General features: G+C 32.7%; 100 protein-coding genes, 1 tRNA gene, 1 other RNA gene and 1 pseudogene (1 of these 103 running past the window's edge). 53 read left to right on the top strand and 50 right to left on the bottom strand.

The features are described 5' to 3' along the window. Positions 1-5,587 (bottom strand): annotated as a pseudogene (locus C4S35_RS06420) (hypothetical protein); the annotation flags it as partial. 1,462 nt (positions 5,588-7,049) lie between these two features. On the opposite strand from C4S35_RS06420, the gene C4S35_RS06425 reads away from it, so the two are divergent. The 3 genes from C4S35_RS06425 to C4S35_RS06435 are packed head-to-tail and all read left to right on the top strand — an operon-like array spanning position 7,050 to position 10,557. Beyond that, on the top strand, positions 7,050-7,535 hold the full coding sequence (locus C4S35_RS06425; protein WP_103999397.1) for a SixA phosphatase family protein: 486 nt from the start codon (positions 7,050-7,052) through the stop codon (positions 7,533-7,535). A gap of 4 nt (positions 7,536-7,539) precedes the next feature. Further along, positions 7,540-9,612 carry a polyphosphate kinase 1 gene (gene ppk1 / locus C4S35_RS06430; protein WP_103999398.1) on the top strand — a complete coding sequence of 691 codons (2,073 nt, stop codon included), beginning with the start codon at positions 7,540-7,542 and terminating at the stop codon, positions 9,610-9,612. A gap of 54 nt (positions 9,613-9,666) precedes the next feature. Next, on the top strand, positions 9,667-10,557 hold the full coding sequence (locus C4S35_RS06435) for a Ppx/GppA phosphatase family protein (RefSeq protein ID WP_103999399.1): 891 nt from the start codon (positions 9,667-9,669) through the stop codon (positions 10,555-10,557). A gap of 768 nt (positions 10,558-11,325) precedes the next feature. Here C4S35_RS06435 and C4S35_RS06445 read toward each other — a convergent pair. The 4 genes from C4S35_RS06445 to C4S35_RS06460 form a co-directional block, all read right to left on the bottom strand. Continuing rightward, the gene (locus tag C4S35_RS06445; protein ID WP_244175205.1) at positions 11,326-11,742 is read right to left on the bottom strand and encodes a DNA polymerase III subunit gamma/tau; all 417 of its coding nucleotides are present in this window, start codon (positions 11,740-11,742) and stop codon (positions 11,326-11,328) included. Between the two features lie 233 nt (positions 11,743-11,975). Continuing rightward, positions 11,976-13,061 carry a DNA polymerase III subunit gamma/tau gene (gene dnaX, locus C4S35_RS06450; RefSeq protein ID WP_103999400.1) on the bottom strand — a complete coding sequence of 362 codons (1,086 nt, stop codon included), beginning with the start codon at positions 13,059-13,061 and terminating at the stop codon, positions 11,976-11,978. Between the two features lie 236 nt (positions 13,062-13,297). Beyond that, on the bottom strand, positions 13,298-14,410 hold the full coding sequence (locus C4S35_RS06455; protein WP_103999401.1) for a class I SAM-dependent methyltransferase: 1,113 nt from the start codon (positions 14,408-14,410) through the stop codon (positions 13,298-13,300). A 91-nt stretch (positions 14,411-14,501) separates the two neighbouring features. After that, positions 14,502-14,801, bottom strand: coding sequence for a hypothetical protein (locus C4S35_RS06460; RefSeq protein WP_103999402.1), 300 nt, complete (start codon positions 14,799-14,801; stop codon positions 14,502-14,504). Positions 14,802-14,919: 118 nt separating this feature from the next. Between C4S35_RS06460 and rnpB the strand changes: the two genes are divergently transcribed. Both rnpB and C4S35_RS06470 read left to right on the top strand, forming a co-directional pair. Beyond that, an RNA gene (rnpB, locus tag C4S35_RS06465) (RNase P RNA component class A) lies at positions 14,920-15,237 on the top strand. Between the two features lie 132 nt (positions 15,238-15,369). After that, a complete protein-coding gene (locus C4S35_RS06470; RefSeq protein WP_103999403.1) occupies positions 15,370-16,332 on the top strand; it encodes a ketopantoate reductase family protein in 963 nt (320 codons plus the stop codon). Between the two features lie 13 nt (positions 16,333-16,345). On the opposite strand, the gene C4S35_RS06475 is transcribed toward C4S35_RS06470, so the two are convergent. Further along, positions 16,346-16,933, bottom strand: a complete 588-nt coding sequence (locus C4S35_RS06475) for an RsmD family RNA methyltransferase (protein WP_103999404.1) — start codon at positions 16,931-16,933, stop codon at positions 16,346-16,348. Further along, a complete protein-coding gene (locus C4S35_RS06480; RefSeq protein ID WP_103999405.1) occupies positions 16,930-17,751 on the bottom strand; it encodes a DUF3822 family protein in 822 nt (273 codons plus the stop codon). Before C4S35_RS06480 ends, C4S35_RS06475 begins: the two co-directional genes overlap by 4 nt. A gap of 152 nt (positions 17,752-17,903) precedes the next feature. Here C4S35_RS06480 and C4S35_RS06485 point away from each other — a divergent pair, with 152 nt between their 5' ends. From C4S35_RS06485 to kdsB, 4 genes are all read left to right on the top strand, one after another. Then, on the top strand, positions 17,904-19,325 hold the full coding sequence (locus C4S35_RS06485) for an ATP-dependent DNA helicase (RefSeq protein ID WP_103999568.1): 1,422 nt from the start codon (positions 17,904-17,906) through the stop codon (positions 19,323-19,325). Positions 19,326-19,419: 94 nt separating this feature from the next. Continuing rightward, the gene (ygiD, locus tag C4S35_RS06490) at positions 19,420-20,250 is read left to right on the top strand and encodes a 4,5-DOPA-extradiol-dioxygenase (protein WP_103999406.1); all 831 of its coding nucleotides are present in this window, start codon (positions 19,420-19,422) and stop codon (positions 20,248-20,250) included. A gap of 112 nt (positions 20,251-20,362) precedes the next feature. Further along, on the top strand, positions 20,363-21,589 hold the full coding sequence (locus tag C4S35_RS06495) for a HEPN domain-containing protein (RefSeq protein ID WP_103999407.1): 1,227 nt from the start codon (positions 20,363-20,365) through the stop codon (positions 21,587-21,589). Positions 21,590-21,620: 31 nt separating this feature from the next. Continuing rightward, complete coding sequence (gene kdsB, locus C4S35_RS06500; protein ID WP_103999408.1) at positions 21,621-22,346, top strand: 3-deoxy-manno-octulosonate cytidylyltransferase; 726 nt, start codon at positions 21,621-21,623, stop codon at positions 22,344-22,346. Here kdsB and C4S35_RS06505 read toward each other — a convergent pair whose 3' ends face one another. Both C4S35_RS06505 and C4S35_RS06510 read right to left on the bottom strand, forming a co-directional pair. Next, positions 22,347-23,057, bottom strand: a complete 711-nt coding sequence (locus C4S35_RS06505; protein WP_103999409.1) for a potassium channel family protein — start codon at positions 23,055-23,057, stop codon at positions 22,347-22,349. A 102-nt stretch (positions 23,058-23,159) separates the two neighbouring features. Beyond that, the gene (locus C4S35_RS06510; protein WP_103999410.1) at positions 23,160-23,825 is read right to left on the bottom strand and encodes a spermidine synthase; all 666 of its coding nucleotides are present in this window, start codon (positions 23,823-23,825) and stop codon (positions 23,160-23,162) included. Between the two features lie 226 nt (positions 23,826-24,051). On the opposite strand from C4S35_RS06510, the gene C4S35_RS16260 reads away from it, so the two are divergent. Both C4S35_RS16260 and C4S35_RS16265 read left to right on the top strand, forming a co-directional pair. Then, a complete protein-coding gene (locus C4S35_RS16260; RefSeq protein WP_341865122.1) occupies positions 24,052-24,228 on the top strand; it encodes a lysophospholipid acyltransferase family protein in 177 nt (58 codons plus the stop codon). Positions 24,229-24,262: 34 nt separating this feature from the next. Further along, positions 24,263-24,436: a lysophospholipid acyltransferase family protein gene (locus tag C4S35_RS16265; protein WP_341865123.1), complete on the top strand. Its 174-nt coding sequence runs from the start codon at positions 24,263-24,265 to the stop codon at positions 24,434-24,436. Between the two features lie 33 nt (positions 24,437-24,469). Here the strand turns inward: C4S35_RS16265 and C4S35_RS06520 are convergent, their stop codons facing one another. Beyond that, the gene (locus tag C4S35_RS06520) at positions 24,470-24,946 is read right to left on the bottom strand and encodes a helix-turn-helix domain-containing protein (protein ID WP_103999411.1); all 477 of its coding nucleotides are present in this window, start codon (positions 24,944-24,946) and stop codon (positions 24,470-24,472) included. A 311-nt stretch (positions 24,947-25,257) separates the two neighbouring features. Here C4S35_RS06520 and C4S35_RS06525 point away from each other — a divergent pair, with 311 nt between their 5' ends. From C4S35_RS06525 to C4S35_RS06540, 4 genes are all read left to right on the top strand, one after another. Further along, entirely contained in the window at positions 25,258-26,412 is a 1,155-nt protein-coding gene (locus C4S35_RS06525; RefSeq protein ID WP_103999412.1) for a M14 family metallopeptidase, read from the top strand. Between the two features lie 77 nt (positions 26,413-26,489). Further along, the gene (locus C4S35_RS06530; RefSeq protein WP_066082003.1) at positions 26,490-26,969 is read left to right on the top strand and encodes an Lrp/AsnC family transcriptional regulator; all 480 of its coding nucleotides are present in this window, start codon (positions 26,490-26,492) and stop codon (positions 26,967-26,969) included. A 97-nt stretch (positions 26,970-27,066) separates the two neighbouring features. Then, positions 27,067-29,652: a phosphoenolpyruvate carboxylase gene (locus C4S35_RS06535; protein WP_103999413.1), complete on the top strand. Its 2,586-nt coding sequence runs from the start codon at positions 27,067-27,069 to the stop codon at positions 29,650-29,652. Between the two features lie 9 nt (positions 29,653-29,661). Continuing rightward, positions 29,662-30,177 carry a DinB family protein gene (locus C4S35_RS06540; protein WP_103999414.1) on the top strand — a complete coding sequence of 172 codons (516 nt, stop codon included), beginning with the start codon at positions 29,662-29,664 and terminating at the stop codon, positions 30,175-30,177. A gap of 1 nt (position 30,178) precedes the next feature. Here C4S35_RS06540 and C4S35_RS06545 read toward each other — a convergent pair whose 3' ends face one another. The 7 genes from C4S35_RS06545 to aroB form a co-directional block, all read right to left on the bottom strand. Continuing rightward, entirely contained in the window at positions 30,179-30,655 is a 477-nt protein-coding gene (locus tag C4S35_RS06545; protein ID WP_103999415.1) for a DNA-deoxyinosine glycosylase, read from the bottom strand. 1 nt (position 30,656) lies between these two features. Next, the gene (gene recQ, locus C4S35_RS06550; protein ID WP_103999416.1) at positions 30,657-32,771 is read right to left on the bottom strand and encodes a DNA helicase RecQ; all 2,115 of its coding nucleotides are present in this window, start codon (positions 32,769-32,771) and stop codon (positions 30,657-30,659) included. A gap of 81 nt (positions 32,772-32,852) precedes the next feature. Next, the gene (locus C4S35_RS15840) at positions 32,853-33,263 is read right to left on the bottom strand and encodes a DNA primase (RefSeq protein WP_159916671.1); all 411 of its coding nucleotides are present in this window, start codon (positions 33,261-33,263) and stop codon (positions 32,853-32,855) included. 9 nt (positions 33,264-33,272) lie between these two features. Further along, positions 33,273-34,244, bottom strand: a complete 972-nt coding sequence (locus C4S35_RS06560) for a deoxyhypusine synthase family protein (protein WP_073208830.1) — start codon at positions 34,242-34,244, stop codon at positions 33,273-33,275. Positions 34,245-34,339: 95 nt separating this feature from the next. Beyond that, positions 34,340-35,743, bottom strand: coding sequence for a type III PLP-dependent enzyme domain-containing protein (locus C4S35_RS06565; RefSeq protein ID WP_103999417.1), 1,404 nt, complete (start codon positions 35,741-35,743; stop codon positions 34,340-34,342). 54 nt (positions 35,744-35,797) lie between these two features. After that, the gene (locus C4S35_RS06570; RefSeq protein ID WP_103999418.1) at positions 35,798-35,977 is read right to left on the bottom strand and encodes a hypothetical protein; all 180 of its coding nucleotides are present in this window, start codon (positions 35,975-35,977) and stop codon (positions 35,798-35,800) included. A gap of 58 nt (positions 35,978-36,035) precedes the next feature. Beyond that, positions 36,036-37,103 carry a 3-dehydroquinate synthase gene (gene aroB / locus C4S35_RS06575; protein WP_103999419.1) on the bottom strand — a complete coding sequence of 356 codons (1,068 nt, stop codon included), beginning with the start codon at positions 37,101-37,103 and terminating at the stop codon, positions 36,036-36,038. Between the two features lie 92 nt (positions 37,104-37,195). On the opposite strand from aroB, the gene C4S35_RS06580 reads away from it, so the two are divergent. Further along, the gene (locus C4S35_RS06580; RefSeq protein WP_103999420.1) at positions 37,196-38,365 is read left to right on the top strand and encodes a proline dehydrogenase family protein; all 1,170 of its coding nucleotides are present in this window, start codon (positions 37,196-37,198) and stop codon (positions 38,363-38,365) included. Between the two features lie 107 nt (positions 38,366-38,472). Here C4S35_RS06580 and C4S35_RS06585 read toward each other — a convergent pair whose 3' ends face one another. Further along, complete coding sequence (locus tag C4S35_RS06585; RefSeq protein WP_103999421.1) at positions 38,473-40,260, bottom strand: ABC transporter ATP-binding protein; 1,788 nt, start codon at positions 40,258-40,260, stop codon at positions 38,473-38,475. Between the two features lie 212 nt (positions 40,261-40,472). On the opposite strand from C4S35_RS06585, the gene C4S35_RS06590 reads away from it, so the two are divergent. Then, positions 40,473-40,547 (top strand) — tRNA-Val (locus tag C4S35_RS06590). Between the two features lie 192 nt (positions 40,548-40,739). After that, positions 40,740-41,744 carry an LLM class flavin-dependent oxidoreductase gene (locus tag C4S35_RS06595; RefSeq protein ID WP_103999422.1) on the top strand — a complete coding sequence of 335 codons (1,005 nt, stop codon included), beginning with the start codon at positions 40,740-40,742 and terminating at the stop codon, positions 41,742-41,744. On the opposite strand, the gene C4S35_RS06600 is transcribed toward C4S35_RS06595, so the two are convergent. The 6 genes from C4S35_RS06600 to C4S35_RS06625 form a co-directional block, all read right to left on the bottom strand. Next, positions 41,741-42,673, bottom strand: a complete 933-nt coding sequence (locus tag C4S35_RS06600) for a transglutaminase (protein ID WP_103999423.1) — start codon at positions 42,671-42,673, stop codon at positions 41,741-41,743. The two genes, C4S35_RS06595 and C4S35_RS06600, sit on opposite strands and share 4 nt — an antisense overlap. Positions 42,674-42,694: 21 nt before the next feature. Beyond that, positions 42,695-43,546 (bottom strand): substrate-binding domain-containing protein, encoded by an 852-nt coding sequence (locus tag C4S35_RS06605; RefSeq protein ID WP_103999424.1) that lies wholly within the window; start codon positions 43,544-43,546, stop codon positions 42,695-42,697. Continuing rightward, complete coding sequence (locus C4S35_RS06610; RefSeq protein ID WP_341865124.1) at positions 43,546-44,142, bottom strand: GNAT family N-acetyltransferase; 597 nt, start codon at positions 44,140-44,142, stop codon at positions 43,546-43,548. The genes C4S35_RS06605 and C4S35_RS06610 overlap by 1 nt, the downstream gene beginning before the upstream one ends. 84 nt (positions 44,143-44,226) lie before the next feature. After that, positions 44,227-45,096, bottom strand: coding sequence for a nucleoside phosphorylase (locus tag C4S35_RS06615; protein ID WP_103999425.1), 870 nt, complete (start codon positions 45,094-45,096; stop codon positions 44,227-44,229). A 73-nt stretch (positions 45,097-45,169) separates the two neighbouring features. Beyond that, positions 45,170-45,499, bottom strand: a complete 330-nt coding sequence (locus C4S35_RS06620) for a translation initiation factor (RefSeq protein WP_103999426.1) — start codon at positions 45,497-45,499, stop codon at positions 45,170-45,172. A gap of 147 nt (positions 45,500-45,646) precedes the next feature. Beyond that, positions 45,647-46,597: an isopenicillin N synthase family dioxygenase gene (locus C4S35_RS06625; RefSeq protein WP_103999427.1), complete on the bottom strand. Its 951-nt coding sequence runs from the start codon at positions 46,595-46,597 to the stop codon at positions 45,647-45,649. Between the two features lie 167 nt (positions 46,598-46,764). Here C4S35_RS06625 and C4S35_RS06630 point away from each other — a divergent pair, with 167 nt between their 5' ends. Beyond that, on the top strand, positions 46,765-48,741 hold the full coding sequence (locus tag C4S35_RS06630; protein WP_103999428.1) for an alpha-ketoacid dehydrogenase subunit alpha/beta: 1,977 nt from the start codon (positions 46,765-46,767) through the stop codon (positions 48,739-48,741). A 339-nt stretch (positions 48,742-49,080) separates the two neighbouring features. Here C4S35_RS06630 and C4S35_RS06635 read toward each other — a convergent pair whose 3' ends face one another. Then, positions 49,081-50,625 carry a hypothetical protein gene (locus C4S35_RS06635; RefSeq protein WP_103999429.1) on the bottom strand — a complete coding sequence of 515 codons (1,545 nt, stop codon included), beginning with the start codon at positions 50,623-50,625 and terminating at the stop codon, positions 49,081-49,083. A gap of 155 nt (positions 50,626-50,780) precedes the next feature. Between C4S35_RS06635 and C4S35_RS06640 the strand changes: the two genes are divergently transcribed. From C4S35_RS06640 to C4S35_RS06705, 14 genes are all read left to right on the top strand, one after another. Beyond that, on the top strand, positions 50,781-51,956 hold the full coding sequence (locus C4S35_RS06640) for a 2-isopropylmalate synthase (RefSeq protein WP_103999570.1): 1,176 nt from the start codon (positions 50,781-50,783) through the stop codon (positions 51,954-51,956). Positions 51,957-52,006: 50 nt separating this feature from the next. Then, positions 52,007-53,122: a 3-isopropylmalate dehydrogenase gene (leuB, locus tag C4S35_RS06645; protein WP_103999430.1), complete on the top strand. Its 1,116-nt coding sequence runs from the start codon at positions 52,007-52,009 to the stop codon at positions 53,120-53,122. 56 nt (positions 53,123-53,178) lie between these two features. Then, a complete protein-coding gene (gene ilvD / locus C4S35_RS06650) occupies positions 53,179-54,852 on the top strand; it encodes a dihydroxy-acid dehydratase (protein WP_103999431.1) in 1,674 nt (557 codons plus the stop codon). A 92-nt stretch (positions 54,853-54,944) separates the two neighbouring features. Beyond that, positions 54,945-56,639: a biosynthetic-type acetolactate synthase large subunit gene (gene ilvB, locus C4S35_RS06655; RefSeq protein WP_103999432.1), complete on the top strand. Its 1,695-nt coding sequence runs from the start codon at positions 54,945-54,947 to the stop codon at positions 56,637-56,639. Positions 56,640-56,700: 61 nt separating this feature from the next. Then, on the top strand, positions 56,701-57,234 hold the full coding sequence (gene ilvN, locus C4S35_RS06660; protein WP_103999433.1) for an acetolactate synthase small subunit: 534 nt from the start codon (positions 56,701-56,703) through the stop codon (positions 57,232-57,234). Positions 57,235-57,290: 56 nt separating this feature from the next. After that, positions 57,291-58,760: a ketol-acid reductoisomerase gene (gene ilvC / locus C4S35_RS06665; protein WP_103999434.1), complete on the top strand. Its 1,470-nt coding sequence runs from the start codon at positions 57,291-57,293 to the stop codon at positions 58,758-58,760. Between the two features lie 530 nt (positions 58,761-59,290). Next, on the top strand, positions 59,291-61,198 hold the full coding sequence (acs, locus tag C4S35_RS06670) for an acetate--CoA ligase (protein ID WP_103999435.1): 1,908 nt from the start codon (positions 59,291-59,293) through the stop codon (positions 61,196-61,198). A gap of 146 nt (positions 61,199-61,344) precedes the next feature. Continuing rightward, entirely contained in the window at positions 61,345-62,475 is a 1,131-nt protein-coding gene (locus C4S35_RS06675) for an NAD(P)/FAD-dependent oxidoreductase (protein WP_103999436.1), read from the top strand. Continuing rightward, positions 62,476-63,189, top strand: coding sequence for a methyltransferase domain-containing protein (locus C4S35_RS06680; RefSeq protein WP_103999437.1), 714 nt, complete (start codon positions 62,476-62,478; stop codon positions 63,187-63,189). Continuing rightward, positions 63,186-64,238, top strand: coding sequence for a type III polyketide synthase (locus C4S35_RS06685; RefSeq protein ID WP_103999571.1), 1,053 nt, complete (start codon positions 63,186-63,188; stop codon positions 64,236-64,238). The genes C4S35_RS06680 and C4S35_RS06685 overlap by 4 nt, the downstream gene beginning before the upstream one ends. Before the next feature lie 33 nt (positions 64,239-64,271). Further along, on the top strand, positions 64,272-64,745 hold the full coding sequence (locus tag C4S35_RS06690) for a 3-hydroxyacyl-ACP dehydratase FabZ family protein (RefSeq protein ID WP_103999438.1): 474 nt from the start codon (positions 64,272-64,274) through the stop codon (positions 64,743-64,745). Between the two features lie 38 nt (positions 64,746-64,783). Continuing rightward, a complete protein-coding gene (locus tag C4S35_RS06695; RefSeq protein ID WP_103999439.1) occupies positions 64,784-66,106 on the top strand; it encodes a beta-ketoacyl-[acyl-carrier-protein] synthase family protein in 1,323 nt (440 codons plus the stop codon). A gap of 76 nt (positions 66,107-66,182) precedes the next feature. After that, positions 66,183-66,440, top strand: a complete 258-nt coding sequence (locus C4S35_RS06700) for an acyl carrier protein (RefSeq protein ID WP_103999440.1) — start codon at positions 66,183-66,185, stop codon at positions 66,438-66,440. Positions 66,441-66,471: 31 nt separating this feature from the next. After that, positions 66,472-66,993 (top strand): 4'-phosphopantetheinyl transferase family protein, encoded by a 522-nt coding sequence (locus tag C4S35_RS06705; RefSeq protein ID WP_103999441.1) that lies wholly within the window; start codon positions 66,472-66,474, stop codon positions 66,991-66,993. On the opposite strand, the gene C4S35_RS06710 is transcribed toward C4S35_RS06705, so the two are convergent. Next, positions 66,974-67,570, bottom strand: a complete 597-nt coding sequence (locus tag C4S35_RS06710; RefSeq protein ID WP_103999442.1) for a 3'-5' exonuclease — start codon at positions 67,568-67,570, stop codon at positions 66,974-66,976. The two genes, C4S35_RS06705 and C4S35_RS06710, sit on opposite strands and share 20 nt — an antisense overlap. Positions 67,571-67,573: 3 nt before the next feature. Then, positions 67,574-69,490 (bottom strand): DUF294 nucleotidyltransferase-like domain-containing protein, encoded by a 1,917-nt coding sequence (locus C4S35_RS06715; RefSeq protein ID WP_103999443.1) that lies wholly within the window; start codon positions 69,488-69,490, stop codon positions 67,574-67,576. Positions 69,491-69,674: 184 nt separating this feature from the next. Here C4S35_RS06715 and C4S35_RS06720 point away from each other — a divergent pair, with 184 nt between their 5' ends. Next, a complete protein-coding gene (locus C4S35_RS06720) occupies positions 69,675-70,178 on the top strand; it encodes a DUF2911 domain-containing protein (RefSeq protein ID WP_103999444.1) in 504 nt (167 codons plus the stop codon). Between the two features lie 515 nt (positions 70,179-70,693). Here C4S35_RS06720 and C4S35_RS06725 read toward each other — a convergent pair. Both C4S35_RS06725 and C4S35_RS06730 read right to left on the bottom strand, forming a co-directional pair. Next, the gene (locus C4S35_RS06725) at positions 70,694-72,196 is read right to left on the bottom strand and encodes an aldehyde dehydrogenase family protein (RefSeq protein WP_103999445.1); all 1,503 of its coding nucleotides are present in this window, start codon (positions 72,194-72,196) and stop codon (positions 70,694-70,696) included. 212 nt (positions 72,197-72,408) lie between these two features. Then, complete coding sequence (locus C4S35_RS06730) at positions 72,409-73,245, bottom strand: helix-turn-helix domain-containing protein (protein WP_103999446.1); 837 nt, start codon at positions 73,243-73,245, stop codon at positions 72,409-72,411. 119 nt (positions 73,246-73,364) lie between these two features. Between C4S35_RS06730 and C4S35_RS06735 the strand changes: the two genes are divergently transcribed. Then, on the top strand, positions 73,365-73,619 hold the full coding sequence (locus C4S35_RS06735) for a hypothetical protein (RefSeq protein WP_244175206.1): 255 nt from the start codon (positions 73,365-73,367) through the stop codon (positions 73,617-73,619). Positions 73,620-73,756: 137 nt separating this feature from the next. Here C4S35_RS06735 and C4S35_RS06740 read toward each other — a convergent pair whose 3' ends face one another. From C4S35_RS06740 to C4S35_RS06755, 4 genes are all read right to left on the bottom strand, one after another. Further along, positions 73,757-75,031 carry an NAD(P)/FAD-dependent oxidoreductase gene (locus C4S35_RS06740; RefSeq protein WP_103999447.1) on the bottom strand — a complete coding sequence of 425 codons (1,275 nt, stop codon included), beginning with the start codon at positions 75,029-75,031 and terminating at the stop codon, positions 73,757-73,759. A 92-nt stretch (positions 75,032-75,123) separates the two neighbouring features. After that, a complete protein-coding gene (locus tag C4S35_RS06745; protein ID WP_103999448.1) occupies positions 75,124-76,461 on the bottom strand; it encodes a DEAD/DEAH box helicase in 1,338 nt (445 codons plus the stop codon). Between the two features lie 141 nt (positions 76,462-76,602). Continuing rightward, complete coding sequence (locus C4S35_RS06750) at positions 76,603-78,147, bottom strand: DEAD/DEAH box helicase (protein WP_103999449.1); 1,545 nt, start codon at positions 78,145-78,147, stop codon at positions 76,603-76,605. A 107-nt stretch (positions 78,148-78,254) separates the two neighbouring features. After that, positions 78,255-78,782, bottom strand: a complete 528-nt coding sequence (locus C4S35_RS06755) for a DUF6155 family protein (RefSeq protein WP_103999450.1) — start codon at positions 78,780-78,782, stop codon at positions 78,255-78,257. Between the two features lie 103 nt (positions 78,783-78,885). On the opposite strand from C4S35_RS06755, the gene C4S35_RS06760 reads away from it, so the two are divergent. The 18 genes from C4S35_RS06760 to C4S35_RS06845 all read left to right on the top strand — a co-directional run bounded on the left by C4S35_RS06760 (position 78,886) and on the right by C4S35_RS06845 (position 97,558). Continuing rightward, positions 78,886-79,170, top strand: a complete 285-nt coding sequence (locus C4S35_RS06760) for a DUF3817 domain-containing protein (RefSeq protein WP_103999451.1) — start codon at positions 78,886-78,888, stop codon at positions 79,168-79,170. Beyond that, positions 79,163-80,422 carry a mechanosensitive ion channel family protein gene (locus tag C4S35_RS06765; protein WP_103999452.1) on the top strand — a complete coding sequence of 420 codons (1,260 nt, stop codon included), beginning with the start codon at positions 79,163-79,165 and terminating at the stop codon, positions 80,420-80,422. The genes C4S35_RS06760 and C4S35_RS06765 overlap by 8 nt, the downstream gene beginning before the upstream one ends. Before the next feature lie 356 nt (positions 80,423-80,778). Then, on the top strand, positions 80,779-81,183 hold the full coding sequence (locus C4S35_RS06770) for a glyoxalase (protein ID WP_103999453.1): 405 nt from the start codon (positions 80,779-80,781) through the stop codon (positions 81,181-81,183). Between the two features lie 296 nt (positions 81,184-81,479). Next, positions 81,480-82,193 (top strand): esterase family protein, encoded by a 714-nt coding sequence (locus C4S35_RS06775; protein ID WP_103999454.1) that lies wholly within the window; start codon positions 81,480-81,482, stop codon positions 82,191-82,193. Positions 82,194-82,242: 49 nt separating this feature from the next. After that, on the top strand, positions 82,243-83,190 hold the full coding sequence (locus C4S35_RS06780; protein WP_103999455.1) for an ATP-grasp domain-containing protein: 948 nt from the start codon (positions 82,243-82,245) through the stop codon (positions 83,188-83,190). Positions 83,191-83,338: 148 nt separating this feature from the next. Further along, the gene (locus tag C4S35_RS06785; protein WP_103999456.1) at positions 83,339-84,445 is read left to right on the top strand and encodes a carboxylate-amine ligase; all 1,107 of its coding nucleotides are present in this window, start codon (positions 83,339-83,341) and stop codon (positions 84,443-84,445) included. A gap of 42 nt (positions 84,446-84,487) precedes the next feature. Continuing rightward, positions 84,488-85,318 carry a type 1 glutamine amidotransferase gene (locus C4S35_RS06790; protein WP_103999457.1) on the top strand — a complete coding sequence of 277 codons (831 nt, stop codon included), beginning with the start codon at positions 84,488-84,490 and terminating at the stop codon, positions 85,316-85,318. A gap of 15 nt (positions 85,319-85,333) precedes the next feature. Continuing rightward, positions 85,334-86,524, top strand: coding sequence for an ATP-grasp domain-containing protein (locus C4S35_RS06795; protein WP_103999458.1), 1,191 nt, complete (start codon positions 85,334-85,336; stop codon positions 86,522-86,524). A gap of 686 nt (positions 86,525-87,210) precedes the next feature. Then, positions 87,211-87,774: a gluconate 2-dehydrogenase subunit 3 family protein gene (locus C4S35_RS06800; protein ID WP_103999459.1), complete on the top strand. Its 564-nt coding sequence runs from the start codon at positions 87,211-87,213 to the stop codon at positions 87,772-87,774. A 57-nt stretch (positions 87,775-87,831) separates the two neighbouring features. Then, positions 87,832-89,535: a GMC oxidoreductase gene (locus C4S35_RS06805; RefSeq protein WP_103999460.1), complete on the top strand. Its 1,704-nt coding sequence runs from the start codon at positions 87,832-87,834 to the stop codon at positions 89,533-89,535. Between the two features lie 10 nt (positions 89,536-89,545). After that, the gene (locus C4S35_RS06810) at positions 89,546-90,700 is read left to right on the top strand and encodes a Gfo/Idh/MocA family protein (protein WP_244175207.1); all 1,155 of its coding nucleotides are present in this window, start codon (positions 89,546-89,548) and stop codon (positions 90,698-90,700) included. A 10-nt stretch (positions 90,701-90,710) separates the two neighbouring features. Further along, positions 90,711-91,763, top strand: coding sequence for a sugar phosphate isomerase/epimerase family protein (locus tag C4S35_RS06815; protein WP_103999462.1), 1,053 nt, complete (start codon positions 90,711-90,713; stop codon positions 91,761-91,763). 18 nt (positions 91,764-91,781) lie between these two features. Then, positions 91,782-92,162: a c-type cytochrome gene (locus tag C4S35_RS06820; RefSeq protein WP_103999463.1), complete on the top strand. Its 381-nt coding sequence runs from the start codon at positions 91,782-91,784 to the stop codon at positions 92,160-92,162. Between the two features lie 83 nt (positions 92,163-92,245). Next, positions 92,246-93,703 carry a Gfo/Idh/MocA family protein gene (locus C4S35_RS06825; protein ID WP_103999464.1) on the top strand — a complete coding sequence of 486 codons (1,458 nt, stop codon included), beginning with the start codon at positions 92,246-92,248 and terminating at the stop codon, positions 93,701-93,703. Between the two features lie 23 nt (positions 93,704-93,726). After that, positions 93,727-94,458 carry a 3-keto-disaccharide hydrolase gene (locus C4S35_RS06830; RefSeq protein WP_103999465.1) on the top strand — a complete coding sequence of 244 codons (732 nt, stop codon included), beginning with the start codon at positions 93,727-93,729 and terminating at the stop codon, positions 94,456-94,458. Positions 94,459-94,519: 61 nt separating this feature from the next. After that, complete coding sequence (locus tag C4S35_RS06835) at positions 94,520-95,758, top strand: nucleoside permease (RefSeq protein WP_103999466.1); 1,239 nt, start codon at positions 94,520-94,522, stop codon at positions 95,756-95,758. A gap of 9 nt (positions 95,759-95,767) precedes the next feature. Beyond that, positions 95,768-96,661 carry a hydroxypyruvate isomerase family protein gene (locus C4S35_RS06840; RefSeq protein WP_103999467.1) on the top strand — a complete coding sequence of 298 codons (894 nt, stop codon included), beginning with the start codon at positions 95,768-95,770 and terminating at the stop codon, positions 96,659-96,661. A 21-nt stretch (positions 96,662-96,682) separates the two neighbouring features. Continuing rightward, positions 96,683-97,558 (top strand): sugar phosphate isomerase/epimerase family protein, encoded by an 876-nt coding sequence (locus C4S35_RS06845; RefSeq protein ID WP_103999468.1) that lies wholly within the window; start codon positions 96,683-96,685, stop codon positions 97,556-97,558. Between the two features lie 227 nt (positions 97,559-97,785). On the opposite strand, the gene C4S35_RS06850 is transcribed toward C4S35_RS06845, so the two are convergent. The 17 genes from C4S35_RS06850 to C4S35_RS06930 form a co-directional block, all read right to left on the bottom strand. Then, entirely contained in the window at positions 97,786-99,441 is a 1,656-nt protein-coding gene (locus tag C4S35_RS06850) for a M1 family metallopeptidase (RefSeq protein WP_103999469.1), read from the bottom strand. Positions 99,442-99,493: 52 nt separating this feature from the next. Beyond that, entirely contained in the window at positions 99,494-100,708 is a 1,215-nt protein-coding gene (locus C4S35_RS06855) for an ATP-grasp domain-containing protein (protein WP_103999470.1), read from the bottom strand. A gap of 3 nt (positions 100,709-100,711) precedes the next feature. After that, the gene (locus C4S35_RS06860) at positions 100,712-102,145 is read right to left on the bottom strand and encodes a leucyl aminopeptidase family protein (RefSeq protein ID WP_103999471.1); all 1,434 of its coding nucleotides are present in this window, start codon (positions 102,143-102,145) and stop codon (positions 100,712-100,714) included. 94 nt (positions 102,146-102,239) lie between these two features. Further along, positions 102,240-103,379, bottom strand: a complete 1,140-nt coding sequence (locus C4S35_RS06865) for an alpha/beta hydrolase-fold protein (RefSeq protein WP_103999472.1) — start codon at positions 103,377-103,379, stop codon at positions 102,240-102,242. 130 nt (positions 103,380-103,509) lie between these two features. Further along, positions 103,510-104,109: a bifunctional phosphoribosyl-AMP cyclohydrolase/phosphoribosyl-ATP diphosphatase HisIE gene (hisIE, locus tag C4S35_RS06870; protein ID WP_103999473.1), complete on the bottom strand. Its 600-nt coding sequence runs from the start codon at positions 104,107-104,109 to the stop codon at positions 103,510-103,512. An 82-nt stretch (positions 104,110-104,191) separates the two neighbouring features. Continuing rightward, a complete protein-coding gene (gene hisF / locus C4S35_RS06875) occupies positions 104,192-104,947 on the bottom strand; it encodes an imidazole glycerol phosphate synthase subunit HisF (protein ID WP_103999474.1) in 756 nt (251 codons plus the stop codon). Between the two features lie 24 nt (positions 104,948-104,971). After that, positions 104,972-105,277 carry an NIPSNAP family protein gene (locus C4S35_RS06880; RefSeq protein ID WP_103999475.1) on the bottom strand — a complete coding sequence of 102 codons (306 nt, stop codon included), beginning with the start codon at positions 105,275-105,277 and terminating at the stop codon, positions 104,972-104,974. Positions 105,278-105,297: 20 nt separating this feature from the next. Further along, positions 105,298-106,023, bottom strand: coding sequence for a 1-(5-phosphoribosyl)-5-[(5-phosphoribosylamino)methylideneamino]imidazole-4-carboxamide isomerase (hisA, locus tag C4S35_RS06885; RefSeq protein ID WP_103999476.1), 726 nt, complete (start codon positions 106,021-106,023; stop codon positions 105,298-105,300). Positions 106,024-106,123: 100 nt separating this feature from the next. Next, positions 106,124-106,711 (bottom strand): imidazole glycerol phosphate synthase subunit HisH, encoded by a 588-nt coding sequence (hisH, locus tag C4S35_RS06890; protein ID WP_103999477.1) that lies wholly within the window; start codon positions 106,709-106,711, stop codon positions 106,124-106,126. A 77-nt stretch (positions 106,712-106,788) separates the two neighbouring features. Continuing rightward, complete coding sequence (gene hisB, locus C4S35_RS06895) at positions 106,789-107,925, bottom strand: bifunctional histidinol-phosphatase/imidazoleglycerol-phosphate dehydratase HisB (protein WP_103999478.1); 1,137 nt, start codon at positions 107,923-107,925, stop codon at positions 106,789-106,791. Positions 107,926-107,949: 24 nt separating this feature from the next. Next, on the bottom strand, positions 107,950-108,999 hold the full coding sequence (gene hisC / locus C4S35_RS06900) for a histidinol-phosphate transaminase (RefSeq protein WP_103999479.1): 1,050 nt from the start codon (positions 108,997-108,999) through the stop codon (positions 107,950-107,952). Beyond that, a complete protein-coding gene (gene hisD / locus C4S35_RS06905) occupies positions 108,989-110,281 on the bottom strand; it encodes a histidinol dehydrogenase (protein ID WP_103999480.1) in 1,293 nt (430 codons plus the stop codon). The genes hisC and hisD overlap by 11 nt, the downstream gene beginning before the upstream one ends. Positions 110,282-110,355: 74 nt before the next feature. Further along, positions 110,356-111,213 carry an ATP phosphoribosyltransferase gene (hisG, locus tag C4S35_RS06910; protein ID WP_103999481.1) on the bottom strand — a complete coding sequence of 286 codons (858 nt, stop codon included), beginning with the start codon at positions 111,211-111,213 and terminating at the stop codon, positions 110,356-110,358. A gap of 277 nt (positions 111,214-111,490) precedes the next feature. Next, the gene (locus C4S35_RS06915) at positions 111,491-112,000 is read right to left on the bottom strand and encodes a DUF2231 domain-containing protein (RefSeq protein WP_103999482.1); all 510 of its coding nucleotides are present in this window, start codon (positions 111,998-112,000) and stop codon (positions 111,491-111,493) included. Positions 112,001-112,069: 69 nt separating this feature from the next. Continuing rightward, positions 112,070-113,188: a VIT1/CCC1 transporter family protein gene (locus C4S35_RS06920; RefSeq protein ID WP_103999483.1), complete on the bottom strand. Its 1,119-nt coding sequence runs from the start codon at positions 113,186-113,188 to the stop codon at positions 112,070-112,072. An 11-nt stretch (positions 113,189-113,199) separates the two neighbouring features. After that, on the bottom strand, positions 113,200-114,318 hold the full coding sequence (locus C4S35_RS06925) for an efflux RND transporter periplasmic adaptor subunit (protein WP_103999484.1): 1,119 nt from the start codon (positions 114,316-114,318) through the stop codon (positions 113,200-113,202). 9 nt (positions 114,319-114,327) lie between these two features. Further along, positions 114,328-115,343 carry the 3' portion of a CusA/CzcA family heavy metal efflux RND transporter gene (locus tag C4S35_RS06930; protein ID WP_103999485.1) on the bottom strand. 3,328 nt of this gene lie beyond the right edge of the window, so 1,016 of the gene's 4,344 nt are visible here — the last part of the coding sequence; the start codon falls outside the window, past its right edge — the gene reads right to left on this strand; it ends in the stop codon at positions 114,328-114,330.

The raw sequence follows: 115,343 nt of genomic DNA on the forward strand, positions 1-115,343 counted from the left end.
CTCCTAAGCAATTATCTGCTTCGTCGGTTACATCCAGAATGTTGGCAGTTGGAATTTCAGCTTTACATTGTAAACCCGTTAGGTTTGCAGGAGCAATTCCAGTCGGTGCAGTTTTATCTCCACCCGAATTAGAATACTTTTGATCTGTTAGAATATTACCACAACCGTCGCTCACATCGAAAGTATAAGTCACAATCCATGCGCAAACTGTACTAGTTACCTCTGTATTAGTTAAAGTTGCTGTAACTTGGCCACTGCAATTATCGGAATAACCCAATATTGCATTCGTTGCACTAAATGGGGATGAAGTTACCGCATCGACTTTGCATGAATTGGAATCTTTAGTTCCAGCATAAGGTGCACCAGTTAAGGTTGGTGCAGTTTTATCTCCCCCAGAATTAGAATATTTTTGACCTGACAGCGTATTATTACATCCATCTTTCACATCGAAAGTATAGGTCACAGTCCAAGCACAATCAGTGCCAGTTATTTCGGTATTCGTTACGGTTGCTGTAACAGCACCACCACAATTATCGGTATAACCAAGTATTGCATTAGTTTCATTAAATGGTACAGTAATTAACGCATTGACTTTACACGAATTGGAATTAATAGTTCCCGCATAGGGAGTTCCTGTTAAAGTTGGTGCTGTTTTATCTTTACCCGTATTAGAGTATTTTTGACCTGTGAGAGTATTATTACAACCATCTTTCACATCGAAAGTATAAGTAATAGTCCAAGCACAATCACTACCGGCTACTTCGGTATTAGTTAAAGTTGCTGTAACTGCTCCACCGCAATTATCAGTATAACCCAATATTGCATTAGTTGCACTAAATGGCGCAGTTGTTACTGCATCGACTTTGCATGAATTGGAATCGGAAGTTCCCTTATAAGGAGTACCCGTTAAAGTAGGCACCATTTTATCTATTATTCGAATAACCTGATCAAATTTAACAGTATTGCTGCAAGCATCACTTACAGTCCAATGTCTAACAATGACTTTATTGTTTGTACATGATCCCTCATCAGGAGTCAAACAAACCTTCTTGAATTTAATCTCTCCATTTGAACTTTGTTGTTTGCGTGAAAATATTTTCCATTCCCCATTCATCGGGCCAGTCAATTGATCAAAACAAGAAGCATAAATTCCACCGAGTTGCCCTATTGTGGCTCCCCACGGGATGAAGTTACCAGGTCCCGGAGCGAAATTAGTATTGTTATCGTATTTTTGATATGGAGAACTGCAAGGATAGAATGTAGGTTCATATACTTCCTTAGTCGCTGGAGAATTATCATTGCAATTACCTTCTACGCAATAAGGACCTACAAGTATAATTTTGTCGCCATTTGGGGCAATAAGTGTAAACTCAGCTCTTCCTTTACCTTGGTTTGTTTCGAAAGTTAAAGATATTTTTCTAATATCTTTGGCAGTTAGGTTATCAAATCCAGCAACTGTAAAAGAGAAATAATCACCGCGAGCATTTACATTCTGTTCTGGTTCAGTACCAAAACAAGAATCATCTTCAGGAGTAGCAGTCGGGTGGGGATCACATTTGTCTTTTAAGTCAGTTATAGTACCAGCAGGTCCTGTAATGCTATAATCTGCTTCACAATTTTTATCACTTTCAAGTATTATTAAAGTTTTTGGAGGCGTAAATGTAGGAACTGTTGTGTCCTGTACTTCTATTGTTTGTGATTTTGTTGTAAAATTACCACATGTGTCTTCCGCTTTCCAGGTTCTAGTTAAAGTATAGTTATTTGGGCAACCTCCATTTGTTTTTACTTCTCCAAGATAAGTTACCAAAGGTGTTAAATCACAGTTGTCACTTGCGGTAGCAGTTGCAGCAGTTGCATCAGAAGGTAATAAACTACATTCAACAGTTATCTCTGAAGGTACATTTAAAATTGGTTTAGTATCATCAATTCGTGTGTTGTACGTTACTTCATCATAATTGCCACAACCATCCGTTACTTTTACCGTAATTATCGCGGCACAATCTCCAGCGGTATTAGCAACAGTTGTCAAAGTGCCAATACAGTTATCAGAAGAAGTGGTTGCTGATTTAGCCGCTGCTTCCGCTAAAGCTACCGATGCATAACAAGTACCGATAGAACCTTTTGTAACGCTTGGTTTAGTATTATCAATTCGCGTGTTATACGTTATTTCATCATAATTGCCACAACTATCAGTTACTTTTACCGTAATTATCGCGGCACAATCGCCAGCAGTACTGGCAGCAGTTGTCAAAGTGCCAATACAATTATCAGAAGAAGTGGTTGCTGCTTTAGCCGCTGCTTCCGCTAAAGCTACCGATGCATAACAAGTACCGATTGAACCTTTTGTAACCGTTGGTTTGGTATTATCAATTCGCGTGTTATACATTACTTCATCATAATTGCCACAACCATCCGTTACTTTTATAGTAATGACAGCGGCACAATCGCCAACGGTATTAGCAACAGTTGTCAAAGTGCCAATACAGTTATCAGAAGAAGTGGTTGCTGCTTTAGCCGCTTCTTCCGCTAAAGCTACCGATGCATAACAAGTACCTATAGAACCTTTTGTAACCGTTGGTTTGGTATTATCAATTCTCGTGTTATATGTTACTTCATCAGAATTACCACAACCATCCGTTACTTTTACCTTAATGACAGCGGAACAATCGCCAGCTGTAATAACAGCAGTTGTCAAAGTGCCAATACAATTATCAGAAAAAGTGGTTGCTGCTTTAGCCGCTGCTTCCGCTAAAGCTACCGATGCATAACAAGTACCTATAGAACCTTTTGTAACCGTTGGTTTGGTATTATCAATTCGAGTGTTATACGTTACTTCATCATAATTGCCACAACCATCCGTTACTTTTACCGTAATGACAGCGGCATAATCGCCAGCGGTACTGGCAACAGTTGTCAAAGCGCCAACACAATTATCAGAAGAAGTAGTTGCTGCTTTAGCCGCTGCTTCCGCTAAAGCCACCGACGCATAACATGTATTTATAGAACCTTTTGTGACCGTTGGTTTGGTATTATCAATTCGAGTGTTATACGTTACTTCATCATAATTGCCACAACCATCCGTTACTTTTATAGTAATGACAGCGGCACAATCGCCAGCGGTACTGGCAGCAGTTGTCAAAGTGCCAATACAATTATCAGAAGAAGTGGTTGCTGCTTTAGCCGCTGCCTCCGCTAAAGCTACCGATGCATAACAAGTATTTATAGAACCTTTTGTAACCGTTGGTTTGGTATTATCAATTCGCGTGTTATACGTTACTTCATCAAAATTGCCACAATCATCCGTTACTTTTATAGTAATGACAGCGGCACAATCGCCGGCAGTACTAGCAGAACTTGTCAAAGTGCCAATACAATTATCAGAAGAAATAGTTGCTGCTTTAGCCGCTGCTTCCGCTAAAGCTACCGATGCATAACATGCACCGATAGAACCTTTTGTGACCGTTGGTTTGGTATTATCAATTCGCGTGTTATATGTTATTTCATCATAATTGCCACAACCATCAATTACTTTTACCGTAATTATCGCGGCACAATCTCCAACAGTACTGACAGCAGTTGTCAAAGTGCCAATACAATTATCAGAAGAAGTGGTTGCTGCTGTAGCCGCTACTTCCGCTAAAGCTACCGATGCATAACATGTACCGATAGAACCTTTTATTATCGTTGGTTTGGTGTTATCAATTCGCGTGTTATACGTTACTTCATCAGAATTGCCACAACCATCCGTTACTTTTACCGTGATGACAGCGGCATAATCGCCAGCGGTACTGGCAACAGTTGTCAAAGCGCCAACACAATTATCAGAAGAAGTAGTTGCTGCTGTAGCCGCTGCTTCCGCTAAAGCTATCGATGCATAACAAGTATTTATTAAACCTTTTGAAACCGTTGGTTTGGTATTATCAATTCGCGTGTTATACGTTACTTCATCGAAATTGCCACAGCCATCCGTTACTTTTACCGTAATGACAGCGGCACAATCGCCAGCGGTACTGGCAGCAGTTGTCAAAGTGCCAATACAATTATTAGAAGAAGTGGTCGCTGCTTTGGCCGCTGCCTCCGCTAAAGCTACCGATGCATAACAAGTACCGATAGAACCTTTTGTAACCGTTGGTTTAATGTCATCTACAACATTTACTGTTTTTGTACAAGTTGAAATACATCCGTTTGCAGCTGTAATTGTTAATGATAAAGTAAATGTTTCGCTACAACTTGAACCTGCAGTTACAGAAACGGTTGAAGAATTGGAGTTTCCAACTATTGTTCCGTTTCCTGCTATACTCCATGCATATGTAGCACATACAGGTGCTGAATAAATAGTTGAAGATGATGGACATAATGGTCCATTTGGACCCGTAATCAAACATGTTGTTGGCTGTTTAACAGTAATAACTACATCGTCTGATACTGAACATTGTGATCCTATACCTGCTATTGGTCCCGTCACTACGGTTAATCGAAGTGTAGCAGAACTTCCATTTATACTCACATTTGAATTTAGATCTGTTGGGTCTGTAATAGTACCTGATCCAGCTACAAATGACCAATTTTTAGATATAATTTGATAACCAGGACTTGCTATAGCTATTCCATGAAGCATATAAGGAGATCCATAACAGACATTATCATCATGTCCTGCATCAGCACTTCCAAGTGTGAGATTGTCAATAGCAAGTGGATCAAAAAAATCCGTAATTGCCGCAGATGGAGAATTAGAAGTTTTAGATTTAACAAAAACAGTTTTTATTTTAAGGCTCGCACAGGGATCGATTGATCCTAATACCGCTGTTAAATTAACAGCTGATTCAATAAAAGTATTTTGAGGATAATTATTTGCACCAAATGCCTGAAAGGGAACAGGAACATTAGTTGTATTCCCTGCGGCATATGCTGAGTTGAGTGGAAGAGATGTAAAATACGTTTTATATTCCCAAATACTTCCATTGAGTTCCCATTTTTGAATATCAAATTTTGCAACGCCGTTTTGAAAGTATACAGTCAACAAAAAATCATTTGCTGTACGTCCACCAGTTGATGCGAGAGCGGAAGTAGAAAATCCACTGCCAGTTTTAGTGATAGCAGTTTGTAGAAATTCAAAATCGACATAGGAATTACCACTATTACTTAAACGGTCGGCGGCAAAAACAACCCATACGTTACCATTAGCATCAGTTGTAAAATGAATTAATGCATTGTTCATGTCGGTTTTATTGTTGGCGGTGCCAGACACCCAAGACCAACTGTTTGGATTATCATCTACTTTATTACCTCCACCAAATATATTATCGGTAGAATTGCCATAAGGATCATATAAATGATAAGTTGTTGCTAAATTTAAAGGTATTCCTGAGTTTGCAAGGATATAACCGCCAGTCCCAGTTCCGTCAACCCAATCGCCAGTATTTGAGTTGGCTAAAAGCGAACCGTCGATATTAATTCCCCCAGTTGGTGAATTTACTGGTGCAATACCCGGACCAATTGTTTGGGCAAGAATAATGGAAGGGAAACTGAATATACTTAATAGAAAAAGCGTAAATAGTTTTGTCGAATTAGTAAAAGTTGATTTCATATTGATTTTTTTTAAATCGTTAGAAAGTGAAGTAAAATTTAATAGTAAAAATTACTTCTTGGGTTTTTTGTATATTGAAGATTGCATAAGATTGTTCAAGTCATGAATCTTCATAGTTATCAAATCTATTTTTATAGAAATAAATGAATGATTAAAAAACGGACAAATTGAGACCATTTTTTAATAAAGAATATCATATTTTGAACTAAATCATTCCAATATTTAGGAGTCTTAATTTCAAAATTTTCAGTACAAGTTAATAGGATAAAAATTGGGGTATGTAAAGTAATTTTTGTTGTCATAATATTCTTTTTTAAATAATAAACTATTGTTTGTATGCAATAAACTTGTATTTTAATTATTTAGATTTTTAATAAAACGTTGTTTTGTTTCTTAATTAAATTATTATTTTATTAAAAAAATAATTCAATTTTACCATAATTGATATGGCCTTAGAATTATATCAGTATAATTATTATAAAAAAATCAAGGCTGCTAAAAATATATTTGCTTGAGCGATATCGTATTAACTAAAAATGCTGATAAATATGATCTGTATTTTTTTAAAGATTATTTTTTGCGGTTAAAGAATATTTTACTCGCAGGTGAAGACCCTTTTTTCAATACAATTCAATAAATAGAACTTTTAAATCTTTGTTTCAAAAAATGATTCTAGCTTTTTTTAAATGATGAAAATTTTCTTTTTTTGGGGTATAAGAATATTTTCAGTCTCAGGTGTCTTGCCTTTATTTAATACAATTTAATAAATAGATTTTTTAAATCTTTGTTTCAAGAATTATTCTAGATTCTTTAAGGATGAAAATTTTCTTTTTTGGGGTTAAAGAACATTTTCAGTTGCAGGTGACTTTCCTTTTTTCTAAACTTTAAACAATTTAAAAATGTAAATTTTTAATCTAAAACCAATTTTGGTTTAGATTTATAAAGAAGAAAATTTTCCTTTTTTGGGGCTGAAAGAATTTCTTTTTCTTTAGGTTCAATATTATTTTAAATTTTCAAACTACTAATAAAAGTTTGTTAATTCGCATATTCAAATTTAAGAATAATAATTGTTATTGATTTTTTTTTCCTACGAATTACTTAAATAATCGTTAAAATGTATTTTTTTGAATAAAAAAATTCACTTTTCTTTGATACAAAAAAAATTACAAAGACAACTATGTAATTTAGGTCTATAGTTAAAATAAAAAATGGAATAAGTAAAAAACTATTGAATGATATTTTTTACTATTGGCAGACATCGAAGAATTTGGAAATACTAATTTAGTACTATTTGAACTAAGCTTTGGGTAGTAAATATTTAAATAATTTTTTATGACTGTTTTATTAGTACTAAAAAACATTTAAAAAAAATAAAAAATCATCTTTTCTTTTGTAAATTGTAGTAGAATATTTCACTGATTGAAATTTGTTACTTCCTCAATTTCTAAATGATTATTTTCTTATGAAAAATTTAATTTTAATTAGACATGCAAAATCAAGTTGGGATGCTCCTTTGCATGATAAGGACCGACCTTTGACACATCATGGAATCAAAGATGCCCATCTTGTTTCTTCAAAAGTCAAAAATGTTCTTCCTAAAACATACGTGGTGTGGAGCAGTTCAGCTAAAAGAGCTTCGGATACGGCAATTATTTTTGCACAAAACATTTCCTATCCCATAGAATGTATCATTTATAAAGACGACCTTTATACCTTTGATGAAAAAAAATTAGAGAAAGTTATAAAATCGTGCAATAATCTTTTCGATAATATCATTCTTTTTGGACATAATGGTGCTGTTACAAATTTTGTTAATAGATTTGGTGATGTCAGTATTGAAAATGTTCCCACAACTGGGTTTGTATCCTTACAATTTGAAACGGACGATTGGACAAAAATTGATACAGGCAAAATAAAAAAAATAATATTTCCAAAAGATTTAAAATAAGTAGATGTTAGAACACAAGTATATTGATAGAGAAAAAAGTTGGTTAGCATTTAATGCAAGAGTTCTTCAAGAGGCGGCAGATGATTCAGTTCCTTTATTAGATAGGCTCAGATTTTTAGGGATATTTTCTAATAATCTTGATGAGTTTTTTAGAGTTCGTTTTGCAGCTATCAGACGATTAAGTCTTTCGGGAATATCAGGCGAAAAGTATTTGGGTGGTATTTCGGCTCAAGAATTAGTGAAAGATATAACAGAAATTGTAATACAGCAGCAATCTGAAAGTTTAAGGATTTTAAGCACTATTGAGACTAAATTAGAATCCAAAAATATATTTATTATTAATGAGAATCAAATTTCTATTGATCAGGAAATTTTTTTAAAAGATTTTTTTATTCAAAAATTAAGTCCAGAATTAGTCACTATCATATTAAATGATTTAGCTGAATTTCCATTATTGAAAGATACTTCGGGATATTTGGCGATAAAACTTATTATGAAACTAAATGATGAGATACGGTATGCAATTATTGAAATTCCAAAAACATTAAATCGTTTTGTTGTTCTCCCTTCAGATAATGAAAAACAATATGTCATATTAATTGATGATGTGATAAGGCATAATTTGAGTAGTATTTTTAATATTTTCGATTACGAAAGTATTTCAGCGCATATGATAAAAATTACTAGAGATGCACAGTTAGATATTGATAGTGATTTGAGTAAAAGTATGATTGAAAAAATTACCACAAGTGTAAAAGATAGACGTATAGGGGAACCCGTTCGATTTATTTATGATCAATTAATTGAGAAAGATACACTTCAGTTTTTTCTTGATAAAATGAATATTGTTTCTACAGATAGTATTATACCTGGAGGTAGATATCATAACAGACGCGATTACATGAATTTTCCAAATCTTGGCAGATTTGATTTATTATATAAAACAAATGATCCGCTACCGATTCCCGGTTTAAGCTTGGAAGGGAGTATGTTGGGAAAAATAAGCAAAAAAGATTATTTATTAAATGCACCTTATCAGTCTTTTTCTTATTTGACCAAATTTTTGCGTGAAGCAGCTCTTGATCCAAAGGTAACTTCTATAAAAATTACTCTATACCGATTGGCTAAAAATTCTCAAATCATTAGTTCTCTTATAAATGCTGCCAAAAACGGAAAGAAAGTAACTGTTCAAATAGAATTACAAGCAAGTTTTGATGAAGCTTCAAATATTTCTTATGCGGAGCAAATGCAAATGGAAGGCATCGAACTCATTTTTGGAATAAAAGGCTTAAAAGTCCATAGTAAAATATGTGTTATTGAAAGAATTGAAAAAGATAAAATAAAACGATACGGTTTCATTTCCACCGGAAATTTTAATGAATCTACGGCAAAAGTATATACGGATGTCACCCTTTTTACAAGTCATCAACAAATTTTAAAAGACATCACAAAAATATTTGATTTTTTCGACATCAATTACAGAGTTCATCGATACAAACATCTTATCGTTTCCCCTCATTATACCAGATCTCGATTTTATAAATTAATAGACAGGGAGATTTTACATGCATTAGCAGGTAGAAAAACATTCATAAAATTAAAAATGAATAGTTTGTCTGATTTTAAAATGATTGATAAATTATATGAAGCAAGCACAGCTGGTGTGAAAATACAACTTGAAGTGAGAGGAATTTGCTCATTGATACCTGGAATTCCTGGAATGAGTGAAAACATTGAAGCGATAAGTATAGTAGATAATTATCTCGAACATTCCAGAATTTATATATTTGGTAATGCCGGGCAAACGGAAGTCTTCATTTCATCTGCTGATTTTATGACCAGAAATCTTGATGGGCGAGTTGAAGTTACTTGCCCAATTTATGATCAAGAAATTAAAAATGAACTCATTGACAATTTCAATTTGGGATGGAAAGGAAATGTAAAAGCCCGTTACCATTCTTATATATTGGATAATAAATATAAATTAAGAAATCATGATCCTATTTTTAGGGCCCAATGGGAAACTTATAAATATTATCAAAATAAAGTTGAAGTCCTGGCAGAAAAAGCTATTTAGTGGTATTTTATCATTAATAAAAATTAAAAATAAATTTCATATCGTAATATAATAATGATTAAAATTAAAAAATATGCAGCGATTGATATTGGTTCAAATGCAATGCGTTTGTTAATTACTAATATTGTTGAGCAGGACGGAAAGGAAACTCAATTTAATAAAAGCTCATTAGTTCGTGTTCCAATTCGTTTAGGGCAAGATGCCTTTACTGTAGGTGAAATTTCTGAAGAGAATATGGAGCGAATGTGTGATGCGATGAGAGCGTTCTACCTGTTAATGAAAGTGCATAAAGTGGAGCGCTATATGGCCTTTGCTACCTCGGCAATGAGAGAAGCATATAACGGTAAAGAAGTTGTTGCCTTTATCAAGAAAAAAGCAGATATTAAAATAGAAATAATCGACGGAAAAAAAGAAGCGGCAATAATAGCTTCAACTGATTTGCATCATTTATTAAAATCGGATCAAACGTATCTTTTTGTTGATGTAGGTGGTGGAAGCACTGAATTTACCTTATTTTCGAATGGTAAAATGATAAATTCCAGATCTTTCAAAGCTGGGACAGTAAGGCTGTTAAATGGTATGGTTTGCGATGTTGTTTGGGATGAAATTGAAAAATGGATTAAGATAAATACCCAAGATTATGATGAAGTTACACTAATAGGTTCTGGTGGGAATATTAATAAATTATTCAAAATGTCAGGAAAAATAGAAGAAAAGCCTTTGTCTTATATTTATATGAATTCACAATATGCTTTTTTAAATACGCTTACCTACGAACAAAGAATATCAGAATTAGGTTTGAATCCTGATCGTGCCGATGTAATTATTCCAGCAACAAGAATTTATCTTAACGCCATGAAATGGAGTGGAGCAAGAAATATTTATGTACCTAAAATTGGTCTTTCAGATGGTATTGTAAAGGCCATGTATTACGGTAAAATATAGGTTAAATAGCTAATTTCAATTAATTAATTAATTAAATATTGGAGCGGCTTTATGTAAAAATATCCAAATAGACAAGCGTAGATTAAAGCTGTTCAGTGATGATGTTTTGGCAATAGTATCACCATCATGATATTGGAAATTAAAGTTCCGATAGGGAACAATTTCAGTGATTTGATACCATTTGATTACCTCGTTCATTAGTTATGTACTAAGTTTTGTATTTGTAGGAATTTAATGAAAAAATAATTAATCATTTAATAAAAAGTATTTCTAAAATAAAAGGCACAATAGTATGCGCTAATTTACATTTTTGATTCGGATTATCATTGAATCCTATTTTTATTAAATGGACGGGAACACATCTTTTTGCCAAAGCCGCAATAATTTTATATGGTATATTTTTCTTTTTATGCTTCATTCATTATTGGATTCTCCAATGTGTAATTATTATAAGCGAAGGAAAAGATTCATTGCGGGCAAAAGCTGTAGGGAAAGATACGAAAGGAAAAATCATTCTTTATTTATATTTTTTAGCGACAGTATTTTCGTTTTTAAATGAATGGATTGCTGGTTTCATTTATATACTGGTTGCCATAGTATGGTTTAAGCGAGAGAAAAAGATTGAAAGAAAAAAAATTCACATGAAACAGATCCACCTGAAAAATAAATAAATCCAGTTCAAAAAACAATAAATCTACATGAAGAATAGCTATTTTAAATTGTAAACATAACTATTGCAGTGTTTCAATTCAAATCTATTTCTTCAATTTAAACATTCAAATCAAGTCCAAAAGTAGTTCGCAATAAATCAATATTTGGATTTATTTCAAGAAGCCTGTTGTATCGGTCTTGGTCGTTAAAGTTTCTCTTGCTTTCAATACTTTCATTTACAATAACTTCTATCGTAATATCATGATTGTGTAAATGACCTTTCAAATGTCCTAGAAGACCGTTTTTCTCATTTTCAAAATCTAATTTAGATCCTTCATTTGGCAATTCTAGTGTGATGGCAGTTCCATTGAGTTTTGGATCGTTTATCAATAGCAGCGATTCCATTATTCTATAGCCTTTATCCCCTAAACGTTGGGCATATTTATTCCAAAATAGTAACATTTCTGTTTCCGTGAAAGCTTCTGTAGGCAAATGAAGCACTTCTTTTACAATTCCTTTATTGCTTTCTTCCAATGCTTTTTTGGCGCGAATGCTTGATAATGAAAAAGCAGAAACTTTTGTTTCACTTGAATTTGGAATACCAATTTTTACTATAGAAGCAGGAACTGGAATTGTTGTCGCAATAACTATAGCCTCAGGCTCATTCTCTTGAACTGATTCTATAACTTGAGCAATCGGTTTCGATTCTTCAGTTTTAGTTTGAACTGTTATTGAATAATCGTTCTTTCTAAAATAAGTTGGTGGGATTATAAATTTGTCAACTTTTTTTTTTCTCCATCAAAAGTGATAGAGGCAAGTTGCATCAGACAAAGCTCAACAAGTAATCGCTGATTTTGACTTACTTTGTATTTTAAATCACAATCATTTGCAATTTCGATTCCTTTCAAAAGAAAGTCTTGACTACATTTTTGTGCTTGCAAACCATACATTTGTTGCGCTTGTTCACCAACTTCCAATAATGATAAAGTGGAAGGAGTTTTAGAAACCAATAAATCTCTAAAATGCGATGCTAATCCTGATACAAAATGATGCGAATCAAATCCTTTAGAAAGAATATCATTAAAAGCCAATAGTAATTCTGGAATTTTATTTTCCAAAATTAAATCGGTAACGGAAATGTATGTTTCATAATCTAAAACATTCAGGTTTTCAGTAACGGCCTGACGTGTTAAATCTTTTCCGCAAAAAGAAACTACTCTATCAAAAATAGACAAGGCATCACGCATGGCACCATCCGCTTTTTGAGCAATTATATGCAAAGCATCATCTTCATAATTTACACCTTGATTGGTCGCAACTTCGGCTAGATGTTCTTTGGCATCTTTTACAGTAATTCTTTTGAAATCAAATATCTGACAACGAGAAAGTATCGTTGGAATAATTTTATGTTTTTCGGTCGTAGCCAATATAAAAATGGCGTGCTTTGGCGGTTCCTCTAGTGTTTTCAAGAATGCATTGAAAGCTGCTGAAGACAACATGTGAACCTCGTCAATAATATACACTTTATATTGTCCCGTTTGTGGCGGGATTCGGACTTGGTCAATCAGATTGCGGATATCATCAACGGAATTATTGGAAGCAGCATCTAACTCGAAAACATTAAAAGCAAAATCTTCGTTTGGATCATCATAACCTGGCTGATTTATTTTTCGAGCCAAAATACGAGCGCAAGTCGTTTTTCCAACACCACGAGGTCCTGTGAATAGTAGGGCAGAAGCAAGGTGATTGCTTTCTATGGCATTCAATAAAGTATTGGTAATGGCTTTTTGCCCTACAACATCTTTAAATGTTTGAGGACGGTATTTACGCGCCGATACTACAAATTGTTCCATAAAATTTTAATTCGAAAGCAAATATAGGTTTTAATTTAAAGATGTAAAAATTTAAGGATTGAAAGATTTTATAATTTTTCAAATGGTTTTTAATTCCCAAATTCCTTAGCCCGGATAGCAGTGTAAATCCTTATGAGCCGGGTTTCGGCGATTAAGATTGCAACGGATAGCTGGAATTAGCTACTACTAAATTGTAATTTCAAAAATATTAAATATTTCGAAATCTGATCGAATTGTTAGCCAAAAACGGCTTTTGAAGAATTTATAAATTTCAATCCTGATAGCGGATATTCGGGGACACCTTTTTGTTGTATTAATACTTTGAATTTCATTCCCATATCGATCAATAATCTGTAATTAATAAGTGATTCCTGCATTGCCTGCGCCAGATTATTCGGGTTATTATTTAAAGCTGAATTTTGATATTCTTTGATGCCCAATGCCAATAAAAATTGAGCTTGATCCACACTTCCGCAACAATCCATTCCGTATTGGGAACCCCAATGTGATATCGCAGAAAAGTTGGTGTGGGTTGTAATATCTTGTTGACCGATAAATTGATAAGGATTGTCGTTTTTTTGATGTTTGTAATAACATAAGAGTGTACCACAACTCCTGCGGTTGCTGTATAATTCAGCGGATAATGATCCATAATCTATGGTTATCACGTAACCTTTCTTCAAGGATTTAGAAATGTCTTTTATCCAAGATACAGCTTCCAAATTAATTTCGGTTCGAAATCCTTCAGGCAATTGTACATTTAATGTAGCCAAATAATCGGCGAGTTCTTGTTTTGCAGGTTTCAAAATTTCAATAAAACCATCTTTATAATCTACAAATACTTCCTTAAGTTGATCTTCCATAATTACTTGATGAACGGAAAAATTATCAATCAATTCATTAGATAAAATGCAGCCGTTAATTTCAGTAATTTCTTGAATGGAGTTATACCAACTTACTTTTTCATGTAAATGTTTCTTTTGAATTTCTCGCATGCTAGAACTTTTTTCTATAATAGAATAAGTTAAGCTGTTATATAAAGAGATATTATTTTTGAGATAATCTAAAATATCATGACATAATAAACCAGTTCCGGCACCATATTCCACAATTTTAAAAGGCTTTTTTTCTAAATTTCGCCACATTTCTTCAATTTGACGGCCAATCATAGCCCCAAATGCAGCAGTAAGATTGGCACTGGTGTAAAAATCACCATCTGTCCCAATCTTGTTTTGTGAAGAATTATAATAGCCAAGTTCTGGATAATATAATGCCATTTCCATGAAATCCCTAAAAGACAATGGACCTTCTTTTTTGATTCGTTCTATTATGATTCCAGAAAGCAACATAGAATTTAGGAATTAAATCTTGATTTTTTCTCTCAAAAAATAGGATAAAAATAGTTTTCCGATAACTCAGAAAGTACAACTCAAACAACTATTATTTTTTTCTTCCTTTAATGCTGATTTCGTTCAAAACTGTAGCAGCATCATTTTCGGAATTTGCAGAAAATCCAGCTACAAAAACGCCTTTTTTACCAGAATTGGATTTTATGCCATAAACAGTTGCTTCGTCATCAGGATTACTGTCGCCTTCGTATCGATATATGTGCTCGATTTCGTAGCGATGCGGATTTTTTATAATATCATCTGTATGGAGATTAAAATCAAATGTATATCCTTTTTCATTTAAATCATCTAAGGCTTTAGAAACTGTGGCATAATGATACATATTTGACATAATAGAAGATTTATGGTTAATTATTAAAGGTAACTATTTTATTATGAATTTGTTGTCAAAGACTTGTTAAAGTAACTAATCTAAAATCTGAAAACAGGAATAAATATCGTAAATTCGCATCGCAGACCGCCTTATCGTCGTCTCGATTTATCGGGAGGGAGGAAAGTCCGGACACCATAGGGAAGCATAGCGGGTAACACCCGTCGGTTCGAGAAATCGAATTAGGACAAGTGCAACAGAAAGTATGTACAGGTAATGCTGTAGTGAAACCAGGTAAACTCTATGCGGTGAAATATCAAGTATATCAGCATTTAAGGACTTCTCGTCCGTTGTTGAAGGGTAGATAGTTTGAGTCCCGCAGTAATGCGGGATCTAGATAAATGATAAGGCTCCGATTTTTCGGAGACAGAATCCGGCTTATAGGTCTGCATTTTTTTATTAAAAGATTAATAAAATTAGGATTGTAAAATCTAAAAGAGAACCATTAAGAAATTAAGTTTCATTAAGTCATAAGGCTTAATTTTCTAAATTTCTTAATGGTTTAATTTTTATTTTTAAATAAGTATTTATGAAAACAAGAATTGGAATTTTAGGGATGGGTGGAGTAGGCGGCTATTTTGGTGGATTATTAGCCAAAGAATATACCGAATCTGATTCTGTTGAAATCGTATTTATTGCTCGTGGCGAAACCCAAAAGGCAATAGCACAAAACGGGTTGAAAATTATTTTCTCCGCAAGTTCGCTATCGCTCGGGTTATACGAAAGCGAAATAACTGTTTTTCCTAGTATCGTTTCAGACAATTCCAAGGTAATTGGAAAACTCGACTACCTTATTTGTGCAACAAAAACCTATGATATAGAAGAGAGTCTTCTTTCGATTAAAAAGAACATAACCAAGAATACGATTATTCTTCCTTTATATAATGGTGTCGATGCGCCAGAACGAATTAGTGATTTATTTCCCGACAACGAAGTTTTACAAGGTTGTGTTTATATTGTTTCGATGATTGTATCTTCCGGTGTTATTAAAAAGATTGGGACTTATGAAAAACTCTTTTTTGGATCAAGAACAGCTTCAATTACTGCATTAAATAAATTGCAATCCATTTTTGAGAAAGCTTCAATCGAAAGTTATTTGGTGGACACTATTGAAGAGACCGTTTGGGAAAAATTCATCTTTATTTCGGCATTGGCTTCCGCCACATCCTATTTGAATCAAAATATCGGGGAGATTTTAAACAGCCAATCGAGTAGAGCAGTATATGTTTCCTTATTAAACGAAATTACCATGATTGCGGCCGTAAAAGGACACAATTTACCTGCAGACATTATCCTACAAACAATTCTTAAATTAGAGAAAACTCCTCATGATGCCACTTCATCAATGCATCGGGATTTGATAGCTGGACGAAAAATAGAACTTTTTTCTTTGACTGAGTTTGTTGTAAATGAAGGTGTTAAATATGAAATTGAAACACCAACTTACCAAATGGTATTAGATAAATTATCAAGTGTTTTAATTCCTAATTAAATAATTGTAAGGATTATTCCTCTTCACCATCATTTTCCGACGATTCATCTTCATCCGAATCCGATTCAATTTCGAAAAAACTAAAAATAGAACCACCATAACTTTTCTTAAAAGAGAAATTAATCATGTGATCCAGTTTGGTGTATTTAGAATGTTCAATTACCATCATTCCGTCTTGATTAAGTAATTCTTTTTCGAAAATTAATGATACAATTTTCTCAAAAGTGGCTTGATCTAAAGCGTAAGGCGGATCAGCAAATATAATGTCGTAAGATGTTTTACATCTTTCTAAATAAGTAAAAACATCACTTTTTGTGGCGGCAATATTAAAATCGAATTCAGTTGCCACTTGCTTAATGAATTTTACACACCCAAAATCACCATCGACAGATGTGATAGGCGTACTCCCTCTGGAGGCAAATTCATAACTGATATTTCCTGTTCCAGCGAATAAATCTAATATTTTAAGTCCTTCAAAACTGAAATGGTTATTTAAAACATTGAATAATGCTTCTTTAGACATATCTGTGGTTGGACGAACGGGCAGGCCTTTTGGAGGAGAAATGCGTCTTCCTTTGTATTTTCCTGAAATGATTCTCATGAGTTGAAAAGTATAAAATGATTTCTGTTTTCGGTCTCAGAAAAATAATTGTTCCATCGCAAATCGTTTACGTCAATAAGGGAAACGTTGCGAATGTATTTATAAGCTATTTTGAAATAATCACTTTCAGTATCAATATTTCCGATTAGTTTCAATGGAAAATTCTCGGGATTTAGATTCAATTGCTCTGCAGTGAATAATATGTAATACAAGAAATCTTCCGGTGTGTTGTAATCGAAAGAATTGAAAAGAAGTAATTTTTGGTTTTGAACCACGATTATTTCAAAATGTTCTGAATTTATATGAATGAACATTTTCTTTTCATCTTTATTTTTGGATGCGATCAATAGTTTGGAAACCAGAATACTGTTGGCGTGTTTGTAATCAAAAGCTCCAAATTGATCTATAAAAAAGTTATTGATATTCACGTACGGAATGTAAACTGCATTCATTTCATAATTTGCTATTTCGTCAAAGGCAAAAAAATCAGTTTTAAAAACCTTAGTGTTGTATTGCAAATAACTTCCTAGAAAGCTCTCGTCAAAAAGAGGCGCAGGAACAAACGTAGAAAGATTGTTGTTGTGAATCACCAGAATTTCATCATACGAATCCTTTAATACGGGATAATCGCGAAAAGCATCGGCAAATAAATCCTCAATTTTTGTGGCTTTATGAAAGGTGTCAAAATGCACTTCATTAAAGGAAATAACCGTATCATTCAGCGTATCAAAGCAGCAAAACGAAAGCCCAGTCAGGGAAACCTGAATGGAAAGTTTTTTATATACCTTCTCGGTTATGTTTGTATTTTGTGTTGACATATCTGGATTTATATTCCATTTCTTCCTTAAAAACTTGAAAGGATTAAAAGCGTTGACAAACTTACAATTTTTTTTTATTCTAATGTCAATTTATGCGATTCCCTCGATTTTCATACTTATATTTGATGTTCATTTATAGCAATCCACTTCACATGAATTCCTCCTTGTTTTACAGTCTTTTACAGAAAAAATTTCCTTTTCAACCCACCTATAAACAAGATATTTTTTTTCAGAAAATTGCTATTTTTTTAACAGAGCCCGATAATAGAACCATTTTTGTGCTAAAAGGATATGCAGGAACCGGCAAAACGACTGTGATTTCGACGATTGTAAATAATCTGGCAGACATTAATAAGAAATATGTTTTGCTTGCCCCAACAGGCCGTGCGGCCAAAGTAATTGCCAATTATTCGAATAAACCGGCTTTTACGATTCATAAAAAAATATATTTTCCCAAGAAATCTTCCGGTGGCGGTGTTTCGTTTACGTTGCAACAAAACAAACACAAGAACACGATTTTTATCGTCGATGAAGCTTCGATGATTTCAGATACCAATTCAGATTCTAAGTTATACGAAAACGGTTCTTTATTAGACGATTTGATTTCGTATGTGTATTCAGGAACTAATTGTAAGATGATTTTATTGGGAGATACCGCTCAGTTGCCTCCGGTGAATTTAGATATTAGTCCTGCATTAGATATTCAAACTTTAGGCATGAACTACGATAAAGAAGTAGAACATATCGAACTAGACGAAGTAATGCGTCAGGAAGAAAATTCGGGAATCTTGCATAATGCAACAGAACTTCGGGAATTATTGAAAGATTCATTTATCACGGAATTCAAATTTAATGTTCGAAAATATAAAGATATCGTTCGACTTACTGATGGATATGATATTCAGGATGCGATTAATTCGGCGTACAGTAATTATAGTATCGAAGACACCGCATTTATTGTTCGTTCCAATAAAAGAGCAAATCAATACAATGAGCAAATCCGAACCAAAATCCTTGATAAAGAAAGTGAATTGTCTACCGGCGATTTTTTGATGGTGGTAAAAAATAATTATTTTTGGTTGAAAGATTCTGATGAAGCTGGTTTTATTGCCAATGGCGATATTATTGAAGTGTTGGAAATTTTTAATATGAAAGAGTTGTATGGTTTTAAGTTTGCCAAAGTAAAAATACGAATGGTCGATTACCCAAGCCAGATTCCGTTTGAAACCGTTTTATTATTGGATACCATAAAAAGCGAATCGCCTTCTTTAACCTATGAAGAATCCAACCGACTGTATCAGGAAGTATTGAAAGATTATGAAGGAGAAACTAAATTCAACCAATTCCAAAAAATAAAAGCCAACGAATATTTCAATGGTCTACAAGTTAAATTCTCGTATGCTATAACCTGTCATAAGTCACAAGGTGGTCAGTGGAATACCGTTTTTATAGAACAGCCGTATTTGCCTGACGGAATCAATAGAGATTACATCCGCTGGTTGTATACTGCGATGACCAGAGCAAAAAATAAATTATATTTAATAGGTTTTAAGGATGAAAGTTTTGAAGAGTAAATTTCATAAACATATAAGTCATATAAGTTTTAAATTTATTGCCTTGCTTACTTATATGACTTAAATGTTTCAATTTTTTTTGAACTAATAAATTATGAAAACATTAAACGACTTACATAAAATTTCAGATTCTTTTTCGAATACTGAAAAAATGCCTGCACTTTTTTTGGGACATGGCAGTCCGATGAACGCGATTGAGGAAAATCAGTTTGTAGCAGGTTTTCGGAACTTGGCCAAAACGTTACCGCAGCCAAATGCCATTTTGTGTATATCGGCGCATTGGTTTACTAAAGGAACCAAAGTTACAGCAATGGAAATGCCACGAACGATTCATGATTTTGGAGGTTTTCCACAAGCGTTGTTTGAAGTGGAATATCCTGCAAAAGGAAGCCCAGAATTAGCATTAGAAACCAAAGAATTATTGCTGCCCACAGAAGTCGAACTAGACGAACATTGGGGCTTAGATCATGGTGCTTGGAGTGTAATCAAGCATTTATATCCCGATGCCAATGTTCCTGTAATTCAGTTGAGTATTGATTATACTAAATCTGGGCAATACCATTTTGATTTGGCTCAGAAATTAAGTGCGTTGCGTAACAAAGGAATCCTGATTATTGGCAGTGGGAATATCGTACATAATTTGGGATTAGTAGATTTTCATAATTTTGACAAAGACAATTACGGTTACGATTGGGCGATAGAAGTAAAGGAAAACGTAAACAACTATTTACTGCATGGAAATTTCCAACCGCTGATTGATTTTGAAAAACAAAACAAAGCATTTCAATTAGCGATTCCTACGCCAGAACATTATTTACCTTTGATTTATACTTTGGGATTAAAAGGAAAATCCGAAGAACTGAGTTTATTTAATGATAAGTTATTGGCAGGTTCTTTGAGCATGACTTCGGTGAAGATTATGTAGGATGGTTTTGTGAGAATAAAGCTTATATTTGGTTAATGCTATTGATAATAAATTTTATAATAGGGATTGTGTTTTAATTCAGCGGCAATAATTTAAAAGAGTAAAATATTATATGAAATACACAAATGAAGCCAAACTAATAAATGAATTAATTACAATTTCTCAAGTTGTTTATCAGAATCAACAAAATGATAAATTTTCAGAGTCTTTTGGATTTGATGAAGAAAATATTTCATTTTTAGGTTTAATAAATATTAGTAAATATAAACTATCTATAGAAAAACTATACACCTCAAATAAATCAATTTGTGAAACATTTAGCTTTTTTAAATTTCAAGATAGAATAATAGAATTAATTAGAACTTTAAAAGTTGAAAAAACACAATGTAAAGCTGAAAATTTAAATGAAATTATTGATGACATAATAAGAATTGAAATAATTGAACATGAAATTTTTTATCCTTTTTATGGAGCGCAAATGAATTCAGATTTGCTAAAATTTGGAGATTTTACTATCTATGATAAACAAAAATGTAAAGAACTTTTGAATGAAAAATCTTTTACAACTAATGACAAAGATTTATATTTTGAACTTATAAAATCTGACCTATTAATTAGTATAAAAATTAAAGCTAGAGAGAGTGATAAAGCATTTGAAATTGCGGATAAATACTGCATGTCATTTGAAAATGTTTTTAGTTATGTACTAGGAGATTTATCAAATGATAAAAGAATAGGGATATTTAACTTTAGAGGTTTTTCAACTATGGGAAAAATAATTTCAAGTAATTCAGGAATAGGTTTTAATGGAAAAAGTGATGTAATATTAGGTTTGAACCTCGATCATAATTATTTAAGTTATTTTAATAATAAGGAATTGGGTAATGATGAAGTTTGGTTTCTAATAACAAAAAAAGATAAATCAGAAATTGAAAAAAGATTATTGAATGCTATTGAATGGGTAGGAAAAGCAATAAATGATAGAGACAATTCAAAATCTTTAATCCAATTTGTATTTGCAATTGAAGGAATGCTCCAATATGATGAAAAAATATTTATAAATCAATCTATTGTAAGTCAATTAGCAGATTCATTAGCCTTTATAATAACTGATGAAAAAGAAGAAAGAAAAAAAATGTCAAGAAAGTTTAAAGATATTTATAAAAAAAGATCTAGCATAGCTCATGGTTCAAATGCAAAAATTGATTTTGAAGACTTAGAGGAAGTATTCGAAATTACCAAAAATATGATAATTTCGTTTTTAATTAAAAGTCCTTTCAAAGAAATGAAGACAATGGAAAGTTTAAATACCCATATAATAAATTTAAAATTTAATTAATACTAATTTTTTCCCTTAGCAATTTAATACAATGAAAATAATAGCTGTTATTCCCGCACGTTACGCTTCCACACGATTTCCCGCTAAACTGATGCAGGATTTAGGAGGTAAAACCGTCATTGTAAGAACCTATGAAGCAGCAGTAAATACCCAATTGTTTGATGATGTTTTTGTGGTTACAGATTCGGATATCATTTATGATGAAATTATTTTTAATGGAGGAAAAGCCATCAAGAGCATCAAGGAACACGAATCAGGAAGTGATCGAATTGCGGAAGCAATTGAACATCTTAATGTGTCTGTTGTAGTTAATGTGCAGGGAGACGAACCTTTTATTGATGCGGAACCTTTAGCAAAACTGATTGAAATTTTCAGACATGATGCTACTCAACAAGTCGATTTGGCTTCTTTGATGCGTGAAATAAAAAATGAGGACGAAATCCATAATCCCAATAATGTAAAAGTGGTCGTGGATCAAAACAAATTCGCGTTGTATTTTTCGCGTTCAGTAATTCCATATGCAAGAGAGAAAAATGTAGGTGTTCGCTATTTTCAACACATCGGGATTTACGCATTTAGAAAACAGGCATTATTAGATTTTTACAATTTACCGATGCAATCTTTGGAAGCATCCGAAAAACTCGAGCAATTGCGTTATTTAGAATTTGGAAAAAGAATCAAAATGGTGGAAACTACTCACGTCGGAATCGGGATTGATACTCCGGAAGATTTAGAAAAAGCCAGAAAGATGTTGTAATTATTCCAGATTTTCATGATCAAAGTAGCCTTTCGTTTTTACTTTGGTGGAGAAGAAATTCAAGAAAAGCACAATGAAAAACAGAAACAATAACGCTTGCGTAGTTACTAGAAATTTCCCGATAGTAGTTATTGGATAATAATCGCCATAACCGATGGAAGAGGAAGTTACGATACTAAAATAAATTGCATCAAACCAGTGAAAGAAAGGTTTGTTCAAGTAATTATCACAAGAATAAAACACGGCATAAACAAATGCAATCTCTAAATAATTAAAAAAAAGTAATAGCATCGACCTTTTATAAGAACGGGGTTTTGAAAACAAATCGGAAGCAAAGATCAAAGTCGGGATATACAAAACGGTTTCTAAAAAAACATAAACGAGAATCCAAATTATCCATACGTGGCTTTGCCAATGGTTTATTAGTATCAATATTGGAAAAACCACTTTTAGCAAAACATAAAAATCCAAAGCTAAATCCTGATATTCGATTCCCTTTTTGCTTGCCCAATATTTAATGTAAATTCCAGGGAAAAGTAATTGAGAGGAAGCTAGAAATAACCGCACTATTTTTTCAATCCCATTGTCTTCCTGATGGTCGTTATTCCAAATAGATTGAATATTTTGAATCCTTTTTTGAATGGGATTAAACTTTGGTTGAAAACCTTTTGACGTTTTTCCTAACAATAATTTTTTTATAATTTTTTTCATTACAGCAGAGTATTAAATAACCTTAATATGAATACAAAATAATTGTGTTTCTTTAAGACTATTGGATTGCAAATTTTAGAAAGAACATTTAAGATTTATTAATTAATTCAATTTTTCGATTACGATCAACTCATTATGAAATTCAATTCTTGGAATAGTTCTGATTTTGAATTGATGCTCATAAAAATCAGATACATATTTTTTATTTCTTAAATTTTGACTTTCATTTAAAATCATAGTATTAAAAAGTACAAAACCTTTATTTTTTAAATGATAACAAATACGATTGATAAAAAAGGTTTCAAATAAAAAGTTCGGCATAGTAGTATCCTGAAAAATATCAATTATTATCAGATCGTATTTGTTTTTGTTTTTTAAAACAAATTCAAATGCATCTCCAATAATAATTTCGAAGTTTTTAATTTCATCAAGCTTGAAATATTTATTAGCTACTTTAATTATTTCAGAATCTAGTTCTACACCCGTTATTTTTCCTTCAAATTTAATTTCATCTACCAATGTTTTTATAACACTACCTCCAGCTACACCCAGAACTAAAATTGAATCCATGGCCTTTATTTTACTATAACCAATATTTTTCAAACCAACTTTTAAAATACGTTGCAAACTGCCGTACGAATAATTAGTATTTTCCGAATCTAAAACCAACTCACCATTTGCCCAAGTCACTTCTATAGATTTACTTATAGTTGATTTTGCCTCATAAATTTTTATAGGAATAAGATAACTGAAAATTTTTTTAATCATAAGTAACGGTTTTTCTCAAAAATAGCATTTAAATTATTCATTTTGTATTAAAATAAATATAAGAATGAAGAATCAATTGGACGAATTGATATTTTTCAGGTTTATGGGTTGAAAAATTGAAGGCTCAATAAATCCATCTATAATAAAGGGTCATGATGGTCTGCCTCACTCGAGTGCACATAATTTTTATTTGGGTATTTTTACCACGGGAATAACAGGTCTAAAAATGAATTTGGTAGGCAAAAAAGAATTATTGCGCTTTCCATTAGGTTTTTATTATAGGTACATGGTAGGAGATCCATTTGATAGAGCAGGAGGATTGAATAAAGTAGATTCGATTGCCGCTATTTTTCAAAGAAAAATAAACTTTTCATCTTGCCGTTGCTCCAGAGGGAAATCGTAAAAAAGTAAAGGAATTAAAAACAGGTTTTTACTAATTGTCTCTGAAAGCAAATGTTCTTATAATTCAACTAGCTTTTGATTTTGAAAAACAAGTAGTCAATTTAGGGAAAACTTTAATGGCAACTGGTAATTTAGATGAGGACCTAATTATTTTGAACAAACATTTTCTTGGTGTGATTGAAAAAATTCCTGAAAAAGGATTTAAATAATAAATTTCAGATTTGAAAAAAAAGTTAAATTCTTTAATTTGGGTTAAATACTTTAAAAGTTCCATTTTTATAAAAGAATACAATTTTTTCCACTTCACCCGAAAATGCTTCTTTAGGTATATTTTTATTTTCCATTTTTTCTGTTTCCAATGCATTTGTCTTTAATGGATTTTGTATTTCCGAAAATAAGTTTTCGGAAATTTTTTCTTCTGTAAAAGGAGTAGGAGTATTTTGTTTAAAAACTTTCTCCACTTGATTTTCTCTTTTTTCAATAGAAATGGCGTTTTTTGGAAATGTTCCTTTGCCATTTAAAATCCAATACAAATCTACTTCTGGAAAAACTTCTAAAATTTTTAGGATAAAATCCAGACTTGGTTTGTTTCTTCCAGAAAGCAGGTGAGACAAACTAGAACGTTGTACCCCAATTTTATCCGCAAATGAAGAAGCATTTAGACTATAATAGTCCAAGATGATCTCTAATCTTTTTATAAAATCCTCTATGTTTACCATTGTAAATTGTAATTAAAAATAAGCTATTTACAAATGTAATCAAAATAAATGAAATCCCCAAAATTACAAGTGTAAAGAAGTTTTTCTAGCATAATCATAATAAAGTATATATTTAACGATAATAGCATAAATAACTGATAATGTGATTCTTGTTGTGTCTAAATTAAATAGATAACAATTGTTAATAGTTACAAGTTTAATGAAGCTTGGCGAGTCAGTAAAACTGTTTACATATCTAAAATAAATCAAAATAATATTGTTTACAAATGTAAATATAAAGATGTTTACTTTTGTAAATCAAATAATGTGGTATGAATTTAGAAGAGTTATTTAAAGAATTTAAAGAAGAATCTGTACAAGGTCGCTATATTACTTTAGATTCAATTGAGCCTTTATTGCAGAAATTAAACACAGATAATCAACTTAAAATTATTGGAAAATCAGTACTTGAAAAACCAATTTATTCGTATCAAATTGGGGGTGGAAAAACTAGAATTTTTCTTTGGTCACAAATGCATGGAAATGAAGGCACGACAACTAAAGCGCTTTTTGATTTTTTAAACGTGTTAAAAGGTGATTCAGAATTGGCAAAACAATTGCTGAAAGCATTCACTTTTTGCTGTATTCCAATGTTAAATCCTGATGGGGCATCTTTATATACGCGTGAAAATTCGAATAAAGTTGATTTGAATAGGGATTCTCAAAATCTATCTCAGCCGGAAAGTAAGGTTTTAAGAGCTATTTTTGAGGATTTTGCCCCTAATTATTGTTTTAACCTTCATGATCAGCGTACGATCTTTGGAGTAAGTGATACTAGTAAGCCGGCTACATTGTCCTTTTTAGCGCCTTCTTACAATGAAGAACGTGAAATAAATGAATCCAGATTGAAAGCAATTAACTTGATTGCAGGAATAAACGATGTTTTGCAGGAGTATTTACCAAATCAGATTGGGCGTTTTGATGATTCTTTTAATATTAATTGTATTGGAGATACTTTTCAATATTTAGGTGTGCCTACTTTATTGTTTGAAGCAGGGCATTTTCAGGGTGATTATCAAAGAGAAGAGACGAGAAAATATGTTTTCATGGCGTTAGTTTCTAGTTTTACGATACTTAGCGAAAACGATATAGTTAGCAATGGAATTGACAAATATTTGAATATTCCTCAAAATAAAGTCGTTTTTTATGATTTTATGTATAAAAATATCAAGATAAATTATGATGGTATTGAAATAATCACCAATTTTGCATCACAATACAAAGAAGAATTAATTGAAAATCAGATTTGCTTTAATGCTTACATAGTGCAAGTAGGTGAATTAGAAAATCATTTCGGTCATTTTGAGTATGATGCTAAAGGAGCAGAATATAAAGATGAATATAATAACTTTCCGAAATTAAATCAAAAAGCTGATTTTTATTTAGATAATGACATAAAATTTGTTAACGGAATGATAAAAATATAATATTTAAGTCTTTTTGTTGTTTTTTATGTATATTTTTATACTTTGTAAAAGTGATTAGTAATAAAAATTAAAGAATTATGAGTAAGTTTCGTTTAGATGAAGTAGATCACCAGATATTAGATATGTTAATCGATAATACAAGAGTTCCATTTACAGATATAGCAAAAAAATTGCTAATTTCTGCAGGGACGGTTCATGTCAGAGTTAAAAAAATGGAAGATGCAGGAATTATAATGGGATCTTCTTTAGTTCTTGATTATGACAAACTTGGGTATTCTTTTATTGCTTATGTTGGTGTTTTTCTAAATAATACATCTCAAACGAAGTTTGTTTTGGAAAGAATTAATGAAATTCCTTACGTGACAGTTGCTTCTGTAACAACAGGTAAATTTAATATTTTTTGTAAAATTAGAGCTAAAGATACTAAACATGCTAAAGATGTAATCTTTATGATTGATGATATCGATGGTGTTTACAGAACTGAAACTATGATTTCTCTGGAAGAAAGTATAAATGATAAGAAGCGGTTAATGCATACTATTTTTAAAAATATGTAAATAATCTTGAATGCTATATTTTAAAATATAACCTCAAGTTAATTCTTGGGGTTTTTTTTAAAACAAATTTTTCTATTAAACCAACCACAACTGAATTATGTATACACTACCAAAAATTGAACGTTTCAATCAAGACGTTCTTTCAAAATACCACATTTATAATAGTGTTTTTATAACATTGCCTTTCGATTCTATAGATAATACAGGGGTTTTACTTCCTTTATTTACAGATGTTTGTGATACGGGTTTTAAAAAACAGGAGACTCCGAAAGAAATTTTAGATTTTTTTGCTAAAAAATATTTACACAGCGCTTCAGAATCGGACAAAATTGATCTCATGTTTCGTTTTATTCAATATATTGAACGTCAAATTGTTTTATTCGATGCTATTGAAGATGCTGCTTTTCCAGTAGTTAACAATATGGAAGGAAGAGGTTCTTTAAGAGATATAAAAGAGAAAGCTGACGCTAAAGATAAGGAAGAGGAGTTGATTGATTTTTTAGAGAACTTTAATGTAAGAACGGTTTTGACTGCTCATCCGACACAGTTTTATCCCGGAGCTGTATTGGGTATAATTAATGATTTAACAGATGCAATACGTAAAAATAATTTACTTGATATCAAGCAATTGTTGGCTCAATTAGGAAAAACTCCTTTTATTCAAAATGAAAAACCCAATCCTTTTGATGAAGCCGTAAGCTTAATTTGGTATCTTGAGAATGTATTTTATAAAACTTCTGGAGAAATAGTACAATACCTTCAAAAGAATATTTTTCATGGCAATTCGATTAATAATCCATTAATTAATCTTGGATTTTGGCCAGGTGGTGATCGTGATGGTAATCCATTTGTAACTACAGAAATCACATTGAAAGTTGCGGAGCGTCTGAGAACTTCAATATTGAAATGCTATTATATTGAAATTAGAAATTTAAAAAGAAAGTTAACTTTTTCAGGTGTAGATATTTTGGTATCTGAACTTGAATATAAACTTTATAGGTCCGTGTTTTATTCTCGAGGTGAAATTTTCATCACTTTGAATGAGTTTAAAGCTCAATTAAATAAAATAAAGCAAATTATTATAGATCAACATCAATCATTATATCTAGATGAAGTTGATGCACTTCTTATTAAGGTGAACTTATTTGGTTTCCATTTTGCTTCTTTAGATATTCGTCAAAACAGTAAAATACATGACGCGGTCTTTAATGATGTCGTGAAATATTATTTGAATTCAAATCCCTCTGTTTTTCCTGAGAATTATTTTCAATTAACAGAAGAAGAAAAGTTTGCAGTGGTTTCTACTGTTAGCGGTGCTCTTGATTCGAATGTATTCGAAAATGAAATGACACGTTCTACTATTGAATCTATTCAAGCCATAAAAACCATACAGGAGAAGAACGGTGAATTTGGTGCAAACCGTTATATCATTAGTAATAATGAAAGTGCGCTTAATGTAATGGAAACTTTCGCCCTTTTCAAATTGAGCAATTGGGAAAAACCATCAGTTGATATTATTCCTCTTTTTGAATCAGTTGATGATTTACAAAATGCTCATGCCATAATGGAAAAGTTATATACCAATACTGCTTACGCTGAACATCTTAAAAATAGAAATAACAAGCAAACAATAATGCTTGGTTTTTCTGATGGTACGAAAGACGGAGGTTATTTGATGGCAAATTGGAGTATTTATAAAGCTAAAGAAGAGCTTACCGAAATCTCTAGAAAATATGGAATAAAAGCCATCTTTTTTGATGGTCGTGGTGGTCCGCCTGCCCGCGGTGGTGGAAAAACACATAAATTTTATGCTTCATTGGGTCCAAACATCGAAAATAATGAAATTCAGGTTACGGTTCAAGGACAGACGATAAGTTCTAATTTTGGAACTTTAGATTCATGTCGTTATAATTTGGAGAATTTATTAAGTGCAGGTGTTACGAATCAGGTTTTTAATAAAGGTCAAAATGAACTGACAATCAATGAAAAAGAAATTTTAGATCAATTGGCAGAATTGGGTTATGAGAAGTATTTAAGTTTCAAGAATCATCCTAAGTTCATTCCTTATTTGGAACAAATGAGTACTTTGAAATATTATGCCAAAACAAATATTGGTAGTCGACCTTCAAAGAGAAGTAAATCTGAAAGTTTAGACTTTGCTGATTTGAGAGCAATTCCGTTTGTAGGTTCTTGGAGTCAATTAAAGCAAAATGTACCTGGTTTTTTTGGTGTAGGTTCTGCCTTAAAACATTTTGAAGATACCAATCAATGGGATAAAGTGCAAAGTGTTTATGATAATTCCTTATTCTTCAAAACGCTTCTCGAAAACAGTATGATGTCTTTGGCTAAATCATTTTTTCCGCTAACGGCTTACATGAAAAAAGATCCTGAATTTGGAGAGTTTTGGCAAATTATTTATGATGAATTTTTAGAAACAAAAAGATTGTTGCTAAAAATTGCGGGTCATAAAACACTTATGGAAAATTATCCTGATGGTAAAGCTTCAATTGATATTAGAGAACGTATAGTACTGCCATTGTTGACAATACAACAATATGCTTTATTAAGAATCAATGAAATAAATAAAGAAGAAAACCCGAATATAGACTTAATTAAAGTGTACGAAAAAATTGTAACTCGTTCTCTTTTTGGAAATACAAACGCAAGTAGAAATTCAGCTTAAGATAAAAATATGGAATCAAATCAATTACCGGTAAACGAATATGCCGCATTTTACTCACCTTATATTAATGCTATAGGTAACGTAGTTTTAATTGAAGAATTAGAAATTTGTTTACACGATTTTATCAAATTTGTGCAAAACATTCCTATGGATAAATTTGATTTTCGTTATGCTGAAGGCAAATGGACAATCAAAGATATTATTCAGCATCTTATTGATGCCGAACGTATTTTTAGTTATCGCGCCCTTCGAATTTCAAGAAATGATAAAACCCCTTTGCCAGGTTTTGAGGAGAATGATTATGTAGATAACACAAGTGCAAACGCTAGAAGTATTCAGGATTTGTTGACTGAATTTTCTGCCGTACGACAATCTACTTTGTTGCTTTTTAAAAGTTTCTCAGAGGAACAATTAAAAAGAATGGGAGTTGCTTCTAATGTAGATGTTTCTGTTCGAGCCATTGGTTTCATAATCATTGGACATCAAAAACACCATCAAAAAGTTTTTCAAGAAAGGTATTTGTAATTTAATCTAAAAATGATGACCAAATTTTTAATTTATTTTCAAAAGTCATAGTATTAGCAGGACTTGTTGAAGGCATTACATAATAAGTAATGTCTTCTATTTGTCCGAATTTTTTCAAAAAGTATTTGTGACTTTCTTTTCCGTTAAAAACTATTTTATTTATTGATGGAAAATTCTTGAATAAAGTTTCGAAATCATTTTCTTTATGATTTTTGATATGGATGTCTAAACTCCCTTTTCTTTCACAATTTTCTAACACATCCCATAATCCGATTTTATTGGTTTGGAGTAATTTTATTTTTTCTTCAAAAATTTCTGAAATTGGTAATTTTTCCAATAAAGTGTGCATTATTTTCCAGAAATGGTTTCTCTGATGGGCATAGTATTCCTGTTTTTCTAGAGAAGCTGTGCCAGGCATAGTTCCCAAAATCAAAATTTCAGTTGAAGAATTTACAAAGGGAGGGAATGAATTTATCATGTTAAATTAAAATATTTTTTTCTTTTTCGATTATGGCTAAACCTATTCTAATTTTATCATAGGAAATTTGTTCTTCAAAAAAATCGAAATAAGGTTTTAATGTAGCAGGGAATTCAAGTTTAATTTGTGCTTTCTTAATTTTAGAGACTTCATCCTGCGATGCAAATTTGCTTAAATCGATTTCATGTCCGTCCACATATAATTTGGCTAAGTGCGAAATTATTGTGGTAAGACCTAATTTTCTTTTGGTCGCAATTTCCTCTGCAGAAAGACCATCTTGGAACAAAATTAGAGTTTCTTTATAAGTTGTAGCTTCTTTCTTTTTTTTACTGCTTTTAGATTTCTGAAAATCAATAATAGCTTTTATAAATATATCACCATATTTTTCGAGTTTTGCTTTCCCAACTCCGTCAATAGCTATTAATTCCTCGTCACTCATTGGTCTTTCAGTTTCCATTTGGCGCAAAGCCACATCGCTAAAGATGACATAAGCGGGAACATTTTCTTCTTTAGAAATTTCGTAACGTAATTTTCTAAGAGTTTCAAAAAGAGAATTAGCAACAGCTTTGCTTTTCACTTCTTTGATTTCAGATTTATCAATATTGATTTTCTGCACAGTTGTCAATTGTACTTTTTCACCTTCAAACAAAACTTTTTTTGCAAATGGGGTTAGCCTAATTTTATTTTGCTGATGAAAAGCAATTTCGCAATAGCCTAAATTAATTAATTGAATTAAATATTGATTCCAGTCAAACCAAGAAAGGTCTATACCAATTCCATAGGTTTTTAGATTTTGGTATTCTTTCTCAAAAATATAAGCATTTTTTGACCCACGCAAAAAGTCAATAATAACAGGCAACGGTTCGGTTTCTTGCAAACGAAAAATCGCGGACAATGCTTTTTGAGCAATTATAGTTCCATTGAAAAAAGCGGGCGGATTTTTGCAAATATCACAATTTCCACAATTTTCTATAACTAATTCCCCGAAATAGGATAGTAAAATTTTTCTTCGGCAACTCAACGCATCGGCATATTGCTTCATTCTTTCTAACTTTGCCAGTTGCACCTCGGAATTTAGACCTTGAGATGCAAATTTTTGCAATTGAATTACATCACCGTAACTTTCGAACAGTACCGTTTCAGATGGTAATCCATCCCGACCTGCACGACCAATTTCCTGGTAATATCCTTCTATGTTTTTGGGCAAATTATAATGAATAACCCAGCGCACATTCGATTTATCAATTCCCATTCCAAAAGCTATTGTAGCACAAACTACCTGACAATCATCATTAATAAACTCATCCTGAGTTTTGGAACGAATTTTATTATCTAAACCGGCATGATATGCTTTTGCATTGATGCCAATTTTCTGTAGTTTCTCAGCAAGTTCTTCGGTAGTTTTGCGGCTTAAGCAATAAACAATACCCGACTCATTTGGTTTCTCTTTAATAAAATCTATAATTTGTTTTACTCTGTCTAAAGCGGGACGCACTTCTAAACTTAAATTTTTTCTGTCAAATGAAGCTACAAAAGTTTTAGGATTTATTAAATTTAATTGTTCGCTAATATCCTTGCGTGTAGCTTTATCCGCTGTGGCAGTTAAAGCTAAGATTGGAGTAGAAGGGAAGCGTTTTTTCAGATAACCCAAATTAGTATAAGCAGGTCGAAAATCATGTCCCCACGCTGAAATACAGTGCGCTTCGTCAATAGCGATGAGGCTTATAGTTAAACTATTGAAAATATTATCCAGATATGATAAACTTTCAGGAGCAATGTAAACTAATTTAATTAGGTTCGATTTTAAGCTTTCAATGTAAAATTGGCGTTCCTCTTCCGTTTGGCTGCTGTTGATAAAACAGGCGGGAATACCATTTGCTTTCAAACTGTCGACTTGGTCTTTCATCAAAGCAATTAAGGGAGAGATTACGATTGTAATTCCGGGCAAAATCAATGCGGGTAATTGAAAACAGATTGATTTCCCCCCACCAGTTGGCATAATTGCCAATGTATCATGACCATTGAGAATACAATTTATGATGTCTTCCTGATTGGGTCTGAACTTTTCAAAACCAAAGTTTTCTTTAAGCGTGGCATGTAAAATAGACGTTGTCATTTTGGCTTTGTATTTTGAATTCTAAATTAAAAAAAAAGGAACTCATTGAGAGTTCCTTTTATGTTTTTTACATCTAATGTTTTAATCCTCGTCTTCGTCTTCGTCGTCAAATTCATCTGATAATACTTTTTTATTATCATCATCATCGTCCCCGTCTTCTGAATCCGTATCTGGCTTATCTAGGTTTTCATCGTCATCATCATCTTCTTCAATTGCATCATCGTCATCAAGTTCAATTCCGCTAATTGGTTCTAAAACGTTGTCAATTTCATCATCTTCATCATAATTTTCAATTCTGTCAGCGAGTTTTGTACTGACTTTTACTAAATAAATAGTATCTTCAGTTCGTACTTCTACAGCTTCAATTAATTCGTTTTTAGCATTTCTAAAACGTACAATGTTCGAATCATCATAACCATCAGGAAATTTTTCAACCAAAAGGTTCAAAATTTCATTGGTAAGTTTTGCGTAATCAACAATTACTCTTTTCATAAAGTTATTCTATAAATCTAATAAATAAGCAAAAATTAAAGGTGCTACAATTGTAGCATCGGACTCAATAATAAACTTTGGAGTTTTTATATCTAATTTACCCCAAGTAATTTTTTCATTCGGTACCGCTCCAGAATATGAACCGTAACTGGTTGTTGAGTCTGAAATCTGACAAAAATAACTCCAAAAAGGAATGTCATGCATTTCCATATCTTGGTATAACATTGGAACAACACATATCGGAAAATCACCAGCAATTCCTCCTCCAATTTGGAAGAAACCTACACCATTGGTACTATTTTTCGGGTACCAGTCTGATAAGAAAACCATATATTCAATACCTGATTTCATTGTAGAAGCTTTCAGATCTCCTTTGATAACATACGATGCAAAAATATTTCCCATTGTACTATCTTCCCATCCTGGTACAATAATAGGTAAGTTTTTTTCAGCAGCTGCGTACATCCAACTGTCTTTTAAGTCAATTTCGTAATATTCTTCAAGAACTCCTGAAAGTAACATTTTGTACATAAATTCATGTGGAAAATATCTTTCTCCTTTGTCATCGGCATCTTTCCATATTTTGTAAATATGTTTTTGCAAACGACGGAAAGCCTCATGCTCTGGAATACAAGTATCGGTCACTCGGTTTAGTCCTCTTTCCAATAAATCCCATTCATCTTGTGGAGTCAAATCTCTATAATTCGGTACTCTTTCGTAATGTGAATGAGCTACTAAATTCATAATATCTTCTTCAAGATTCGCACCTGTACAAGAAATAATATGAACTTTATCCTGACGAATTATTTCAGAAAATATCTTTCCAATTTCGGCTGTACTCATTGCACCAGCCATGCTCACCATCATTTTGGCACCATTTGCTAATTGTTGTTCGTATGCTTTTGCAGCATCAACTAAAGATGCAGAATTGAAATGCAAATAATGCTTTTCAATAAACTGACTGATAGGTCCTTTACTCATTTTATTGGATTTAAATATTTAAAAGTTCACTATATTTGAATCAATGCGTATATTCAAATATAATGAATTTTTAAATTGACTAATTGTGTATTTAATTATTTATTTTTATCGTAACCTAAAATTTTTAACACATCGTCGGATGTTTGCTGTTCTGAAAATACTTCGGTTGCCAGAATCCCATTTTCATCACGATCAATTAGAATATGTTTGGGCTCAGGAATCAGGCAGTGATGTAAACCTCCGTACCCGCCTATAGTTTCCTGATAGGCTCCGGTGTTAAAAAACCCAATATATAATGGTTTTTCTTTATTGTATTTTGGTAAATAAATGGCATTCATATTTTGTTCTGAATTGTAATAATCATCGCTATCACAGGTCATTCCGCCCAATAATACTCTTTCGTATGTTTCATTCCAACGGTTGACAGCCAGCATAATAAAACGCTTGTTAATTGCCCATGTATCAGGTAAAGTTGTAATAAAAGAGGAATCAATCATGTTCCATTTCTCCCTGTCATTTTGTTGTTTTTGATACAATATCTGATAAATTGCACCGCCACTTTCTCCTACTGTAAAAGAACCAAATTCCGTAAAAATGTTTGGAACATCTACTTCCGCTTCGTCACAAGCAATTTTTATCTGATTGATAATTTCATCAATCATGTACTGATAATCATACTCAAATGCCAATGAATTTTTGATAGGAAAACCACCTCCGATATTTAATCCATCAAGCGTAGGACATTCTTTTTTTAACGCAATATAAACTTTGATACATTTTATTAATTCGTTCCAATAATAAGCATTGTCATTTATGCCTGTGTTGATAAAAAAGTGTAACATTTTAAGTTCCAATTTTTTATTTTCCTGAATTTGTTTTTTGTAAAAATTTACAATGTTTTTGTATCCAATTCCCAACCGAGAAGTGTAAAATTCAAATTTAGGTTCTTCCTCGGCAGCAATACGAATTCCGATTTTGAATTTCCCCTTTATTTGTTCTTGTAAGAGATCTAGTTCTTCATAATTGTCAATAATTGGAATTGCATTTTTATGTCCATTATTGATTATTCGGGCAATATTTTCAATGTACTGGTCTCTTTTGAAACCATTACAAATTACATAGGTACTTTTGTTTATTTTGCCATTTGCCAATAAATTTTCGACAATGTTAATATCAAAAGCAGAGGAAGTTTCAATGTGAATGTTATTTTTGAAAGCTTCATTCATTACGAATTCAAAATGAGAGCTTTTTGTACAATAGCAGTAATAGTATTTTGCCTCATACTTATTTTTTTCCATTGACTTACGAAACCAGCTTTTGGCTTTGTTAATGTTATTGGAAATTTGAGGCAGATAGGTAAATTTTAATGGGGTACCATATTTTTCAACAAGTTTCATCAAATCGATATTGTGAAACTGAAGATTATCTTTGTTTAATGTAAATTCTTCTTGAGGGAAATAATAGTTTTGATTTATTAAATCAGAATATTTTGTATTCATTTGATATTTAATATTTTAGATTGAATTTAATGTAAAAATAAACTAATCTAAAATTCAAACCCGAATATTTGCATAAATAATTTGAAGCTTTTCATGATCTGCTTTCAAATATTGGAAAATATCAAAACTAAAGTTTCCTTTGATGGAATAAAAACGTTTCAGCATTCTTAGAAAAGACATGTTGTTTTTGTTTTTATTGGAACTATAATTTATTTTGTTTTGACTTTTTTTCATCGTGGCAAATGTAAAAAATATTATATACGTAATGCAATCCTTTTTATTAAAAATGTAATTATGATTTATAATCTTGGAAGGCTTCAAGAATTAATTCATTTTCAACAGATTGATTAATTTTTATTTTTCCTATTCCTTCAATTAATGCAAACTGAATGTTACCATATTCATTTTTTTTGTCATGAATTAGTAGTTCCAGAATAGGTTCTATGTCATTTTCTTCGAATAGGATGTCTTCATAAATACTCTTTATGGCAGATTTTATTTGAATATATTCCTCTTGATTAATTAGTTTTTTATTCAATGAGATAGCGCTTTCCAGTATCATTCCAACCGCTATCGCTTCTCCATGTAATAACGTAGTTTTGTTTTCATTCGCTAGAAAATAACTTTCTATGGCATGACCAAGTGTATGACCAAAATTTAACGATTTGCGAATATTTTTTTCCGTTGGATCTTGCGATACAATTTCATTTTTTATTTCGACTGATCGGTATATTAATTCGTCAAAATCAGCAAAATCTATAGCTTTCAAGTCCAAAAATTTCTCCCAATAACTTTTATCATAAATTAATCCGTGTTTTAACATTTCGGCAAGTCCGGAGCGCATTTCATTTTGTGGCAAAGTATCAAGATATTGTGTGTCAATAAGAACCATTTTTGGTACATTAATGACCCCAATTTGATTTTTTAAATTTCCTAAATCAACGCCATTTTTTCCGCCCACTGAAGCATCAACCATGGATAATAGGGTAGTTGGAATATGAATAAAATCAACTCCTCTCTTAAAAGTTGAAGCGACAAAACCACCTAAATCAGTCACGACACCACCACCTAAATTAAGCACAAGGCTTTTTCTGTCGGCGCCAAGTTCAGTGAGTACATTCCATATTTGCACACAAGTTTCAATATTTTTATTTTGTTCACCTGCTTCAAATTCGATGATTTCAATAGTAAGTTCTGTTTCTAAAAAAGGTAAAAATTTTGGCAAACAAAATTCATTTGTATTACTATCTACAATAATAAATAGATTTGAATATTTGTTTTCTTTTAAATGAAGGTTTAATGCTTCATATCCTTTTTCATTGAAATAGATTGGGTAATTATTGGCTTGAATCGTTTGCATCTTTCTTGATTAATTGGAATCGCAAAATAAGGCATTTTTTACTAAATAATATTCAAAACTCTCTCTATATTTGTACAAAAATTCAACAAATAATGGAAAAAATATTTGATAATACACAAGTTGCCTTTGCATTAAAAAGTGATACCGAACTGGATCGAGCTTATTTTCTTTTTAAAATGATTGACAATCAGCCTTTAGTTCGAATAGGAACTGCTGTTACTAATTTTGCTTTGAAAGCAAATCTTCCTGTTGAAGGTTTGATTCGAGCTACAGTTTTTGATCATTTTTGCGGAGGAGTAAATGAAGTTGACTGTCTTTCTGTTGTGGATAATATGTATACTAAAGGTGTTTCTTCTGTATTAGATTATTCTGTAGAAGGAAAAGAAGAAGAAGAACAGTTTGATGCTGCCCTTGAAATGACTTTGAAAACGATAGAATTTGCCAAAGAACGTCTAGCAATTCCTTTTGCGGTTTTTAAACCAACTGGTTTTGGACGTTTTGAGTTGTATGAGAAATTGGGAGAAAAACAAACCTTAACAACTGAAGAACAAGCGGAATGGAATAGAGTAGTGGCACGTTTTGATTTGGTTTGCAAAGATGCCCATTCTAAAAATGTAGCACTTCTTATCGATGGTGAAGAAAGTTGGATGCAAGATGCAGCTGATGATTTAGTTACTGATATGATGCGCAAATACAATAAAGAAAAAGCTATTGTTTTCAATACGCTGCAAATGTATCGTTGGGATCGTTTAGATTATTTGAAAAAATTACATGAGCAAGCCAAAAAAGAAGGATTTTTTATAGGAATGAAATTGGTTCGTGGAGCTTATATGGAAAAAGAAATTGTAAGAGCTAACGAGAAGGGATACACATCTCCAATTTGTTCTTCAAAAGAAGATACAGATGAAAACTATAATGCTGCCGTTCGATATATGGTTGAACATTTAGATTCAATGTCTGTTTTTGCAGGAACTCATAATGAGTCAAGCACTTATAATCTCATGGAATTAATGCAAGATAACGGCATCAAAACAAACGATGACAGAATTTGGTTTGGTCAATTATATGGTATGAGTGACAATATCAGTTATAATTTAGCTGCTCACGGTTATAATGTAGCTAAGTATTTGCCTTTTGGTCCTGTAAAAGATGTGATGCCCTACTTGATTCGTCGTGCCGAAGAAAACACATCAGTTGCCGGACAAACCAGTCGTGAATTATCAATGATAAAAGCGGAACGCAACAGAAGAAAAGGGAAATAAAATAATCTTATATCCGTTTTTAATATTGCATCATTTTAAAAAGTTAATGACATAAAAAAATCCATTTGCGTAAAACAAATGGATTTTTTTATGTCATTAAATTAGAATTAAGAATTGCTAAACTGCAAATTGCTTAAGTTTTTATACACTCCATTTTCTAGAGCAATAAGTTCCTGGTGTGTTCCTTGCTCTGTGATTTTTCCGTTATCAAGAACTAAAATTTGATCTGCGCTGCGAATAGTCGAAAGACGGTGCGCAATAATGATACTTGTTCTTCCTTCCATTAAAATTTCTAGCGCTTCCTGAACTAGTTTTTCACTTTCGCTGTCTAATGATGATGTGGCTTCATCTAGAATCAAAATACTTGGGTTTTTTAGCAATGCTCTTGCAATCGCAATACGCTGTCTTTGTCCGCCCGAAAGTTTAATTCCTCTTTCCCCTACAATAGTCTCAAATTTTTCAGGAAAACTTTCGATGAAATTATAAGCATTAGCCTGTTTTGAAGCAGTAAGAATTTCTGCTTCGGTTGCATTTGGTTTTCCGTAAGCAATATTTTCTCGGATTGTACCACCAAATAAAATCACATCTTGAGGCACAATACTCATATTTCCTCGAAGATTTTCCAAATCATAATCATAAATATTTTTCCCGTCCACAATTATTTCCCCTTCGTCTATATTATAAAAACGCAATAATAGAGAAGCAATGGTCGATTTTCCTGTTCCACTTGGTCCTACAATGGCAATTTTTTGACCATAATTAGCGGTGAAACTGACATCTTTCAATACTTTTATTTCTTTTCTTGAATGATAACTAAAAGCAACATTTTTGAAAGTGACATTGCCTTTTATTTTCGGGGTTTCAGCTGCATCTTGAACTGAATTAATTTTTTCGGGAGTTTCATCCAATAATTCAAAAACACGTTCGGTTGCACCAATTGCCTTTTGAATTTGTGCATACAGTTCAGCGATTCCTCCAAAAGAAGCACCTACAAATGTGGAGTATAATACAAATGAAATTAATTGTCCAACGCTCATCTCTCCACTAATGCTCAAACGAACGCCAAACCAAACTACGGCAACAATGGCTCCAAAAAGACAAAAAATAATGAATGAAGCAAAGTATCCTCTGTATTTTCCTCCTTTGATGGCTATTTTAACGACTTCTTTTATTTTTCCATTGTAACGAGCGATTTCGTACCATTCATTGGCGAAAGCCTTAACAATAGTGATCCCTTGCATGGTTTCTTCAACAATAACCTGACTTTCTGCAACTTTATCTTGAACATTTTTCGAATATTTTCTAATAAATCGTCCAAAAATAACAGCAGCAACAGCTACCAGCGGAACAACAGATAACATCAATAAGGTTAATTTGACACTCTCGTTTGCCAACAAAAGAACACCACCAATAATTAAAATGAATTGTCTTAGAAATTCAGCTATTGTAGAGGTTAAAGTATCTTGTATTTGTGTTATATCAGAACTGATTCTACTGTTTAATTCGCCAACACGCTTTTGCGAAAAGAACGACATAGGCAACTTTACCAAATTGCTATACAATGCTAATCTAAGATTTGCTAACGTATGTTCCGTAAAATTTACAAATAAAGACAATCTAAAAAAGGAAAAAATAGATTGGAAAAATAAAATAACAACTAATCCCAACGCAATATAATTAGCCTGTTCATTATCTTTATTTTTCACACAATCGATAAGCATTCCCATTAATTTAGGAAAAGCTAACGCCGTCGCACCTGTTAGCAGTAAAAAAAACAAACCAACATAAAATTTCCAACGATGATTTCCTGCATATTGGAATATTAGAGTAGCTTTAGTAAGTGAACTTGCGGTAATTTTTGATTTTGGTAAATCGTTTTCTTTGAACCTGGCCATTATTTATAATTTATGTCACAAATGTAAGACTATAACAACTTAATACAAAAAAATAGTACGGTTTCATCTTGTATTTAAAGCGCTATTAGAGAGCACGAAAGAGAATTATTGTTATTTTTTATTTTATTTTTTTAATATTTCACTTGCAAATACGATTTCTAGGTGTATATTTGCAGACGCAATAAGGAAATGAAAATTACTAAATTGTACTAGGGCGATTAGCTCAGCCGGTTCAGAGCACCTCGTTTACACCGAGGGGGTCGGGGGTTCGAACCCCTCATCGCCCACAAAAACTCCATTAGAAATAATGGAGTTTTTTTATGTCTTATATTTTTTAATTAAATTATGTCTTGTTATTTTTTAGCTTAACTAATTAAATATCAATTTGGATTGCTATTTTAACTTCTTATTAATAGTTGGTTGTACCAAAACCAAAATTACTATCCTTATTTTTGCCATTAAATCACAACTGATTCGTAATGAATAAAAATAGTCTTTCACAAACAAAAATATCCGTTCTTGATCTTGCAATAGTTAGGGAAGGAGGTACAACATCAGATACTTTTAAAAACAGTTTGGATCTCGCTCAACACATAGAAAAATGGGGTTTTAATAGATTTTGGCTGGCTGAGCATCATAATATGGAAGGGATAGCGAGCAGCGCAACTTCTATTTTGATTGGGCATATAGCTGAAGGAACTACCACTTTAAGAGTCGGGTCGGGTGGTATTATGCTTCCCAATCATGCACCACTAATAGTTGCCGAACAATTTGGCACATTGGCTACGCTTTTTCCGAACCGAATCGATTTAGGTTTGGGTCGCGCCCCAGGAACAGATCAATTTACTGCTGCAGCCTTGCGCCGTGATGAACACGCTGCAATGGAATTTCCCCAAAATATACAGGAATTACAAATGTATTTGTCTGCATCCAATAAAAATGGTCGTGTTCGCTCTATTCCTGGTGAAGGATTAGATATTCCGATATGGATTTTGGGTTCCAGTACTGACAGTGCTTATTTAGCTGCTGCCTTAGGATTGCCTTATGCTTTTGCAAGTCATTTTGCACCAGCACAACTAAATACTGCTATAGCTATTTACCGTAACAATTTTAAAGCTTCAGAGCATCTCAAAGAGCCTTATGTGATGGCTTGTGTCAACGTGATTGCTGCTGATTCTGATGAAGAAGCTTCACGATTAGCAACTTCTTTCAAAAAATTATTCCTTGGCATTATCACAGGAAATCGACAACAATTAAAACCTCCCGTTATCCCTGATAAAAATTTTATGGATCCTATGGAGGAAGCTGCATTGCAACAAATGATTGCTTATACCTTTATTGGCGGACCAGAAAAAGTAAAAAGAGAGCTACAACAATTCCTTGATAAAACTAAAGTAGATGAACTAATGATTGCAACTGCTGTTTTTGAACATAAAGCTAGACTACGTTCTTACGAAATCGTTGGAAATTTAAAAAATAATTAATCTAAAGTCAAAGCACCCAAGATTTCTTCAGATAAGAAAGGACCTCCGGGATAAGTAGCGGTGTAATCTAGATTTAGCCATATTTGACCGCGTTCGTCCACATGATAATGAAGTTGTTTTTGATCGCTTTCATTCACAAACAGAACATTTTTTATGAGATAATTTACCTTTTCTAAATCAATATGGGAACCAATTAATATTTCGGGGTAAATATGCCCTTTTGTATGAATTAACCGAGGAGTTCCGCCTATAGCCTTTACGCTTGCTGCCATTAATATTGAATGATCGTCACAATCACCGGAAAAATAAAGTAAGGATTCTGTTGCCGTTGCAATATAATCTCCTTCTTTTGGGTCACTTACATAGTTCCATCTGTGGTTTATTTCTTTAAATACAGCAAAGCATTGAATAATGGTTCTGTAATCAGAATAACCCTTAATATCTTTGAAATATTTTGAAGTAGCCATAACCGCAAAATTTCTAATTTTTGGATTCTGATATTCAATCGCATTTATGATTTTTGATTTGTTTGGAAATGGTAGTAATTTCGCTATGATTATATCCTGAGGAAACGGATTGTCAGACATGGTGTACATCATCGAATTGTAATCTTCATAAACACTGTTAAAACCATAATCACCAATAACGGAGCCGTAAAATAGGACCAATAAATATAAGGCAATACAAATTAGTATAATAGTCCTCAAAAACCTTAGAATTAGTTGAATGATCACTACGATTAGTATAAACAAAACAACTCTGTCAAGATTAAAAAACCAATTAGGATTATATAAATTTTGATGTACAATTATAAATACCGGTACAGCAATTAATATATTTAAAATAAAAATAATAACGTCGTCCCATGGTTTTTTGACCTGAAATTTTTGTTTAATACCTTGAAAAGTAATATTTTTTATTTTTATCATAGTAACAATAAAAGCTGAAATCTAGACTGCTTTTACAATTTTATCAAAAGTAACTTTTTTATCTATAATTTTTAACTGAAATAGTTGATTTTGAACATTGTTTAACATTTTTTCAGTTAATGATTTTTTTGACCATTCTGTTAAAGACAGCCATTCTTGAATATCTTCAATTTTTTGATTGTAATTTGAAGCTAAAATTTCATCAATATTTAGAATCCCTTTAAATTCCGATGTTTTTTTATTGATGATTTTGAGAATTTTCGCAATTATTTCCGGTTCATTCTCCAGAATTTCATCACGGACTGCAATTACAAAACAAGGCCAAGGAGTAGGGCAAACAGCAATTCTGCGAAAAATTCCTTTGTCGACTAATGGCTTAGTCATAAAGCGTTCCCACATAAAATAATCGGCAGTTCCATTAGTGAATGCTTCGACTGCTCCATCAATGGTATTTATGATTTCGAACTGAAGATTATCAGTTGTCCAACCTTGACTATCTGCATTGACATAGGCCATTAACTGTGAACCAGAACCTAATCTGGAGATAGCGACTTTCTTATTTTCTAAATCAGATACTGTTTTATAATTGGAATTTGCTGCGACATGAATCCCCCAAATCAAAGGACTTTCGACATAAATTTGAACAATTTTACTTGGATTTCCACCAATAATATCTTTCACAATTCCTTCGGTTAAGATTACGGCAATATCAGTTTCTACATCTCGAAGCATTTGACACATTTTTCCCGTTCCTTCGGGAACATCAGTCCATTGTAAATCGATATTTTCCTTTTCAAAATCTCCATTTTCTATTGACAAGTGCCAAGGTAAGTTGAAATGTTCCGGAACGCCAGCTATTTTTATTGTTTTCATTACAGGTTAGGATTTTTTAATTCGTACCAATTCCAAGAAACGCCGTCCTCCATATATTGTTCGGTCATTTTCAGTCCAATTTTTTGTAATATTCTGTTTGAGGCGATATTATCCGCATGCGCTGCAGCTTCAAGAAGTTTTATTTTCATTACATTAAAACCATAATCCAACCAAGCAAAACTGGCCTCACTGGCATATCCTTTGCCCCAGAATTTTTCACTTAACCGGTAGCCAATATCGTAGAAATCAACTTTATTATTTATCATTTCGGTGTTGTATTTTAATCCAGCCCAACCAATTAATTCATTGGTTTCTTTCAAAATAACAACAAATCGTCCAATGTTATTTTGGATGTATTGTGCTCTAACAAATTCTATATAGGAATGTACTTCACTAGTATTTCGCAATGGTTTGTTCCAAAGATAGTGATGAACTTTAGGATTGCTTTCCATTTCAAATAAAGCTTCGGCATCAGAAAGTTTCATTTCTCTTAAAATCAATCTGTTGGTTACTAAAATAAGATTCATGTTTTTTACTGAAAATTTGATGGTGAACGATTTAGCCCTGATCGAAACGGCATCCTTTTGTTCTGTCATTGCGAGGAACGAAGCAATTTTTTAGACAGTACAAAAGATACAGTGCAGAGCAGGAATTAGCTCCAAAATAAAATTAGTGTTCAATTATTGGTCAGCTAATTTCTTCAACGTATACGCAATCAATTCATCAACGGCTTTGTACGGATCTTCGCTAAAAGTCCCCGAAGCACGATTGGCAATTATGGCGTTTAAAGACAAGGCATTGTGTCCTAAAAGTGATGAAAGACCATATATAGCAGCGGTTTCCATTTCGAGATTAGTGATGCGATTCTCTTCAAATTTGAAGTTGTCCATTTTAGAATTTAAATTTTCATCTTGAATATTCAAACGCAAAACACGTCCTTGTGGACCATAAAAACCTCCGGCGGTTGCCGTAATTCCTTTGTGCATCTTATCGCTTTCTATCATTTTTTCAAGTTTTTCGGAACAAGCAATCACGTATGGTTTCCCTTTTAGCAAATCCCAACTGGTGTGTTTTACAAAAGCATCTTCCATTTCGATATTCGAAACTTCATTAATTAAATAGGAGCGAAGCATGTTATCTAACCCCAAACCAAATTTTGACATCACGAAACTATCAACCGGTATATCCTCTTGCAAAGAACCCGAAGTTCCAATTCGAATGATATTTAATGAAGTTAATATTTCTTTTGGCTTACGTGTTTTTAAATCGATATTTACCAAAGCATCCAGTTCGTTGATAACAATATCAATATTATCAGGACCAATTCCTGTGGACATCACCGTTATTCTTTTGCCTTTGTAAATCCCCGTTTGGGTTTTGAATTCTCGTTTTTGTGTTGAAAATTCAATAGTGTCAAAAAATTGAGTTATTTTTTCTACCCGATTTTGATCCCCAACAAAGATGATGTCATGGGCAATCTGTTCTGGTTTTAAATTTAAATGATAGACGCTTCCGTCCGGATTGAGTATTAATTCTGATGATTGTATCATTGTTTTTTTGTTTAAAGTTTAAGGTTTAAAGTTGCTCAACTGAGCACTAATTACTGAACACTGACTACTTTTTCTAGCCTCCAACACGTTTTACTTTAAAACCTTTAGCTTTTAGAATGGTCATTATTTTGTCACGATAATCGCCCTGAATAATAATGGAATCGTCTTTAAAAGTTCCACCAACACTCAATTTTGTTTTTATTTCTTTAGCCAAAATTTTAAAATCTTCGTCCGTACCTTCGTAACCTTCAATTATAGTTGTAGCTTTTCCTTTTCGTTTTTCAAATTTACAAATCATTGGCTCTTTTTGAACGTATAATTCATGTGCCACTTCTTCAATAGATTCTTCAGGCGATGGTTCGTGATCCGGGAAAAGGTTTTTCAGTTGGTCTTGTAAGTCCATTTTTTAAAAATTAATTGATTATTAAACCATTAAGAAGTTAAGAAAATTAAGTATTTAATGCTCTTAATGGACCTTAATTTCTTAATGGTAAAAAAACAAAAAGACATCAAGCGAACTCGATGTCTTCCTTGAACTATAAATTAAGAATTATTTTTTAATAAGACCTAAATCTACTAATCGTTCGTATAAATAGGCTCCAGCGGTAATGTCCTCGAATTTTTTGGGATGTTCTGCATCAATGCAATTTTCCAAACAATCCAATTTCATATCACTCACAGGATGCATAAAAAACGGAATAGAATAACGTGAAGTTCCCCATAATTCCCTTGGTGGATTTACCACTTGATGAATGGTAGATTTCAATTTGTTGTTAGTGTGGCGCGATAACATATCACCAACATTAATAACTAATTCATCAGGCTCAGCGATTGCATCAATCCATTCTCCATCGTGGTTTTGCACTTGTAACCCTTTTCCTTGAGCACCCATCAATAAGGTAATCAAATTAATATCTCCATGCGCTGCGGCACGAATTGCATTTGCAGGTTCTGAGGTAATAGGTGGATAATGAATAGGTCGTAAGATAGAGTTTCCATCTTTTGCATAATTATCAAAATAAAATTCACTTAAACCAAGGTGAATCGCTAAAGCTCTCAGAACGTAAACGCCTGTTTTTTCCAGCATTTGATACGCCTCTTTACCTACAACATTGAAACGAGGTAATTCTTTTACTTCAACATTTTCAGGATATTCTGAAGCGTATTTCGAATCTTTGGATACATATTGTCCAAAATGCCAAAATTCTTTTAAATCTCCTTCTTTTCTGCCTTTGGCATGTTCAGTTCCAAAAGAAACATAACCTCTTTGTCCTCCAATTCCAGGAATTTCATAATTGTGTTTTATCTCTAATGGTAAAGCGAAAAATTTTCTAATTTCACCGTACAATTCATCAACCAGTTGGTCGTCTAAAAAATGCCCTTTGAGTGCTACGAAGCCAATATCTTCAAATGCACTTCCGATTTCATTTACAAATTTTTGTTTACGTTTCGGGTCATCCGAAAGGAAATCACGCAAGTCAACACTAGGAATGTTTTGCATACTTAAATATTTTTATAAAATTACAAGGTTTAAATCTTGCAGAGACAAAGATAAAGAATAATTTTAATCGAAAAATTTTAAAAGTTAGCATTAAAATAAAAAATATAACAAATTATATCAAAACTGTTATATTTTTTTATCTTTGAACCACATTAAAAACAGAGAAAATGACCTTTGACAGAAAAAATCTTACTAACAATCAACTATTAGATTTGTATAAAAGAATACTGAAACCAAGACTGATAGAAGAAAAAATGTTGATACTTATTCGTCAGGGAAAAGTATCAAAATGGTTTTCTGGCATTGGCCAGGAGGCTATTTCTGTTGGAGTTACGGCAGTTTTAGATAGTGATGAATACATACTGCCAATGCACAGAAATCTAGGTGTTTTTACAGGGAGAAATATTCCTTTGTATCGTCTTTTTTCGCAATGGCAAGGTAAAGCCAATGGTTTTACAAAGGGACGTGACCGAAGTTTTCACTTTGGAACCCAACAATACAAGATTATTGGAATGATTTCTCATCTTGGTCCGCAGTTAGGTGTGGCTGACGGAATTGCTCTAGCCAATAAACTTAAAAAAAACGGTAAAATTACAGCAGTATTTACTGGAGAAGGCGCTACAAGTGAAGGTGATTTTCATGAAGCATTGAATATTGCTTCGGTTTGGGAATTGCCTGTGATGTTTATTATAGAAAATAACGGTTATGGATTATCAACTCCTACAAATGAGCAATATCGTTGTGAAAACCTTGCTGATAAAGGAATAGGGTACGGAATAGAAAGTCATATTATAGACGGGAATAACATTCTTGAAGTCTTTAATTTGTTATCCGAATTGAAAGCCTCTATGATCGAAAAACCACGTCCTGTTTTATTAGAATTTAAAACTTTTAGAATGCGTGGACATGAAGAGGCGAGTGGCACCAAATATGTTCCTCAAGAATTAATGGATATGTGGGCGATTAAAGATCCTGTTGATAATTACAGAAAATTTTTGTCTGAAAACGGAATCCTTTCCGAAGAATTTAATGCGGCTTTAAGAAGTGAAATCAAGATGGAAATTGATGAGAGCTTGGCTCTTGCAAATGCAGAACCTGAAATTGAAGCTTCTTACAGTGAAGAATTAAATGATGTTTATAAACCCTTTCAATTTGAGTTAGTTAATCCATCTGAAGAAAAAGAAAATATTCGTTTTATAGATGCCATTTCAAACAGTTTGCGTGAATCGATGGAACGACATCCAAACTCTGTAATAATGGGTCAGGATATTGCTGAATATGGTGGTGCTTTCAAAATTACTGATGGTTTTGTAGCTCAATTTGGTAAAGAACGAGTTATCAATACTCCTATTTGCGAGAGTGCAGTAGTTTCTGCAGGAATGGGTTTGTCTATAAATGGATACAAAGCCATTGTAGAAATGCAGTTTGCCGATTTCGTTTCCACCGGATTCAATCCTATTGTTAATTTATTAGCAAAATCACATTATCGTTGGCTTGAAAATGCCGATGTTGTGGTTCGTATGCCTTGCGGCGGAGGAACGCAAGCAGGACCTTTTCACTCCCAAACTAATGAAGCTTGGTTTACTAAAACACCAGGTTTAAAAGTAGTGTATCCAGCATTTCCGTTCGATGCCAAAGGTTTATTAAATGCATCAATTAACGATCCAAATCCAGTGATGTTCTTTGAACACAAACAATTGTATAGAAGTATATATCAAGATGTACCCAAAGATTATTATACTATTCCATTAGGAAAAGCCGCTTTGTTGAAAGAAGGAACTGATATTACTATTATTTCGTTTGGAGCAGCGGTGCATTGGGCTTTGGATACTTTAGCAAAAAATCCTGAAATTTCAGCTGATTTGTTGGATTTAAGAACCTTGCAACCTTTGGATACCGAAGCTATTTTTGCATCGGTAAAGAAAACAGGAAGAGTGATTATTTATCAGGAAGACAGTATGTTTGGTGGTATTGCCAGTGATATTTCGGCGATGATTATGGAAAACTGCTTTAAATATCTTGATGCGCCGGTTAAACGTGTGGCAAGTTTAGACAGTCCAATTCCGTTTACAAAAGCATTAGAAGATCAATATTTGCCGAAAGGGAGATTTGAAATCGCTTTGCAAGAATTGTTAGAATACTAATCCCAAGATTAAATACAATTAGGTTATTTTTAAAGTTTTAATTTTAAAAATAACCTAATATCCAATAGATAATTATAAATAGTATAATTGTACCAAAGCAACCGCCGCCTAGTTTTTTGGCGCCGTAACCTGCGAGTATTGTTTTAAAGAAACCATTCATAAGTTTAAATTTTTAAGCATTCATTAAAAGTAATAAATATTTTTTGAATGCCGCACTTTAATTTAATTCCAGAAAGATTATCTTAATCAAAGCGATTTCTTCCTCATACATTCTTTTCTTTCTGATTACGTAACAAAATGCATTTTATCTATTTTAATACAACGGAGTTAGTATTAGTATTACCGATTACTCAATTTTGCTTTTTCTTTAATGATATCACTGATTTTTCTGTTTTCGATTTTGCTTTCCAGCCAAGAGATGATATCAAGATATAAAAATGCTCTTTTTTCATAGGTATTCTTTTCTAATTCGATAAATCGTTCTCTCATTTTTACAAACTCCTTTTTGATATCACCAGGATATATAGAATTTAAGTTTTTCAAAAACTTAATGATTTCTTTTTGCACTTCATGCAAATCATTCATTTTCAATAAAAATTTATAGGTGTTTTTTAACTGATTTTCTAAATAATAATCATTACCTAATTCATTATGAGCAATTAAACTCAGTAATCGGGCAAAACACATCAAATCTTGTCGCATGGAAAGATTTTTGTTGTTTATAATTTTCTCTAAGTAAAAGATGCATTCATTATATTTTTCGTTACCAAAATAGATAGAAGCTATTTTATAGTAAAACAACATTTCGTGATGTTCATCAAGATGCTCGCTATGTAACTTTAATTTATTTAAAATTTCTGGAATTAGATATTCACTTTCAGCAAAAGTGCCTTCCAGAATATGATAATTTAATTTGTTGTTATATAAATACAAGAACGATAAGGAAGCAATATTATCATTTACGGGAAAACGAGGATCATTAATAGTTTCTTCCAGTTGAAACAAATATTTTTTAAATTTTGATTTGTATTTTAACATGAATAAAGATTCAAGTAAATAATGATTTCCTTTTAAAAAAAAGACAGGATTCAAATAAATCATATTTGGATTATCATAAAAAAGAGTGACCCATTTATAAGCATATTTATAACTGGCTAAAAAATCCTGTACTAAAAAACTACGCCAAAGATTAGCATTGTAAAACCAATATTTCTCCCGAAATCCAAATTTTTTCTCATCTAATTTGGCAATATGTTTTTTGAAATAATCGTCAATGTATTTATATTCTTCATCACTTTTTACATAACCAGTTTTAAGCATTATTCCGTACAATTGCAGGGATAAATTGGATAATTTACTGGAAATAGTATTGCGATAATTTAATTCTTTAGCCTGCACAACTAATTCATTGGCTCGTCCTTGAATACTTCGTGTGATATATTGTGATTCTATAAGCTTTTCAAATTCAACAATTTCATAGGCCATGAGTTTTTCGTCATTTTCTAAAGCTGAAATTTTTGTTTTATCCAAGATTTTTAAACTCTGCTTGTATAAACCTTTATTGTATAGTATGGCTGCAAAATCAATTTGTTCCCGCAATTGGTACCGAATGTTTTGACTAGGAATATTCAACCGAATACTGACTAATATTTGTTTGTATAAATATGACTTTAAATTTGATAATTGCACTTTTTTTATAATACCACTTTTCAAAATGAGTTTCTCATCATACATTTCCGACTTGTCTAAAATGTTGAACAATTCGATGAATTTTGTATTTGAACTTGTTTCCAATCTACTTGCAAAAATCTTAAATTGTCTCTTTTCAGACTTGGAAAGGGATTTTATTAATACAAATAAAAAATCTTTTTGATGGTTAGCCATTGTAAAATATAGAAGTGTAAAACACTGTCAATAAGCAACTTAAGTCTTTATTAGTTGTTTTATAAGCAGTATAATTGGTTAAAATGAATTTTATATTTAAAGTGTTGGAATCTATTTTTGTTATTAGGATGTGAAATTACATTAAATAAATGAAAATGAATAGAGAGAAAGTCCAAATTTTTGATACCACGTTAAGAGATGGAGAACAGGTCCCTGGATGTAAACTAGATACCAAACAAAAACTTGTTATAGCAAATCGACTGGACGAAATGGGTGTAGACATTATTGAAGCTGGTTTTCCGGTTTCTAGCCCTGGTGATTTTTTATCTGTTACAGAAATAAGCAAAATTGTAAAAAATGCTACGGTTTGTGGTTTGACCAGAGCGGTAAAAAATGATATAGATGTTGCCGCTGCTGCTTTAAAATATGCAAAAAAACCTCGTATTCACACCGGTATTGGAACTTCAAATTCTCATATAATACACAAATTAAACACAACGAGAGAAGATGTTATTGCCAGAGCAAAATTTGCTGTTCTACATGCTAAATCTTATGTAGAAGATGTAGAGTTTTATGCAGAAGATGCCGGTAGAACCGATAATGATTTCTTGGCAAAAGTATGTGAAGAGGCAATAAAAGCAGGTGCTACTGTACTTAATATACCAGATACAACAGGATATTGTCTGCCTGATGAATATGGCGCGAAAATTAAATACCTTAGAGAAAACGTAAAAGGAATCGAAAATGTAATTCTTTCTTGCCATTGTCATAATGATTTAGGTATGGCTACTGCCAATTCAATCGCTGGTGCGGTGAATGGAGCTCGACAAATAGAGTGTACCATTAATGGAATAGGAGAAAGAGCAGGAAATACAGCACTTGAAGAAGTAGTGATGATTTTCAAACAACATCCATATTTGAATCTGTATACCGATATCGATTCAAAACAATTGAATGAAATGAGTCGTTTAGTCTCAGAAAGTATGGGAATGATTGTGCAGCCTAATAAAGCTATTGTAGGCGCTAATGCCTTTGCACACAGTTCCGGAATTCATCAAGATGGAGTTATAAAAAACAGAGCAACTTATGAAATTATGGATCCATTAGATGTCGGTGTCAATGAATCTTCAATAGTTCTTACAGCCAGAAGCGGTAGAGCGGCATTGGCTTACAGAGCCAAAAAGGTAGGTTATGAACTTACCAAAGTACAATTGGATATTGTATATGTAGAGTTTTTGAGATTTGCAGATATCAAAAAAGAAGTTTTAGATGACGATATTCATCAAATTATTGAAGTTTGCAAAATACAAAGTGAATTAATTAGAAGTTAATACAAATCTTAGATAAAAAGTTTTAGCACACAATTTTAAAAAACAATCTCATGAACTTAAAAATAGCAGCATTAGCAGGAGACGGAATAGGACCAGAGGTAATCTTACAAGCGAAGAAAGCGTTACATGCTATTGGATTGGTTTTTGACCATGAGTTTGTTTTTGAAGATGCCTTTGTTGGAGCAATTGCCATTGAAAAAACTGGAAATCCACTTCCAGAACAAACATTGAATCTTTGTCTTAATACCGATGCCGTTTTATTTGGAGCTATCGGTGATCCAAAATACGATAATAACCCGGATGCTAAAGTGCGTCCAGAACAAGGTTTATTAAAATTAAGAAAATCATTGGGATTATTTGCTAATATCAGGCCGATAAAACCTTATGCTTCTCTATTGAATTCCTCTCCTTTAAAAAAAGAAATAATACAAGGCGCTGATTTTATAATTTTCAGAGAACTAACTGGAGGTGTTTATTTTGGTGAAAAAAAATTAAACGAAGCTGGAACAATCGCTTCAGATTTATGCGAATACTCAGAAGAAGAAATTACCAGAGTTTCCCATTTAGCATTTAAAAGTGCTCAAAATAGACGAAAAAAATTGACTATGGTTGATAAAGCCAATGTTCTTGAAACATCCAGATTATGGAGAAGAGTAGTGAAAAAAGTAAGTGAAAATTACTCTGATGTAGCTTTAGATTTTCTTTTTGTTGACAATGCAGCGATGCAAATTATTCTTAATCCAAGACAATTTGATGTGCTATTAACTGAAAATTTATTTGGGGATATATTATCTGATGAAGCTAGTGTTATTACTGGATCTATTGGATTATTAGCATCGGCATCATTAGGAAAAACAAATGCACTTTTTGAACCTATTCATGGTTCCTACCCACAAGCTACTGGAAAAAATATTGCAAATCCTATTGCTTCAATTTTATCTGCTGCAATGTTATTAGAATATTTTGGACTAAATAAAGAAGCTAAAAAAGTATATGAAGCGGTAGAAAAAGCCATCGAGTATAATGTTGTTACAGAAGATTTAAATACGGACTCAAAATTTGGAACCAATGAAGTGGGTGATTTTGTTGCAAACTTCATTTTAAGTAAAGATGATTTATATTTTAAAATTGATAACATCAAAATAGGACAATCAACAATCGTTTAATAGAAGCGTAATTTCAAAGTTCCAAAACAAAAAATACGTAAACAAATTAAAATATAATGGAATTAAATAAATATAGCAAGACCATCACTCAAGACGAAACACAACCTGCGGCTCAAGCGATGCTATACGGAATTGGTTTAACGGAAGAAGATTTGAAGAAAGCACAAGTAGGAATTGTAAGTATGGGTTACGATGGAAATCCTTGTAATATGCATCTAAATGATTTGGCTAAAGGGGTCAAAAAAGGAGTTTGGGATGCTGATTTAGTCGGGTTAATTTTTAATACAATAGGTGTAAGTGACGGTATTTCAAATGGTACAGACGGAATGCGTTATTCTTTGGTTTCGCGTGACGTAATTGCCGATTCTATCGAAACGGTAATGGGTGCTCAATGGTACGATGGATTAATTGCAATTCCAGGATGTGATAAAAATATGCCAGGATCTGTAATTGCAATGGGCAGATTAAATCGCCCTTCTCTAATGGTTTATGGAGGTTCAATTCATTCAGGACGTTGGAAAAATGAAAAATTAAATATTGTTTCGGCTTTTGAAGCTTTAGGAAAAAAATTCAGTAATACCATTACTCCTGAAGATTTTAAAGGTGTTATAAAAAATGCTTGTCCAGGTGCCGGTGCTTGTGGCGGAATGTACACGGCAAATACAATGTCATCTGCTATTGAGGCATTAGGAATGAGCCTGCCCTATAGTTCTTCTAATCCTGCTTTGAGCGATGAGAAAAAACAAGAATGTATTGATGCCGGAAAGGCAATCAGAATATTATTGGAAAAAGATATTAAACCAAGAGACATCATGACTCGTAAAGCATTTGAAAATGCCATTACTATAGTTGCTGTGCTTGGAGGTTCGACAAATGCAGTAATGCATTTAATTGCGATGGCCCATTCCGTAGATATCGAAATTACGTTAGATGATTTTCAAGCTATTAGTGATAAAACACCGCTGCTTGCCGATTTAAAACCAAGTGGTAAATATTTAATGGAAGACTTACATGAAGTAGGTGGTGTTCCAGCAGTAATGAAATATTTATTAAAAGTTGGATTACTTCATGGAGATTGTCTGACTGTTACAGGAAAAACTATAGCTGAAAACTTAGCTGCATTACCTGATTTAAATGATGGACAAGACGTGATTCATGAAATCCAAAAAGCCTTGAAAGCTACGGGAAACATACAAATATTATACGGAAATCTTGCTGAAGAGGGATGTGTTGCAAAAATGAGCGGTAATGAAGGTGATTTTTTTGAAGGGGAAGCGATAGTTTTTGAAAATGAATTTGATGTCATTGCAGGAGTCAGAAATGGAAACGTAAAACCTGGAAATGTAGTCGTTATCAGGTATTGTGGACCTAAAGGAGGACCTGGAATGCCAGAAATGTTAAAACCTACATCCGCAATTATGGGAGCTGGACTTGGAAAATCGGTAGCCCTTATTACAGATGGTAGATTTTCTGGAGGTTCGCACGGTTTTGTAGTGGGACATATTACTCCAGAAGCCTTCGACGGTGGTGGAATTGCACTGGTCAAAAATGGAGATATTATTACAATTGATGCCGTAAACAATACCATTAATTTGAAAATAACGGATGATGAATTCGCAGCAAGAAAATCAGAATGGATTCAGCCTGAATTGAAAGTGAATAAAGGAGTATTGTTAAAATATATTAGGTCTGTTTCAAGCGCCTCAACAGGTTGCGTAACCGATAAATAATTTATCAAAAAAAATAAATTTGAAAAATTTATTGCATTTTTAAAAAGAGATTTATAATTGCTATTTCAAATTAAAAAATAATAAACGTACCCATGGGAACAAATAAAATATCTGGCGCGGAAGCCGTTATTCGATGCTTATTAGAAGAAGGAGTAGACTTGGTTTACGGTTATCCAGGTGGAGCAATCATGCCGGTCTATGACGAGTTATATAAATTTAAAGATCAATTGCACCATGTTTTAGTCCGTCATGAACAGGGGGCAACGCATGCGGCTCAAGGGTTTGCAAGAGCAACAGGAAAAGTGGGTGTCGCAATTGCTACTTCAGGTCCTGGCGCAACAAATTTAGTTACTGGAATTGCCGATGCTCAAATCGATTCAACCCCAATGGTTTGTATTACAGGTCAGGTTGGAAAACATTTATTGGGTTCAGATGCTTTTCAGGAAACCGATATTATTGGAATTTCGACTCCGGTAACCAAATGGAATTATCAGATTACAGAGGCTTCTGAAATTCCGGAGATTATGGCCAAAGCTTTCTTTATTGCAAAATCAGGTCGTCCTGGTCCAGTATTAATTGATATTACAAAAAATGCTCAGTTTGATAAGATCGAATTCAGTTATAAAAAATGTACCAGTATTAGAAGTTACAATCCAAAACCGACTTTAAATCTGGAAAAAATAAAAGAAGCAGCGAAACTTATTAATACGGCTAAAAAACCATTCATCATTTTTGGACAGGGAGTAATTCTTAGTGAAGCGGAAGCGGAGTTAAAAGCTTTGGTTGAAAAGTCAGGAATTCCGGCCGCTTGGACCATTTTAGGACTTTCAGCGATACCAACAGATCATCCATTAAATGTAGGTATGGTAGGAATGCACGGAAATTACGGTCCTAATGTTTTGACGAATGAATGTGATGTTTTAATTGCGCTCGGAATGCGTTTTGACGACCGTGTTACGGGAAATTTAGCTACTTATGCAAAGCAAGCCAAAGTAATTCATCTTGAAATTGATCCTTCTGAGATAGACAAGAATGTGAAAACTACCGTGGCAGTTTTAGCCGATTTAAAAGAATCTTTAACCGCTTTACTTCCTTTTATCGAAAGTAACACCCATGAATCTTGGCACAATGAATTCAAAGCTAAATATGAGATTGAATTAGAAGCAGTAATTAATGACGAGTTAAAACCCAAAAAAGAAGGCATTTCTATGGGAGAAACGATTGAAATGATTAACAAACATTCTAAAGGAGACGCCATTATGGTTTCGGATGTGGGGCAACATCAAATGTTTGCTTGTCGATATGCCAAATTCAATTCGACAAAAAGTAATGTGACTTCAGGAGGTTTAGGAACGATGGGATTTGCTTTACCTGCGGCCATTGGTGCCAAAATGGGAATGCCAGAACGTGAAGTTGTTGCTATCATTGGTGATGGTGGTTTTCAAATGACGATTCAGGAATTGGGAACTATTTTCCAAACTAAAGTTCCTGTAAAAATTGTAGTGCTTAATAACGAGTTTTTAGGAATGGTACGTCAGTGGCAACAATTGTTTTTTGATAAAAGATATGCTTCTACTGAAATGATCAATCCAAACTTTATCGCTATTGCTGAGGGATATTATATTAAAGCAAAAAAAGTAACGAAACGAGAAGATTTAGACGCAGCTGTTGCCGAAATGATGGCTTCAAAAGAATCGTATTTTCTTGAAGTTATGGTAGAAAAAGAAAATAATGTATTCCCAATGATTCCAACAGGAGCCTCAGTTTCAGACATTCGTTTGTGCTAAAATAGTTATTATGGTTAATCTTTTAATCGATTAAACGGTTAACCAATTAAACAATAAAAAAATGGAAAATAAAACATTCACCATTTCTGTTTATTCAGAAAACAACGTTGGCTTATTAAACAGAATATCTGGAATATTCTTGAAACGCCACATCAATATTTTGAGTTTAAATGTATCCGAATCTGAAATTGAAAATGTTTCAAGATTTATCATTGTAGTTGATACAACCGAAAAATGGGTGCACAATATAGTTGGACAAATCGAAAAACAAATCGAAGTTATTAAAGCATTTTATCATATTGACGAAGAAACTATTTTCTTGGAAAATGCATTATTCAAAATTGAATCGACCTTGCTTTTTGATGAAAAACAAATTCAAAATATAATTAAAGAAAGCCACTCCCAGATAGTTACGGTTGCAAGAGACTTTTTTGTAATTTCAAAATCGGGACAACGTGCTGAAATAGAATCGTTATACGAAAAATTAAAACCTTTTGGAATCATGCAATTTGTTCGTTCCGGAAGAATATCGGTTTCCAAAGCAAAAATGGAAATTTCAACATTATTAGAAGAACTTAAACAAGAAGCTGTTTAATTTTCAATTACTAAACCTATTAATTATTAAATTTTACAATCATTAAAAAATAAAAAATGGCAAATTATTTCAATTCATTACCACTTAGATTACAACTAGAACAATTAGGCGTTTGTGAATTCATGGATCAATCTAAATTTGAAAATGGAATTAAAGCATTATCAGGAAAAAAAGTAGTCATCGTCGGTTGTGGAGCACAAGGTTTGAACCAAGGTTTGAACATGAGAGATTCAGGCTTAGATATTTCTTATGCCTTGCGCGCAGATGCAATTTCAGAAAAAAGGGCTTCGTTTAAAAACGCCTCTGATAATGGTTTTAAAGTGGGAACGTATGAAGAATTAATTCCAACGGCTGATTTGGTTTGTAACCTTACGCCAGACAAGCAACATACTGCTGTCGTTACAGCAATCATGCCTTTGATGAAAAAAGGTTCAACATTAGCGTATTCTCATGGGTTTAATATCGTTGAAGAAGGAATGCAAATTCGTAAAGACATCACTGTAATTATGTGTGCGCCAAAATGTCCAGGATCCGAAGTGCGTGAAGAATATAAAAGAGGTTTTGGTGTACCAACATTAATTGCAGTTCACCCGGAAAATAATCCTAATGGTGAAGGTTTCGAGCAAGCAAAAGCATATGCAGTTGCTACTGGAGGACACAAAGCTGGAGTTTTGAACTCGTCATTTGTAGCGGAAGTAAAATCGGATTTAATGGGAGAACAAACTATTCTTTGCGGAATGTTACAAACCGGTTCAATTTTATCTTTCGATAAAATGGTCGAAAAAGGAATCGAGCCTGCTTATGCTTCAAAATTAATTCAATACGGTTGGGAAACAGTAACGGAAGCATTGAAACATGGTGGAATTACAAATATGATGGACCGTCTTTCAAATCCTGCAAAAATTGAAGCGTATGAATTAGCAGATGATTTAAAAGACATCATGCGTCCATTATTCCAAAAACATATGGATGACATCATATCTGGTGAATTTTCAAAAAACATGATGATTGACTGGGCTAATGACGACATCAACTTATTGACTTGGAGAGCAGCAACTGCTGAAACAAATTTTGAAAAAACGGCACCAACATCGGCTTATATTTCAGAACAAGAATATTTTGATAATGGTGTTTTGATGATTGCTATGGTTAAAGCGGGCGTAGAATTGGCTTTCGAAACGATGACACAATCTGGCATTATTGAAGAATCTGCTTACTACGAATCTTTGCATGAATTGCCTTTAATAGCTAATACAGTAGCCCGAAAAAAATTATATGAAATGAACAGAATCATTTCTGATACTGCGGAATACGGTTGCTATTTATTTGATCATGCCTGTAAGCCGCTATTGACAGAGTTTATGAAAACTGTTGATACAAACGTAATTGGAAAACCATTCTCAACTTCAAACGGAGTAGATAATGCCGTACTTATTGCAGTAAATAAAAATATTCGTCAGCATCCTATTGAAGAGGTAGGAGAGTGGTTGAGAGAATCTATGACTGCAATGAAAAAAATAGGATAACAAAAATTAGGAATTACTACACATGAGGGTGTGTTGGAATTTGCATTATATCATGTTAATCTTTAGTATTTTGAATTAGTAACAATTATTAAGAGAAAACAGGATATTAATGCATTTTAAATTCACTTAACACCAAAACGAATTGCGAGTTAAGTGAAGTATTTCCTTTATTTTAAAATATAATAATTGAATCTATTTTGATTTTTTCAATTTACAATGGTGTAATTGTTAAATGTTTAGTAATATCTATTTTGTTATAAAATCTAAATTATTTTGGTTAATATATTTAGAAAATATTGTTCATTATTACTAAAATTATTTGTTGTCAAATTTTGTTAAAAGAAGGCGGGGTAGAAAAAATCTATCTCGCTTTTTTTATGTCAAACATTTTTATCTAAAACCACAAAAAAACCAACAAATATTTGGTAAAAAGATATTTTTTTATGTGATAATGATTTTTTTATAGAAACTAATATTTTAATAATTTTAAGAATAGCGGGAGATTTGATACTTTTATAAAAAATTAAAACATGAGCTATTATAAAATTGAAAATTTAGAGCAATATTTTAAACATTACAACAAATCAGTTCGTGAACCAAGAAAATTTTGGGGAAAAATAGCAGAAGAAAACTTTACTTGGTACCAACAATGGGATAAAGTTGTTGATTTTAATATGGCCGAAGCTCAAGTAAAATGGTTTACTGAAGCTAAAGTAAATATTACAAAAAATTGTATTGACAGACATCTAAATAAAAGAGGAGATAAAACGGCAATAATTTTTGAGCCTAATGATCCTAGTGAAAAAGCATTACATATCAGCTATAATGAATTACACCAACGCGTTTGTAAAATGGCAAATGTTTTGCGTGAACAAGGCATAAAAAAAGGGGATCGCGTTTGTATTTATTTACCAATGATTCCTGAATTAGCCATTACTACTTTGGCTTGTGCCAGAATTGGGGCGATACATTCGGTTGTTTTTGCAGGATTCTCCTCCTCGGCTGTAGCGACAAGAATAAACGATAGTGATTGCAAGATGGTCATTACTTCAGATGGTGGATTTAGAGGGAATAAAACGATCGACCTAAAAGGAATAATTGACGACGCATTAGTGAACTGCCCCGGAGTAGAAAAAGTACTTGTTGTTAAGAGAACAAACACGCAAGTCACTATGAAAGTAGGACGCGACCAATGGCTGCAACCTCTTTTAGAGGAAGCATCAGATAATAATGTAGCCGAAATAATGGATGCCGAAGATCCATTGTTTATTCTCTATACTTCCGGTTCTACTGGAAAACCAAAAGGAATGGTGCATACTACAGCAGGCTATATGGTCTATACCGCTTATACCTTTAAAAATGTTTTCAATCACGAAGAAAATGACATTTTTTGGTGTACCGCTGATATAGGCTGGATTACCGGACATTCTTATACTTTGTATGGTCCTTTGTTGAATGGTGGTACAACTGTTATTTTTGAAGGAGTTCCTTCTTATCCTGATTTTAGTCGATTTTGGGAAATTATCGAAAAACACAAAATCACTCAATTTTATACTGCTCCCACGGCAATTCGTGCTCTGGCAAAAGAAAGCTTAGAATATGTGCAAAAATATCCTTTGCAATCATTAAAAGTCATTGGATCTGTTGGAGAACCAATAAATGAAGAAGCATGGCATTGGTATAATGACCATGTAGGAGATAAAAGATGTCCCGTAGTAGATACTTGGTGGCAAACTGAAACTGGGGGAATTATGATTTCACCAATTGCATTTGTTACGCCAACTAAACCAACATATGCTACTTTGCCATTACCCGGAATTCAACCTGTTTTGATGGACGAAAAACGAAATGAAATAGAAGGAAATCAAGTGGTAGGAAGTTTATGCATTAAGTTTCCATGGCCTGGAATTGCCAGAACAATTTGGGGTGATCATCAGAGATATAAAGACACTTATTTCTCTACCTTTCCAGGTAAATATTTTACAGGAGATGGAGCTTTGCGGGACGAAGTTGGGTATTACAGAATTACAGGTAGGGTAGATGACGTAGTTATTGTTTCTGGACACAATCTGGGAACTGCCCCTATTGAGGATGCCATTAACGAGCATCCGGCAGTTGCTGAATCAGCTATTGTAGGTTTTGCACATGATATTAAAGGAAATGCCTTATATGGTTTTGTAACGCTCAAAGAAACTGGAGAAACCAGAAATAAAGAAAATCTGATCAAAGAAATTAATCAGCATATAGCCGATCATATTGGTCCTATTGCCAAGTTGGATAAAATTCAATTTGTTTCTTGTTTACCAAAAACTAGATCTGGAAAAATAATGCGTAGGATTCTACGTAAAATTGCTGAGGGTGATTATTCAAACTTTGGTGATACATCAACCTTATTAAATCCTGAGATTATTGAGGAAATAATACAAGGGAAATTGTAAATGAAATTAAATGCTGTTTGATTAAAACAGCTTTTTTTTTAGACTGGACTACTTGTTGGATGTTAAAAATAATTAAGTTAATTATGTAAGTTTTATTTTAAAAAATATAGCGACAATCTCAAACAAATCCATAAATTTACTTTTGTATGAAAAATAAGGAAGTCTTAATTATTGGCGGTGGTTTAGCAGGATTGACTGCTGCCATTCATTTATCCAAAATTGGATTTCAAGTTACCGTTGTTGAAAAAAATGAATTTCCAAAACACAAAGTTTGCGGCGAATATATATCGAATGAAGTTTTGCCATATCTCAATTGGTTAAATTTATGTATTACAGAATTAAATCCAACAAATATTACTCATCTTGAATTTTCAACAGTTTCAGGGAAAACAATTAAAAACAATTTAGCTCTTGGAGGATTTGGAATTAGCCGCTATACTCTTGACGAATATTTATTTAAAAAAGCAATTGAAAATGGCTGCAAAATAATCAGAGCTACAGTAGAATCGATTGTTTTTGATAAGGAAGAATTTACCGTAACGACTTCGGATAAAATTATTTTGAAAGCGGAGATTGTGATTGGTGCTTTTGGAAAACGATCCAATATTGATCAAAAATTAAATCGTAATTTTATTCTGAAAAAATCTCCATGGTTGGCTGTAAAAGCGCATTATTCAGGAGGTTTTCCCAATCATTTGGTTGGTTTACATAATTTTGAAGGAGGGTATTGCGGGGTTTCCAAAGTAGAAAATGATACCATAAATATTTGTTATTTAGCAGATTATAAAACTTTTAAAAAATTTAAAAATATTGATGACTACCAAGAAAAAGTAGTTTTTAAGAATCCACATTTAAAAGTAATTTTTGAAAAAAGTAAACTCGTTTTTGAAAAACCTTTAACGATTAGTCAAATTTGTTTTGAGAAAAAGCAAGCTGTTGAAAATCATATTCTGATGATTGGTGATACGGCCGGATTAATCCATCCTTTATGCGGAAATGGAATGGCAATGGCAATCCATAGTGCTAAAATTGTTTCAGAATTAATTGATAAATATAGCAACAACGAAATAAAATCCAGAACCGAACTAGAAGAAAAATACATTCAGGAATGGAATTTTAATTTTAAAAATAGGTTAAAAATGGGAAGATTTTTATCGACCCTCTTACAAAAGCAAAAACTATCTGTTGTTGTGATGCGAATATTAATTATATTCCCTTTTTTATTACCAAAAATTATAAAAAAGACACACGGAAAACCTATTATTTTAAACTTATAAATGCTTATAAATACCAAATATAGAACAGATGAACCTGAAACCATGGATGATTTTACTATGGAAGGAGAAATACTGCGGGATGCCTTGGACAAAATTGCTAAAATCAACCAGCTTTTAGGAGGAAACCAGCTAACTTTACGAGGTGTTCAGGGATTGATAAGAAGCATTTCTAAAACGACAACAATTACAATAGTCGATGTAGGTTGTGGTAATGGTGATATGTTGCGAACCTTGGCCGATTATGGGTTGAAAAATAATTTAGACTTTCAATTGATAGGAATTGATGCTAATAATTTCACAATTAATCACGCTCAACATTTATCTCGGCATTTTCCAAATATTCGATATCAATGTGAGGACATATTTGAAGAAAATTTCGCCAAATTAAAATACGATATTGTTCTGTGTACTTTGACGTTACATCACTTTAAAGACAACGAAATAATTCATTTATTACATGTATTTAATGCTAATTCAAAAGTGGGTATTGTTGTTAATGACTTGCAGAGGAGCCCAATTGCATATCGCCTATTTCAAGCACTATGTTTTGTTTTTCGATTAAATAAAATGTCCCGTGAAGATGGATTAATTTCAATTTTACGAGGATTTAAAAAAGTAGAATTAGTAAATTTTTCAAAAAAAATAAATTTTAGCAACTATAAAATCCACTGGAAATGGGCTTTCCGATACCAATGGATAATTTCAAAAATATGAGTGTAAAAATAAAAACAGTAACCAAACAGTTACCCAAATATTCAAGAAATACAGACGAAATTATTCCTTTTCTGGATGCTTGGCTAGATGGTCAGGAGGAACGTTTTATTAGAAAAGTTAAGAAAATTTTTGAAGGCGCCGCAGTCGATAAGCGGTATTCTATTATGGATCCCATTGCTGTTTTTACTAAAACATCTTTTGAAGAAAGGAATGATATTTATATACGTGAAGTCATTGAATTAGGTGAAAAAGTACTCGAAAAAGCTTTAAAAAAAGCCAATTGGAATCCTGAAGATTTGGATTATATCATTACCGTAAGTTGTACAGGAATTATGATTCCTTCATTAGATGCCTATTTAATTAATAAATTGAAATTGCGTCAGGATATTGTTAGGCTTCCGGTCACTGAAATGGGCTGTGCAGCAGGAATTTCTGGAATTATTTACGCTAAAAATTTCTTGCAGGCTAATCCGGGGAAACGGGCTGCCGTAATTGCGGTAGAAAGTCCTACAGCAACATTCCAATTGGATGATTTTTCGATGGCGAATATTGTAAGTGCGGCTATTTTTGGTGATGGAGCTGCTTGTGTTTTACTTTCTTCCCATGAAGAAGACGAAGGTCCCGAGATTCTAGCAGAAGAAATGTACCATTTTTATGATAATATTCATATGATGGGCTTCAAACTCAGCAATTCAGGTTTGCAAATGGTTTTAGATATTGAAGTTCCTGAAACGATAGCCGCTCATTTTCCGGATATCATACATCCTTTTTTAGAAAAAAACAATTTGGGAATGGAGGATATCGACCATTTGATTTTTCACCCTGGTGGAAAGAAAATAGTACAAACGGTTGAAGCTTTATTTTCTGATTTAGGAAAAAATATAAATGATACTAAAGAAGTTTTACGTTTGTACGGGAACATGTCAAGCGCTACCGTTTTATATGTTCTAGAACGAATTATGGATGATAATCCAAAAAAAGGGTCGAAAGGATTGATGCTTAGTTTTGGACCTGGATTTTCGGCACAACGAGTTTTATTGCAATTTTAACAACCTAAATCCAAAATAGGGGAATAGAAAATTATGAGAAAAGAAGAAATCATATCAAAATTACCCTATTCTAAGCCGTTTCTGTTTGTAGAGGAAATAAGTCATATTGATGAAAATGGAGTAGAAGGCAATTTTACTTTTGATGAAAATCTAGATTTTTACAAGGGGCATTTTAAAGATTTTCCAGTTACTCCAGGTGTCATTTTAACGGAAGTTATGGCTCAAATTGGAGTCGTTTGTCTGGGAATATTTTTATTGAATAATACATTTAGTGAAAATAATTCAATTGCTTTAACATCGACTAATGTTGAATTTTTGAAACCTATTTTTCCAAATGAAAAAGTAAAAGTATTTTCTGAAAAAATATATTTTAGATTTGGAAAACTAAAATGTAAAGTCATGATGAAAAATGAAAAAGGAGAAGTTGTCTGCACGGGAATAATTGCAGGAATGATGGTATCCCCACCCCAACCCTCCCCACAGGGAAGGGAGCCAAAACTGGATTAAAATAATTTGTTGAAAATGTCATTGAAATTAAATTTTATATGATCAAACGTGTTGTAATAACGGGACTTGGTGTAGTTGCTCCAAATGGAGTAGGGCTTGATGCTTTTACTCATGCCATCAAAAATGGGATTTCAGGTATTAAAAAAGATCCCGAATTAGCAAGATTGCAATTTTCTTGTCAAATCGCAGGAAAACCTGAAATTTCTACTGAATTATCATTGCAGTATTTCTCTGAATTAGAATTACGAAATTTTAACTCCACTGGTATTTTGTATGGCGTGATTGCAGGAATTGACGCATGGAAAGATGCAGGTTTATCCTTAGAAATAAATGAAGAGCCGGATTGGGATAGCGGAACCATTTTTGGCACTGGAACTTCCGGAATTGATAAATTTCGCGAAAGTATTTATAAAATAGACGATTTTCAAACCCGGAGATTAGGTAGTACAGCTGTAGCACAAACTATGAATAGTGGTGTTAGCGCTTATTTAGGAGGAAAATTGGGTTTAGGAAACCAGGTTACAACTAATTCCTCAGCTTGCACTACAGGAACCGAAAGTATATTGATGGCCTATGAACGCATACAGTCCGGTCAGGCAAAACGTATTTTGGCAGGAAGTACAAGTGATTCAGGTCCTTATATTTGGGGTGGATTTGATGCAATGCGAGTTTGTACTTTTAAACATAATGATTCGCCAGAACAAGGTTCGAGGCCTATGAGTGCAAGTGCTTCAGGATTTGTTCCTGGAAGTGGAGCAGGAGCTTTGGTTTTAGAAGATCTAGAAACTGCGCTGGCTCGTGGGGCAAAAATTTACGCTGAAGTTTTGGGTGGAAATGTAAATTCTGGTGGACAACGCGGATTAGGAACTATGACGGCTCCAAATCCTGTGGCAGTTCAGAAATGTATTAAAAGTGCCATTGCAAAGGCAGGAATTCATCCAAATGAAATTGATGCAATTAACGGACATTTAACAGCAACATCTAAAGATAGTTTAGAAATTCAGAATTGGAGTGAAGCTTTAGAAAGAAAAGGAACTGATTTTCCTTATATCAATTCGTTAAAATCAATGGTAGGCCATTGTCTGTCAGGGGCGGGAAGTATTGAAAGCGTGGCTTCGGTATTGCAATTACATCACGGATTTGTTTTTCCTAATATAAATTGTGAAGATTTACATCCCGAAATTACAGCGCTCATTGATGAGTCGCGAATCCCAAGAAAATTAATTGAAAAAGAATTAAATATCATTGCAAAGGCAAGTTTTGGTTTTGGAGATATTAATGGTTGCGTAATTTTTAAGAAATTTAAATGTCATCCACTAACCCTTTCCAAAGGGAAAGGAGCCAAATCCGAAAATCAATAATTAAAAACTGGAATTTAGCTATTAAAATATTGATTTTCACGTTTTTTAATAGCTGTAAACTAAATAATCAAGAAATATGAATAAAGAACAAACAATTGACGAATTAAAAAATATCGTAAAACCCTACATTGTAAATCAGGAAGCATTTGACGCACTGACGGTAGAAACTGATTTTATCAATGACTTGAAAATCAACTCTGCCAATTTGGTTGATGTCATTTTAGATATAGAAGAAAAATACAACATTGTAATTGATAATGAATCAATGGAACGAATGATCAATGTAAAATCAGCAATGGAAATTATTGAAACTAAATTATCAGAAAGAGAATAAGGTCCCTAATCTTTAAAAATAGTGTGATAAAGTGATTGGAAATGACATAGTAGATTTGGCTTTAGCCAAAAAACAAAGCAACTGGCAGCGCAAAGGTTTTTTAGATAAAATATTTACGAAAAACGAGCAAGATCTGATCTATAAAGACATAAACCCTGAAGTGATGGTTTGGAATTTATGGAGTAGAAAGGAAGCAGCTTATAAAATTTACAATAGGCAGACGAATATTCGTGGGTATTTTCCTTTGCAACTAGAATGTTTTTATGAAAGTGAGACTTTAGGAACAGTTTGCTGCAATGGAAATTTCTATCGTACACAAACTACGGTTTCAAGTGAATTCATCTATACAATTGCAGTTACAGAAAAAGATTATTTTATCCAGATAAAGAATTTAGATTCGGATGCTAAAATCTGTAAAACGAACGCAATTCCTTTTATAATTGATGAATTTACTAAAATTGCGAAGCCCGTATCGATTTCTCATCACGGGCGTTTTTGGAAAGGAATTACAATAGAATTTAACACTCCGGTTATTACTTCATCCCCAATCTAGACTTTAATTTTAAGAATAGTAATGCAATTCTATAGGCGTCTTCCGAGGAAGAATTTCGGTCGCTTTTGGGTAAATTGTATATGGTGGATAATTCGTCTAACGAGAATTGTTTATTATTAATATCCTGAAGTTTACGGTACATAACATCAATATCTAAAGCTTCATTTTTTAGACGGCCGCAGTCTAATCTTTCTAATGCAGCATTGATCATTTCCACATCAAAATCAACGTGATGCCCTACTAATACTGCATTACCAATGTAACCGATCAATAATTTTAGAGCCTCGGGTTCACCTAATTTTTTCATTTTACTTTCTACGATAAATTCGTTTGAAAGTCCATTATCGTGAAGAAATTTATACTGCAACAAAACGGCTTCAAAGCTATCTCCAATAACAATGCTATTATCGATTACTGCAAAAGAGCCAATCGATAAAATAACGTCTTTTACAGGATTTAAACCAGAAGTTTCGGTAGATAAAATTACAAATCGTTTTGATTTTTTATCAAATTTAGAAAGGTACTCTTTCCAAAATTCAGGATGTTCTTTATTAATATTTTTCAGCCAGTCGATCATACTTTATGAAAATTGCGTAAGTTGAAATTTACTTTTTATTAATTCCTCTAATTCTTTCATTGGATTCAGTGCATTTTTTAATTTTTCTTTATCAATTTTTGATAATTCATTCAAATTTATAAATTGACCAGAATCATCATTTTTCAAACCTTCTAAAGTTCTAAATTTTGACAAAATCAAAAAAGCTTCGGCGCAATTAAGATAAATCTCTGAATTTTTTACATCAGTTATTGCTAATTGTTTGAATCTAAGGTAGGTATTGTTAATTCCTCGTATATTATAATTTAGAGTAAATAAACGAGCGCCATCTATTAATGGCATTAAAGCACGCGTTTTTATATCAAATTTATTTTTGTTTGGTCCTTCTTCTTCTACATTGAAATTTTTGAAAAAAGTTAAAGGAGCATTTTTTCTTAGGGCATCATTTCCTAAAAAATCAAAGAACAAAGTGTTGTTTTGAGCATTTTTGAAAACGGTATTAGTTATCGCTTCTTCAATTTTTTGTTCTCCAAAGGCAATTTCATAATCAAAGAAAATACTACTTAAATCATTGCTGTTTTCACCTGGAGTATTCATCCAGCTGTTGTATTGCTTAGTCCAGTCTGTCAATGATTTACACCAAAGCATATTACTTCCCATATGTCCATTTGGACATAGCTCGTAACCTATTTTCTCTAACGTTACAGTAGTCTTTTTTCCTAATTTTAGAAAATAGTCTTTTACGTCTCTATATTTATCCGGTATTACATCCTCAAAAATTAAAATACTGTCTTGATCTGTGAGCAACAACTGTTCTTTTCGTCCTTGACTACCAATGCTTAACCATGCAAAACGGGCAGGAGGGGAACCTAATTCTAAAATTGATAATTCGACTGCACGTTTAATAAGAGCCATATTAATTTCGCTGGCAATATTATTTATATGAGAAAGAGGAATATTTTTAGAAATCGAATTTTGAATAAGATCAGCCAATCGTTCCCGTATTTGTTTTAAATCTTTTGGAGACTGGGAACGTTTGATTTCTTTTATTAAAACACCCGGATTACTGGCCTGTGCAATAATTAAATCTCTTTCTGAAATTATTCCTTTTACAGCAGATTTATTTGTACCATCCTGAGTAACACATAAATGAGTCATATTGTGTTTTAGCATAAGCAATTGAGCTTCTGCTAAAGAAACGTTCTCTTGAACTGTTATCACTGGAGACGACATTATTTTGTCTATGGATGCCGTTAGGGGAAATCTACCAGTTGCAATTTTTGAACGCATATCAGTATCGGTAACAATGCCTATTGGCATATTGTTATCACATACAATTACATTATTCATTAATGTCTCGGTCATGAGTTGAGCAACTTCTATAACTGTACTGGTTATTATTGTTTTTAAAGGAGAATTATTATAATTTAGTGATTGAAAATACTGCATTTCAGACTGTTGATCTGAATAGTATACATTATCTGAAATCAGTTTTCCTCTTGAGTTTTCTTTGTCTTTTGGATTAGGTGTATTTGTTGCGAAACTTTGCAGTAAAAAATTTAAAACTTCTGAATTATTAGCAACAAATGGACGAAAAGTGGCGATAGGAATAGCATAAACAATACTTTCTTCTCTAGCTTTAGCAGTCATCATATAATTATTTTTGGCAAAAAACGGACGTAAACCAAAAATATCTCCCACATGACATTTGTTTAATAATGTCTCCTCCGCATCAGCTATAACAGATAAATTGATTACACCAGAAGCCACAACGTAAAAACTGTCATGTAAAACATCATTAATTTGAAATAATATTTTGTGTTTTTCTAAATTTACAACGCGAATACTTGTAGCTATTTCAGATAATTCTTGAAAAGTCAAATGATTAAACGGTGGGTATTCCTTTAAGAAATCAGCAATGTGTTCAGCAATTGAATTCATAGTTCGACAAATAAATAAAGTATTGATTGTAAAAATAACAAATTAAATAATTACTATAAGGTCAATTTTATAGTAAAAATAATAATTTATACAATCCTTATTTTTTTCTTAAAATTAGTAAGAATTTATTATTAATTTAATAAAGTTATTTAAGTTTGCATTTATAACTAAAACATTTTAAATCATGGGATTACTTAGAAAAATATCATTTTTAGCATTGGCTTTGTTGTTTGTGAATTTCTTAAATGCTCAAGAGAAAGCTAGTCCTGCAGCCGTTGTTACAGGAAAAATTAATGGATCTACAATTAGCATAAATTACAGTAGTCCATCTGTTAAGGGAAGACAAATCTGGGGTGCTTTAGTCCCATATAATGAAGTTTGGCGCGCTGGTGCGAATGAAGCGACCACATTTGAAACAGATAACGAGCTAATAATTGAAGGATCAAAATTACCTGCAGGAAAATATTCTTTTTTTGTTATTCCAAACGAAAAGGAATGTGTTATCATTTTTAATAAAGAACCTAAACAATGGGGCGCTTATAAATATAATCCTAAACAAGATCAGTTGAGAGTTACAGTAAAACAAAAAGGTACTGCTACTATGACTGAAAAATTAGTTTACATAATAAATAATGATAACATTGTTTTAAGTTGGGAAAAATGGAACATCCCATTTTCAGTTAAATAATTTATGGTAAAGTATTATAATTTTGAAAGCATTACTGGGAAGTAGTGCTTTTTTATTTTAGTTAGCTTTAATGATTTAAATAATCTGTATTATTCTATTTTACATAATATAAATTATAGTTCAATAAACTACATTGAAATATAGGACTGTTTATCTTTATTCAAAGAAACAAACATTTTCATAACTCCAATTTTAAAAAAATTTGTTTTAATTATTGGTCTATTTGCTCCAATTGTAGTTTTAGGAAAAAATAATGATTCATAAAAAAGCCTTATATGTCAATCCTTTTGTTCGTTACAAATTATAAAACGCGCTCTATGTTATACCTTTTTTTATAAATTGCATTTATAATTAAATGCTGTTCTTTAAAAAACATTATGATGGTCTGCTTTTAATATCTTCAATCATGTTATTGCTAAATAAAATAGCAATTATGTAAAATTAGCATCTTGTTTTAAAGCAACAAACCCCGGACAAGTCCGGGGTCTATCTACAAATTATAATCTAAATATTGATTAAAAGAAACCAACTGGTTCTTTATCGTAAGAAATCAACATGTTTTTTACCTGACGGTAATGGTCTAATGCTAATTTATGATTTTCACGACCAAAACCTGATTTTTTTACTCCACCAAATGGTGCGTGAGCAGGATAAGTATTGTATTGGTTTACCCAAACTCTACCCGCTTGAATTGCTTTTGGTACTTGAAATAATTCATGAGCATCTCTACTCCAAACTCCGGCACCTAATCCATAAATGGTATCATTTGCAATTTCGATAGCTTCTTCAGTAGAACTAAAAGTAGTCAAAGCTACCACTGGTCCGAAGATTTCTTCTTGAAAAACACGCATTTTGTTGTTTCCTTTCAAGATCGTTGGTTGAATGTAATATCCATTAGCAATATCGCCTTCATGATTTCCAGCGGCACCACCTGATAACACTTCTGCTCCTTCTTCTTTCCCTATATTGATGTATCCAAGTATTTTATCCATTTGACCTTTAGAAACTTGAGAGCCAATCATCGTTTCAGGATCCAATGGATTTCCTACTTTGATTTTTTTGATTCGTTCCAACATTCTTTCGATAAATTTATCAGCAATACTTTCATGCACTAAAATTCGTGATGGAGTAGTACAAATTTCACCTTGATTCAAGGCAAACATAAGGGCACCTTCGATTGCTTTACTGAAGAAAGCATCATCATGATCCGCCACTGATGGGAAGAAAATATTTGGAGATTTACCACCTAATTCCATTGTTACGGGAATTATATTTTCGGCAGCATTGTGGTATACTTTACGTCCGGTTTCCGTAGATCCTGTGAAGGATAGTTTAGCAATACGATCTGAAGTTGCTAATGCGGTTCCTGCTTCATTACCAAATCCGGTAACAATGTTTAATACACCTTTTGGCAAAATATCACCAATCAGTTCCATTAAACACATAACACTCGTTGGTGTTTGTTCTGCTGGTTTAACCACCACTGTATTTCCTGCTGCTAAAGCAGGAGCAATTTTCCATGCTAACATTAATAATGGAAAATTCCAAGGAATTATTTCACCTACAACGCCTACTGGTTCATGTAAAACAATACTTACTGTGTTTTTATCATGTTCAGAAATACTACCTTCATCAGCACGAATTACACCTGCAAAATAGCGGAAATGATCAACACAATAAGGAATATCAGCTGCGCGAGCTTCACGAATTGGTTTTCCATTATCAATGGTTTCTAATGTTGCCAAATATTCTAAATTGTCTTCCATTACTTGTGCAATTTTCAACAACATATTACTTCTTTGTGTTGCAGAAGTTTTACTCCAAGAAGGAAAAGCTTCGTGTGCAGCATCTAACGCAAGATTAATATCTTCTTGAGTAGAACGTGCTGCTTGAGTAAATACTTTTCCATCAACTGGCGACACATTGTCAAAATATTGACCTTTAACAGGTGCTACAAATTTACCTCCAATAAAATTACCATATTTTTCTTTAAAAACTGGTTTTGTTACATTAGCCATAATTATTTTTTTAAATTAAACAATTATAATTTAATACCTAAACCAGGTATCAAATTACATTGCAAATTTAAGGAGAGAGTAGCTGCATGGAGTTACCGATACAGTTCAAATACTTATTAAAAAGGTTCAAATATATTTTATGATACTACTAAAATCATTTGTTTTAATATTTAAAATATTAAATTACAATTAGTTAGCATAAAAAAAATCTATTATTTAATTTCCTTTGGACTTATTCCAAATTTATTTTTAAAAGCAACACTGAAATTGGAAAGATTGTTGTACCCACAATCTAAATAAATATCTGATGGTTTTAAAGTTCCTTCCTGCAACGTCTTTTTTGCGCTTTGTAACCGCTTATCCTGCAACCATTTCCCGGGAGACATACTGTACTCATTTATAAAATGGCGTTTAAAAGTAGAAAGACTCATATTACATAAAAAGGCAATTTCCTCAATCTTTAAATTTGAATTGATATTGCTCTCTACTATATTTTTAAATGAAAAAGATTCTTTTGAAATTAAGGAATACAGATACAATTCAAATTTAGATCCGTATTTATTAATAAGATAAAGCATTATTTCTTCAAATTTTACAGCAAGTAAATTTTCCATATAAATAGAATCTGAACCACTTATTGCAGATAAAGAATTTAAATAAGACGAAATATAAGTATCATTTTCAATAACAAAATAGGGAATTTCTTCTTTATTAGAAGCAATATTACTGGTGTGTTTAATTAAAAAATCGATTAATTTATTTTCAGAAAAAAACAAGAGCTTACAGTAGTATATATCTTCGTTATCCAATAATTCTGTCCAAAGACTGTTTCCCTTTTTAAGTAACAACGATTGTTCTTTATTTACGGCTATTGATGTGTCGGCAAAATGGACTTGTTTTTTACCAACTTGTAGAAAACTAAACATATTCATACTTAAATTGACCTTGCTTTTAACAACATTATTAGTCATCTTAAAGTCATAAACAAATAAATCTTTTTTTGATTTATTTGTTTTCAAATATATTTCAGGTATGTTTTCTATGGCCATTTTAAAATTTTAAAAGCCATAAATGTAGCTTATATTTATGTTTACAATTACAATTATACCTCTTATTTATTTTATTTCGCTTAAAATCAATTTATCACAATTCTTAATATTACTCATGAATGTTCTTTAATTCAATTCATTATTATTTACTGTCCATAAATAGTTTGTTAAGCTTGTACGGAACAATTACTATGTTGTTTCTATTCCTGGCCTGTTTGGGAATATCTAACCCTATTACGGCAGGACTTACCCTTGCTCCTTTTTCAAGAAATACAGGAAGTGCCTCTGCTTTGATGGGCGCTATTCAGTTAGGGCTGGGAGCTTTGGCATCTTTTGCAGTTGGTATTTTTTGTGAAAGATTCTATGTTGCCTAATGTTGTGATTATGACCTTTACAACACTTTTGGCATTATTGATTTTAATTCTTGGAAAACGAAACATAAAAAAAACTATTACAACTTCTCATGATGAGGGAATTGCAATAGTTCATTAATTATAGCGTTTATTTATTGTTATTTTGTTTCTGTTTTTACTTTTTTATCTGGTCTGATAATCATCCGTAAAGATTGATCTTTTGCTAAATAAGCAATCATCCAGTTGAAGAATGTTTTTATCCTGTTGCGATAAGTTATCAATGAAACAAGGTGAATAAATAACCAAATTATCCAAGCAAAAAATCCTTTGAAATGCATTTTTGGTTTTGGTAAATCAACAACAGCCTTATTTTTTCCAATAATGGCCATAGATCCTTTGTCATTGTAGTTAAAAGGTTTTAATGGCTTGTTTTGGTTCATTAATTTAAAGTTATTAGCTAAATTTAGACCTTGTTGAATCGCAACTTGTGCAACTTGTGGATGACCATTTGGGAAATCTGCATCTGTAAGTTGAATACAAGTATCGCCTATCGCAAAAATATTTTCAGTGTCGTTAACTTTATTAAAAGCATCAGTAGCCATTCTTTTTCCGCGACCATAACTTTCAGAAGGAATTCCTTCGAAAACTTTTGCAGAAACTCCCGCAGCCCAAATTAAATTTTTTGTTTGAATTGTTTCTCCATTTCCAAAATATACAGTATCATCAATGTAATCAACAACTGTCGTATTTAATTTTACTACAACACCTAATTTCGTCAGCGCTTCTAGTGTATCCTCCTGTGAAGCTTTACTCATCGGGGACAATACAGCATTGGCTCCATCAACAAGATAAATATTACTTGCAGTAGTACTTAATTCCTGATATTCTTTTAGTAGAATATTTTTTCTCATCTCTGCAAGCATACCCGAAACTTCAACACCTGTTGGACCACCACCGGCAACAACAATAGTTAATAATTTTCTGCGTTCGCGAATGTCTTTGCAAATCGCTGCTTTTTCTAAGTTTTTAAGCAATGTATTGCGCATTACTATTGCGTCATTCAACGTTTTCATTGGAATGGCATTTTTCTTTACGTTTTCCATTCCAAAGTAACTCGTTTCGGCTCCAGTGGCAAAAACTAAGTAATCATATTTTAATTCACCATTACTGAGAATGATTTTATTTTCGGAAGGATTTACTTTTAGTAAGTTGCCCAGGCGGAATTGTAGATTTTTTTTACCGGCAAAAAACTTTCTAAAAGGATAGCTGATGCTTGAAGGTTCTAAAAAAGCAGTAGCTACTTGATATATAAGAGGCGCAAAGAAATTATAATTGTTTTTATCAACTAGTGTAACATGAATCCCTTTTTGATTTAAAAGTTCTTTAGCAAGATTCAATCCCGCAAATCCACCGCCAATTATTATAATCTCCATATCGTGCTATTTATAATACAAAAAAACATCAGTAAATATACTGTATTTATGAATGCAATAAAATATAACAAGTATTAAAAAACTTATAAAATTTAGTTCATTTTTTGTCTTTTAACTGGTTTTTCTAATGGCTCATTTTTGTTTTGCAACAAATAATTAGCCAATAATTTTTCTATTAATTCATCTTTAGTCAAATGATGAAAAACGGTTTTAATTTTATTTTTAAGTTCCGAATCAACATCGTGATTGGGTTTCGTTTTAAAGATTTGCTTTGCCCATAAAAGGGTGTTGTTTTCTTCGATACTCGCGACAGTTGGCTTTTTGAATTGAGTGAATTTGATTCCTAACTCTTTTTCGAAATCGGCAATTTCAAAAACTTCTTCTTCTTGTAAAACAGTCAAGGAAAGCCCCTTTGCTCCTGCTCTGGCAGTTCTTCCGCTACGGTGAACGTAAGTTTCATAAACGTCCGGTAAATGGTAATTCACGACATAAGAGATTTCCTTTACGTCAATTCCTCTCGCGGCAAGGTCCGTTGCTACTAAAATATTGATATGTCCTTCACGGAATTGCTCCATGATTCTATCCCGAATTCCTTGCGATAAACTGCCGTGCAATGCTCCAGATGAAAAGCGGTTGATTGCCAGATTTTTAGCTAATTTATTGACCGCTGCTTTAGTTTTACAAAAAATAATACCGCGTTCGCCTTCTTTTGAATTTAGAAAATGCATCAAAACATCGAGTTTCTCAATAGGATTAACTACAATGTATTCGTGATCAATTCCTTGATTTCCTACCGTTTCCATGTTGGCACTAACCTGTACCACGTTGTTATTCAGGTAATTTTGAATAAGTTGCTTAATGGTTCCAGGCATAGTAGCTGAAAACAAAAAGGTTTTGTGAGATGAAGGTAATTCGGCAATTATTTCGTCTAAACCTTCTTTCAAAATGGTAACCATTTCATCGGCTTCATCAAGCACGAGGAATTTGGTTTCTTTTAAGTTTATCGCTTTACGCTGAATCAAATCTATTAAACGTCCAGGAGTTGCTACTACAATGTGAGTAGGCAATAGCAGTCTTTCTATTTGTGGTTTTATTGGGATTCCGCCGCAAGTTGCCGCAATTGAAACTTCAGGCAGGTATTTTGCGAAAGATTCCAAATTTCTGAAAATCTGTTGTCCTAATTCTCGTGTCGGTACTAAAATTACTGCTTGAATAACAGGTGAATCAGTATCGATTAATTGCAATAATGGTAATCCAAATGCCGCTGTTTTTCCAGTTCCAGTTTTGGCAAGACCTACAAAATCAGTTGTGTTTGATAATAGTAATGGAATTGTTTTTTGCTGAATTTCTGTTGGTATAACAATATTCAAATCAGAAAGTGCATTCAATATGGGATTAGAAATTCCTAAATCAGAGAATTGTTTTGACATTTTTTTGGATTTTATAATTTTATAAAAATAGTTGTTTTGTAAACGTGATTTTTAGCCCCGATGGAAACGGCATCCTGTTGTGGCGGTGTTCGCCATAACAGATATAGTGTACAGTGGGATTAGCTCCTAAATAAGAAAATATTAATCTTCATCAGGTTCATTCATTATCTTTTCACGATATTTTTTCCCTGTCAGCAATATCAGTTTTAATTTGTAATCGTCAACAAGCCACTCGCGGTAATTTTTACTGCACTGACTTAAACATTTTGAATAGCGCTTGATACGACAATCGATATCATCATCTAACATTTTGCCCAATGCTTTGGCTTCTTGTAAGGTTTCAGAATTATCAACACACATGGCAGCGTGCTGTTCCAATGATTTTTCCAGCACTTCTTTTGAGCGTAAATTTAATGCAATGATTAACTTATGTTCCTCATCCACATCAAAAGTTACTACTTCTGTTTTACTAAATTTAGCTCGTAATTCCGGAGGCATTGAATATTTGAAATACAATTCTATTTCCGTATCATCACGTAAATTTTCTAGATAAAACTCCGGTGATTTAAAAATATGTTGCCAGTTTACTGGTTCACTCCACAACCCAAATCGGGCTGCATTATTTCCTAAATCGATAACATTAAATATATCTTTATTAGGCAGTTTTCTAGAACCGCGACCAATCATTTGATAGTAAAGTGTTAAAGATTTTGTCGCTCGGTTCAAAATAATAGTTTCTACTGTAGGTTCATCAAAACCGGTGGTAAGAATTCCAACCGATGTTAAAATAGCGTCCGGAGTATTCTTAAACCAGTGTAAAATATCTTTTCGTTCCTCGTTATTGCTGGTGTTGTCAAGATGGCGAATTTCATAACCTGCTTCTCTGAAAGTTTCATAAACATACAAAGAGGTATTGATACCATTATTGAAAATTAAAGTTTTCTTTCCTAAAGATTTCTCCGTATAGGCATGCAATAATTTTTCCTGCATGGCCATGTTGGTATATAAATCATCCGATGATTTTACGGTGTAATCTCCATTTATACCTACTTTCAACGAGGTCAATCCTACGTCATAACTATAGGTAATTGCTTTTGCCAAAAAGCCTTGATCAATCAATGAACTAATGGTATCTCCTACAATTAATTCATCATAACTTTCATGCATTGGCAATTTAATATTCGAACTCAAAGGCGTTGCTGTAACCCCTAATATGAAAGCATTTTTAAAAGAACTTAATAATTTTCTGAAGGAGTTGTAATGCGCTTCATCAATAATTACTAAACCAATATTGTCCAAATGTAGTTTTTCATCATTAATTCGGTTTTTTAAAGTCTCTACCATCGCCACAAAACAAGAATAATCGTTTTGGTCTGGAAGTTCTTTTACTTTGCTGTTGATGATTTTGTTTTTCACATCAAAACCCTTCAACATTTTTGAAGTTTGTTTGCAAAGCTCTATTCTGTGTGTTAAAACAACTACTTTTTTGTCATGTTTTGACAAATAGCGGCGCACGATTTCAGAAAAAACTACTGTCTTCCCTCCACCAGTGGGCAGTTGGTACAACAAATGATGTTGACGAGGTCCATTGTCGATACGTTCAAAGATAGCATCTATGTCCCCTTTTTGGTAGGCATAAAGTTCTTTTTTGTCTTCGATTTCGATTTCTAAAGTGTTTTGGGACATTGCTTATTGTTGGATTTTTGCAAAAATACGCCTAAAAAACAGTTTTATTGTCAATTTTAATTAAAAAAAAAGAGGAGTCATTAAATAAAATAGAATTATGCAACAACTTAGTATTCCAATCGTTCTATTATCGCATTGAACTCGGGTTCATTGTGCCATTTTTGTTTAATGGATTGATTATGAATGGATATTATTCTTGTCTTAAAATCGTTTATAATTCCGTTAGCAATCAAAAATATTACAGCTTGTTCAAAGGAATTGAACATACTTTTGAAAAATAATTCTTGCTTTATAAGATGTTCGGAGGAGAAAGTTTGTGCAATTTCAATATTGTAGAGCATTACATCAGCAATTATAAAAGGATCTACCCCCAAAAGAATAAAATGCTTGATGTATTTTTGAGCAACGGATCGTCTCATTTTTGGTTTGCTTCGTCTTCCTGTTTTTTTTACCGGATAATATTCATTTGAGATTTTTAGTTTGCATTCCTGTAAAAGGGTTTCTTCCTTTGGATTGAAAACAAAATTATAATACACTTTGACGGGGCTAAATTTCTCGTACAATTCGATAATTTGTTCTTCAAGTTGTTCTTTATTCAATTCTGTTAAATATTTTTTTAAATCGCGCTTGCTCATTATCAAAGTTTAAGAATACAAAAGTAAATTACTTTAGGATTCAATAGATTAAAAATCAATGATAATACTTATTTTTGTACATTATCAATCAAAAATATAGTAAATGCTCAAGATTTTCAAGGTTACAGCAATTCTGGAAGGAATATCTTATCTAGTTTTATTTTCGAATATGCTTTTTATCAAGCCTACAAATTTAGCACTTTACAAAACATTGCTATATCCTATAGGAATGAGTCATGGAATACTATTTATAGGATATATTATATTGGCTTTTTTATTGAAAAAATCTCAAAAATGGGATTTTAAAAACTTTATCATTATTCTAATTGCCTCTTTAATTCCTTTAGGCACTTTTTATGTAGATAAAAAATACCTAAAAAATGTATAAATTCATAGAGAAATTATTCACTTTTTTATATCCAATATATAGAAAATGGGGATTAGGAAGCAATTTAGCCTCTTACCTGAGTTTACTTTTAAATATTGCCATTCTCTGCCTTTTGGCTTACGCGATTTATTACGTATTCCGACTCGTTTTAGTCACCGTAATGATGGTTATAGCTCAGAAAACCAAAACTAAATTTGATGATTTATTAGTAACCAATAAAACGGCAAAATACATAGCCCATTTAATCCCGTTATTGTTTATTTATAAATCAGTTCCAATAATTTTAGAGCGATATGAATATTGGGAAGGTGTTTTTGGGAAATTGGTAGGGATTTATATTGTCATCTTGGTTTTATGGATTATTCGAACCATCTTTAATGCTTTAAGAGATTATTTAAAACTAAAGCCCAGATACAGTGACAAACCCATTGACAGCTTTATTCAGGTAGTTATGATTGCTCTTTGGATGGTCGGAATTACAGTAATTATCTCCAAATTATTTGATATTGACCAAAAAGAGCTTTTAACCATTTTAGGAGCCGTATCTGCGGTGATAATTTTGATTTTCAGAGATACAATTTTAGGTTTTGTATCCAGCGTTCAAGTCTCTATAAACGACATGGTTCGCATTGGCGATTGGATTACAATGGATAAATTTGGTGCAGACGGAGATGTGATTGAAATTAATCTGGCGACTGTAAAAGTTCGAAATTTTGACAATACCACCACTACGATTCCAACTTATAGTTTGAGTTCTGACTCTTTTCAAAACTGGCGAGGAATGCTTAATTCTGATGGACGACGGATAAAAAGACATATCCTTATTAAAACAAGCAGCATTCGATTTTTGGAAGAAGATGAATTAAACAAGCTAAAAAAAATTCAGCTGATCTCAGATTATATTGATTCTAGAAAATTAGAAATTGACAATTTTAATTCCGGTCATAAAATTGATAAGTCAATTGCTATTAATGGTCGTAATCTTACTAATCTCGGTTTATTTAGAAAATATATTACGGAATATCTTCATCACTATCCCGGATTAAATAAAGATATGTTGATGCTTTGTCGTCAATTGCAATCTACTTCACATGGAGTTCCACTTGAGGTTTATGCATTTTCACATGACAAACGATTTGAGAATTATGAGTATATCATGTCAGATATATTTGATCATATAATTGCATCAGTTCCTTATTTTGATTTGGAAATTTTTGAATTACCTTCTCAGGATAAATTTATAGCGGAATAATTTTTTAAGCTTTTGTAGAATATTTCAAGTCTCAATTCTAAATTTAAGCGAAGTATTTTTAAATTTTAAACCATCAATACCAATTTCTATAACAGCACCCTGTTTTGCTAAGCTTCTCAAGTTGATTTCCGAAATGTGTTTGGTTACAATTCTGGTGTTTTCTAGTTGGATAATGGTGTTTAATGCGCATTCCTCATCAATTCAAGCCACTAATTTTCCTCCAAATAAAGGTCCTTTAGCGTCTAGATCTTTATGCTTCGCCCATTTTCTATTGTGAAATTGCATAATTTTTCTTTATATCCGCAAAAATAAACTTTTCTTATGGCGATTTTCTTTATTTTTAAAGAAAAAAAATCATGAGCGAACGCGATACTTTTTTAAAAGAATTTAGAGGACAGACATTAGGATCCGTAACCAATCAATCTTCAACTGACGAATTATTTCAAAATGAAGTGCTTAGACCTATTTTAAAGTTGCAAAACGATTTGTTTACAGCTTCCTTCATTAATTATATTGAAAAGAATAAAACTGATTTTTATTCCCAAACGACTGAAAAGAAAATGTCGACAATAGAAAATGCAATCCAAAAAGACATCAAATTCAGAAATTCCTTAAAAGGAATGATTATCGGATTATTCACTACCGATGAGTACGCAGAATATAAAAAAAATTCTTCCAGTCTCAACAAAAGAATGATGAGTATGCTTATCGAAAGATTAAAAAGTCAAGTGAAAATAATGGAGACAAATGTTAATTCATAAACTTTAATTGTAATGATTGTTAAAAGCTTCATTTGGCTATTTTATTAGATGAAGAACAGATTAGGAACTAAATTTTAGTTTTTTACCCTCTTCTAAACATTGTATTTAAAAAATCAATGTATATGGTCCCATTTTTTTTTGCGTAAAGTTTAAAAAAGGAGTCCTAATTTATATAAGAATTATAATTTCATTACCATTTAGTACTATTTTTTGCTTTATCTAATAATTATAAGTTAAGCTTAATCTTTTATGATTTTTACTCGATTTTTATTATTATAATTATTAAAATTAAAATTATGAAGGAAGAATATTTCAAATGGTATTCCCCACATCTAAGTAGAGATATCGAAATGTTGGTTTTTGGACATGCGGGATATCCCATAATTCTATTTCCCACATCTATGGGGAGTTTTCATGAAAATAAGGATATGGGGTTGATTGATTCCGCAAAATGGTTCATTGAGCAAGGTTTAATCCAAATATTTTGTCCCGATAGTATTGACAAAGACAGTTTTTACAATAAAAATATTCATCCTAAACATCGCATAGAAAATCATGTTAAATATGATAAAATGATTTGTCATGAAATTGTTGAAAAAGTAAAAAATAACACTGCTTCAGGCAAAGTAGCTATGGCTGGTTGCAGTTTTGGTGGATATCATGCGGCAAATTTTGCTTTTCGTCATCCTGGATATGTGAGCCATCTGTTTTCTATGAGCGGTGCTTTTAATATTAAGAGCTTTATGGATGGTTTTCATAATGATGATGTGTTTTATAACAGTCCCGAAGATTATTTATTTGGATTAAACGATAAGGAATTATGGAATATGGATATCGTTTTGGGAACTTCTAATTGGGATATTTGTTTTGATGCTAATCTAAAATTAAGCAAGGTTTTAAGTGAAAGAAACATTCACCACTGGCTCGATATTCGTCAAGATAAAAATCATGATTGGCCAATCTGGAAAGAAATGTTTCCTCATTATATATCAAGAATTAAATTTTTTTAAAATTATAAAGTTGCGAGAATCAAGTATTATGTAATTAAAAAATTAGGGGATGAAAAAAATTGGAATTTTATTTGGAATGGAAGATACCTTCCCACAAGCATTTATTGACAGAGTAAACTCGAAAAATGAAAAAGGAATTATTGCCGAAGCGGTTGCTATTGATAAAGTAGTTCAAAATATAGATGGCGAATATGCTGTGATTATTGATAGAATTTCACAAGATGTTCCTTTTTATCGCGCCTATTTAAAAAACGCTGCTTTAACAGGAACAAACGTTATTAATAATCCTTTCTGGTGGAGTGCAGATGATAAATTTTTTAATAATTCATTAGCTGATACGCTTGGAGTTCCATTGCCTAATACCGTAATTCTCCCTTCAGCGGAACATCCTACTGATACGACTGGAAAATCTTTCCGAAACTTGAAATATCCTATGGATTGGCAGGGGATTTTCGATTACATAGGCTTTCCTGCTTATATGAAACCTTATGCCGGAGGCGGTTGGAAAAATGTATATCGTTTAGAAAGTAAAGAAGAATTTTGGGAAAAGCATCAGGAAACTGGACAATTAGTGATGATGTTACAAGAAGAAATCGTTTTTACAGAATATTTCAGAGTATATTGTTTGGGTTGTAAAGCCGTGCGAATAATGCAATATGAACCAAGAAATCCTCATCATTTACGCTATGTAATCGATGGACCACCAACAGATAAAAAATTATTAGCAACTATAAAAGACTATACTTTACGACTTTGCAAAGGATTGGGATATGATTTTAATACGGTTGAATTTGCCGTCCGTGATGGAATTCCCTATGCAATAGATTTTGGAAATCCTGCTCCTGATGCCGAATTGACATCAGTTGGTGCCGAGAACTTTGAATGGGTAGTTGAAGAATCTGCAAAAATGGCAATTGCTGCCGCAAAAAAGCAAAAACCGGGTAAAATGAATCTCGTTTGGGGAACTTTTATTAAAGATGCTGTTGCTGGGAAATGAAATTTTATAAAGTACGAAATGCCCTAGCCCCGATTAAAGTGGAAATCCTTTGTGGGCCTGATTTTTAAGGCCTACAAAGATTGTAACGGAAAGCGGGACACGAGCGCAGCGAACTGACGAAGTAATTAGCTCCTAAAAAAATAAAATAATGAAAAAATTACCAGTTTTTACACTAGGTGTTGAAGAAGAATATCAAATTATAGACCCTGATACAAGAGACTTGCGCTCGCATTTATCTAAAATTGTGGATGGTGCCAAAATAATATTAAACGAGCAGGTGAAGGCAGAAATGCATCAATCTGTTGTAGAAGTTGGAACCAATATTTGTAAAAGTGTTGCTGAAGCTAAATGTGAAATTAAATTTTTACGTTCCAAAATCGTTGAATTAGCCGATAAACAGGATCTAATCGTTGGCGGTGCCGGAACACATCCATTTTCTAAATGGCAAGACCAACCCATTACTGATGATCCCAGATATCATGATATTGTGAATGAATTGCAAGATGCAGCGCGCTCTAATTTAATTTTTGGGATGCATTGTCATGTGGGTATTGAAAATCGGGAAATTGGATTGCAATTGATGAATCAGGCGACCTACTTTTTGCCTCATATTTTTGCTCTTTCGACGAATTCTCCATTTTGGGAAGGTCGAAAAACGGGATACAAATCATTTAGAACCAAAGTTTTTGATAAATTTCCACGAACCGGATTGCCGGAATATTTTGATTCGGTTGCTGCATACCAAAATTATTTAGACACCTTAGTTAAAACCAATTGTATTGACAATCCTAAAAAAATATGGTGGGATTTACGTTTGCATCCGTTTTACAATACCATCGAATTCAGGATTTGTGATATGTGCTTAACAGTGGATGAAACAATTTGTATCGTCGCAATTATTCAGGCAATTGTGGCCAAGTTGTATAAACTTAATATGAATAACACTAGTTTTAATATCTACAGATTAGCCTTGATTAAAGAAAATAAATTTCGTGCAGCCCGATACGGAATTGATAACAATATGATTGATTTTGGATTACAAAAAGAGGTAGAAACTAAGATGTTGATTTTGGAATTGCTTGACTTTATTGATGATGTTGTAGATGAATTAGGAAGTCGCGAAGATATTAATTATGTCCATGAAATTTTAAAAACCGGAACTGGAGCCGATAAACAGTTGGCAGTTTTTGAAGAAACTGGCAATCTTTCTAAGGTGGTTGATTTTATTACCGGGGAATTTATCAAAGGGTTGTAAAATAAAAATTACCTTTGCCGATTGATTTTTTAATGTAGAAGTATGTCCAATAAAATTGTAAAAATAGCACTATTAGATATGTACAATGGAGTTCCAAATCAGGGAATGCGTTGTATTATTGATATTATCAGCAGATTTAATTCTGTTGTGAGTTTCGAAATATTTGATGTCAGAGTTAAATGTGAATTACCCGAAATTAAAAAATTCGACATTTATATTTCAACCGGAGGCCCAGGAAATCCATTGCTAGGTGATGGAGAATGGGATAAAAAATATTATGAATTTATTGATTCTTTGACTAAGTGGAATACAGAAAATAGTGTAAAAAAACATGTTTTGTTTATTTGTCATTCTTTTCAAATGGCATGTCTACATTTTGGTTTGGCTACTGTCACAAAAAGAAACGACACTTCTTTTGGGGTAATGACCATACACAAAACCAAAGAAGGATTAACTGACCCCTTATTTGAAGGATTAGCAGATCCTTTTTATGGAATCGATTCCAGAGATTATCAAGTTGTACAACCTAAGTTGAGTGTTTTTGCTAAAAAAGGAGCCAAAATTATTTCTTTAGAAAAAATAAGAGATAATATACAATATGAACGCGCGATTATGGCAGTTCGATTCACGGACTATTTTGTAGGTACGCAATTTCACCCGGAAGCTGATCCGATAAGCTTCGTTTCACACTTGAGAAATAAAGAAGCCAAAGAAAAGATCAAAAATATGAAAGGCAAAAAGAAGTTTAGAAATATGCTTGAAGATTTAATGGATGATGATAAAATATACAGAACCAACGAAACTTTAATTCCTAACTTTCTTAAGATCGCCATAAATGATTTGATGAAAACAAAGAAAATGTTATCTAATTAGTAAATTTAATAGTGTATGATTTCAAAATATCGGGAGTTATTTAATACTCAATTTACAGATGAAAAATATCAAGAATTTAAAGATGATATTGCTTCCGATTTTAATTACTTACCTACTTTTCGATTAGCCGAAACGCCTTTTTTTATATCAAATGAATTAAAAGAACAATTGGTTGAAGGATGCAATGAAGTTATAGCTTTAATTAAACAAGATAGCTTTAAAAATCTTACTGATAAAGCATTAGAGTTAAATCATAAAGTTCCAAACGAAGATGAACACACTTCCTTTTTAGCTATTGATTTTGGAATTTGTGAAGAAGATGGTGTAGTTATTCCTAAATTAATTGAAGTACAAGGCTTCCCATCTTTATATAATTATCAGTTTAATTTATATGAGAAATTTAAGAATCATTATCCTTTTCTTAGCGAATTAACACCTTTCATCAACGAAATTGAACCACAGGAATATCTCAATATGTTGGAAGAAGTTATTTGTAACAAGCATCCTAAAGAAAATGTTATTCTGCTTGAAATTGAACCGGAAAAGCAAAACACAAAAATTGACTTTTATTACTGCCGAAGAGATATTGGCATTCCAATAGTTTGCGTCACCGAAATCATAAAAAAAGAAAAAAAGCTATTCTATAAAAATGAAAATGGTGTTGAAATTCTGGTAAAACGAATTTATAATCGCGTTATTTTTGATGAATTAGATTTGAGAACTGATTTGAAACTAAACTTCCATTTTTCAGATGATTTAGATGTAGAATGGGCTGGGCATCCTAATTGGTTTTTCAGAATCAGTAAGTTTATTTTGCCTTTCTTAAAAGGAAAATATTTCATAGAAACCACTTTGTTAAGTGATTTAAAAGAAATTCCGGAAGATTTAGAAAATTATGTACTTAAACCTTTATTCTCATTTTCAGGAACAGGCGTGATTTTTCACGTAAAAAAAGAAGATATCGAAGCGGTGGTTGAAAAAGAGCTTTATATTCTTCAGAAAAAAGTAAAGTATATTCCGATTGTTCAATCTCTCGAAGGAAAAGTAAAAGCCGAAGTTCGCGTACTTTGTGTTTGGAAAAAAGAGAATACTACTCCTACTCTACTTTGTAATTTAGTGCGATTGAGTCGGGGGGAAATGATAGGTGTTAAATTTAATAAGGACAAAGATTGGGTTGGCGGCACATTGGGACTATTTGAAAGATAAAGTTGTTTTTTAATTATCAACGTTTTCATTTTGTACTAATTGATCGCATTGCTTTTATACTTTTGCCATTGTTTTTTTTAAGATTTTCATTTCTGATGAACTATTTTAACCACTACTTTAAATCGTCGGGTGTAATTATTCAAAACTTCAATTCAAATATTTTTTTATGGGTGTATCATTGGACAGTAAATGTATGTATTGAAGGTCTGTTTTTAATTCTAGTTTTTAATTCAATTTTGTATTTTATACTGCTCAAAATGATGAAAATTATTATTAAAAATTAATGACACCCAACGGATTATTACTTTACAAGATTCTTCTATTCTAATGTCTTTCATTAAATACTAGTCCTATTGTTTCTTTTTCAAGCAATGAGTTTGTGTTTTGTTGATTTTTTAAAATAATTAACAAGAAAATATATATATTATTTTAATTATGAAGTCTTTTTTAGTGATTTAAATAACTCTATTATTTTATTTTACTTGAATAAATAGCAATTTAAATTTGTATACAAACAAAAATCATAAAAATATATATAAAATTATCAAAAAATAATACTAATTTGATAATTATTGTATTCCGAAGTACAAAAAATTACGATTATAGTAGTAAATTTAGTAATATTGAAAGGTTGTAATAATTACATATTTTGTTTAAAATAATAGACATATCTAACAATTTGATACATGAATAGAAGAGAAGCACTTAAAAGCGTTGCATTTTTGATGGGAAGCGCAATCTCAGTAACCTCAATGGGCGTTTTATTTGAAAGTTTTACTTTACCTGAAACAGAAAAAAATCACGTATCATTTTCTGCTAACGATGAAGAAATTTTGGCGGAGTTTGCCGACATCATTATTCCAACTACAGCATCGTCACCAGGTGCAAAAGCTGCGGGAGTTGGAGCTTTTATTCCAATGATAGTTAGCGACTGTTATCCTGCAGAAATGCAAAAAATGTTTGCGGAAGGAATGAAAGATATGCAAGCAAAATGTTTTAAAAACTTCAACAAAGATTTTATGACTATGTCAATAGAAGAACGTCAGAAATTAATGGTGATTCTTAAAGAGGAAACCATTGCGGCGGATAAGGCACCTTCTTTCTTTTTGATTGCAAGAGATTTGACTATTCTAGGTTATTTTTCATCAGAAATTGGTTGTACACAAGCACGAGAATACCTTCCTGTTCCTGGTAGATATGATGGAAGTGCGGAATATACACCAGGACAAAAAGCTTGGGCAACAAACTAATTGCTTGTTGATAAAGGCTTCCTAAAAATATTTTAAAAAATCAAAAAAAAATTACACGTGAATATAAATACTGACTTAAAAAAACAAAACACATACGATGCTATTGTTGTAGGATCTGGTATTAGTGGCGGTTGGGCTGCAAAAGAGCTTACCGAAAAAGGATTAAGAGTTTTGATGTTAGAACGCGGAATGAACATTGAACATGTTAAGGATTATGAATCTGCAATGAAGGATCCATGGGAATTTCAGCATGCAGGTAAACTTTCCCAAGAGCAAAAAGCAACGCATCCGGTTCAAACAAGAGATTATCCATATAATGAAGCAACTGAAAAATGGTGGGTAAATGATATTGAATGTCCATACACTGAAGACAAGCGTTTTGACTGGTACAGAGGTTTTCACGTAGGTGGAAAATCATTAATGTGGGGACGTCAGAGTTACCGTTTTAGTGACCATAATTTTGAAGATAACGCTAGAGATGGTCATGGAAATGACTGGCCTATCCGTTATAAAGATATTTCTCCATGGTATGATTACGCGGAGAAATTTGCGGGGATAAGTGGTCAAAATGAAAATTGGCCATTATTACCAGATGGTCATTTTCTGCCGCCAATGGATATGAACTGTGTAGAAAAATCAGTAAAGGAAAGAATCGAGAAACACTACAATAAGTCAAGAATTATGACCATTGGGCGTACAGCAAATTTAACCGTACCTCACAATGGTCGTGGTAGTTGCCAATATAGAAATTTATGCAGTCGGGGTTGTCCTTTTGGAGCTTATTTCAGTACGCAATCATCTACACTTCCGGCGGCAATGGCAACTAAAAGATTAACCGTTAGACCGTACTCTATTGTGAATCATATTATCTACGATAAAGACACAAAAAAGGCAAAAGGCGTAATGGTAATTGATGCAGAAACAAACGAAACCATGGAGTTTTATGCTAAAATTGTTTTTGTAAATGGTTCAACTTTAGGATCAACTTTTATTTTGTTAAATTCAACTTCAGAGGCGCATCCTAATGGAATGGGGAATGCCAGCGGACAATTAGGACATAATTTAATGGACCATCATTTCCGTTGTGGTGCTGAAGGAACTGCCGAGGGGTTTGAAGATAAATATACTTATGGAAGAAGGGCCAACGGAATTTATATTCCAAGATACCAAAACGTAGGAAATGATAAAAGAGATTATTTAAGAGGCTTTGGATATCAAGGAGGAGCAAGTAGAGGATTATGGCATAAAGAAGTGGCTGAATTAGCCTTTGGTGGTGACTTCAAAGATAGCATGTCACTTCCTGCTGATTCTTGGAGTATGGGCTTAGGCGGTTTTGGTGAGATGCTACCGTATTACGAAAATAAAGTGTATATCGATCACAACAAAAAAGATAAATGGGGACAACCTGTTTTAGCCATAGATTGTGAATACAAGGAGAACGAAGCAAAAATGCGTGAAGACATGATGAATGATGCAGCCGAAATGCTTGAAGCATCCGGAATCAAAAATGTAAAAACCTACGATAATGATTGTTATCCAGGTATGGCTATACACGAAATGGGAACGGCCAGAATGGGTAATGATCCTAAAGATTCTGTATTAAATAAATGGAATCAACTGCACGAAGTAAGTAATGTATTTGTTACAGATGGTTCTTGCATGCCCTCTATCGCTTGCCAAAATCCTTCACTTACATTTATGGCCTTGACAGCTCGAGCCTGTGATTATGCTGTAAAAGAATTAAAAAAAGGCAATATTTAGGTCCATCATTATGAGAAAATTAAGAATGGGAATGGTTGGTGGTGGAAAGGATGCTTTTATCGGAGCGATTCATCGTATTGCCGCCAATATTGATGGATTAATTGAATTGCATTGTGGTGCTTTTAGTTCCAACCCAGAAACTTCAATAGCTTCAGGAAAAGAATTTTTTCTGCCAGAATCAAAATGTTACAGATCTTATCCTGAAATGTTTGCAACAGAAAATAGCATTCCAAAAGAGCAACGTATGGATTTCGTAACCATTGTTACGCCTAATTTTGCTCATTTTGCCCCGGCAATGATGGCTTTAGATTATGGTTTTCACGTTGTTATTGACAAGCCAATGACACTAAGTCTTGACGAAGCCAAACAATTACAACAAAAAGTGAAAGAAACAGGATTGATTTTGTGTCTCACACACACTTATTCCGCTTACCCGATGGTAAAACAAGCCCGAAAAATGGTTGCTGACAATCAGTTTGGAGCAATTAGAAAAGTAATGGTTGAATATCCGCAAGGCTGGTTGAGTACTTTATCAGAAAGCGAGGGAAATAAACAAGCAATTTGGCGAACTGATCCTTCAAAAAGCGGTATCAGCGGTTGTATGGGAGATATTGGAACCCACGCATCACAATTGGCAGAATATATCTCTGGATTAAAGATTACAAAGCTATGCGCTGATATCAATATCGTTGTTCAAGGAAGAAAACTTGATGATGACGGTAACGTATTACTAAAATTTGATAATGGAGCTAATGGTATTTTAGTAGCATCACAAATTGCTTCTGGAGAAGAAAATAGTTTAAAAATTAAAATTTATGGTGAAAAGGGAGGTTTAGAATGGCATCAAATGGAACCCAACACTTTATTGGTAAAATGGCCGGATGCTCCAACTCAAATCTATCGTACAGGAAATAACTATTTATCTGATAGTGCAATGTTTAATACCCGCACCCCGAGTGGTCATCCAGAAGGTTATCTGGAAGCTTTCGCTAATTTATATAAAAATTTTGCTTTGACTTTAATAGCCCAATCCGAAGGAAAAGAACCCACGGAAGAAATGATTGATTTTCCGACGGTTGCTGATGGAGTTCGAGGAATGGCTTTCATAGAAAATGTAATAGCATCAGGAAAATCAGAGCAAAAATGGTTCGATTTTAAGATTTAAAAAATAAGAAATGACAACAATACAAGGACCGGCAGTATTTTTAGCTCAGTTTATTGGTGATAAAGCTCCTTTTAATTCTTTAGACGGAATTTGTAGATGGGCTGCTGATTTAGGTTTTAAAGGCATTCAAATGCCAACATTAGATACTCGATTTATCGATTTACAAAAAACAGCAGAAAGCAAAACCTATGCTGATGAACTGAAAGGCAAAATCGCTTCTTACGGATTAGAAATCACCGAATTATCAACGCATTTACAAGGCCAGCTAGTGGCAGTTCATCCAGCTTACGACGATTTTTTTGATGCTTTCGCCCCAAAAAACGTTCATGGAAATTCGAAAGCAAGGCAAGAATGGGCAGTACAACAGTTGAAATATGCTGCAAAAGCATCCCAAAACTTAGGTTTAAATGCACATGCCACTTTTAGCGGTTCTTTACTATGGCAATATTTTCACCCCTGGCCTCAAAGACCACCTGGTTTAGTAGAAGATGGTTTTGCTGAATTAGCCAAACGATGGATGCCCATTCTAAATGAGTTTGATCAAAATGGTGTTGATCTATGTTACGAAATTCATCCTGGAGAAGATTTATTTGACGGAGAAACCTACGAAATGTTCTTAAAAGCTGTAAATAATCACTCCAGAGCTTGTATTTTATATGATCCTTCACATTTTGTATTGCAGCAGTTAGATTATATACAATATATCGATTTTTATCATGAACGCATAAAAGCCTTTCACGTAAAGGATGCCGAGTTTAATCCAACAGGAAAACAAGGAACTTTTGGGGGTTATCAAAGCTGGATAAATCGTGCGGGGCGATATCGTTCCCCTGGAGATGGCCAAATTGATTTTAAAACTATTTTTAGCAAATTAGCACAATATGATTATAAAGGCTGGGCCGTTATGGAATGGGAATGTTGTCTTAAAAATCAAGAAGATGGAGCCCGTGAAGGAGCTGAATTTATTAAAAACCACATTATTAAAGTCACAGACAAAGCATTCGATGATTTTGCAGCTATCGAAACGAATCGAGAATTTAACAGAAAAAACTTAGGATTATAAAACTTAATTACAATACAAATGAAATTAAAATATTTATTTTTTGGGGTAGCTTTGGTAAGCTTGACCTCATTTTCTAATGATAACTTAGATACAAAATATAGTATAGCGACTAAAAAATCGAATTCAGTTCTTCAATCATCAGCTGGTGAAAAATTAATTGCTAAATCTGATTGTGTAGGTTGTCATAAATTAGATAAAAAACTGATAGGTCCCTCCTATTTAGATATTGCAAAAAAATACGCTTTTAATGAAAAAAATCTCAATTATTTGTCTGACAAAATAATAAAAGGCGGAGCTGGAGTATGGGGAACAATTCCTATGGCAGCGCATTCCTCATTAAAAAAGAATGATGCTAAATCAATGGCGAATTATATTTTATCTCTAAAAAAAGCAAGCTAAGCCTATAATTCAGGTTGCTATTTATAAACACCCACTCGTTTACTAGTTCATTTTATTACCACCAAATAACCGTATTAAATTAAATGAAAGAAAAAGAAGAAGTTGAGAAAATTACGAATAATCGTCGTGATTTTATAAAAACAACTGCTATTGCCGCAGCTGCATTTATGATTGTTCCCCGCCATGTTTTAGGCAGAGGATTTGTCGCGCCAAGTGATCGCTTATCCATTGCTAGCATAGGTGTTGGCGGAAAAGGAAAATCTGATATTGCCATGTTTGCCAAAAGCGGAAAAGCCGATATTTCATTTTTATGTGATGTTGATACCAGAAGAGCTGCGGAGAGTGTCACTGCATTTCCAAAAGCCAAATTTTACAAAGATTGGCGTGAAATGCTAGATAAGGAACACAAAAACTTCGATGCCGTTTCGGTATCGACTCCTGATCATAACCATGCAATTCAAGCACTGGCGGCCATGCAATTAGGAAAACATGTGTATGTGCAAAAACCCATGGCACATGATATTTATGAAGCTCGTATTTTGACACAAGCAGCTAAAAAATATAAAGTGGTTACACAAATGGGAAATCAAGGTGCCTCAAATGATGGTACCAGAATAATGAAAGAATGGTATGAAGCAGGTCTAATAGGCGATGTTCACACCATTCACGCTTGGACTGACCGTCCGGTATGGCCACAAGGCATTCCTTGGTCAGCTAATATTGCAGAAATTCCTAAAGAATTAGATTGGGATTTATGGTTGGGTACAGCTCCAAAAAAGGAGTATGTAAATAAACTAGTGCCTTTCAATTGGCGCGGATGGTGGGATTACGGAACAGGTGCTTTAGGAGATATGGGTTGCCACTTACTTGAGGCTCCTTTTAGTGTATTAAATTTGCAATATGCAAAAGATGTCCAGTGCAGCGTTGGTTCTGTTTACGTAGATGAATTTAAAAGAGGCTATTTCCCGGAAAGTTGCCCACCTTCGAGTCATGTAACATTAACTTTTCCAAAAACGGAGAAAACAAACGGAGACATTACAGTACATTGGATGGATGGCGGGATTCAACCGGAAAGACCTTCTGAGTTAGGTCCAAATGAAATTTTTGGAGATGGCGGCAATGGAACATTATTTACCGGAACAAAAGGGAAAATGATGTGCGATACTTATGGTTTAAATCCTCGTTTACTTCCTCTTAACAAAAATGAAAATATCAATATTGCTCAGAAATATGCCCGAGTAAAAGACGGTGCTGATGGTCATTACAGCCAATGGATTGAAGCTGCTATTGCAGGATATGGAAAAAAAGAATTAAGTTCTCCTTTTGAAATCGCAGGACCTTTAACCGAAGCTTTGCTAATGGCAAATCTAGCCATAAGAGGGTACGATATTAAAAAAGAAGAACTGGGAGAAGAAGTGTATCCAGGACGTTCTACAAAATTATTGTGGGATAATAACAATATGAGAATTACTAATTTTGATGATGTCAATCAATTTATTAAGCGGGAGTATCGTTACGGTTGGAAAGCATTAACTCTATAAATTAAAAAATTAAAAATACTAAGATGATTAAAAATATTTGTACTTCAATAATTCTAATAATAATGATTCAAACAGTAAATGCCCAAGCAGTTCCTAAGGGATTCAAATCAATATTTGATGGAAAAACAACAACCGGATGGCATTCCTACGGAAAAACTGTTGGAGGTTCTGCCTGGAAAGTAGAAGACGGCGTGCTTCATTTTGACCCTACTGCTGCCAATAATGGTCAGGGCGGAGATCTCGTTACCGATACAGAATATTCAAATTTTCATTTAAAATTAGAATGGAAAGTTGCAGCAAATTCAAATAGTGGTATTATTTTCTACGTGAATGAGGATTTAACAAAATTCAAAAATACATATGAAACTGGTTTGGAGATGCAAGTATTGGATAATGATGGGCATCCTGACGGAAAAATAACAAAACATCGTGCAGGTGACTTATATGATTTAATCAAAAGTTCTTCAGAGCCGGTAAAAGCTGTAGGGGAATGGAACTCTGTTGATATTGTATGCAAATTTGGTAAACTAACCATGTTGCTTAATGGTGTAAAAGTAGTTGAAACTACACTTTGGGATGCTAATTTTAAATCTTTAGTTTCGGGAAGTAAATTCGCTACTTGGCCAGGTTTTGCCGCTTTCAAAAAAGGTAAAATTGCATTACAAGACCACGGAAATAATGTGTGGTTCAGAAACATTATGATAAAAGAATGGAATTCAATGAATGTAACGACAGGATGTGAAAATGGTATGTAGTATTTAAAATATCACATCGCGAATAATTACTATCCACTAAAAAAATAAACCAAAAAAAGGTATGAATACAACTATCCGACTAAAATTATCAATAATGATGTTTCTGGAATTTTTTATCTGGGGCGCTTGGTTTGTTACCCTTGGTACTTTCTTAGGAAATAATCTAAAAGCTTCTGGGTCAGAAACAGCGGCTATCTTTTCGACACAATCTTGGGGTGCTATTATTGCTCCTTTTATTATTGGTTTGATTGCAGATCGTTATTTTAATGCGGAGAAAATTTTAGGAATTTTACATTTAATTGGAGCTTTTTTGATGTACCAAATGTACCAGTCTGAAGAGGTTGGAATGTTTTATACTTACGTTTTAAGTTATATGATTCTGTATATGCCAACGCTAGCATTAGTAAATTCAGTTTCGTTTAATCAGATGAAAGATCCGGAGAAAGAATTTGCAAATATCCGGGTTTGGGGAACTATTGGCTGGATTTTAGCGGGGTTGTCCATCAGTTTTATTTTCCATTGGGATGCTGCGGCAGCTATTTCAGGTGGGATGCTTAAAAACACATTCCTTTTGGCAGGAATAGCGGCTTTCGTTTTAGGGATATTTAGTTTTACACTGCCTAAAACCCCACCAAAAGTAAGTGATGAAAAAATTAAAATAGGAGATATTATTGGCCTTGATGCTTTAAAGCTGTTAAAAGATAAAAATTTCGCTGTCTTTTTCATCTCTTCTATCCTTATTTGTATTCCTCTTGCCTTTTATTATCAAAATGCACATCCATTTTTAACAGAATCCGGAGTTGAAAATCCTACAGGAAAAATGGCAATTGGTCAAATATCTGAAGCCTTATTTTTATTGCTAATTCCAGTATTTTTCAGTCGTTTTGGATTTAAGAAAACAATTCTTGTTGGTATGCTTGCATGGGCCATCCGTTATGTGTTGTTTGCTTATGGTAATGGAGGAGATTTAAGTTTCATGCTTATTTTAGGAATCGCATTACACGGGATTTGCTATGATTTCTTCTTCGTTTCGGGTCAAATATATACCAATTCTAAAGCAGGAGAAAAATATAAGAGTGCTGCTCAAGGACTAATAACATTAGCGACTTACGGAGTTGGAATGTTAATCGGTTTTGCAGTTGCTGGTTGGATAACGGATAATTATAAAACGGTAGAAGGTACAATAAACTGGGAAATGGTTTGGATTATTCCTGCCGGAATTGCTTTTGCTGTATTTGTTCTTTTTGCACTCTTATTCAATGAAAAAAACAAAGTGGAAGAAACCACTTCCGCTATATAATACAAAAAGATGAGCACTAATTTAAATAGAAGGTCTGCTATAAAAGGAATACTTGCCGGTACAGCCGCAATGGCAATTCCAACTAGTTTTTCTGCTTTGGCTATGCAAAAAAAAGAAACAGATTTTACCACTATTATTTTAAAGGGAAATATAAATCATTCTGTGGCTCGGTGGTGTTTTAATGACTTTGATATAGAGCAACTTTGTAGCGAAGTGAAAAAAATGGGAATTACTGGTATTGATTTAGTTGGACCTAACGATTGGCCTACATTGAAAAAATATGATTTAGTATCTACCATGTGCAACGGAGCCGAAATTAATTTAGTTGATGGTTTCAATGATGTCAAATTCCATGAAACACTCATAAAGAATTATACGGAAATGATTCCTCTTGTAGCAAAAGCCGGTTATAAAAATCTAATTTGCTTTAGCGGAAGCAGAAGAGGAAAAACAGATGAAGAAGGTTGGAATAATTGCGTTGTTGGTTTACAAACACTAATCCCATTGGCTGAAAAGCATAATGTGATTTTAGTAATGGAATTGTTAAATAGCAAAATCGACCATAAAGATTACCAATGTGACAGAACATCATGGGGAGTAGAATTAGCAAAACGCTTAAGCTCAGAAAACTTTAAACTTCTTTATGATATTTACCACATGCAAATTGATGAGGGTGATGTTATTAGAAACATAAATGAAAACCATCATTATATTGCACATTTTCATACTGCGGGAGTTCCAGGTAGAAATGAAATAGACGAAACACAGGAACTAAATTATCCTGCAATAATGAAAGCAATTGCCAAAACAGGTTACCAAGGATTTGTAGGTCAGGAATTTATTCCTAAAAACTCAAACAAACTGGTTTCATTGAAGCAGGCTATCAAAATTTGTGATATTTAAATTAATCTAAAAAAATAACTCATGATAAAAAGGAGAGAATTTTTAATTAATGCTGGTTTAGCGTTAGGAGCATTAGCTATTGCGCCTTCATTAGCATTTAATTCAAAAAAGAGACCTATTGGAATTCAATTATGGACGCTACGAGACACTTTACCTAAAGATGTCAAAGGTGTATTAGCGCAAGTTGGAAAAGTAGGATTTAATGAAGTAGAAACTTTTGGTTATTCAATATACAAAGGATTTTTTGGTACTTCGTTACATGACTTTAAATCGATGCTTGATGATAATGGATTAAAAGCTACCAGCAATCATTTCGATTTCAATTCGATGATTAAAGATGGTTCTACTGATCTTGTAAAACCATACATTGAAGCTGCGAATCATCTAGGAAGTGAGTATATAACAATTCCATACATAGTAGCTGAATTAAGAGGAACAAGTGGAGATGATTACAAAAAACTAGCTTTACAAATAAATAAAGTTGGAGAGCTTTGTAAAGCGGGAGGTTTAAAATTAGCGTATCACAATCATGATTTTGAATTTACAAAATTCGGATCAACCAATGGATATGAGATTTTATTGAATGAAACCGATAAAAAATTAGTTGATTTTGAAATGGATTTATACTGGGTAGTTCGTTCGGGAAATGATCCCTTGCAATTGTTCAAAAAATATCCTGGACGTTTCAAAATGTGGCATGTAAAAGATATGGATAAAGTTAATCCGGATTGGAATGCGGAAATAGGAAGTGGAAAAATAGATTTCAAATCGATTTTTGCTCAAGCTGAACTTTCTGGAATGAAACGTTTCTTTTTGGAACACGAATCTAATTACAAACCTAATCCAATAGAATCTGCAGCAACAAGTTTTACTTACATTAAGAAAAATTTAATCTAAATTTTTCTTAATTAAATAATTATAAAAAAGGGATATATTAAATATCCCTTTTTTATTTATAATTCCTATTGTTTAATAATTTTTTACACAACGCACTCAGTTCTGCAGTTTTAATTTTATTGTGAAAATCATAAAAGTTGACTGACACTACAAGTATAATTAATAGTTTTCATTCTTTTTTTAAAATTGAACATACCATCATAAAATTTAGACATTAAATTTTGGAATTATTCCGTTATGTTAAAACTGGCGATATAAAAGTTTTTGTCTGTTTCCAGTTTAGCATTTTCAGTTTCAGCTGGAATGCTCTTCCATCCTGTTTCTGGCTTCAGTAATTCTTCTTTACCATTCAAAGTTACTTTAAGTGGCATATTAAAATTAGCAACACAATTGGTCCAACGATAGCCAAGATGATTATCCTTGAAAAAATATTCTAATGTTGGAATTCTGATATCTCTTAAATATTGGTTGAAGAATGGATTTAACGCTATTCCAACTTGTTCACTTAAGTAATCTTCGATTTGTTTTGTAGTAACTGTTTGATGGTAAAAAGTACTATTTAATCCTCTTAAAATAGTTCTCCATTTCGCATCATCATTTACAATTTGACGCAAAGTGTGTAACATGTTTGCCCCTTTATAATACATGTCACTGGAGCCTTCATTGTTCACGTCATATTTTCCAATTATTGGTTTATCATTTGCTATATTTTTTCTAATTCCCCTTACATAAGTATACCCTGCTTCCTTACCATAATAATATTCCAGAAAAAGACTTTCAGAATAATCCGTAAAACTTTCATGTATCCACATGTCAGCAATATCTTTATAAGTTATGTTATTGGCAAACCATTCATGACCTGATTCATGAATAATGATGTAATCAAACTTCAAACCCCATCCCGTTCCGCTCAAATCTCTTCCTAAATATCCATTTTTAAAACCATTCCCATACGTTACACTGCTTTGATGTTCCATTCCTAAATAAGGCGCTTCTACTAGTTTGTAGCTGTCTTCATAAAATGGATAAGGTCCAAACCAATGTTCGAAAGCTTTCAACATTCGATGCACGTCTTGAAATTGCTTTTTCGCTTTGGTAAGATTGTCTCTCAATACATAATAAGTACAATCTAAATCTCCTTTTTCTCCTTTGTATTTTTCCGAAAAAGTGACATAATCACCAATATTAATATTTACTCCATAGTTATTGATGGGATTTGAAACAACCCAATTGAATGTTCTCGATCCATCATTCATTTCTTTTACACTTTGCAAACGACCATTGGAAACATCCATCAAACCTTTTGGAACATTTACACTGATTAGCATGCTTTCTGCTTCATCATACATATGGTCTTTGTTCGGCCACCAAACACTAGCACCTAAGCCTTGACAAGAAGAAGCTATAAAAGCATTTCGATTGCTGTCTTTTTTCCAAGTTATGCCACCGTCCCAAGGTGGATTTACGGCAACTTTAGGTTTTCCACCATAAAACACTGTAAGTTCTTTCGTTGAACCAATTTTTTGAGGAGCTATCAATTCAATGAAAAAAGCATTTCCATCTCTTTTGTATTTTAAAGCAATACCATCTTGAATGACTTTATATATCATCATTGGATTCTGCAAATCAATTTGCATGGTATTGTATTCTTTTAATACTAAATATTTTATGGTATTAGAACCTGTAATAGTGCTATCTGCAGGATTTACTTTAACGTCCAAGTGATAATATTTTACATCCCACCAAGCTCTTTCTTTTGTAATACTTCCCCGTAATGAATCTTGGCGGGTAAAAACTTGTCCTTTCTGTCCAAGAAGCCCTTGTGCATTAGTACTATTAAAAACAAGAAATGTGATAAAAATAATACTGTAATATTTTTTCATGAATTTGAACTTAGAAATAAAAGATGAATTGATTTATACCAATAATAAAACATTAATGCAATTTTAAAACTGACTTTTGTTCTACTACTGCTGTAAAATCTGCAGCTAAACGATTGCCATAATCTTCCAAGAGCTCTAAAATTTTTACCTGTTTCTTCGATTTTACGATCATTCCTGCATGGTATTCGAGAGGAACCCTGAAGCAAACTTCAGAATCTGAAAACGAAGATAAATCAGGATGCTGAAATTTAGATAAAGTCAGAACAATTCCGGCATAAGCCTTTTTTACTTTTGGTAAAGCATATTTGGTTTCTTTTACCAAAGCATTTTCAATTGCCGCCCATTCCTTCCATAAATTAATGTTGGAAGCTTCGGCAACCATTTCCGCCAAATGCGCTCCCCCTACTCGGGATGATGTTTCCAAAAAATAGATTTGTCCATCTTCCTTGCATTTTATAAATTCAGTATGAGCGGCACCATGTTTCAATCCAAAGCCTTTCAATACTTGTTGATTTATTTTTTTGATGGCCTTATCATCCTCAGAATCATAAGGAATATTGGCAGAACGAAAAACGCCTCCGCCTTGTGAAATTTCCATTGGTGTAGCCAAATATTTTGAAGTCAAACAAAAGATTACTTTACTATCCGAAATTAAACTATCGCAATGATACACATCGCCAGGTTTGAATTGCTCCAATAAATATTTAAATCTATTATTCCCCATTTCATTAATGTGAATCCATAAACTCTCTTTATCATTTACTTTTATAATCCCTGTTGCCGAAGCTTCAGAACGTGGTTTTAAAACCCATGGAGCTGGAATTGTATTAACAAAAGAATTGATGTCATGATCATTAAATAAGGAACAAAAAGCAGGAATTGAAATACCGCAACTCTTCGCTCTCATGCGCATAGCTAGTTTATCTCTAAAATAGCGACCGGTGGTTTGTCCCATTCCGTCAATACGAAGATTTTCCCTGAGATAAGTTGCTTTTTCTACATCGTAATCATCCAAAGCTACAATGGCATCTATTTTCGTGGACTTCATGAAATTGCCAACACCCAGTAATAAATGCTCTAAATTCCAATCGACATCTTGCCCTTCCATATAAAAAATCTCATCAATATATTGATGTGGCCATGGCTTGTCTCTCAGTTTTTCACTCGTCACTAAATAAACTTTGTTGCCTAACTTTTTTAAATTAATTAAAAAATCAGCACCCTTAAAATAATTTGAAATACAGAGGAAGGTTTTAGAGTTTTCCATACGTTACAAATTTTCTATGAATTTAGTTAATAAATGAACTCCATATGCTGTAGCATGCTTACTTTTAGCAAATTCATCATCGCCAAATGCCACTCCTGCAACGTCAAGATGTGCCCAAGCTTTATGCTCTTGGGTAAAATATTCTAAAAATTTAGCTGCGCTTATTGCTCCGGCAACCGGTTTTCCGCTGTAATTTTTGACATCGGCAATATCGCTTTCAATGTCTGATTTATAAACATCCCAAAGTGGTAAAGGCCATAAACGCTCACCAATTTCGTCTCCGCTTTCTTGCAATTTCTTTGATATTTCCTCATTATTGGTAAACAAAGCACCACATTCATAACCAAAAGTACCAATACTACTTCCTGTAAGTGTGGCGATGTCAACAATATATTCCGGTTTGAAATTTTTAATTAAATACGATAATCCATCGGCTAAAACGAGTCGGCCTTCAGCATCAGTATCAATTATTTCTATAGAATGTCCGCTATAACTGTGAATCACATCGCTAGGTAAAAATGATTTGGCATCTACGGAATTTTCAGCACAAGGAACAATAGCAGTTACTTTAACTGGCAATTGCAAATCTGCTATAAGTTGCATGGCTCCTAGTACTGCGCCACCCCCAGCCATATCACATTTCATGTGAACCATTCCTGCGGTTTTTATATTTACTCCACCGGTATCAAAGGTTATTCCTTTCCCCACCAATCCAACATGTTTTATGTGTTTCACTTCGGCTCTTGGCGTGTAATTCATAATGATAAATTGAGGTTCATTTTCACTTCCTTTTCCTACCGCTAAAAAGGCGCCAAGACCTGCAATTTTCGAAGCTTCATAACCTAGAACTTCTACGTGAAACCCATATTTCTCTCCAGTCTCTTTAGCCCAATTCGACAAGTATTTTGGATTAATTGTATTGGGTGGTAAATCGACTAAATTATAAGTTGCCAATTGTGCCTTAGCAATTTTAATTCCTTTTTTGGCAGTAGCCAAATAATCTTTTTCAGAAACCAGATTTAAAGTAAAATCAGGATCTAAAATAGGATGTTCCTCTTTATCTGATTTAAAATGACCTAAATCATAGGTTCCTAAAAGCAAACCTGAAACCATGGCTTCAACCTGATCCTGATTGATTTGTTCCGGTATAACTAAAGCAATATTCGAACTGAAATTATCCTTTTGTTTTGATGAAATTCGACGAAAAATAGTTTTTAATGATTTATAGTCAATGACTTTTCCTAAACCAATAAAAATATAAGCATTGTTATCCTTTTCGGCTAAATAATGGGTGTCTTTTTTACCAAAAAAAACTTTAGAAGTAATTTCTAATCCATTAAAAGTAATAGGAACAATACTTTTTGAGTATGTTTCAAAAGCCGGAATTAAAATTGTTCCTGAAAAATTATCTAAGTTTACTACCGTATTTGTTTTCATTTGTTCTTTTAATTTTTTTTCGCTTATTGATTGAATTCAATATAAAAGCATTATGCTTTATTTATTTTAAACGCTACAAATTGCGTCCCTACGTTTATTTTATATTAAAAAATAACCATTCTATTGCTTTAGGAAATTCATCACTCCAATAGGTTTCGCTATGTTTCCCTCGTCTATTAATGCTTAAATTAATTTTTGATTTGTCATTTACAAATTCACTTGAAATTAAATCTTCCTGAAACTTTTTCACATGCTTAATCATTGTTGCACTTTCATCTCCACCAGCATACAAATAGATTTTTGTATCGGCTGAATTGGCTTTTTTAGCATTGATTTTTAATTCTGGAACTACCCAAAGTGATGGCGAGAATATCATTAATTTTCCATAAACTTCAGGGTTTCTCAATCCACTAAAAATACTAATCAATCCCCCCATGGAACTTCCTCCTATTCCAGTAAATTCTCGTTCTTTTTTAGTTCTAAAATTACTGTCCACATACTGTTTTAAAGTATCTGTTACAAAACGAATGTATTTTTTGCCTTGTCCTTTCCCTAAAACTGTTTTGCCAACATTGTATTCCTTTATTCGATCTTCTTCGGCATGTTCTATAGCAATAATTATAATTTTTCCAATTTTATATTCTGACATAACTGCCAATTTTTTGTCAATTTCCCAATTCCCAAATTCAGCTGCTTCATTAAATAAATTTTGTGCATCCTGCAAATACATAACCGGATAACTTTCACTTGAACTGTCGTAATCATGGGGTAACAAGGCCCAAATTTTTCTGGTTTTATTGAGTTGTGGAATTATAAATTCATCTGAAATTAACTGAACTTGCGGTAAAAAAGATTGCTTAAACGGCAACCAGTTTTTTCTCCATCTCGCTACATGTTCTTTTTGAATACCAGTGTGATTGTGTGTTGAACGGTTTTCGGTACGATTTCCATGGCTGTCAATTTCTACTTCACTCCAATCTCCTTTAGTAAATTTATACAAAAGCTCGGCAGGATAATCAAAATCATGTAAAAATTTATAATGATGCAAACCAATACCAATTTTCTCCATTATGAATTCGTTGTCCTGAGTGCGCCATTGATTAAAATTTCCTGAAATATAAACAGGTCGAGAATCATCTTCATCGGTCGTAAGGATTATATACAAACCAGTATTTAATATTGGATTATTTAATTCTTGGGTAAAGGTGGTATTGTCTGAATTGATCACTTGCATTATGCTGCTTATATTTTAAAAATAAATAGTAAATATAATGGATTGCAATTTGAAATAAAAGAAAAAAGAAAACCCAATAGCAAATGAATTTCCTATTGGGTTTGTAGTAGTAAAAATTATTTGATGAATTTTACTTTTTTCGACTTTTTAAGACTTCCACAACATCATTTAGTTTAAATCCTTTGGCTTGCAATAATATAAGGTAATGAAAAAGTAAATCAGCACTTTCACCCAAAAATAAATCATCATTGTCATCTTTGGCTTCAATAACCACTTCAATCGCTTCCTCACCTACTTTTTGGGCAATTTTGTTCATCCCTAATTTAAATAAGGAAGCAACATAGCTCTTTTCAGAATCCGCATTTTCTCTTCGAAGTTGGATTGTATCTTCTAAATTCGAAATAAAACCATAATCAGCTTTGTTTTCGTCAGCCCAGCACGTAGCTGTACCTTTATGACATGTTGGTCCTTCTGGTTTTACCTGAATCAATAAAGTATCATTATCACAGTCATTTTTGATGTCAATCAGATTTAGAAAATTACCACTTTCCTCACCTTTTGTCCAAAGCCTTTGTTTCGTACGACTATAAAAAGTTACTTTTTTAGTGTCAACCGTTTTTTGATACGCCTCGGCATTCATAAAACCAAGCATTAAAACTTTTTTAGTTTCGCTGTCCTGAATTATGGCAGGAATCAGTCCGTCTGTATTTTTTGAGAAATCTATATTCATGTTTTTAATTTAAAGATTGAAAAATTAAAGATTCTAAGATTATCTAATCCGATTTTCTTTTCCTTTAATCTATTATCTGTTTCTATATCCTAACTTCGATATTCTTATTTTTAAGCGCTGTTTTTAATGTTTTGATTTCAATTTCTTTAAAGTGAAATACACTTGCTGCTAATGCTGCGTCAGCTTTTCCTTCTAGAAAAGTATCTACAAAATGCTGTATATTTCCAGCACCTCCAGAAGCAATAACGGGAATATTAACTAAGTCCGAGAGTGTTGCCAAAGCTTCATTGGCAAATCCGTTTTTAGTCCCGTCATTATCCATTGACGTGAATAAGATTTCGCCTGCGCCTCTTTGCTCCACTTCTTTGGCCCAATCAAATAAATTCAATTCTGTAGGTACTTTTCCTCCTACTAAATGAACAATCCATTGACCGTCAATTTGTTTGGCATCAATCGCAACAACGACACATTGACTACCAAATTTTTGTGCCAAATCATTAATCAACTGTGGGTTTTTCACAGCCGATGAATTAATGGAAACTTTGTCCGCTCCGTTTTGCAATAAAATTTCGACATCTTCAACGGATGAAATTCCACCGCCGACAGTAAATGGTATATTAATCGTCGAAGCAACTTTTCGAACTAAATCAACTAAGGTTTTTCTTCTTTCTTCGGTTGCTGAAATATCTAGAAAGACCAATTCATCCGCGCCTTGATCCGAATATATTTTGGCTAATTCCACCGGATCTCCTGCGTCACGCAAGTCCACAAAATTAACACCTTTTACAGTTCTTCCGTTTTTTATATCAAGGCAGGGTATAATTCTTTTTGTAAGCATTTCTGTTTGTTGTTAAAAGTCTTATTATTCAAATACTGGGCGCAAAAAAGTTCGTTCATAACTTAATATACATCTTGAATCTTCTGCAATTTTGAACGCTTCTATACACTCTTGATCTTCTAAAATTAGTCTTCTGTAATTTTCATATTCGGATAAACTAGTAAATGAAAACATTGCAAACGCTATGTTATTAGCACCTTCAGACGGCAAAAAATAACCATGATGCTGTCCTCCAAAACGGTTAACTAATTTAATCCATCTTTTACCATAATCTTCAAAAACATCCAATTGAAAAGGGTCAATAATATATTTTACGTAGCAAGTTATCATAATTTAAGCTTTGTAGTTGACTATTTACTAATTATAAACTGTTCCAATTGTTTCAACGAAATTCGTCCTTCATAAATGGCCTTACCAATTATTGTTCCTTCACAACCCAATTCAGCTAGCTTTGGTAATTCATCAAAAGTAGAAATTCCTCCTGAAGCAATCAATTTTATGCTGCTGGCTTCCGCCAAAATTTTAGCGTATAATTCAAAAGAAGGTCCTTCAAGCATACCGTCTTTGGCAATATCCGTACAAATTACATACTGAATTCCTTTGCCTTGGTAATCTTGTATGAAAGGAATCAAGTCTTCATTAGAATCTTCTAACCAACCCGAAATGGCTACTTTTTCATTATTAGCATCTGCCCCCAAAATAATTTTATCAGCACCATATTCTGCAATCCATTTTTCGAATAGATTTCTATTTTTAACGGCAATACTTCCGCCGGTAATTTGATTCGCTCCACTTTCAAAAGCAATTTTTAAATCCGAATCCGATTTTAATCCACCACCAAAATCAATTTTCAATTTGGTTTGTGTAGCTATTTGCTCCAGTATTTTATAGTTAACAATTTGGCTTGACTTTGCACCGTCCAAATCAACTAAATGCAAATACTCAATTCCATGTGCTTCAAATGATTTCGCTACTTCAAGCGGATTTTCATTGTATATAATTTTAGTATTGTAATCGCCTTTTGACAAGCGAACACATTTTCCGTCTATGATATCTATTGCGGGTATTATTCTCATTTATTTTTAATTTAAAGATTTAAAAATTGAATTATTTAAAGATTGGGAATGTTGATTAAAGAAAATATTTGATTCTTTAATTTTTCAATCTTTGAATTTTTCAATCCTTTAATTTTAAGAAATTAGCTAAAATTTGTTCTCCAACATCGCCACTTTTTTCGGGGTGAAATTGTGTTCCATAAAAATTATGCTTCTGCAAAGCTGAGGCATATTCTACATCATAATCTGTTGTAGCAATCGCTTCTGGACAATTTGGCGCATAAAAACTATGTACTAAATACATGTATTCGTTTTCATTAATTCCTTCGAATAAAGGCGATTTTAGATTATAAATTTGGTTCCATCCCATTTGTGGTACTTTTAATTTTGGCGTAAATTTGATCACATCAACATCAAAAATCCCCAAACCTTTTGTATTTCCTTCCTCGGATTTGTTGCACATCAATTGCATACCCAAACAAATTCCTAAAACAGGTTGTTTCAAGTTTGGAATCAAAGTCTCCAAACCACTTTCTAAAAGCATTTTCATTGCGGAACTTGCCTCCCCAACGCCGGGAAAAATAACTTTATCGGCGGCCTTTATTTCGTCAGGATTATTGCTCAAAACCGCTTTGAATCCTAATCTTTCGATAGCAAACATAATGCTTTGAATGTTTCCTGCGCCGTAATTTATGATTACTATTTTCATTCTTTTTAACCATTAAGAAATTAAGTTTCATTAAGGATTTAACACCTAATAATTCATAATTTATAATTCATAATTTTTTAGAGCATTCCCTTCGTGCTTGGCAAAATCATCTTCTCCGTATCGCGTTTTACGGCTACTTTTATTGCTTTTGCAAAAGCTTTAAAAATGGCTTCAATCTTGTGATGTTCGTTAGTTCCTTCGGCTTTGATGTTAATATTGGCTTTCGCACCGTCCGAGAAAGATTTGAAGAAATGATAGAACATCTCTGTTGGCATTTTTCCAACCATTTCGCGTTTGAATTCGGTTTCCCAAACCAACCAGTTTCTGCCTCCAAAATCAATCGCAACTTGTGCCAAACAATCATCCATTGGTAAACAAAAACCGTAACGTTCTATTCCTAATTTATTTCCCAATGCTTTTGCAAAAACTTCACCAAGCGCAATTGCTGTATCTTCAATCGTGTGGTGTTCATCTACTTCTAAATCACCTTTTACAAGGATTTCCAAGTCCATTTGTCCATGACGCGCAATTTGGTCCAACATATGGTCAAAAAATGCAATTCCTGTTTCAATTTTACTTTTTCCGGTTCCATCAAGGTTCAACTTGATATAAATATCGGTTTCGTTTGTTTTTCTTTCAATAGAAGCAGAACGTTCTTCTAATTTCAAAAACTCATAAATTACTTTCCAATCTGTAGTTTGTAAAGCAATAACGGAATCCAATTCCTCTCTTTTTGATGCAATTTCGTCGCCTCCCAAAGCTTCGTCCGTGTTGATGAAAATAGCTTTTGAGCCTAGGTTTTTTGCCAATTCAACGTCAGTTATTCTATCGCCTATTACGAATGAATTTGCTAAATCATACTCCGGACTATTAATATATTTTGTCAGTAAACCTATTGCTGGTTTGCGAGTTGGTGCATTTTGGTGCGGAAACGTTTTGTCAATTAATACTTCTTTGAAAATCACTCCTTCATTTTCAAACGCTTTCATGATTAAATTATGAACGGGCCAAAAGTTAATTTCTGGATGAGAGTCAGTTCCCAAACCATCCTGATTGGTCACCATTACCAATTCGAAATCCAATTCTTTAGCTATTTTTCCAAGATATTGAAAAGCATTGGGATAAAATTCTAATTTTTCAAAACTGTCTAATTGGTAATCATTTGGTTCCAAAACCATTGTTCCGTCACGATCTATAAAAAGTATTTTTTTCATTAAAAAAAGTTTAAGGTTTAAGGTTTAAAGTTGTTTTAACACCTCAATTAATTTCATGTTTTCTTGTTCTGTTCCAACAGTAAGACGCAAACAATTATCGCATAACGGTTGGGTTGTTCTGTTTCTAATTACGATTCCTTTAGCAATCAATTTAGCGTATCTTTTATTGGCATCATCTACTTTTACCAAAATAAAATTGGCTTCTGTCGAATAAATTTTATCTACAAATTTAACATTAAGTAATACTTTAAGTAACTCTTCTCTTTGTGTTATTATAGATTCAATTTCAGATTTTATTTTATCTGTATCCCCCAATCTTTCTAAAGCTCTTTTTTGAGTCAATTCGTTTACATTATACGGTGGTTTTATTTTATTTAAAACCGAAATTACTTCTGCGGATGCATAACAAATACCCAATCTGATTCCTGCCAAACCGTACGCTTTTGATAGCGTTTGCGTAATGACTAAATTTGGATATTCGTCTAATTCATTAATCCAACTTTCCTTTTTTGAAAAGTCAATATACGCTTCATCAATCACAACCAAACCTTTAAAATTTTGCAAAAGATACGCCACACTTTCATCCGAAAATGAATTCCCGGTTGGGTTATTTGGAGAACATAAAAAGATGATTTTAGTAGTTGAATCAACAGCTTCCATAATTTTTTCAATTTGTGGTTGAAAATCCTCTGAAAGCAAAATTTCTTTATTTTCTACTGCATTGATATTGGCCAAAACACTATACATTCCATATGTTGGTGGCAATGTGATTACATTGTCTTTCTTTGGTTCACAAAAAGCTCTGAATAATAGATCTAATACTTCATCGCTTCCGTTTCCCAATAAAATTTGATTCGTTTTGAGATTTTTTTGTTTTGCCAAAATTGCTTTTACACTCATTTGTTGTGGATCCGGATAGCGATTTACACCATTTTCAAAAGGATTTTCATTAGCATCCAGAAAAATCATATCTGCAGTATCAAAATCTTCAAATTCATCGCGTGCCGAAGAATAAGGTTTCAATTGCTTTACGTTTTCTCTGACTAAATTATTTATATCAAAATTATTTTCCATCTTCAATCGCTTTTAATCTCAATGAAACTGCATTTTTGTGTGCTTGTAAACCTTCTGCTTCTGCCATAATTTCGATAGCTTTACCGATGTTTTGTATTCCTTTTTGGGATATTTTTTGGAAAGTCATTGTTTTAGTAAAACTATCCAGATTCACACCACTATAATTCTTCGCATAACCGTTGGTTGGTAACGTATGATTAGTTCCTGAAGCATAATCTCCAGCACTTTCAGGTGTATAATTTCCTATAAATACAGAGCCCGCATTTTGAACGCCATTGCTGTAAAAATCATCAAATTCGGAACAAATGATAAAATGTTCTGGTCCGTATTCATTGATTAATTCTAAGGCAATTGTATCGTTTTCTACAAAAATTAATTTAGAATTAGCAATGGCTTTTTTCGCAATATTTTTTCTTGGAAGAAAATCCATTTGAATTTGGATTTCTATTTCTACAGCATCAATTATTTTTTTTGATGTTGAAACCAAAATGACTTGGCTATCCGCTCCATGTTCTGCTTGAGACAATAAATCCGAAGCTACAAAAGCAGGAACAGCAGTATCATCCGCCACAATCAATAATTCTGATGGACCGGCCGGCATATCGATTGCTACGCCAAATTGCGTTGCCAATTGTTTAGCCACGGTCACAAATTGATTTCCAGGTCCAAATATCTTATACACTTTAGGAATCGTTTTCGTTCCAAAAGTCATACCTGCAATAGCCTGAATTCCTCCTACTTTCAAAATTTTTGTTACGCCACATAAATTTGCAGCATATAAAATGGCAGGGTTTATATTTCCGTTTTTATCTGGAGGAGAACACAAAACAATTTCGTTACAGCCTGCAATTGCTGCAGGAACTGCAAGCATTAATACTGTGGAAAATAAAGGCGCAGTTCCACCGGGAATGTATAAACCAATTTTTTGGATTGGTCTTTTTTCCTGCCAACAATTTACTCCTTCAATAGTCTCTACTTCTACTCTTTCGGTTTTTTGAGCGAAATGGAATTTTTTTATATTTGCTTTCGCTAATTGAATAGCCTCTTTTAGTTCGGAAGAAATAGACGCGATAGCCGCATCAATTTCAGCTTTAGAAACTTCTAATTTTTCGATTGATACACCGTCAAAAAGCGATGTATATTTTGCAACAGCAACATCACCTTTTTTTTGCACTTCCTTGAAAATTTCTTTTACTGTCGCTTCAATATCATCAACAGTTTTTGTAGGTCTTTCTAAAATGGAAGCCCAGCTTTCGGGTTTTGGATTGTATATTTTATTCATTTTTAATTTTATTCAAAGATTAAATGATTTAAAAATTGAAAGATTTCACTTTTAAATCTTATAATATAAAACTCTTATAACACCATTTTCTCAATTGGGCAAACCAAAATTCCTTCGGCTCCAGCTTCTTTCAACTGATCAATCACATCCCAGAAAGTATCTTTGTCTATTACAGAGTGTACGCTGCTCCATCCTTTTTGTGCGAGAGGCAAAACGGTCAAACTTCTTAAGACAGGAAGAATTTTTCCAACAGCATCAATTTTGTCATTTGGAACATTCATCAAAATGTATTTCGATTTTCTTGCTCTTAAAACAGATTCAATTCTGAATTTTAATATATCAATTATTTTTTGAGATTCAGGACTTACTTTTGGAGAAACGGCTAAAACTGCTTCACTTTTAAAAATAACTTCAACCTCTTTTAGATTATTTTTAAACAAAGTACTACCGCTGGAAACAATATCAACAATAGCATCGGCTAAGCCAATGTTTGGAGCTATTTCTACCGAACCTGATATCTGGTGAATATCTACTTTTACGCCTTTAGAATTAAAAAAATCAAGTACTGTTTTAGGATATGATGTTGCAATACGCATACCATCTAAATCTTGAACCGATTTGTAATTGAATGCTTTGGGTACAGCAACGGATACTTTACATTTTGAAAAACCTAATTTTTGAATTACTTCAATATTGTTTCCTTTTTCAATTAATAAATTATCGCCAACAATAGCAATATCTACAACTCCATCTATTAGATATTGAGGAATATCAGAATTTCTTAAATATAAAACCTCTAAAGGGAAATTTGATGCTTCAGCTTTTAACTGGTCGATTCCATTATCGATTGAAATACCTGCATCCTTAAGAATTTGAATGCTGTCCTCGTTTAAACGTCCTGATTTTTGAATTGCAATTTTTAATGTACTCATTTTGTCTTTTTTGTTTTTTGATTAAAATATTTTGATTGAGTACAAATATTGGGTAATAAAAAACCCGTTTGATGTACTCAAACGGGTTTTTAGAATATGTTGATTTACACACATACCATTAACACATCGCTTGAAAGCAATAATGAAAATGATGATGATGCAATTGATTTGTAAACATTTTTGTATTTGTGTTTATTTTAATTCTTATGCAAAGATAAGAGATAAATTATTTAAAAAGCAATTTTTAATTTAACTTAAAAACGTAAAATTGTTAAAATTACTTACCATCACCCTCGTTTATTTCATTTGTCGGTGAACTATTAGGAATTACTTTGGTCGTAATGGCATCATCTCTTATTTCTGTATGACGAATTTCACCACCAGAAGTTCCAGCTAAAATTGTTAAATAGGTACCTACAATTGCCACAATAACCGCTACAAAAGAAATAAATTTAGCTTTAGAATTATTTTTTAAATTTAAAACTATTCCTAAAATTGAAATGGCTCCAAGTAAATACAATACAATTGCCAGTTTTTCGGCTATTTCTTCATGTTCATGAATTATTCTTTTCCCAATATTTGGCATATCTTCAACCAACTCTTCTGCTCCATCTCCTGTAGCTATACTTGCAAGTGCAAAAAGTGCAGCAACAATAAACAAAGCATAAGCGGTATTTTTTACCGAATTATTCTTTAAAATAATTCCAACTATTAAAATTCCAAGTCCTAAAATGGTTCCGATAATAGGAAAATGGTTAACGACCATGTGTAAGTGAGCATCATTCATAATATAATTTGTTTAATGTTTAAAATTTAGTACAATATATCGATTTTATTCGAAACATAATTATTCGTTTTATCCTGCTAATGAAACACCTATTAAAGAACCAATTCCGTACGTTACTGCAGCTGCAGCCAACCCGAAAGATACTTGTCTAAGTCCGGAGAACATAATACTTTTTCCTGTTAATAAGGTTATTGCAGCACCTATTCCAAAAAGCCCTACTACACTGCTTCCTACACTCAATAGAATTGCATTTTTCCCATCTAAAAACATAAAAGGATATAAGGGAATAATCGCTCCAATTGAAAATAACACAAAAGAAGCTATAGCTGCTTCCCAGGCCGAGCCTCCTAATTCTTTTTTATCGATACCTAATTCCTCCGTAATGATTGCATCTATGGCTGTTTGATGACTTTCAAATGCCTTTTCAGCTAATTTTTTAGCTTCTTCAATATTCATTCCTTTAGCTTGGTACAACAATATAAGCTCCTTTTTTTCTTCTTCTGGTGATGCTTCCAGTTCTTCTGTTTCTAAGTCTATTTGGCGTTGATTTAATTCTCTGGAACTTTGCACCGAAAGCCATTCGCCCAAAGCCATTGATATTGCTCCCGCCATAAGTCCTGCAATCCCGGTTAACAATATCGTATTATTAGAAACTGCAGCACCGGCAACTCCCATGACCAAACTCATGTTTGACACCAATCCATCATTAGAACCTAAAACTGCTGCTCGCAAAGCATTACCGCCAACTGATTTATGCCTACTTTCGAATTTAGATAAAAAACCACCAGATACATTTAGTGCGGCATTATTGTTTACGGCTTCAATAATATTGAGGTGATTGTGTTCAAAACCTGTTGGCTTTTCTCCGCTTTGAATTTTGTTTTTTATTGCATTAACTGCAAATTGTTTTTCTATGTTTGAAAGGCTGCTAATAATAGAAGTGTAACCAAAAAATTTACCTAGTTTCAGTTGAAATTTTGCTCTTCCTGAAGGCAAAGGCATTTTGTAATTTGGCTCGAACGTTAATACTTTATCCAGCATGTGTTTAGCATGCCCTTTTTCTATTTCCGATAATCCTCGTAAAACTCTCGTAAGATTGTCATCTGATTGAATTGCTGCAATACTATCATACAAAAAAGCAGTATCTACTTCCGTTTGTAATTGATCTTTTAGTTTGTTTAAATCCATATTTATTAATTTTAATTGACTAAATCAAAAACTCCTTTTGTCAATATTTTTGAAGATGAATTAATAGTGTTGTTAGTTAAAATTTCAACAAATTCTCCAGATTTTTTTCCTATCGAAATAGCTGTCTTTTTAAAAGAATATTTATTGTTGCTGTCAGTTTTCAATAAAAGTACGAAATTTTTGTTGTTTTCAGTTATAATTGCTTCGATTGGTAGTGCTAAAGCTTTTTTAGAATCTATTATAATTTCAGCTTCGACAAACATTCCCGTTAGTAATTTTTGTTTAATGGCATCTTCTAAATGTGCATGAATATTAATAGTTCGATCATTTCCTTCAATTGATTTTCCAACCAAATGTACTTCGGCATTAAATTCTTCTTTTGATGCTTCAGGTACTTGAAATTTAATTTTTTGTCCTATCTTAACTTTCAAAATATCTTTTTCAAAAACGGCTAATTCTAAATGCAAATGGTCTGTATCAACAATCTCCAAAATAACATCCGATGGGCTCATAAGCATTCCCACATTGGCATTCATAATCACAATATCTCCTGAAATTGGGGAGAAAATAGTTATGATTGAAGTTAATTTACCTTTCTCCACCTGAGATGGGTTAATGTTTAGCAGTACTAATTTAGCCTTTAAACTCTGATGCATCGCTTTAGCACGTCGGTACTCGCTTTCTGCTTTTAAGTAGTTTTTTTGTGAGGTAATTTTCTCATCATACAATGTTTTTTGACGTTCATATTCTGATTTTAAATATTTGATTTGCTCTGCCACTTCCAAATAATCTTTTTGAATATCCAAAAATTCCGTGTTTTCTAATGTCAATAAAGCTTGCCCTTTAGTTACTTTGTCGCCAACTAAAAGTTTAGTTGATTTTACATAACCTCCAATAAAAGTAGTTACTTTTGCTCTGTTTTGTGGTGGAACATCAATCTTTCCCGAAGCTTTAACTGTTATATCAAAGTCGTGTTCCGTAGGACTGGCAATTTCCATTCCTGAGGATTGAAATTGTTCTTTTGTTGCTGTTACAAAACCGTCGTCCTTGGGTGTTAGCTCTTCCGTTTTGGTTTCTTTGCAAGAGAATAAAATAAAGGATAAAGCGACAATATAAATTGATTTTTTCATTTGTAAATATTAAAAATTAAGATATTCTAATTCTAATTGTGTCTTGTTGAATTGTAAAATAGTGTCCAAATAATCTACCTGAATCGTAATAGCATTTTCTAAACTCTGAATGTATTGGAAAAAATCAATTTCACCCTGTTTGTAGCTATTATTTCCAACTTTTATAATTTCATCAGATAATTTTTTACCATATTGATTGTAATAATTAATGGCTTCTTGGTATTTAGCTAATTCATTATTTTTTTGAGCTGTATACTGATCGATTTTTAGCTCTTCATTTTGCTTTTGTTGTTCCCAACTTTGTAATTCTAACTGGGCAACTTTCGTTTTAGAAACATTCCCGGAAAATAATATTGGTACAGCCAAGCCAATTTGAAAGCCACGCAGCGATTGAGACAAACCGTTATTTTTTCCTTGAAAATAGTCCACGTTTATATCAGGCAGCCAGTGTTGTTTTTGTAAATTAATTTGATTTTTATAATTTTTAGTAACACTTTCTAAATAAGCAGTATAGTACGATTTACTTATTCCGTTAGTTAAATTATTAATTGGTGTTATTATTTTATTTTTTATTTCAATTTTTTCTTCTGTTTGCACCAAAAATTGCAATAATTCATACTGCGCTTTTTTATCATTCTCAATTTGAATGAGCGTCGTTCTAATTTTTCTAAATTTAGACTGAGCTGTAATTTTCTCCAGATAATTTGTTTCTCCCAATTCAAAACGCCTATCACTAGCTTTAGAAAAATTTTGGTACAAACTATCTAAATAATGGTATAAAACAGCTTGGTTTTGTAAATAAACAATGTGATAATAGAGATTTGAAACTCCAAAAGCCAGTTTGTTTTTTTGAATATCAAAATTGGCTTTTTCTTTATCATATTCAGCTGAATATAGCTTTTTTTGTGCTCCATAAACCGTTGGAAAAGCAAATCTTTGTTGTACTCCAAAGACTTTTAAAGGTTCATTGTTTAAAGCTAAATTATTCTGGTCATAACTGTAATAAATGTTGATTTTGTCAAATG

The organism is Flavobacterium urumqiense, from assembly GCF_900108015.1.
In the GTDB taxonomy this organism is placed as follows: Bacteria; Bacteroidota; Bacteroidia; order Flavobacteriales; family Flavobacteriaceae; genus Flavobacterium; species Flavobacterium urumqiense.

Excerpts from the sequence above, each read along its gene's own strand:
- C4S35_RS06425 (WP_103999397.1), top strand. The coding sequence starts at position 7,050 with ATGAAAAATTTAATTTTAATTAGACATGCAAAATCAAGTTGGGATGCT.
- ppk1 (WP_103999398.1), top strand. The coding sequence starts at position 7,540 with ATGTTAGAACACAAGTATATTGATAGAGAAAAAAGTTGGTTAGCATTT.
- C4S35_RS06435 (WP_103999399.1), top strand. The coding sequence starts at position 9,667 with ATGATTAAAATTAAAAAATATGCAGCGATTGATATTGGTTCAAATGCA.
- dnaX (WP_103999400.1), bottom strand. The coding sequence starts at position 13,061 with ATGGAACAATTTGTAGTATCGGCGCGTAAATACCGTCCTCAAACATTT.
- C4S35_RS06455 (WP_103999401.1), bottom strand. The coding sequence starts at position 14,410 with ATGTTGCTTTCTGGAATCATAATAGAACGAATCAAAAAAGAAGGTCCA.
- C4S35_RS06460 (WP_103999402.1), bottom strand. The coding sequence starts at position 14,801 with ATGTCAAATATGTATCATTATGCCACAGTTTCTAAAGCCTTAGATGAT.
- C4S35_RS06470 (WP_103999403.1), top strand. The coding sequence starts at position 15,370 with ATGAAAACAAGAATTGGAATTTTAGGGATGGGTGGAGTAGGCGGCTAT.
- C4S35_RS06475 (WP_103999404.1), bottom strand. The coding sequence starts at position 16,933 with ATGAGAATCATTTCAGGAAAATACAAAGGAAGACGCATTTCTCCTCCA.
- C4S35_RS06480 (WP_103999405.1), bottom strand. The coding sequence starts at position 17,751 with ATGTCAACACAAAATACAAACATAACCGAGAAGGTATATAAAAAACTT.
- C4S35_RS06485 (WP_103999568.1), top strand. The coding sequence starts at position 17,904 with ATGAATTCCTCCTTGTTTTACAGTCTTTTACAGAAAAAATTTCCTTTT.
- ygiD (WP_103999406.1), top strand. The coding sequence starts at position 19,420 with ATGAAAACATTAAACGACTTACATAAAATTTCAGATTCTTTTTCGAAT.
- C4S35_RS06495 (WP_103999407.1), top strand. The coding sequence starts at position 20,363 with ATGAAATACACAAATGAAGCCAAACTAATAAATGAATTAATTACAATT.
- kdsB (WP_103999408.1), top strand. The coding sequence starts at position 21,621 with ATGAAAATAATAGCTGTTATTCCCGCACGTTACGCTTCCACACGATTT.
- C4S35_RS06505 (WP_103999409.1), bottom strand. The coding sequence starts at position 23,057 with ATGAAAAAAATTATAAAAAAATTATTGTTAGGAAAAACGTCAAAAGGT.
- C4S35_RS06510 (WP_103999410.1), bottom strand. The coding sequence starts at position 23,825 with ATGATTAAAAAAATTTTCAGTTATCTTATTCCTATAAAAATTTATGAG.
- C4S35_RS16260 (WP_341865122.1), top strand. The coding sequence starts at position 24,052 with ATGAATTTGGTAGGCAAAAAAGAATTATTGCGCTTTCCATTAGGTTTT.
- C4S35_RS06520 (WP_103999411.1), bottom strand. The coding sequence starts at position 24,946 with ATGGTAAACATAGAGGATTTTATAAAAAGATTAGAGATCATCTTGGAC.
- C4S35_RS06525 (WP_103999412.1), top strand. The coding sequence starts at position 25,258 with ATGAATTTAGAAGAGTTATTTAAAGAATTTAAAGAAGAATCTGTACAA.
- C4S35_RS06530 (WP_066082003.1), top strand. The coding sequence starts at position 26,490 with ATGAGTAAGTTTCGTTTAGATGAAGTAGATCACCAGATATTAGATATG.
- C4S35_RS06535 (WP_103999413.1), top strand. The coding sequence starts at position 27,067 with ATGTATACACTACCAAAAATTGAACGTTTCAATCAAGACGTTCTTTCA.
- C4S35_RS06540 (WP_103999414.1), top strand. The coding sequence starts at position 29,662 with ATGGAATCAAATCAATTACCGGTAAACGAATATGCCGCATTTTACTCA.
- C4S35_RS06545 (WP_103999415.1), bottom strand. The coding sequence starts at position 30,655 with ATGATAAATTCATTCCCTCCCTTTGTAAATTCTTCAACTGAAATTTTG.
- recQ (WP_103999416.1), bottom strand. The coding sequence starts at position 32,771 with ATGACAACGTCTATTTTACATGCCACGCTTAAAGAAAACTTTGGTTTT.
- C4S35_RS15840 (WP_159916671.1), bottom strand. The coding sequence starts at position 33,263 with ATGAAAAGAGTAATTGTTGATTACGCAAAACTTACCAATGAAATTTTG.
- C4S35_RS06560 (WP_073208830.1), bottom strand. The coding sequence starts at position 34,244 with ATGAGTAAAGGACCTATCAGTCAGTTTATTGAAAAGCATTATTTGCAT.
- C4S35_RS06565 (WP_103999417.1), bottom strand. The coding sequence starts at position 35,743 with ATGAATACAAAATATTCTGATTTAATAAATCAAAACTATTATTTCCCT.
- C4S35_RS06570 (WP_103999418.1), bottom strand. The coding sequence starts at position 35,977 with ATGAAAAAAAGTCAAAACAAAATAAATTATAGTTCCAATAAAAACAAA.
- aroB (WP_103999419.1), bottom strand. The coding sequence starts at position 37,103 with ATGCAAACGATTCAAGCCAATAATTACCCAATCTATTTCAATGAAAAA.
- C4S35_RS06580 (WP_103999420.1), top strand. The coding sequence starts at position 37,196 with ATGGAAAAAATATTTGATAATACACAAGTTGCCTTTGCATTAAAAAGT.
- C4S35_RS06585 (WP_103999421.1), bottom strand. The coding sequence starts at position 40,260 with ATGGCCAGGTTCAAAGAAAACGATTTACCAAAATCAAAAATTACCGCA.
- C4S35_RS06595 (WP_103999422.1), top strand. The coding sequence starts at position 40,740 with ATGAATAAAAATAGTCTTTCACAAACAAAAATATCCGTTCTTGATCTT.
- C4S35_RS06600 (WP_103999423.1), bottom strand. The coding sequence starts at position 42,673 with ATGATAAAAATAAAAAATATTACTTTTCAAGGTATTAAACAAAAATTT.
- C4S35_RS06605 (WP_103999424.1), bottom strand. The coding sequence starts at position 43,546 with ATGAAAACAATAAAAATAGCTGGCGTTCCGGAACATTTCAACTTACCT.
- C4S35_RS06610 (WP_341865124.1), bottom strand. The coding sequence starts at position 44,142 with ATGACAGAACAAAAGGATGCCGTTTCGATCAGGGCTAAATCGTTCACC.
- C4S35_RS06615 (WP_103999425.1), bottom strand. The coding sequence starts at position 45,096 with ATGATACAATCATCAGAATTAATACTCAATCCGGACGGAAGCGTCTAT.
- C4S35_RS06620 (WP_103999426.1), bottom strand. The coding sequence starts at position 45,499 with ATGGACTTACAAGACCAACTGAAAAACCTTTTCCCGGATCACGAACCA.
- C4S35_RS06625 (WP_103999427.1), bottom strand. The coding sequence starts at position 46,597 with ATGCAAAACATTCCTAGTGTTGACTTGCGTGATTTCCTTTCGGATGAC.
- C4S35_RS06630 (WP_103999428.1), top strand. The coding sequence starts at position 46,765 with ATGACCTTTGACAGAAAAAATCTTACTAACAATCAACTATTAGATTTG.
- C4S35_RS06635 (WP_103999429.1), bottom strand. The coding sequence starts at position 50,625 with ATGGCTAACCATCAAAAAGATTTTTTATTTGTATTAATAAAATCCCTT.
- C4S35_RS06640 (WP_103999570.1), top strand. The coding sequence starts at position 50,781 with ATGAATAGAGAGAAAGTCCAAATTTTTGATACCACGTTAAGAGATGGA.
- leuB (WP_103999430.1), top strand. The coding sequence starts at position 52,007 with ATGAACTTAAAAATAGCAGCATTAGCAGGAGACGGAATAGGACCAGAG.
- ilvD (WP_103999431.1), top strand. The coding sequence starts at position 53,179 with ATGGAATTAAATAAATATAGCAAGACCATCACTCAAGACGAAACACAA.
- ilvB (WP_103999432.1), top strand. The coding sequence starts at position 54,945 with ATGGGAACAAATAAAATATCTGGCGCGGAAGCCGTTATTCGATGCTTA.
- ilvN (WP_103999433.1), top strand. The coding sequence starts at position 56,701 with ATGGAAAATAAAACATTCACCATTTCTGTTTATTCAGAAAACAACGTT.
- ilvC (WP_103999434.1), top strand. The coding sequence starts at position 57,291 with ATGGCAAATTATTTCAATTCATTACCACTTAGATTACAACTAGAACAA.
- acs (WP_103999435.1), top strand. The coding sequence starts at position 59,291 with ATGAGCTATTATAAAATTGAAAATTTAGAGCAATATTTTAAACATTAC.
- C4S35_RS06675 (WP_103999436.1), top strand. The coding sequence starts at position 61,345 with ATGAAAAATAAGGAAGTCTTAATTATTGGCGGTGGTTTAGCAGGATTG.
- C4S35_RS06680 (WP_103999437.1), top strand. The coding sequence starts at position 62,476 with ATGCTTATAAATACCAAATATAGAACAGATGAACCTGAAACCATGGAT.
- C4S35_RS06685 (WP_103999571.1), top strand. The coding sequence starts at position 63,186 with ATGAGTGTAAAAATAAAAACAGTAACCAAACAGTTACCCAAATATTCA.
- C4S35_RS06690 (WP_103999438.1), top strand. The coding sequence starts at position 64,272 with ATGAGAAAAGAAGAAATCATATCAAAATTACCCTATTCTAAGCCGTTT.
- C4S35_RS06695 (WP_103999439.1), top strand. The coding sequence starts at position 64,784 with ATGATCAAACGTGTTGTAATAACGGGACTTGGTGTAGTTGCTCCAAAT.
- C4S35_RS06700 (WP_103999440.1), top strand. The coding sequence starts at position 66,183 with ATGAATAAAGAACAAACAATTGACGAATTAAAAAATATCGTAAAACCC.
- C4S35_RS06710 (WP_103999442.1), bottom strand. The coding sequence starts at position 67,570 with ATGATCGACTGGCTGAAAAATATTAATAAAGAACATCCTGAATTTTGG.
- C4S35_RS06715 (WP_103999443.1), bottom strand. The coding sequence starts at position 69,490 with ATGAATTCAATTGCTGAACACATTGCTGATTTCTTAAAGGAATACCCA.
- C4S35_RS06720 (WP_103999444.1), top strand. The coding sequence starts at position 69,675 with ATGGGATTACTTAGAAAAATATCATTTTTAGCATTGGCTTTGTTGTTT.
- C4S35_RS06725 (WP_103999445.1), bottom strand. The coding sequence starts at position 72,196 with ATGGCTAATGTAACAAAACCAGTTTTTAAAGAAAAATATGGTAATTTT.
- C4S35_RS06730 (WP_103999446.1), bottom strand. The coding sequence starts at position 73,245 with ATGGCCATAGAAAACATACCTGAAATATATTTGAAAACAAATAAATCA.
- C4S35_RS06735 (WP_244175206.1), top strand. The coding sequence starts at position 73,365 with ATGTTCTTTAATTCAATTCATTATTATTTACTGTCCATAAATAGTTTG.
- C4S35_RS06740 (WP_103999447.1), bottom strand. The coding sequence starts at position 75,031 with ATGGAGATTATAATAATTGGCGGTGGATTTGCGGGATTGAATCTTGCT.
- C4S35_RS06745 (WP_103999448.1), bottom strand. The coding sequence starts at position 76,461 with ATGTCAAAACAATTCTCTGATTTAGGAATTTCTAATCCCATATTGAAT.
- C4S35_RS06750 (WP_103999449.1), bottom strand. The coding sequence starts at position 78,147 with ATGTCCCAAAACACTTTAGAAATCGAAATCGAAGACAAAAAAGAACTT.
- C4S35_RS06755 (WP_103999450.1), bottom strand. The coding sequence starts at position 78,782 with ATGAGCAAGCGCGATTTAAAAAAATATTTAACAGAATTGAATAAAGAA.
- C4S35_RS06760 (WP_103999451.1), top strand. The coding sequence starts at position 78,886 with ATGCTCAAGATTTTCAAGGTTACAGCAATTCTGGAAGGAATATCTTAT.
- C4S35_RS06765 (WP_103999452.1), top strand. The coding sequence starts at position 79,163 with ATGTATAAATTCATAGAGAAATTATTCACTTTTTTATATCCAATATAT.
- C4S35_RS06770 (WP_103999453.1), top strand. The coding sequence starts at position 80,779 with ATGAGCGAACGCGATACTTTTTTAAAAGAATTTAGAGGACAGACATTA.
- C4S35_RS06775 (WP_103999454.1), top strand. The coding sequence starts at position 81,480 with ATGAAGGAAGAATATTTCAAATGGTATTCCCCACATCTAAGTAGAGAT.
- C4S35_RS06780 (WP_103999455.1), top strand. The coding sequence starts at position 82,243 with ATGAAAAAAATTGGAATTTTATTTGGAATGGAAGATACCTTCCCACAA.
- C4S35_RS06785 (WP_103999456.1), top strand. The coding sequence starts at position 83,339 with ATGAAAAAATTACCAGTTTTTACACTAGGTGTTGAAGAAGAATATCAA.
- C4S35_RS06790 (WP_103999457.1), top strand. The coding sequence starts at position 84,488 with ATGTCCAATAAAATTGTAAAAATAGCACTATTAGATATGTACAATGGA.
- C4S35_RS06795 (WP_103999458.1), top strand. The coding sequence starts at position 85,334 with ATGATTTCAAAATATCGGGAGTTATTTAATACTCAATTTACAGATGAA.
- C4S35_RS06800 (WP_103999459.1), top strand. The coding sequence starts at position 87,211 with ATGAATAGAAGAGAAGCACTTAAAAGCGTTGCATTTTTGATGGGAAGC.
- C4S35_RS06810 (WP_244175207.1), top strand. The coding sequence starts at position 89,546 with ATGAGAAAATTAAGAATGGGAATGGTTGGTGGTGGAAAGGATGCTTTT.
- C4S35_RS06815 (WP_103999462.1), top strand. The coding sequence starts at position 90,711 with ATGACAACAATACAAGGACCGGCAGTATTTTTAGCTCAGTTTATTGGT.
- C4S35_RS06820 (WP_103999463.1), top strand. The coding sequence starts at position 91,782 with ATGAAATTAAAATATTTATTTTTTGGGGTAGCTTTGGTAAGCTTGACC.
- C4S35_RS06825 (WP_103999464.1), top strand. The coding sequence starts at position 92,246 with ATGAAAGAAAAAGAAGAAGTTGAGAAAATTACGAATAATCGTCGTGAT.
- C4S35_RS06830 (WP_103999465.1), top strand. The coding sequence starts at position 93,727 with ATGATTAAAAATATTTGTACTTCAATAATTCTAATAATAATGATTCAA.
- C4S35_RS06835 (WP_103999466.1), top strand. The coding sequence starts at position 94,520 with ATGAATACAACTATCCGACTAAAATTATCAATAATGATGTTTCTGGAA.
- C4S35_RS06840 (WP_103999467.1), top strand. The coding sequence starts at position 95,768 with ATGAGCACTAATTTAAATAGAAGGTCTGCTATAAAAGGAATACTTGCC.
- C4S35_RS06845 (WP_103999468.1), top strand. The coding sequence starts at position 96,683 with ATGATAAAAAGGAGAGAATTTTTAATTAATGCTGGTTTAGCGTTAGGA.
- C4S35_RS06850 (WP_103999469.1), bottom strand. The coding sequence starts at position 99,441 with ATGAAAAAATATTACAGTATTATTTTTATCACATTTCTTGTTTTTAAT.
- C4S35_RS06855 (WP_103999470.1), bottom strand. The coding sequence starts at position 100,708 with ATGGAAAACTCTAAAACCTTCCTCTGTATTTCAAATTATTTTAAGGGT.
- C4S35_RS06860 (WP_103999471.1), bottom strand. The coding sequence starts at position 102,145 with ATGAAAACAAATACGGTAGTAAACTTAGATAATTTTTCAGGAACAATT.
- C4S35_RS06865 (WP_103999472.1), bottom strand. The coding sequence starts at position 103,379 with ATGCAAGTGATCAATTCAGACAATACCACCTTTACCCAAGAATTAAAT.
- hisIE (WP_103999473.1), bottom strand. The coding sequence starts at position 104,109 with ATGAATATAGATTTCTCAAAAAATACAGACGGACTGATTCCTGCCATA.
- hisF (WP_103999474.1), bottom strand. The coding sequence starts at position 104,947 with ATGCTTACAAAAAGAATTATACCCTGCCTTGATATAAAAAACGGAAGA.
- C4S35_RS06880 (WP_103999475.1), bottom strand. The coding sequence starts at position 105,277 with ATGATAACTTGCTACGTAAAATATATTATTGACCCTTTTCAATTGGAT.
- hisA (WP_103999476.1), bottom strand. The coding sequence starts at position 106,023 with ATGAGAATAATACCCGCAATAGATATCATAGACGGAAAATGTGTTCGC.
- hisH (WP_103999477.1), bottom strand. The coding sequence starts at position 106,711 with ATGAAAATAGTAATCATAAATTACGGCGCAGGAAACATTCAAAGCATT.
- hisB (WP_103999478.1), bottom strand. The coding sequence starts at position 107,925 with ATGAAAAAAATACTTTTTATAGATCGTGACGGAACAATGGTTTTGGAA.
- hisC (WP_103999479.1), bottom strand. The coding sequence starts at position 108,999 with ATGGAAAATAATTTTGATATAAATAATTTAGTCAGAGAAAACGTAAAG.
- hisD (WP_103999480.1), bottom strand. The coding sequence starts at position 110,281 with ATGAATAAAATATACAATCCAAAACCCGAAAGCTGGGCTTCCATTTTA.
- hisG (WP_103999481.1), bottom strand. The coding sequence starts at position 111,213 with ATGAGTACATTAAAAATTGCAATTCAAAAATCAGGACGTTTAAACGAG.
- C4S35_RS06915 (WP_103999482.1), bottom strand. The coding sequence starts at position 112,000 with ATGAATGATGCTCACTTACACATGGTCGTTAACCATTTTCCTATTATC.
- C4S35_RS06920 (WP_103999483.1), bottom strand. The coding sequence starts at position 113,188 with ATGGATTTAAACAAACTAAAAGATCAATTACAAACGGAAGTAGATACT.
- C4S35_RS06925 (WP_103999484.1), bottom strand. The coding sequence starts at position 114,318 with ATGAAAAAATCAATTTATATTGTCGCTTTATCCTTTATTTTATTCTCT.